The following is a 115,343-nucleotide window of genomic DNA, read 5'->3' as shown; positions in this document are numbered from 1 at the left end:
CAGGCGTCGCAAGGGCCGTTACATCAATGCCATTCGCTTCTGCATAAATGTACAGCAGGGCTCCCACGCTCAGGAAGAAGATGTTGATCGACACGAAAACACCCGTAAACGTCAGCATGTTCTTCTGCGCTTCGCCGATGTTTTTGCAGCTCAGGTTCTTCTGCATCAGGTCCTGATCCAGGCCCGTCATGGCAATCGTCACAAAAATACCACCAATGAAATGCTTCAGGAAGTGGCTCTTCGTACCCAGGAAATCTTCCCAGAAGAACATCTTGGAGTAAGAGCTGTTTTTCACCGCCTCAAAGGTCTGCACCACGTTCAGGTCGAGGCTGCTGGCGATAAAGATGATCGAGAAAATAACCGAAGACACAATGAAGAGCGTCTGCAGCGTATCCGTGATTACGATCGTTTTAAGGCCGCCTTTGTGGGTATAGAGCCAAATGAGAATCAAGCAAATCGCCACAGTGGCCACAAAAGGTACGTTCCAGGCATCGAAGATAAAACGCTGTAGCACAATGGCTACCAGGTACAGACGGAAAGCAGAGCCAATGGTGCGCGACACCAGGAAGATCATGGCACCCGATTTATAGCTCCAATAGCCAAAGCGTTTCTCCAGGTAGGTATAAATGGAGATCAGGTTCATGCGGTAGTAGAGCGGCAGGAGCACAAAGGCGATCAGCACAAAGCCGACCGTGTTGCCGAGCACAAACTGGAAATAGCCGAAACTACTGTTCACCACCGCTCCCGGCACCGAAATGAAGGTTACGCCAGACAAAGCGGTACCGATCATACCAAAGGCTACGAAGTACCACTTTGAGTTGCGGTTGGCGATGAAGAAACTGGAGTTGTCTGATGATCCTTTCGAAGTAAAGTAGGATATACCTATCAGCACCGCGAAGTAGCCTATCAGAAACGATAAAAGAACGATTGGAGACATAATAAGTTAATTAACCATCAGAGGGTTAGAAAGAAAAGCAGCTATCGCTCCCCTTTCTTGACCACATAGGATGGTAAGTTACACAGATTTGCCGAATTGGCGGCAATATTGGCTGGCGGTACTACTTCGACACCAGCACACTGGCTACAGCCTTGCGTACACTGCCATGTTTCTCCAGCAGTGCAGCCGCTGTTGTTTCGTCAGCACCTGTCTCCGACATGACCATGCGCACGCCGCGGTGGTAAAGCTTGTGGTTCGTCAGCTGCATGTCCACCATCTTGTTGCCACGCACGCGACCCAGTTGGATCATCACGGTCGTGCTGAGCATGTTGAGCACCAGTTTCTGAGCCGTACCGGCTTTCATACGGGTGCTGCCTGTCACAAACTCTGGTCCCACCACTACCTCTACCGGATATTGCGCCTCTGCCGCTACCGGGCTACCGGTGTTGCACACGATACAGCCTGTTGCCAGACCGTATTCATTGGCCATGCGCAAGCCACCAATCACGTAAGGTGTCGTGCCAGAGGCGGCTATACCTACAATGACATCGTGCTCGTCAAGGCCGTATTCTTTCAGGTCTTCCCATGCTTGCTCCATGTCGTCTTCGGCGAACTCAACGGCTTTACGAATGGCCGTGTCACCACCGGCGATCAGGCCAACTACCATATCAAAGGGCACACCAAAGGTCGGTGGGCACTCAGAGGCGTCCACTACGCCCAGACGGCCGCTGGTGCCGGCGCCGATGTAGAATAACCGACCGCCTTTTTTCATGCGATCTGCTACTACTTCAGCCAGTTTTTCAATTTGTGGAATTGCCTTTTCAACGGCAAGGGGTACGCTTTTGTCTTCACGGTTGATGTTCTCCAGCACTTCCCTCACCGACATCTTTTCCAGGTTGTTATAGTTCGAGTCTTTCTCGGTTGTAATCTCCATGTTGTGTTTTAAATAAATCCTTCTAAATCAATCGCTATACCTGTTTCTATACCTTATTTGGCAGGCACATACTCCAGGCAGGCGATCTTCCCATCCATTGTGCTCACGATCACTCTGTTTTTGCCGAGCGGCATCACCGGGTTCATGAGACTGTTTGAACTCTTGTATTTCCAAAGTACTTCCCCACTCTGTCTGTCCAATGCGCTGACCAGACCTGAGTGCGAAGGCACCAGTACGACATTCTTATGCTCGACTATAGCTGAAGGGGCCAGCTCGTATGGCAGCTGCAGCGGCGATTTCCAGTCTACCTGCAAGACATTTGCCGAGGTAGAAACGCCGTATACCTGCCCATCCATGGTCTTCACGTATGCCAGCTTACCGTCATTAGATATCCCCATCGACTCGCGCACGCGGCCTTCTTTCATTTGTTCACGCCACACTACTTCACCTGTGTTGGCGTCCAGTGAGGTCATAAAGCGGTCAGGGGCCACAATAAAGATGCGGCCATTGGCAGCGACGGGGTAGCAGGCAGCAGGTGAAAACATCCGGTTGCTGGAGCCGTTGCTCCATTTCCAGGCCAGCTGACCAGTTTTGGCATCGAGGGCGTAAAACTCATTTCCCCAGCTACCGAAGTATACCTTGCCCTGGTAAAGCAGCGGTTTGGTCACAACAAAGTTATTCACTTGGTCAAAATCCCACAGCAGCTTGCCAGTCTTCAGATCCAGTGCACGAAAATGCCCATCCGAGGCACCTACGTAGACTACCCCTTTCTCGATAAGCGGCGAACCCAGCACAGGTCTGTTGGCTTTAAACTTCCAGGCCAACTTGCCTGTAGTGGCAGAGAGGCAGTAAATATGGTCATCTGAGGAGCCTACCACCACATAGCCATTCGCCACAGCCGGAGTAGAGTAGATTTTGCCATTGGTGCGGTAAGTCCACCTGCGCTTTCCGGCTTTACTATCCAGCGCATATACCTGGCCAGTCGTGTTCGTGGCAATAATCAGATCTTTATAAACAGCCGTACCTGCTCCTACATCGCTATCGTCCTGGTATTCCCATACCAGTTTCACATTTGGGTATAACTTATTTACGGCAAAAGACGGACGGTGGTGCTTCGTCGGGTCGTTGGCGAAATCATGTTTTACCAACGGCACTTCTATCCATCTCGGCAAGGATGCTATACCTGGCTTCCGGATTTCAAAACTGGCCTTGCCAACGGCGAAGGTCACGATATTATACCCTCCCACTTCTTCTTTTGCACGCAGATTAGAGCGTCCCATCACGGCAGGTATACCGTCGTAGCGGTATTCGCGGTTGTTGTGGCCATGGCCGTGCAGGATCAGCTGGGTGTTGTAGGAACGCAGCTTGTCCGTTACGTCGTACCAGTTGTTTAGCGAAGAGTCCTGTGGGTAGTGGTTGAGGAAAATGACTGGCATTTCCGGATCGGGCATGTGCTTGAGCACCGAATCCAGCCACACGATGTTCTCGCGCGGAATCTGCCCCGGCCCCATTCGCATGTTTGGTCCTGAGCCAGTGCCGGCAAAGAGGTAACCTTTGTGAGTAAATGCAAAAGTCTCTGCCCCGAAAACAACCCGAAAGCTATTGCTGCCGCTTTCTGACCAGTTCGTATCGTGATTGCCGGGCACAATATACCAGGGCTTTTGGAGGGTATCAAACAGCTTTTTAGCCAATTTTAGTTCTTCATCGGAACCAAACTCGGTGATATCGCCGGTGATCACTACAAACTCAAGATTGGGGTTAGCGTTAATGTCAGCGATGGTGCGCTCAAGGTCTTCCTGTGCAGTGGGATTGCCGATGTGGGTATCGGATACAAAAGCAAATTGAAAAGACTGACTATAGCCAAGATTGGCGATTAGAAACAGTGCTAACAAAGCGGCATACTTCCGTAAATTCATCTGTTTATTTCCTCTTGAAGCAAAAAGACCGATGGCAGCACTTAGAGTAGTTGTACCCATTCTGCTCATGCTGCCTTTTGTTTGGTAAACTAGCGCAGAAACCGCACAAAAGCGCACGAGCAAAACGAATACTGTCCCTTTATTTTGTATAAAACTAAGCACTTGTTCCTAAAGTTCAAACTATTTCGCAAGTTTTTTTCTAAAACCGGCAAAAACACGCAAAAAACCTCTTTTTATTAATCTATATATTCCGGTACTGACCCCGGGCTGTGGTTCAGCTATTAAAGCCGGCATTTAATTGCCTTTCACTAATTGCCTGAATCGTGGCAGCTCCGCATACAAGCCAGCGCCCGGACAGCTGGTATCAGCAAAATCCTTGTGCGCCCCCAGGCTGTCGGCAGGTATACCGAAACGCTTCGCCAGGGCCGGCACCAGTTTTTCGAGTGTTTTCAGCTGTGCCTCCGTGATCGCTTCCTTTTCAAAGTTACCCTCTACCACTACCAGCAGGTGTCCGGCCGGATCGTAACTGGTGTTCGAATCGCCGGCATAGTTGAGGTCCCGTGCCTCCCCTACAGCCCCATGCACATCCACATACAGGTGATAAGGCACATCCGCCCAGGCCGGTTTCATGCGACCATCCGCCAAGGGGCTGTCTTCCTGTGAGAACTTCTGCAGATTGCGCAGCTTGTCAGTCAGGCTACGTTCAAACAACTGCGGCACGCCAGTATGATGAATGGTCAGCCTCGTCAGCTTATGCGGTCGCATCGGCAGCACAGGGGCATTAGCTCCCCACTCCTCCCGCGACAGGTAGGTTATACCTTCCGGTATCAGCGGTGTATCCGAGGTGGTAGCAGGTTGCTGGCAACCAACAAAGCCGGCAAGGGCGCACACCAGTATCAGTATTTTTTTCATTTGTCTCTAATCTTTAAAGCGCAGGCAAAGCGCACTACTTTTCTTGCTCCAGCAAGTCATCCAACCGCACGAATTGATAGTTTTTCTCTTTCAGCTTCGTGAGCATTTCGTCCAGCCGGTGGTAAAATTTGTCCGTTCGCCTCGGATCGGTGCCAATGTGCAGGAGCAGCATAAAGCCGTTCAACCCGTTCCTGTCTTTCACCTCGTACCTCATGATCGACTGCAGCACCGTTTCCGAGTCCACATATCGGTTGCCCATTTCGGGGTAGGTATAGTCGGCGGCAGAACGGGTGCCGGGCGAAAAATTAACCAGTTGCAGCCCTTCCGCCGATGTCCAGTTACTGATGCTGCGGTTATACCATTCGTATGGCGGCAGAAAGTAAGGCGCGTCTTTCTTCTTCACACCAAAGGCCTCCATGCGCTGGTAATTTTTCCGCAGGTCCTGGCTGAACTGCTCCTTTGTGACCAGCAGACTGTCGCGTTTTGTCCAGTCGCAGTACAGCAGGTGCTCGTCGGAGTGCGCACCCAGGTAGTGGCCCTCTTTCTTCAATTCCCTGATCAAGTGATTGAAAGCAGGATTCCGGTAAAAGCGCCCCGTTAGAAAGAAGGAGGCTTTAGCCCGGTGCTTTTTCAGTACATTACTGATCATTTCTCCTCCGTCTGCAAACTCATCTCCAGTAAAGATCAGCGCAATCTGCCGGGCAGTTGTATCGCCCCGAATGATCGCGCCGTGGCTGTCTACTATTACTTTTTTGCCTGACTCCCCTCCCGTGAGCTATACTCTTTGGATGCCAGCAGGTAGATCAGCGAAGCGGTACCGTCCATGGTTGGCTCGTTGGTGCTGTAGTCGCCGAAGTCATCGTGGTATACGGCCAGGTCAGACTGAAATTCGGCATAAGCATCCTCGCTGTATAACTTCAGATGTTGTAGGTTGTTGAAGATGCTGCCATACACCGGACCATCCACCAGCCCTCCATCAATCGGGTACTTGTTCAGTCGGGTGAAGGCGGAGTGCGGGTCTGTTGGCGTATCGCCGTACGCTGGCAGGCCATATACCATGCTCGTCCCCCAAGGGTTTGTGCCGAACAACCAGTCTAAGTTTGCCTGCTCCAGCTCAGCGTAAGTCTGGTCGCCGGATAACTGGCGGTACAGGAAGCTTTGGATGGCAAAAGAAGTAGTCAGGTTGTTGGAGCACCAGATGAACGGCACTCCACGGTAAAAGGCATTCTTCTTTGCCTTGGCATATACCTTTTCTATACCTTCCTTGTAGAATCCGATCAACTCTGCTTTCGTCTTGTCGTCAGATTTTTTGGCCAGCTCAAAGTGACCGAAGTTGTGAAACGGGTACCACTGATAATGGCGGGCTGTATCGGCCCCCATCCACGGGGTTACCTTTTCCTGAAGTCCGTAGGTGTAGGCTTGCTGGAAGAATTCCTGCTTGCCGGTCAGCTGGTAAAGCGCCGCGGCACCCAGCTGCATGTCATCTACCCAGTTGTCTTCCTCATAGAAATAAGGCGCCCTGTTAGGAGCGGTCTGTGCAACGCCTGGTTTGGCCAGGCCCAGTTTGTAGGCAGACTGTGCTTTCTGGCCAAAGAGATTAGAAAGGCTCTGATCTTTGGTGCTGTAAATCTGAGCGGCCAGCCCGAAAGCACTCGTAAACTTCCCGGCAATAGAGGCAACGCCAGTCGCTCGGTTCTGGTACTTGCCCAGGCCTTGCGGCTCCCCGGAGGCAAAGTATACCGGACGCGGACCTCCATTGCCCATGCCATAGTCAACAGGGTCATTCGTTGGAAGCCGCATGCCCTGGTGATCGCGGTCGTCAGCTAGTTGGTTGAAGAGCCAGTCTTCACGTGGGTGCATCTTCACAAGCCAGTCCAGTCCCCACTTTGCTTCGTCAAGCACGTCGGCCACACCGTTGGTCCCTTCGAGTCCGTTGGCCTGGTGCTTGTCAGTGAACACGCCCGGAAAGTCACGGTAGGCGGCCAGCAGGTGGTATGTCGCATTGGCTGAGGTAGTGGCATATTGCAGGTAATCCGAAGCGTCGTGCCAGCCACCCGACACGTCGATGATGGTGCTGTCGGGCATCGGGCCATACATGGTATAGCCGTCCTGGGTATGGCAGGAGTCTTGCAGGTAGGGGTTGAAGCCGCTGCGTTGCTGGCGCATATAACGCAGTGCAAAATCAGCGGTACCTTTGTACACGTCGGCGTCAATCCGGAACTCGGGCGACTTAGCACTGCCGGCCTGCAGGTAGTAAGTACCCGGCTTGTTATAATCGGTGAAGTTCAGGCGGTAAGATTCCTCAAACGGTCCGTAAGCACCAAAAGCATCACCAGCTTTGCCTTTGAAGACTACTTTGCCAGTGCTAGCGTCCACCAGCTGAAAGCGGCGAAGCTTTTCTTTCGATTTACTTCCCCATACGGCTACTTTTATACCTTGAGGAGTATAGCCTAACTGGTTAATGCGAATCCAGGCAGGACCTTTGGCGACTATACCTGCCTCCTCGATAGCAGGAGTAGCTTTGTTCGAGAACGCAATGGCGTTGGCCGCCACGATCATCGTCGTCAGCACCAGCGCCAATATGGTCTTTTTCCTGTTCTTCATAAGGCTAGCGTAGTTTTTTTAGGTAAACATTAGAAGGCTTACTCTCATTTTTCAACCTGTCGATGGATGTCACCACATACTTGTAGGTCTTTCCGCGTTCGGCTGTCTCGTCGTGGAAGCCCAGCTCGTAATCGTTGAATTGGATGTGGCGAATGTTGCGGGCATGTTCCAGGTTGATCGGTTCGTTTTCGTCGAAGCGGTATACCACAAAACCATACACATCCTCTTCCTGATCCGGGTAATCCCATTTAATAATTGCCTTGCGAAGTCGCGGTAAGAAGAGCAGGAACTTGTCTTCGCGCAGACTAACTGGCTTGGCAGGTTTGGCCATACCTAACCAGGGCATAATCGGCTGCAGCGCCGGGTAGCGGTACAGGTCGTGTTGCAGGGAATCGCGGAAACCAGCCAGGTTGTTGGTAAGCGAACGGGAACTGAAATACACACTGCCCTGCACGCGCGGGTTTTCGCGCAGATAGCGCACCTGGTTTGGCAGCTGCTGCCTGTCGCGCCAGCCTTCGCGGTCTTCCATGGCACGGTAGGCACCCTGGCCTATGTATACGTGCTTGCCGTTGGCATTGTCAGCCCACCAGTCCAGCAGTTTCTCGTAAGGTGCCGGGGTATAGCCAAAGGGGAAGTACAGCTGCGGGTTGATATAATCGATCCAGCCTTCCTGCACCCACTTGCGGGCATCGGCATACAAGGCGCTATACCCTGACAGGCCATTGCTCTCAGAGCCCTGCGGGTCCTGTGACTTGTTGCGCCAGATACCAAACGGGCTGATACCGAACTTCACATGCTTCTTCTCTTTCTTGATCGCCTCTGAGAGGTCTTTGATCAGCTGGTCCACATTGTTACGGCGCCAGTCTTCTATGTTCTTAATGCCTTGCTCATGCAACATATAAGTGATGGAGTCTGGCAGGGCAGTTTTGCCCGGATAAGGGTAAAAGTAATCGTCGAAATGGATGCCGTCGATGTCGTAGTTGCGCACCACATCCATGATCACATCCACGAGGTAGTGGCGCACCTCAGGTATGCCGGGGTTGAAATATTTTTTGTCGCCATAGGTAAAGAACCAGTCCGGCTGAATGCGGGAAATATGCTCGCTGCTCACCAGCGAATCGGCCAGGCTGGTGGAAGCACGGTATGGATTGATCCAGGCATGCAGCTCCATGCCACGCTTGTGGGCTTCCTCAATGGCAAACTCCAGCGGATCATAAAATGGCTCTGGCAGCGTGCCTTGCTTGCCGGTCAGGAACATGCTCCACTGCTCACGGCCTTTGGCATAGAACGCGTCAGCCGAAGGACGCACTTGCAGCATCACAGCATTTATACCTGTTTTCTGATGGGTGTCGAAAATGTCGACCAGTTCCTGCATCTGCTGCTGGGAGTCTACCCCCTGCTTTGGCTTGGAAGGCCAGTCGATGTTCTGCACCGTGGCAATCCACACGCCTCTGAACTCACGTTTAGGAGGGTTCTTTGTACCCTGTGCAAACAGGCTGACTGAACTGAGTAGCAGGGCGGCTAAAAGTGTAAAGTTTCTAATCATTGTTCCGGTTGGGTATAGGGTGGCTAAAAAAAAGCCCTCCAATAGGTTTAGTAAAGGAGGGGCTCTTTCATGTTGATAAAACTATTCGTAAGCTAATCTATCACTATTTGTACTAGGATGCAAGCCAGGTCTGAAACCGACTTGCCTTGTGCAGAAAGGAAAAGTGGGAAATAACCCGGGACCAGCGCTGCCCCGGGTTTACCACCTTATCTCTCTCTCCAGTAATCAATGTTGCTGGTTGCAGGCTTTTCGGCGTAAGTGCCTCTGATCTGGGTCGAATATACACGACCTAAACTTGCCAATGTTACTGAGTTTTGAATGAATGCTGGCGTAGTAGCCGGATCATACTCAGTGCCTGATGGAAATACCTTGAAAGTATAAACACCTCTCTTCAATTCTACATACTGGCTATAACCTTTGAAGTCGATATTCTTACCTAGCTCAACTATTTCCATAGGTTCAGCAGGGGAGTTATCTGTTGCTGGAATTGCCGCACGCACGGCGTAGGCGTCTACTGCAAAAGGGATGTTAGCCATGGTATTTACAAACCTCCACCAAATTTTGGTGTTGTCAGCTGGTGGCAGTTCATCTTCAATCACGAAGGCATCAAAGTTAGGCTTTGTACCAACTAAATAAGCAGAATAGAACTTATTGTTAGCTAGGTTTACAGATGTGCTAGCCAAAACATCTGCTGTTCCTTTTCCTGTCGTAACAGTATCGATTACGCTCATAGAATATGAACCAGCAGGCAGTAAAGCATACGCATTACTTGGGTAGACAGAAGCGTAAGCATTCCCTAAAACCTGTCCTGCTGTAGTAGGTGCAACCCCAGTAACTTTATTGTTGTCCAAATAAAAGTTAGATCGAGGGGCATCCTGAGCATGAAAGAAGAATTTAACATAAGTTCCCTCTCCTACCGGCTTCGCTACTTCAGGTATTTCATTTTTCTCACAGGCAGCTAGCATCAGGCTCGCTCCTATAAATAACATTGCTCTATTTAATATCTTTCTCATAACGTTTCAATCTAATTATTGACGTTTGCTGAACCAAGTTTCATATGTATGGTAGTCCTCCTCAAAGCCACCCATTGCACGAAGCGCTTCCTGGTTCCACATATAATCTGAATTGTATCTCGGACGAGCTCGGTAAGCAGGTTTGCCCATATTTGCTACGTTCAGTGTGTTAGGCAATACAAAATCAGTATAAACTTCTTCGTCTTGGTTATAGTGATATCTTCTCATATCAGACCAGGTCTCAAGGAAACCCCAACCCCAAGTCGCGATATACTTCTGCAGCATAATCTTAGAAAGTGTTAGACCGGCAGATGTTGATGGCATCATAACTTCACTGGCCAAATATGCTTCCTTACGCTCATCATACACAGCAGGATCGGGAGCGTAAGTGCGTGCAAAATCGATATGCGCAATTACACCATTTCTGTATGCTTGAAGAGCAATGTCCTTCTTACCAGCAATCCAAGCGGCTTCAGCCTTAATAAACTGTAGCTGTGAATAGGTCATCAGCGGGAATCTGGCTGCATTTGCGAAGAAATAGATTTGAGGACCAGTTGGCACAGTAGAAACTCCTGTCGCATTCCACAGGTTTTTAGGAATGCGCGGATCGGTTGAGTTAGGAAACTCAGACAGACCCAAAGTAGGAGTAATTCCTCTGTACTCGCCATCCGGAGAAGGAGCCAACATGGCTGTGATGCGTGGATCCTTCAAGTGCTGGCCTTCGAAAATAGGATCTGCACCTTGCAAACCACTATCGGTCAGCTCAGAGTTAGTACCATCCAATAATCCAACGATGTATTTTGTCTGGCGATTGGAAGCTATGTTATTACGAAGCGGACCAAAGAAGCTTGTGTTCGCGCTAACAGTTCCTTCGAAGCGAATCAAAGCATTGTCAGCGTTGCTGGCAAGTGCCTGATCTACGTACTCGATCACTTTGTTCGGGTCATAAGAAGGCTTGTTTGTCAGGCGGTGTGCATTGATAGCCAGTAGGCCGTATGCAAAACGCTTCCACTGCTCACGATTACCTCCATAAATCAAGTCGCTCTTAGATAAGCCAGAGCTGGCAGCATCCAGACCATCTGTACGCTCCAGGCTCTTAATGCCTTCTTCCAACAGACGCTTGATTTCAGGATATACAACATCCTGCTCATCGTAGTTGAACACACGTTTGTCAGGGTCAAAAGCCTCTGTCATGATCACCGGACCATGGTAATCGGTCAGGTTTTGCCATCCGTAAGCGCGCATAACATGTCCAACTCCTACAAAATCGTACTTCTTGCTGCGCTCGCCGCTCTCAATCATGTCTGATAGGTTGTAGCCCATGCTCCAGTACACCGCTCTCCAAAGCTGTGCATAAGAATCTGATAGTGGGTTACCATGCTGATCAATAGCATTGTTTGTCACAGTTGATGCCCAGTTCTGCACATACTGACCGGCAAAGCGACCATCCCACTGCACGGCTACTGCCATTTCAGACTGTATCTGAGGGAGGAACAGCTCCGGCTGCAGCAAAGCATCCGGACCGTTCGGGTTTGTGTTTACATCTAGGTAATCTTTACAGCCAGATGCCGAAAACACGCTGGCCGCTATAAGAGAAGCAAATACTATCTTTCTCATTTTCATCTTAATTAAAATCCTGCTCTAATTCCAAAGTTAATTCCTCTTGGCAACGGGAAGTTACCATAGTCGAGGCCACCACCACCTGCGCCACCTACTGCAGCAGAGTTACCGTTTGCTACCGGATCCAGACCAGAGTAGTTTGTGATCAGGAACAGATCTGTACCAGTTACAAACACGTTCAGGTCTTCGATGAACTTCACACGCTGCATGATACTAGTCGGCATACGGTAGTTCAATGTCACGTCACGCAAACGTACCCAGTTCACATCCTTCTCGACGAAATTTTGGTGCGGGTAGATAGAAGCCCAGTAATCGGAGTTTCTGTGAAGATCAATCGGAATGTTATTCTGCGTTGGGTTGGCAGTATTTTCCAAACCATCTCTAAGAACACCAGTCACAATACGCGGCGTCTCACGATCTAAAGTGCGTTTGCTCAAACCTGTTACTGTCAGGTAATGCTCTGTTGCATTATACACGTCACCTCCTTTGCGGATGTCAAGCAGGAAGTTAAGCGACAGGTTCTTGTAAGTAAATGTGTTTGTCAGACCGATGTTGAAATCTGGGTTACGATCACCTACCACTACCCACTCGCTCGTGTTCAACAAAGGCAAACCAGTAGATGGGTTGATCAATACATCACCGTTGTCGTTGCGCTGATAGTCATAACCTGTAAAGGTTGTAAGCGGACCATCCAAACGGGAACCTACACGCACGTTGCCATACAACCAAGTGTCAGAATTGTAGAACTCCTGCACATCGCCAGGCAGTTTCGTCAGCTTGCTGTTGTTCTTTGTGTAGTTCAGCAATACATCCCACGTGAAGTTGCTGTTCTGCACCGGCGTACCGTTCAACTGGAGCTCTATACCTGAGTTCTCCATCTCACCGGCGTTGAAGGTCATCAATACGAAACCTGTAGCGTAGCTCAGACGCAGGTTCTGTACGATCTGGTCAACAGATTTCTTCTTGAAATAGGTCGCATCGATACCGAAACGGTCGTTGAAGAACTTCAACTCTGTACCGAATTCGTAAGAAGTCGTCATTTCCGGACGCAGGTTCAGGCTTGGGCCTGTGAAACCGTAACGGAAGCCACCACCCGTAGTCTGTGCTGATTCATAGAACGGACGCAGACTGTAAGGCCTTGCATCTTTACCTACCTGGGCAATAGAGCCTCTCAACTTACCGAAAGAAAGCACATTCTTAATACCCTGGAATGGCTCCAACTCGGTGAACACAAAGCTCAAAGCGGCTGATGGGTAGAAGAAAGAATTGTTTTCAACCGGAAGCGTAGAGCTCCAGTCATTACGGCCCGTCAACGTCAAGTATACTATGTCGTTGTAGCTGGCGTTGAAGCTGCCCCAGGCACCTACCAGACGACGCTGCGTCAGGTTGTTGTAAGCACGCTGTGTGGTAAGAGCTGTGTTGTTGATCGAGTACAGATCCGGGGCCATGAACTGCTCACCAGTAGCGGCAGCACTAAATGTGTTCCAGTCGTACACTGTACTACCCACTTTCAGGTCAGTACGCAGCTTGTCGTTGAACAGCGTAGGTGCCGTGAACTGAGCATAGTACTGGAACGTCAGGTTACGGTTTGTAACTACCGCCTGGTCGAAGATACCACCGAACGAGCGACCAGCATTTGACTCTGGGTGACGTACGATCGTGTTTTTCTCGGTATAGTAGTCAACACCTGCCTGACCAACGAGTTTCATCCAGTCTGTCACATCCGCCGTAAGGCTGGCGTTCAGTCTGTAACGGTCTGTCAGAGAGTTGAAGATGTTCTTATTTACGTTGAAATATGGGTTTTCAACAGCTGTTGCGAATGGAGCATAATCTCTTCTGCCCCCACTTGGAGTCAGGTAGTTGCTGGCGTCGTCAGTAGATGGCCAACGTAGCAACTGAAGCAATGGACCACCGGCACCTCTGAAAGCCTGGTCGTTGTCAGAACGGGTATAGTCGAAAGTTACATCTGTTGACAGATATTTGCTCAGTTTCGCTGTAATCGCTGAAGAAAGGGTAATACGCTCTAGTCCTGTATTTGGAATGAAGCCCTGTGCATCTGTGAAAGAACCGGAGATGCGGTACTGCGCCGCTTCGTTGCCACCAGTAAAGGCCAGGTTATGCTTTTGTGTGAAAGCGTCCTGGAAGAAGTTCTTCACGTTGTCATAAAACTGAACTTCTGATGGATAAGGGGCACCGAAAAATCCGATACTCTCACCTTGCTCAACTGTATAGCCATTAATACCTCTGTCGTACTTCTGCTGAATTTCAGGGTAACGCACGATACGATCCAGACGGAAACTGTTGCTGTAGTTGATACGGGCTTTGCCAGCCTGACCACGCTTGGTGGTAATCACGATCGCACCAGAGGCAGCCTCGATACCATAAAGAGCGGCCGCTTCAGGGCCTTTCAGAACTGTGATGCTTTCGATATCCTCTGGGTTGATGTCAGCTGCACGGTTAGTGAAGTCAACACCTCTGTTCTCGAATGAACGGGAACCGGCACCGATAGAAGAAGCGAACACGCCTGTAGAAGTTGTGTTGTTGCTGATCGGAAGACCATCTACTACGAACAGTGGCTGGTTGTTACCGCTCAGGGAGCTGATACCACGGATTACGATAGAAGAAGAAGAACCTGGCAGACCAGAAGAAGCGTTTACTTCCACACCAGCCACACGACCGGCAAGGCCGTTCACGAAGTTCTCACGCTGTGTCTGTGCAATGGTAGCACCTTTAACCTCTGTTACGGCGTAACCGAGCGCTTTCTTTTCCTGCTTGATACCAAGGGCTGTTACTACTACTTCGCTCAGGCTCTCAGCATTGGCTTGCAGTGCAACATTGATTACTGTGTTAGTACCCACAGGTCTCTCAGCAGGTTTCATACCGATAAAGCTGAACACCAATACATCAGAAGGTGTCACAGAAATGGAGAATTTGCCATCCGTGTCGGTATTCGTACCACGCGGCTGGCCTTTAACGGCTACCGTCACACCAGGTAGCGGGGTATTGTCGGAGGCGGCAGTTACCGTGCCGGTCACAGTCGTGCTCTGGGCATTGGCTGTAAAGTGAAACAGGAGGAAACATATCCCCCATAGGTAACATTGTAATTTTTTCATCATAACTACGTGGCTATTGGTTAAGATTATTGTGGGTAGATTGATTATAGGTTATAGGTAAAACATAGAATAAACTCTCTCCAACTCTCCGGCTAAGCATCACAGCAAATCATATCAACAAAATACAATTCAGCCAGCTACATTAATATCCCTGTATGTCAGTATATATTAAACTCACATTAAAGCTACTAAAAAAGGAATACAGCACACAGGTTATTGCAATGATTTTAACTAAAAAAGAAAAAAGCAGCAACATGATACTATACGCAAAAACGCAAATTCATGCATATAAAAATAGATTTATTTAATATAATTTTTAACAATAAATCTAATTACGCCTTATACGCAACAAAAACATGCTCAATTAGCTTTTAAAACAGCATCGCCACTGATACAGCTAGCTAGGCCACTCGAGCAAACATGCAAACTTCGGCAAACCTGTCACAAACAAAACCTTTATAACATAGAGCTACAAACCGTGTTATTGCAACTGATTCCAGCAACCTGTTAACCCATAACATATTACACATGCTTCTGATCAGGCTAACAGCACCAGTACTCGTGTCCCGAAATTTTTCAATCCAGCCGGTTTCTGGCATCAAGGGTACAGCAGATACTTTTTACGCTTCTCTTTGTACTGGCTCAGCCCTGGCTCCCAGCTCTGCCGAATCTCTTCTTCCGAGACACCTGCTATGATCTGTTCTCTAAACTTTTTAGTGCCTGCCAGCCGGTCAATGTTACCGATCTGATTGCTCTGTGATTGATCAAAGAACCGCTCCTTATCCGGATAGGCCTGATATAGCTCGATCATCCAGCTCAGGTTGATTCTTCCTGTCTCCCGGAAGGTATTCACATCATAGTTGCGCAGGTCCAGTCCGTAACATACCTTGTCCTGGTGCAAAGGCGTTTCAGCCATGCCTTTTATACCTGTGGGGGTATAGCTGAAGGAGTATTTATCTTTCATGATTGGATGCCCCAGCACTGTAAAAGGAAACATCGTACCACGACCGTGGTTGAAAATCGTGCCTTCAAATAGGCAGGTGGAAGGATATAACAGAATGGACTGTTGTGTGTTAAGGTTTGGAGATGGCCATACGGGCAAGTCATAAGGCATGTCGTGGTTGTAGTTTTTGACCTTCACAACCTTGAGCTTGCACTGCACGCCATTTGCCAGCCACTTTTCGCCGTTGATCATCTGGGCGAACTCGCCCACCGTCAGGCCATGCGCAATAGGTATAGGATGTATGCCAATCCCTGATTTGTTCTCTGGCTCCAGAATCGGACCATCTATCAGGAAACCATTGGGGTTAGGTCTGTCCAGCACCATCAGCTCCACGCCGTTTTCGGCGCAGGCTTCCATCACACGGTGCAGCGTAATGGTATAGGTATAGAAGCGGGTGCCTACATCCTGTATATCAAAAACCATCAGGTCTACATCGGCCAGGTCTTCTTTTGTAGGCTTGTTGCGCTTACCATAAAGCGACACCACCGGTATACCTGTTTTGGGGTCCACACTATCCTCCACCTTAATGCCAGCACTGGCATCACCTCTGAAGCCGTGCTCAGGGCCGAACACTTTCACAATGTTCACTCCGAGCGCATGCAAACTATCAACACTTAGTTTGTTGCCAATAATGGAAGTTGGGTTCACCACCATGGCGACACGCTTGCCTTTTAGGTAAGGCAGGTAGGCTTCGGTTTGGTCAGCACCGGTCACAATCGGAGCCTGCCTGGCTTCCGGGGCTGTCGCAGTGCTTTGTGCAACTGGCGTGGTTTCGCTCTGTTGCGGCGCTTTGCAGGATGCGGCTGCCAGCACTAAAGCTAGTGCGCTGTTTACCAGCACTTTTACTTTGAAGGAAGTATACATAGTTAGTTAATTACTCCGGCAACCTGGCCTGCTATAAAGGCCAAGTGATAATCGAAATACGCAGCTTTATGCAAGCTCTTTTGCTATTCCTGCTTTTTCCTTCACTAATTAACTCATTTATATTTATATATACCAAATTTTATGCTGACTATTTTATCAAATCCGCAAAAACATGCATAAAACCCGGTACTCTATTAGCAATTTGATAATCGATAATAACAAAGGGCAGGTATAGTCTCGCTATACCTGCCCTTTGCAATTGCTGGTTATATATTAGTTTACCAGAAGATAATGTAGATCGCAGCCAGAGTCAATACGATAGCAAAAGATGCCACATTGAAGATCATGTCTGTTCGGAACAGCGACCTGTCATACTGGATTGGATTGGCCGGCACGATGCCGCGTGATTTGTTCTCATAAAGTGAGTACACAATCATCAACGTAGACAGCAGGAGGAACACCAGTCCCATCTGGTCCAGGAACGGCATGGTCGGGAATAGCTGATCGATGGCAATACTGAAAGGTACTGAAGCGATAGCCGTGGCAAGTGCGGCATTGGAAGTCGCCTTTTTCCAGAACAGACCAAACACGAACAGCACCACAATGCCCGGACTCACATAGCCGGTGTACTTCTGGATGAACTGGAAGATCTGCTCCTCCCCTCCCAGCAATGGCTCCGCTACCAGCACCGCAATGATAATAGCTGTCAAACTAACCAATCGCCCGATCACAACCAATTGCTTTTCGTTGGCGTCCGGCTTCAGGTGTGCTTTGTAGATGTCCATGGTAAAGATCGTGGCCGTGGAGTTCATCATAGAACTGAGCGAAGAAAGGGCCGCCGCCATCAGGGCAGCAAAGGCCAGGCCTTTCAGACCAGTCGGCACCAGGTTGCTGAGCAACCAAGGGTAGGCCTCGTCATAGCGGCTGATCTCGGCATTCAGGGCAAAGGCCGCTATACCTGGAATCACCACTACCAAAGGAATCAGGAGCTTCAGGAAGGCGGCAAACACCAGGCCCCACTGCACTTCTTTCAGGCTTTTGGCAGCCAGGGCACGCTGTACAATGTACTGGTTAAAGCCCCAGTAGCTGATGTTGGCAATCCACATACCTCCAAAGAGCACGGTCATACCGGGCAGGTCTTTGTAGAAAGGATTCTCCTCCGACAGGATCATATCGAACTTCTCCGGCGCCTGCTCAAACAGCATGGCCATACCGCGCATTGGGCCTTCGCCACCACTCACGGCATCAAGTGCCAGAAAAGTAGTTACCAAACCACCCAATATCAGGAACACCACCTGGATCACATCAGTCCAGGCTACCGCCTTAAGACCACCGTAAATCGAGTACGAAACTGCTACCACAGCAAGGCCGACGATTGCCCACATGGTACTCACACCGAACACTACGCTCAGGGCCAGCGCTGACAGGTATAGCACCGTGGTCAGGTTCACGAAAATGTAGAGCATGATCCAGAAAATGGCCAGACTGGTGCGAATGCGGTCGTCATAACGCAGCTTCAGGAACTGCGGCATAGTAAAGATGCCCTCTTTGATGTAGATCGGCAGGAAGAATTTGGCTACAATGATGAGCGTGGCCGCTGCCATAAACTCGTAACTGGCTATACCTAGACCAATGGCAAAACCGGAGCCCGACATACCGATGAACTGCTCGGCCGAAATGTTGGAGGCGATGAGCGAAGCCCCGATCGCCCACCAGGGCAGGGACTTACTGGCCAGGAAGTAGTCCGTTGAGTTTTTGATGTGGCCTTTCTTTTCGCGGGACACCCAAATGCCGACCGCTATAATAAGCACACAGTAGCCAATGAAAATGGCAAAATCCAATGTAGAAAAATTCATTGCATGGTTATTTAGAATAGCTAATATAGAATATTAGATTTAATAAATAGTACAGGCAGAAGTAGTTATTTTCGATCGGCTCCGCAGTCTGTCTATCAGGCAGGATCCACGAGACCCCGCAACAGGCTGGCAGCCGCTTCCGGGGTAATGTCGCGCTGCGGGTTTCCCATCATCTCATAGCCTACCATGAACTTCTTGACAGTGGCCGAGCGCAGCAGTGGCGGGTAGAAATGCATGTGAAAGTGCCAGCCTGGGTATTCCTGTCCGTCGGTTGGGCTTTGGTGGATGCCCGAGGAGTAAGGAAATGACACCCCAAACACCCGGTCGTACGTGGCCGTGAGCGACTGAATGATCTGACTGAAGCCGTCTTTCTCTTCATCAGTCATCTGCCCGATGTGCTGAAAATGGCGTTTGCTGATGATGATGGTTTCGAAAGGCCACACCGCCCAAAAGGGCACCAGCGCAGCGAAGTGTTCGTTCTGCACTACGATGCGCTCTCCTTGCTCCAGTTCCAGATGCAGGTAATCAGCCAACAGACTGTGACCGTGCTTTTCAAAGTATTGGGTCTGTTGCATGGTTTCCTTAGCAGGCTCTACCGGCACCGTGCTCTGCGCCCAGATCTGCCCGTGCGGATGCGGGTTGCTGCAGCCCATAATGCTCCCTTTGTTCTCGAATATCTGCACGTAGTTGATGAAGTCCAGACTCCCGAGTTCGGCATACTCCTTTTGCCAGAGGTCCACTACCTGGCGGATGTCAGCAGCTTCCATATCTGCCAATGTCAGGTCGTGCCTTGGCGAGAAGCAGATGACCCGGCAAATGCCACGCTCACTCTCTGCCCGAATCAGGTCGCCCACCACAAAGGCACCTTGGGGTGCATCGGCCTGCAAGGCACCGAAGTCGTTGTCGAACACATAAGTGGAGGTATAAGCAGGGTTCTGCTCGCCGTTGGCGCGGGTATTGGTGGGGCACAGGTAGCAGCTGGGATCATACTCGGGGCGCGTCTCGCAGCTCTCCTCCTCCTGCTGTCCCTGCCAGGGGCGCTTGGAACGGTGCGGCGATACCAGCACCCACTCACCGGTGAGCGGATTGTAGCGACGATGCGGATGCTCTGCCAGATCAAAAGTAGCCATGGTATGTTTAATTAGATTACTGCTTTGAAAGCAAGTCCATTTTATTTCTTTATCATTCTGAAAGAATCCTGACCCTGGTGGCAACAGTAAGATACTAAACCTACTGCCATACCGGTTATTCATTTCACCAAGATTCTAATACTTACGCTTGTACCAGACTTGTCCCATCCACAATCTCAGCTACATAAGTTTTCAGGTTAATGCCGAACCGCAGCTTGTAAGCTTCCTCCATATTCCGAGTAAAGGCCTCTAGTGCGTCCAGCTTCACAAGGTTGATGGTACAGCCGCCAAAGCCACCGCCCATCATGCGGGCTCCCATCACTTCCTCCATATCGCTTGTCTGGTCTACCAGAAAATCCAGCTCCGGGCAGCTTACCTCGTAGTCGTGCTGCAGACCGTGATGCGAGGCATACATTTTTTCGCCAAAGGTATGCAGATCGCCCTGCTCCAGTGCCCGACAGGCTTCCTCTACACGAATGTTCTCGTGCACAACATAAGAGCATCGCCTGTACACTACCGGATTAAACTCTTCCTGGTGCTGCTCCAGCATAGCCACGGTAACGTCACGCAAACTGTACACCTGCGGGTAGTGACGCTGCAGCAGGGCTACACCGGCTTCGCACTCCTGTCGGCGGGTATTGTACTCCGACGAGGCCAGGCTATGCTTTACCTGCGTATCACAAAGCACAATGCGATAGTCCGCCATGTCCAGCGGGTAGTAGTCGAACTCCATAGAGCGGCAGTCGAGCTTAACGGCGTGCTGCTGACGGCCGTACATGCTGGCAAACTGGTCCATGATGCCGCAGCGCACCCCGGCATAGGTATGCTCAGCCATTTGCGCCATCTTCACCAGGTCAAACTTAGGTATAGCATAGCCGAAAACATGGTTCAGCCCAAAAGCCAGTCCGCACTCCACGGCCGCTGAAGACGACAACCCGGCCCCTATCGGAATATTACCGCCGTACACCAGGTCAAACCCTTTCACTTCGTATCCGGCCTGCTGCAGCTGCGCGATCACACCCAACAGATAATTCGCCCAACTGAGCTCAGATCGCTGCACCTGATGCAGATCAAATTCTGCTTCCTGCTGCAGGTCATGAGCGTATACCCGAAACGTGTTGCTGTTATTCGGAGCCAAGGCAAAGTAAATCTCCTTGTTAATAGCAGCCGGCAACACAAAGCCCTCGTTATAATCCGTGTGCTCGCCGATCAGGTTTACCCGGCCGGGTGAGCGGACCACCACTGGTTCTTGTTTAAAGCGCGCTCTAAATTGAGTAATAATTTCCTGCACCATATTCATGTGTGGTTAAGTTCAGGTATACATCGGCCACCTGCATAGCTGCCTCGAAATGCAGCGCAATGTACCGGTCCCGCACATCAGCTTTACAGGCCTGACTTCAAACGTAAAAAATTTTCAGGTGTTTAGCAGGACTGATGATAACAGGCTCCTAAATATACAAACTCTCAGGACACATTTCATCACGACACGGACCGATACTGCCCATCTTAACACCTGATATAATACAATTATGTATCCTATTTTTCCCTATCACTATTCAGAACAAGGCTGCCTGAAATTTTAGAAGAGGGCCTGCTTTGATAAACGCAGAAGTCTTTGCTAACTTAGAGGCTTCTAAAAGAGCATGTTCAAACTTTGTCTTTCATATAGCACCCACTTTGCAGCGGAAGCCACAATTCGCTATCTCAGGACGCGCTGCGCTGCTATGCGGCTTTAGTACCATTCTGAAGCCTTGCTCCTACCCGCTCCTAGGGGCCGAATAAAAGTTTAAGCATTCTCTACGCACCTTATTGCACAATTCACCTTATATGAAAAAGAGTCTACTTCTTTTTTCTCTCCTGATACTACTTATCAGCCAAGCAATTGCCCAGGACACACCCTCCGGCAAATCTTCCAGATCATCGCCTATCAAGCTACAGTTCCCCACTGACCCCGGCTGGAACGTGCTCAAAGAGGGACAGAAACTCGAATTCGACGTGCAGGCCAGTGGTGGCACGGGCACCGATTTCAGGTATAGCATCAAGCAAGGCAAAGTCGATGGCATGGTCTTCGACTCAACCGGCTACTTCTCCTGGACGCCCAGCTACGATTTTGTGGACCGCCTGAGCGGAGGCCGTGTGTTGCAGGTGATCTTTGAAGTGCGCAACGAAAAAGACGAGAGCGCCAGCCAGGTCGTAGACTTTAAAGTAGAGCACGTGAACCGGCCGCCGGTGGTAGGCGAACTGAAGCCGCTCTATGTACGCTACAACACCCAGAATACTTATACCATTGAGTCAGCGGCGGTACAGGACGAAGACGAGGACCCGATCGTGTTTGTAGCCATTGCGGACGGTATGCCGGAAGGCGCCAAGCTTTCGGCGCAGGGCGAGTTTACCTGGAAGCCTTCGCTCACGCAGTTCAACCGCCTCCGCAACAACCCGATCAAAGTAGAGTTTTATGTGGAAGACCAGCCAGCCAAGGCCCGTACCCGTGGTTCGTTCAAAGTGGAGGTAACACAGCAGGACCTGCCCCCTACCCTACAGATGATCCCGTCGCAGAAGCGTTTTGTATACAAAGAGGACGCCACTGTGAACATCAAGTTCCAGATCTATGACCCGAACGGTGAGGCGGACATCGCCTCTTTCAGCTTTATATCAACGAACACCAACGTGCCGGCTTCAGCCCTGGTAAAAAATACACCTTCGCAGTATGAATTCATATGGCGGCCAGGCTACGAATTTGTGCGCGACCCGCTCGACTCTGTGGCTTTTGAGATGACCTTTTTTGTGCTGGACAAATCCAACAAGCGCGACGAGCGCACCGTGTCTATCACCATTATCAATGCCGTAAACGAAGGCGAAAAAGACCAGAAGCTCTACAACGAGTATCGTGCTGCCCTGGTGCGTGCCTGGGACTTGATGGAGCAGCTCAAGGAAACTGAAAAAGACCTGAAGAAGAAATATAACCGCGCCCGCAAAGGCAAGAAAGGTCGCTCCCTGGCCAACGCCTCGATGGGCGCTGTAACGGGTGTGGCCCCTGTCATCATAGACGAGCCGGCCACCAGCAAAAAGATCACCACCATCGGCGGTACGACTGTCATGACCATCGGCACGCTGGAAGCGACGGAGGTGATCGGCCGCTCCACCAAAGACCTGGTAGAGCGCCTGAATTACATCATCGAGAAGCGCAACGAACTGCAGACCAAAGGCGATGTCTTCGCCCGTAAGTATGCACTCAAGTCATCCCGCCGCAAACCGGATTTCCTCAAAGATGTAGATGATTTTGTAGCGGTGATGAATCTGAAGGGCATGGTCGCCCTGGAGCTGGATGCCAGCTGGAAGAACAGGAGCAAAGCCAGCGACGAAAATATCGCCAAGACCTTTAAAGACTTTGGTTACGAGAGTCAGAATTAGTATACCTTATAAAACGAGAGAGCCGGAAGCATCAGCTTCCGGCTCTCTCGTTTACAGCTAAACAATTAAACTATTCTTTAGAAGCCAGTATCTTTTTGGCTAGCTCTAACTCTTCCTGCAAGATGGTATGCGGGCGTCCTGGGTATACCTTGCGGGTCACACTTGCACCCATACCTTCCATTTGCTTTACCGTTTCATCTACCCTACTTACCGGTACATGCGGATCAGGGTCTCCTGTAGAAATGAACACCGGTGTACCCTCGAAATCGCCTTTGTAGTTACGCGTGTTCAATTCCTGACCGATCAGCCCGCCCGTGAAGATCAGCAGACCACCGAAGCGCTGTGCGTGCCGGGTTGCGTACTCTGCCGTTAAGCAGGCGCCCTGCGAAAAGCCGAGCAGGTAGATATGCTCGCTGGCTATACCTTGTGACTTTATGCTTTGCACCGTTTCGTCGATCAGTTCCAGGGCCGAGTCCAAAGCGGGCTGATTCTGATCGGCCGGTGCCATGAAGCTGTAAGGGTACCAGGTGTTGCTGGTGGCCTGCGGCGCAAACAAGGTAAAATCATCCGCTCCCAGTTCCTGCGCCAAGGGCAATATGCTCGCCGCCGTAGCCCCTCTCCCATGGATCAGGATCAGCGCCTTGCCAGTTTCCGACAAGGGTTTGCCCTGCGTGCGTACTTGCTTTTCGTGTGTGTACATGCTATACCTTTCGTTCAGTTTAAGATGACTGCCTTAGTCCAGACTTGGCAGAACGGCTTCGATTTTGGCCCTGTGCGGCTCGTACTGCGGTGGCAGCAGGAGTTTCTGACCCAGTTCTTCCACCGGTTCGTCTATCGCAAAGCCCGGGTTGTCGGTTGCGATCTCGAAGAGCACGCCGCCCGGCTCCCGGAAGTAAAGCGAGTAGAAGTAATTGCGGTCGATCTTCTCGGTGATATTGAAGCCTTTGCTGGCCACTTTTTCACGGAATCGCATCAGTACCTCCTCGTCTTTCACCCGGAAAGCGATGTGATGGTTGGTACCTGCTCCGCCTTCTCCACGACTTACATTTGGGTTTTCCACGATGTCAATGTTGTTGGCGCCTTCCACAGCATCGGTGCTATACCTGTAGCTGTTTCCTGTCTGGTCCTGCAAGGTATAGCCAAAGATGTCGGTCAGGATAGCCGCCGTCTTTTCAGCCTTACCCAATGTCAGCGTCACGCTATGGAAACCTTTGGTTGCCACGTCTGCTTTCACTTCGTCGGTTTCCCAGGGCTTGCGGTTGTCAGTGCTCTTAGGGATCACCAGTTCCAGCAACAGTCCGTCCGGGTCCTGGAAAGGCAGGTACTGCTCCCCGAATTTCTCCGCAGGGCGACCGTAGCTTACTCCATGCTCTTCGAAGCGTTTCATCCAGAAGTCGAAACTGCCCTCGGGCACAGCGTAGCCAATATGCGTGGCCATACCTGTACCGGCCTTGCCACGACGTGCACCTGCGTAAGGGAAGAAGGTCAGGATAGTTCCCGGACTGCCCGCCTCATCGCCATAATAGAGGTGATAGGTGCCGGGGTCGTCGAAGTTAACCGTCTTTTTGAGCAGCCTTAAGCCGAGCACTTTGGTATAAAAGTCCAGGTTGCTTTTTGCTGAATCAGCAATGGCTGTGATATGGTGAAGTCCTAAAATTCTGTCTTCCATGGTAATACTGTTTAGCTATTAAAAGGTATACGCGAGGTGGGAGGTAAGATGCCATTTTGGATGCAGCGAGAAATCTTAAGGCATTTATTATCCGGATTTCTCACTGCATCCGAAATGACAATGTGCAAACTTAGCCCTGCTTCACCAGCTGTATTTCAGCCTGCAGCTTGATATCGTCGCTCACTACCACGCTACCGGCTTCTGTTACCGCGTTCCAGGTCAGACCGAACTCTTTACGGCTGATCTTGCCAGTTACTGTAAAGCCTGCTTTGTGCTGTCCGTAAGGATCAACTACCGTTCCGCCAAACTCCACGTCCACAGTAACAGGCTTGGTCACGTCACGGATGGTCAGGTCGCCATGTAGTTTAGCTTCCCCATTGCCGCTAAGCTCGTAGTCCTTGCCTACAAAGCGAATCTCGTCGTGCTTCTCTACATCAAAGAAATCGCCTGATTTCAAGTGCGTATCACGCTGCTCATTGTTAGTACTGATCGAGTTCACATCGGCCGTGAACACAATGTTGCTGGCACCGTTGAAGTTCTCATCCTCACTCTCGGCCTCTACTGTGAATTTTTCAAAATAACCTGTCACAGTCGTGATCATCAGGTGTTTTACTTTAAACTGTACTTCGCTGTGCGTTGGGTCTACTGACCATTTTACGTTTGCCATAATCTTATCTTTTATTTGGGTTAAAATGTTTCCTGCTACAAACTTACAATAAATGTATAGACTTTAAATGTATATACATCAATTATTTTAAAAAGGTTTCCTGCTTGTGTATTTTAGGCTTCTAAGAAAATGCACTTTGGTACTAGCGAGCTATTTGAATCCCCTAATCTTCCCAAAAGATAGAACTCAATACTATCTTCTCGAAAGCAATGAAATATCTGGGTTAATTGGGCAACACATAAATGATTCAGATTTCTCCCGAAGGTCGAAATGACACAGTGATGGCTAAACAATGGCAGAAGTTTTGCTGAAAACTTCTGCTTTAATATTTTTCATTTTCCGAAAACTTATGTATACTTGTCTTAGTGCGCAATCGATTGCACATAAGAGCATTTTATAAGCATGGCAAATAATACTTTAAAGATTCATCCGGAGGATAATGTGCTGGTCGCCTTGACAGACCTGCAGGCGGGTGATGTGGTAGAATTCAATGGCAGACAGATCGGGATTGTGGCGAATATACCTGCCAAGCATAAGTTTGCCGAACAGCAACTGACGCCGGGCCAGGAAATCATCATGTATGGCTCGCTGGTGGGCAAGGCTGTGGAGGCTATACCTGCCGGCGGCATCCTGACTACCGGCAATGTCAAGCACCAGGTTTCAGGCTTTACAGGCAAAACTAAAACCATTGGCTGGCAGGCACCAGACGTATCGAAGTGGGTGGACAAGACTTTCCTGGGCTATCACCGCAAAGACGGACAGGTAGGCACAGGTAACTACTGGCTTGTGATACCGCTGGTATTCTGCGAAAACCGCAATGTAGAGACTATCAAGCAGGCTTTCATGGAGACGCTCGGCTTTGGGCACCAGGACCTGTACAAGTCGTATGTGCAACAGATGGTGGATCTTTACCAGGCCGGCAAGACACACGAAATAGCCAAACTACCGCTCAATTCAGTTGCTTCTAACGGACAACAGCGCATCTTTGAGAACATCGATGGCATCAAGTTCCTGACACACGAAGGAGGCTGCGGCGGCATTCGTCAGGATTCGGATATGCTTTGCGCCCTTCTGGCCGGCTATATCCACAACCCGAATGTGGCAGGCGCTACTATTTTGAGTCTGGGCTGCCAGAATGCGCAGGTACCTATACTTGAAGAGCGTATCAAAGCTCTTAACCCGAATTTTTCGAAACCGCTCATTATACTCGAGCAACAGAAAGAGGGTACCGAGCAGGAACTGCTGACACTGGCCATACGTCGCACCTTCCTGGGGCTGGTAGAGGCCAATAAACAAAAGCGTGAGCCCGCACCGCTCAGCAAACTGGTGATCGGACTGGAGTGCGGTGGTTCTGATGGCTTCTCTGGCATTTCGGCTAACCCAGCGGTCGGCCATGTGTCGGACCTGGTGGTGGCATTGGGTGGTAAGTCCATGCTGTCGGAGTTTCCAGAGCTATGCGGCGTAGAGCAAGAGTTGATTAACCGTTGTGTAAGCGACGAGCAAGCTGACCGCTTCGTGCACCTGATGCGTGCCTATGCGCGTGCTGCTGAGGCGGTGGGTTCTGGCTTCGATATGAACCCAAGCCCGGGCAACATCAAAGACGGGCTAATCACAGATGCGATCAAGTCGGCGGGTGCGGCCAAGAAAGGTGGTACCTCCCCTGTAGTGGATGTACTGGACTATGGAGAATATGCAACCCGTCCAGGTCTGAACCTGCTGTGCACGCCGGGCAATGACGTGGAAAGCACCACGGCCATGGCTGGGTCGGGCGCCAACATCATACTCTTTACAACAGGGCTCGGCACGCCGACTGGCAACCCGATCGCTCCGGTGATCAAGGTATCGTCCAACACAAAACTGGCTCAGCGTATGCCCGACATCATTGATGTGGACACAGGTCCGGTGATAGCCGGTGAGAAAACCATTGAAGAGATGGGTGAGGCGATGCTGGACTATATAATTGAAGTAGCCAGTGGCAACATCCAGTCCAAAGCCCAGCAGTTGGGACAGGATGACTTTATACCTTGGAAACGTGGCGTATCACTGTAATACGCCTGATTGATAATAGATTGTTATTGCGTTTGTTAAATGAGGTGAAGGCCGGTTCTTCTTAGGAGGAACCGGCTTTTTTATATACCCAAGCTTAGCAGGTGATAAATTACTTTGTGCTGAATCGTACAGTTTTGATCGTGCCCTTGAACCAGGAGCGTTTGTCCATACGGGTGCCAATGGAAGTGCTGGCAGAAGGACTTATGGGCAGGTAAGTAATCTCTCCCGACACCTCTTCTAATCCATTTACAAAGCCTTTCATCTGACCCCGGCTGTAATGTAGCTTGATGGTAGCCCACTCATCAACTGGATGCGTTTTAGTAGAGTCGATCAGGGTAATTGACGCGTTCTCGGTTCGCATAAAGAAGTCGGCATACCACTGTTGCCGGTTATTGAGCCGAAGCTCGATCAGGATTCTCCTATCTGGGTTAGCAGGGTCCTGTATGTGCAGAAAGCGCTGCTCGATGTTATCGGGATAACCGGTATAGGGCTTAAACTCCACCTCTATTTCAAAATCCTCTGCTCCGGCAATCGGGTTAGAGTTGATCAGCAACCCATCGTCTATACCATCAAACGCAATCGCCAGTTCGTGCGTCCCAGCATCAATTACCTTTGGGTTACCTATTACTGTTGGCTGATACCCCGCAATCGACGTGAGCGAATTGACCTGCCATACCTTTACACCCGGTTGCGATGCCTGTGTTCTGAAATTAGAACAGCTTATACCTGACAGGCACAGGACGCCAAGCATTACTCCTGCTGCAGCGTTCATCCACCACGGCTGTTTACTTTTCATTTCATTTATACCTGTTTCAGGATATACACATCTATTACTGTACCAGCACGCTTACTTTTTCACAATCCTATCTGCCAATTCCAGCTTCTGATCTCTTATGCCGGTCAGTACCAGCTGCGCCATCTTGCGTGCGCCTAGTTCGCTGAAGTGGGTGTTATCATCTTTGCCTTCAGGGTAATTAGGATGCTCACCGGCTTCCAGTTGCAGAAACAGGTGCTTCGAGTTTTCTGTGCCGAACTGCTGCAACAGCTCCTGGCTTTTCTTGTCTAGGTCAATGAGCGGCACTTTATGCTTCTTGGCTACCTCACGTACAATGGCTGAATAGGTGTCGTGTGTTCCCACGATCTTACCGGCTTCGTCGAACTGGCGACGGGCCGCTGGCGTGATCAGTACAGGTATAGCTTTCTTCTTTCTGGTCTCATGTACGAACCGTGCCAGGTTAGCACGGTACTGGTCCTGCGGGGTATAGCTTTTTTTGGTCTCCACTTCGTCGTTGTGCCCGAACTGAATGAACACATAGTCGCCAGCCTGCAGGTTATCTACCACGGGCTGCCATAGGCCTTCCTCAATAAAGGTGCGGGTGCTGCGGCCGTTTTTTGCCCGGTTGTCCACTGTCACGCTTGAATCGAAGAAATGTACAAATGGCATTCCCCAACCCGTCTCCGGATAGGCTTTCGTTTCTTTGATGGAGATGGTGGAGTCACCGATCAGGTATACCTTGATGGGCTGCTTCTGTTGGGCAGGAAGCAATGCCATCAGTAATGTAGTCGCCAACAACAGGAATATTTTCATACGAACACACTTTATTATTTTACAACTGTCACTCTAAAATCAGGCCACTCCACAGGATGGGTGCTTTATCTATTATAGGATGAATGCAACAGTCACCACTTTCTGAATAGCCTAAATACTTACACCTATACCTTCGACGAACGTTCTTTCTCAGCCAGCATCGGCACTCCCCTTTTGCAAAGCTGCAGGGCCAGGCCCCAGGGATCGCGCAGCATCACCAGATGCGAACCATCTTCCAAGTGCTGCTCCGAGACCAAACTTGCTCCTGCAGCGACTAATCGATCCTGATCGGCAATTGGGTTTTCTGACACAAATGCCAGATGCACCAACAGCGGGTTCATTTCCCGGTAGGCCGGCACTTCGTCAGCCGGGTTGAGGTATATCTCCACCATAACCCTCCCACTGTCATCGGCCAGAAAGGTCATAAAAGGCGACTGCTCCATCTGCCGGACAATTGTCATACCCAGGTGTTCCACATACCAGGCCGCCATAGCCACCGGGTCTTCTACATTCAACGCAAAGTGTTCTAATTTCATAAAAGTATTCTCTCTTCGTACTTATTTCAGCCATTTCTCCAGCCACTCAAAAGCATCGTTCTGCATGGCGATGGTCATTGAGTGTGGCACGTCGTAATAGCTGGCCTTGAATTTATCTGCAGCCTTCATCTTGCTGTAGATGTCGGTCAGTTTTGTTTCTGCAGCTTTCATACCAGCTGGGTTAAATAGCTTGTCCTGCTGACAGTTCTGCACCAACAGTGGACGCGGTGCATTCAGCGAAGCCACATCGGGCAGGTCCAGGTATTGGTACTGCCTTGGCACATACATCATCCAGGTATGGCGCACGTGTTCCTGCAGCATGTGCTCGTAGGTAGTAGAAAAAGCCGCCACTACACCTGTCTTAATCCTGGCATCGAGACCGAAAAGGTACGTGCTACGCAACCCGCCCAGCGACAAGCCGATGCAGCCGATCCGCTCCGGGTCTACCTCCGGGCGCGACAACAGGTAATCAATCGCTACTCTGTCGCTATGCACGATCATGCCGAGCCAGGTGGTACCCGCTGTCAGGATGGTCTTGTTCATCGGTATCTCCTGTGCTCCGGCAAACTTGTTATAAGCTTTGATGTTCTCGCTCTCGTCTTCCGTGACTTTGTCATAATAGGACTTCGCGTTTTTATCGCTTACCAGTTCCGGGTCTAGCTTCTGCGACCCAAAATAAGGCGCATCTGGCGAGAGCACCACAAAGCCCCTTTTAACTAATTCGTCGGCATAAGCCCTGCCTTCATATAGGTTCTGAATATACTCTACCAGCACCTCCGGCTGATCATCGGTGATACTGTGTTTTTCTTTCCCGAAAAAGTAAAAGCCGCCATGGTCGTGCAGGGCAATGATGGCTGGAGCAGGTTTGGTCAGGTTATCAGGTATAAGCAAAAAAGCTTCTGTTTGCTGGCCTGCGCTTACATTGTAGCGCACTAGGTGCTGGGTATAGCCATCGCGCTTGGTGGTGCTGATAACCTGACTTTGTAAAGGTACATGCTCCGGGCTGTAAGCCAGCAATTCCTGCAGTTTTCCCTTTGCTTCTTTCCGCCACTTTTCTGTGTTGCGGTGCTTACTGTTCAGGAAGGAGAGGCTGCTGTTATTTTTAGCAGCATGAGATTGGAGCAGTGGATAAAAGTTACCCACATCTGACTTCTGTGCATCGGCAGTAGCAGCAACCAATATGAGCCATACCCATAAGTATGCCTTCGCTAGTGGTTGCCATCTCTTGCTCAACATCTGGTTGATTACCTTCACAATGTACACGTAAGCAGGTATAAGCGCCCGTGAGATGGGCTATACCTTAGTTTAATCTTAACAAATAAGTTTTTCCTTTTTCAGTAGCCAGATCGAGTTCTAGCACATCGGCTATACTTCCCTCCTGCAATTGTGCTTTCTCCGATACCAATGGATCTTTAATAGCTGCTCTCTGGTAAAAGAAGTTTGGGTTTTCACCAGTTGCTTCTTTCAGGTTACCTTTACTGGCTAATTGCAAGAGTTCGCTTGTTCTGATGCGGCAGTTGCCACCCAGTTTGGAATGTATTTTCACTGTTTTCACTTTTCCTGCCTCCCAGGCCATATCTATCACAAAACCGCCTCTCGCTACCAGTCCTTTTACCTCACCGGTTTGCCACACATCGGGCAGCGCCGGAAGCACATGCAGCGTCCCATCATGACTTTGAAGTAACATCTCAGCTATACCTGCCGTGCAACCGAAATTGCCATCAATCTGGAAAGGTGGATGCGCGTCGAACAGGTTCGGATAAGTGCCTCCACTCTCTCCTTTGCCTTCCAGTCCGGCAGGTGTCAGTTGGTCCTGTATCAGTTTATAAGCACGGTTGCCATCCAGCAGCCTTGCCCACAGGTTCACTTTCCAACCCATCGACCAGCCTGTAGATTTGTCACCCCGGTAAACAAGCGAGTTTTTGGCAGCTTCAAACAAATGAGGATGGCTATAAGGCGAAACCTGGTTGCTCGGGAATAAGCCGTAAAGATGGGAAACGTGGCGGTGTTTATCATCTTTCCGATCTAAGTCCTGCAACCACTCCTGCAATTGGTTATGCTGCCCTATCTGCATAGGAGGCAACCTGTCTTTCATGGTGCGTAGTGAGTCGGCAAAAGCCAGATCAGTATTCAGCACTTCGGAAGCTCTAATCACATTGCTGAAAAGATCGAAGATAAGCTGGTTATCCATGGTGGTTCCGGCGGCAATAGACACACCGCTCTGGTGTTTGTTCTCCGGCGACATAGACGGACTTACCACCAGCCATTTGTTCGTTGGCTCCTCTTGCAACACATCGGCGTAGAACAAGGCTGCACCTTTAAGTACCGGGTATACCTCTTTCAGAAAAGCCTGATTGCCGGTATACAGATAACGTTGCCACAGATGCTGCGTCAGCCAGGCTCCTCCCATAGGCCACAGGCCATAAAAAGCACCGTCAATGGGGCCGGTCATCCGCCAAATGTCCGTATTATGATGCATCATCCAGCCGCGGGCCCCATACATTTTGGCGGCACTTTCTTTACCGGCCTGCGAGAGATCTTTCAGCATGCCAAACAGTGGTTCGTGCATTTCTGAAAGGTTGGTTACCTCAGACGGCCAATAATTCATTTCGGTGTTGATATTGACAGTATACTTGCTGTCCCAGGACGGTGCGATTTTGTCGTTCCAGATGCCCTGTAGGTTAGCGGGCTGTGTACCCGGCTGCGAACTAGAGATAAGCAGGTAGCGTCCGAACTGAAAATACAGTGCCGCTAAATGCGGGTCGTTCGAACTAGCAAAAGCAGCCAGGCGTTCGTCCGTTGGTTTCTGCATAGCTGCAGTCGTGCCCAGGTTCAGGGAAGCACGGTCGAAGTAGTTTCTGTAGAAGGCGATATGCTCTGCTTTTGCTTTCTTATACTTCTTCTTAACGGCACTGGTCAGCAAACTTGCTGCTTTTGCCTCGCCAATGCTACTCAGGTCTTTGTAGTTTTTAAAATTTGTACCAATGGAGATATAGATCGTGGCGGCATTGGCTCCGCTCACCTGTACGCCTTCCGGTGTGCTGGTGACCTTGCCTCCCTCCGCTTCAGGTTTAACACGCGTTTCAAATTTTACCTTCCCTTTTTTGTTGTCTGCATCACCGGAAACACCGCTCAGCAAAAGCTGGTTATCCTGTGTTCTGACCGTGTAACTTTTGTGTGGACTATCGGCCGTGAGTGTAAAGTTTATACTTTTAGGCTTATCTGCTGTAAGCCGCACGATCACGACATCATCCGTGAATGATGATAATACTTCCCGCTTGAACGTAACGCCGTTTACTTTATAAGAAACCGTTGCGGTGGCTTGTTGAATATCCAGATCACGGTAGTAGTCTGTGGCTTGCTTGTGGCCCGGAAAGGAAATAAACAGATTTCCGACTGGCTGATAAGGCATACCATAATTGTTATCGGCGGCCGGATGGCGGGGAATCTTTTCAGAAGCCAGATCATGCGCTTCTTTATGCCTCCCTGCATTTATAAGTGCTCTGATTTCGGGCAACGCGCTATGTAATGCAGTCAACACATTATTACCCGGTTCACCAGCCCAAACCGTCTCTTCATTCAGCTGCAACTGTTCCTGTGCCGGCTGGCCGAAGACCATGGCTCCTAATCGCCCGTTTCCAAGTGGCAGTGCTTCATTCCAGTTGCCGGCAGGCTGTTTATACCAAAGCTTGTGGTACATACTAGCTTCGTTTTGGGCCGAAGCGCTACCTACGCTAAACCAAAGTGAGACTACAAGCCATAAGAAGTGTCGTCTGATGTTCATATCATTCAGTTGAGTTATAGGTCAATGATTCCATGCTCTCCACGGGTATAATAGCCCGGAGCCGTAACTCAGTTGCGTTACTTCTTCGCTGCAGCGCCTCCTTTCAAACTCTTCATCCCGTTAAACACAAGCTGCGCAACCGCTGTAGCACCTGCACCTTTAAAATGCGTGTTATCCTTCTGCCCGTCAGGGTATGCTACATATTCACCGGGCGCCAGGTGCATAAAATAATGCTTTGTTACATAATCCTGACCTTTGGCAGTGAAATGGTCAATGGATAGCTGCGTCAAATCGATTAGCTGCACGTTCAGTTCCTTGGCTACATCTTTCACCGCCTGTGGGTACTCGCCGTGCACATTGCTTAACTGGCCATCTTTCCACGGATAATTGCGGTTCACCGGAGTGATCAGAATCGGAATGGCTTTCTTTTCGCGGGTCTGGTTAACGTACAGGCGCAGATACTCTTTGTAGGCTGTTACATTGGTGTAGCGCTCTGGTTTGTTCTCGGCAGCATCGTTGTGCCCGAACTGAATCATGACCAGATCACCTTTCTGCAGTGAGCGAACAACCGCCGACCAGCGGCCTTCTTCAAAGAAAGTACGCGTGCTGCGTCCTCCCCTTGCTCTGTCATCTACTACCACGCTGTCTGCTTTGATCAAATGGCGGAGTTTGGTCAGGCTGTCAGGCCGCATGAAGGGCTGGAACATCTGCCCCCAGCCGGCCACCGGGTAGCGCTTGAGCATATAGTCTTCCTCTTCATAATCGCCTGTATAATCAGCCACAGTAGAGTCGCCGATCAGGTATACCGTCACTGTTTTCTTCTTGAAAGGAATAAAGGCCATCAGCGCCAGGCTTAGAGCTATTGCGGCAAGTCCAAAAGCTAGCTTCTGCATTGTTGTGTTATTTCAGGTAAAAAGTTTCTGATGATGGGAGATAAAAAAGCATGGCCCCACAGTGACCATGCTTAGTGTTTCAAATGAAAGTTCTTTACTCTATGTTGAGTGCCGTGCCAGTCAGGTCTTTCCCTTTCGAAACCTGTTTGGCGGCGTTGTTAAAGTCTTTTTTCTCTAGGCGCACCTTCTCCGTCTTCGGCCCGAGTATTTTTACCACCGGCTCTTTCCCCTCGTTGTAGCTAAAGCCTGTGATGTCAATGTTCTTGCTGTTGAAAATGGTTAATGCTGGTCCTTGTTCTGCTTCTACCTTCACATTTTTGAGCACAATGCCGTCAGAATCTACTGCAGTTATCCCTTTCTTGGCTTTCAGTACGGCATTTTCAATGTTCACATTTTGCAGGTTCATCTCTGGCAAACCTTGTAGCGCCAGCGCCTCGTCAGCACCAGCCACACGTATGTTTTTCATGTAGATGTTCTTGAACGAAGGTGTCTTTTCTGTCACCGACTCCAGCTTTTCCTCCTTCTTAGCCCCGCCTTGCTCGGCATCCATGGTAGGTGAGTTACCGCCATAGAACAGGTTAAAACTGATGGCCTGTGTCGGGATGTTGATCATGTCGATGTTAGAGATATAGATGTTCTCTACCACACCACCACGACCGCGTGTGCTCTTAAAGCGCAGTCCGATGTCGGTGCCAATGAACGTACAGTTAGACACGTGCACGTTCTTCACGCCGCCAGACATTTCGCTGCCTACCACGAAGCCGCCATGACCGTGGTATACCACATTGTTTTTCACGATCACGTTCTCAGTAGGTATACCGCGATCACGACCGTCTTTGTCCTTACCGGATTTAAAACAAATGGCATCGTCACCTACGTCGAAGGTGTTGTTATACACCACGGCATTCTTGCAAGACTCTAGGTCTAGGCCGTCGCCGTTCTGCGAGTACCAAGGGTTGCGCACGGTCAGGTTGCGGATGGTCACATCTTCGCACATTAGCGGGTGCAGGTTCCAAGCTGGAGAGTTCTGGAAAGTAGGACCGTCCAGCATCACTTTTTTACTGTTAATTATACTCAGGAGCACTGGGCGCATGAAGTCTTTTATCGGCTCAAATTGTTCTTTCTCCGTCAGATCAAGTGGCACGTTGAAGTTGCCGGTTGTAGCCCCGTTCTTCGAGCTTTGAGAAGGATACCACGTCTTGCCATCGTTGCTCAGCACACCACCGGAATTCACCAAGGTTTTCCACTGCGCGTCGGTCATTTTGCCTTTCTTCACCGGGCGCCAAGCATCGCCATTTCCGTCAAAAACGCCTTTACCGGTAATAGCCACATTCTCCAGTCCATATCCTGAGATCGGTGACTGGCAGCGGAAAGTATTGAGTCCCTCGAAGCTGGTCTTCACAAGCGGATAATCATCGAAGTCTTTGCTGAACAAAATCAGTGCACCGTCCTCTGCATGCAGGTTGATATTGCTTCTCATCACAATCGGGCCCGTATACCACATACCACGTGGTATCACCACCGTACCACCGCCTTTAGCAGAAACATCCGCTATGGCTCTTTCAAAGGCTTGTGTATTTTTAGTGAGGCCATCGCTTACAGCCCCAAAATCAGTGATGCTGACACGGTAGCTGCCGAACGTTGGCTCCTGCACACGCGGCATATCGAACTCGATGCCTTCGTATACCCAATCGGTGTTGGCAGTGCTGGCTGTTGCTGCTACAGGAGCAGCGGTAGGGCTATTTGTAGAGGCAGTTGTGGCTGGCTGTTGCTGACAGCCGAATTGTAGTGCCCCGGCTAAACCTGCTACCAGTAACAAGCGGTGTTTAAAGAACTTCTTCGTAATCATATCTTCAGCTTTAGTCTCTTACAGAAATTTTAGATGGATTAGGTGTGATGCGGAACCAGTCTACATCAGCGTAACCCGAGTCGTTGGTTTTGCCGGGACGGGTTGCAAACAAACCTACCTTGGCGCCTATCCAGCGGCCTGGCACAGCTGTGAAGGGAGTTCCAACCGACTTGAAAGTCGTGCCGTCTTCGCTATAGCTGAATTGGCACGTAGCGTCTTTGCCCACATTCACCCGAAAATAAACCTCATTGCCATTCAATTTGCCCAACATCTCCTCTTTCTCCGGTGTGCCTTTATCGGCTTTAATAGCCGTGTTGTAAGTCAGGTATAGCCCATCCGGTTTGCTCACCAGCGATACATAGGCATAGTTCTCGCCCATCACGATGAGGCCACTGCGCTCGTCCTGCAGTTTCGGGTTTGGCGTGAATTTGAGTTTGGTAGTAGTCGTGAAGGTCTCTGCCGGGAACTTCTGCAGCAAAAGGTTCGGCACATCCCAGTAGTTCTTGAAATCTTCAGGAAGCTGCCCCGTGAACAAGCGCAGCTGTCCTTTGGTGCCGGTTGGGAAGGCCCAGGTTGATTTTGGGTTGGCATGCCACTGCCACTGCAGCCCTAAGGTATGGCCATCAAATTCATCTGATTCTGGTGGTGTAGCCTTTGCGTATTCTTTGCCTACATTTGGCTTCTGGTAGGTCAGCACAGGCTCCCCTTTTCCGTCGCCGTCTTTGTCTATACCTATCACAGGCCAGTCATTCACCCACTTCATCGGGTTCAGGTGCACCACGCGGCCATAGGCTTCTATATCCTGAAAATGGATAAACCAATCCTCGCCCGTCGTAGTCTCCACCCAGGCTCCCTGGTGCGGACCGTTGATCGGTGTGTTGCCCTGGTCCATCACGATCTTCTCTTCGTAAGGACCATACACGTTCTTCGAGCGCAGCACCAACTGCCAGCCAGTCGACACGCCACCGGCCGGAGCGAAAATGTAGTAGTAGCCGTTGCGCTTGTAGAACTTCGGTCCTTCCACGGTCGGGTGCGCGTCATGCCCGTCGAATATCATCATGCCTTCGTCCAGTACCTTCGTACCATCCGGCTTGAGTTTATTGATGGTGAGAATACTCTTTATACCTGCGCGACTTCCGGCCCAGCCATGTACCAGGTAGGCTTTGCCGTCTTCGTCCCACAGCGGACAAGGGTCGATCAGACCTTTGCCTTCCTTCACCAGCACCGGCTTCTCCCATTGTCCGGCGGGATCTTTGGTCTTCACCATGTAAATACCGAAATCCGGATCGCCCCAGTAGATGAAAAACTCACCGTTATGGTGCCGGATAGCAGGCGCCCATACCCCGTTACCATGCTGTGGCTTTGAGAAATGATCGTAAGGCGTATTGCGGTCGAGTGCATAGCCGATGATGCTCCAGTTCACCAAGTCATTGGAGTGCAGAATCTGCAAACCAGGTATAGCATTGAAGCTCGAAGAGGTCATGTAATAATCTGAACCCACCTGCACCACATCCGGGTCGGAGTAGTCGGCGTACAGAATGGGATTCTTATACCTGCCATCGCCTAAATCAGACACCCATACCTCCGAAATGGCACTTGGTGTGTGCTGTATTGTCTCTGCAGTTGCGTTTGTACTTTCTTTCTGCACCAGGCCTGAACAGGAACTGAGCAGTACGGAAAAACAAACGGCAGCATAAAGTACAGGTTTCTTAGTCATAGCGAAGGGGTTTAATGTTGCAAAGGTTTATTTACTGGCCGCGACGTAAGGTTGTCCCGGTATCCAGCCGTTAAAGATCTTTTCCAGGGTATAGTCTTCCAGTTGCTTTTTGCTGAGCTGGTGCGCCCATTTCACCCGCTTTCCGGCTTTGGCACCCGGCCCTTTGGACTTATACTCGGCATAAAAAGTCGTTTGCTCAGCCTCCGGCTTGCTCCAGTTGTGCCAGCCCTCCGGCTTGATGTGCGAACCCAGGTAGCTGTTGATGAATACGGTTTTGGCATGCGGCCTCCAGGGGCGGCCCAGGTAGTAAGAGCCCTTCGGAGCGTCGCCGGTGAGGCGGCAGTTCAGGAAAACAAAACCGAAAGGTGCTCCCTCCACTGTTGAGGCGGCGGTCACATAGCTGCCCCCTTTTTTGCTGTAGATCTCACAGTTGTCGAACACAGCCGTTGACCAGCCAAAGATGAAGTCGGTGGTGCCTTCGATGTAACAGTTCTTGTAATATTGCCGGCTCTTCTCACCATGCGGGTATAGCGTGTCCTGATTGCCCAGAAAGCGGCAGTTGGTGAACATCACCCGGTCACCGTCGATGCGCACCGCCACCGCCTGCCCTACCGGGCCAGCGGAGTTCTCGAAGGTGATGTTCTCGGCTGAGAAATCATCTCCGAACACAAAAAAACTGGTAGAGCCGGTCGTGCCCATCTCCTCGCCGAAGCGGTTCTTTTTAGAGGCATAGTCGTCGTAGGTCAGGATGGTATGCTGCACATCCTCTCCTACCAGTTTCACCATGGTTTTAGAAGTCGGCAGTACCAGTTTCTCTTTGTACACGCCGCTTTTAATGTAGATCGTCGTGGTGTTTTTGCGGAAATCCGGTACGGCGTTGATGGCTTCCTGAACCGACCTGAAATCACCGCTCCCGTCTTCGGCAACGACAAAGTCATAGGCAGAAGTCTGTGCCTTTGCCAGCGCAAATTGAAAGAGTAAAGTAATCAGTAACAGGTAAGTTTTCAATGTCATGCTTGCTTTATGCAGTTGCTATACCTTATCGTGCAGCAGCCGCGCTTTTCAGTTCTTCAAATTCAATGGAGGCCATGATGAACGGACCTACTGCCTTGGGATCGTTATCGCGTTTCGGCTCGGAGATGTAGTACTCGTAGGTGCCTTCGCGGTAAGGTTTGCCACCCAGCCCGGCCACAGCGCAAACTTCTGTGATGCTGATGCCGCCGTCTGCATCCTGACGGATGAAGTTATCCAGTATACCCTGATAGCCCTTGGTAGCCGCCTGCATGTAGCTCTGGTCGAGGAAGCCCTTTTTGCTGGCTTTTACCAGAAAGTAAGTGAACATGCTCGAAGCCGAAGATTCCAGGTAATTGCCCTCACGACCGCCCTGATCTACTACCTGCCACCAAAGGCCGGTTTTGGGATCCTGATACTGCACAATAGCCTTCGCCAGCTTTTGGGTGATCTGCAGGATCTCGGCACGTTTCGGATGGTCCTGCGGAAAGTGGTCCAGCACATCAACCAGCGACATGGCAAACCAGCCCATGGCGCGACCCCATACCTCCGGCGAACGACCTGTCTGTGGGTCTGCCCATTGCTGCTCGCGGCTCTCGTCCCAACCGTGGTGGTAGAGACCCTTTTCCGGATTCCAGGTATACTTGTCAACTAAAATAATCTGCTTGGCCACATCATCAAACAAAGCTGGCTCGTTATATTTGGCGGCATACTCTGCCAGAAAAGGCGAAGCCATATACAGGCCGTCGAGCCACATCTGGTGCGGATATACCTTCTTGTGCCAGAAGCCGCCTTCACTCGTGCGCGGGTGCGTGCGCATCTGGTCGCGCAGGTTGTCAAATGCTATTTTATACCTTTCGTCGCCCGTTTCCTCGTAGAGCTTGATCAGGAACTTGCCCGGGTTCACGCGGTCAATGTTGTAATCCAGTTTCTTGTAAGTGCGGATAGTGCCGTCCGCCGTGATCATGGTGTCGGCGAAGGTCTTGATGTAGTTGAAGTATTTCTCGTCGCCGGTCTGTTTCCATACCCGCTCGAGGGCGCTGGCAAACAGGCCCTGGGTATAATCCCACTTCGGCTTCGGCTGAAAATCGATCATCCATCCTTCCGGACTGCGCTTCATCTCAGAGTCTGCCATTTGCACCGACCAAGGTTTAGCGTCCTCCTGTGTCACAGACTGTTGCTGTTGCGCCGTGTCGCTTGTTTTGCAGGCGGTAGTCAGGAGTATCAGGGCGGCTACTGTATAGCGTATCAGTTTCATAAGCTTGTTTATTGCGTAGGCTTTTCAGCTTTCGTGTTCTTTTTGATTATTTCGTACCTACAGCGCTTGTCGCTTTCAGTTCAGGCTTCCAGTTGTCTTTACCAGCCAATATTGTTTCGGGCGTATAGCGCTTGGCTTCTTTTACTGTCAGTTGTCTGGACCATTTCGCCCGCTGCTCAGGTATAGCACCAGGTCCGGAGGAATTGTACTCGGCATAAAATGCTGTCTGCTCAGCCTCCGGCTTGTTCCAATTGTGCCATCCTTCGGGGCGGATGTGGCCACCCAATCGCGTGTTCAGAAAAACCGTCTGGGCGAAAGGCCGCCAAGGTCTGCCCAGGTATACCTTAAGCTTGTCATCGGCCGCTGTTACGGTGCAGTTCAGAAAGACAAACCCGAATGGCTGCCCTTCGGGTGTAGAAGCCGCTGTGATGTAAGAGTTCTTCTTGCACTGAATGGTGCAGCGCTCAAACACCGAGGTGGCTGGCCCGAAAATAAAGTCAGTCGTACCCTCGATGTAGCAATCCACGAAGTATTGCCGGCTGCCACTCACGCCAACATACAGCGTATCCTGATCACCGACAATGCGGCAGTTCCGGAACACCGCCCGGTCGGCCTCCACGTGCAGCGCCACGGCTTGGCCTACCGGTCCGGCAGTGTTCTCGAAGGTAATGTTTTCGGCCTTGAAGCCATTGCCCTGCACCAGCACGGTGTAGGAGGTAAAGGTGTTGATATCGCCTTTGCCCGAATAATCGTCCCAGGCAATGATTGTTTTATGTTTGTCTTCCCCAATCAGGTGGATGTCGGTTTTCCAGGAAGGAATCACCACCTTTTCACGGTAAGTGCCGTTCTTCACAAACACTTCCACACCCCCAACCGGGAAGGCAGGTATAGCATCGATCGCCTCCTGCACACTGGTATAGTCGCCGCTGCCGTCCTGGGCCACCACCAGCTTTTTGTGCTGTGTCTGCGCCGCCCAGAGGCTAAGAGAAAGTAGTATGGTCAGGAAGTATTTCATTTACTACAATTCGGTTGTCGGTTTTACTAAACTGTTCAGGTATACCTCCACGTTGGTGTACTGCTTGTCTAAGGTATAGCCAGCCGCATCAGCCGGGTCATTCGGGTTCAGGTTTTGCTGCAATTCCCAGGCATCCGGCATGCCGTCCTGGTCCTTGTCTTCGGGTGCAGGCGCTGACTTCAGTTCCGGCCATCCACCTACATCCTGCTGTGAGTCGATGATACCGTTTTTCTTGCTGCCGCTGGTTGGTTTGCCGGAGCGCACATCAGCTACCACACGGGCATCCACGGCATCCCGCTTGTGACTGGCTCCGGCATGGCCCAGCACCAGTTCGTAAGCCTGGGCAGCTGTTTGTTCTTTGATGGCTGCCACCTCAAAAGGATTAACCGCTCGGGCAGAATCCGGGTGATTAGCCTGCACACCGCCTGCCCAGTTGTTTTTGGTGATGGCCGGGTATCCCTCTACATGGTTTCCATTTACATAAAATTTCCCGTATGGCTGCGAAGGGTTCACAATGCGATCTTCTTTGGAAGAGTTCGTAGCCGGGCCTGCCTTGTAGTAATTGTTCACCATATTATAGCGGCCTTTCTCCCCTCCGTATGAACTGTTGTGCACCCAGTTGAAGATGACGTTGTTTCTGAAATCCACCAGTTCGTCCGGACTGTTCGGCGTAGACTTGGAGCCGGAGAAACGCGGTGTGCGGCTGCTGTGGTTAGCGATCAGGTTGTGGTGAAAGCTGGCGCGCTCTCCTCCCCAGATGCCACCGTAGCCATGGTCGCCCTTGGCATGTACTGATCTATTCAGGCTTTCGGAAACAATGCTCCACTGCAGTGTGAAGTTCTTGTTGCGGTAAAAAGAAGCGCACTCGTCGGTGGCCCAGCTCATAGAGCAATGGTCAATGATGATGTTGCTGCGGCCTTTGTTGCCACTCAAAGCGTCTTCCTGCTGCTCTGTCACGTCGCCCAGCCGGAAGCGCAAGTAGCGCAGGATCACATTATCTGCCTTGACATTGACCGGATAGTTGCGGATGGCAATACCATCGCCCGGCGCCGACTGGCCGGCGATGGTCACATCGCCGTTGTTGATGTCCAGTGGCTCTTTAAGCGCGATGGTACCTGACACGGCAAATACAATTATGCGTGGGCCTTTTTTCTGGATGGCCTTGCGCAAGCTGCCTTCCCCACTGTCTTCAAGGTTAGTGACATACACCACCTGCCCGCCGCGGCCGCCGGTCGTGTATTTGCCAAAGCCCTCCGCTCCCGGAAAAGCCAGTGGCTTTGTGTCAGCAGGTATAGCCGGACTTGTGGATGCTGTTACTGTCTCTGCAGATGACCCGACAGGTATACCTGTCGGGTGCGATGCGCACCCAGCCAGGCATACTACCAATAGCGCCACGCTATTTGATATCAGTTTCTTTAGGTCGTTTCGGGTTATCATGCTGTTAATTTCTATGCTTCAGGTATAGGTGCTCTTTTCAGGGCTATACCTTATTTATCATTCTTTAAAACTTTACCTGCACCGGATTCGACAGCTCATGAGCTGTTCTGTCCAGGTACTGCAGGAAAGCGGCTTCATCTTTTATACCTTCCGGCTCCAGTTCCCAGGCAGCCAGGTAGTAGTACTCGAGCTTGTTGCCGCTTGGCTTCAGTTTCACCACATGACTGTGCTCATCAGTGGTAAACTCAATGAAGTCCTGCGGACGGAAAAGCACGGCTATACCCAGGTTATCGCCTTCGCCGTTCAGACTCTGCTTGCCGTAGGTGGCGATGTAGCCCCACTCACCGTTGCCGCCTTTTTTGGTATGCAGCTTGGCCCGCTTGTCTTTGATCAGACCGGTGGCCAGATTCTGTGGTTCGTCACCCGCTATACCTACCTGGTGGTGCGTCAGCCGGGTGCCGGCGTGTATGTTGATGTTGGAATTAATATTGAGGTTCATGTCGGCGATCTTCCAGCCGTAGTAGTTTGTCCGGATGGACGAGTAAACCGGCCCGTTTTCAGTGATCACGCTGATCATGCTGTCGGTTTCGGCCATGCGGTTGGCAGCTCCGTTGTGGAAGTGTGCCAGTGTGCCCACCCCCAGCGACTTGGCCACTTTGAGCACATCCATGCCCCAGTCCTGCAGTTCGTGGTACGAGTCATAACCGTCCTGCCCTGCTTTGTGCAGCACCATGTCGCGGGTGGTTTTGCCGAACACGTCGGTGCCATTGCGCCAGTCCAGGTAAAAGCGGTAGCCTACTTTGTCAGACTCCCAGCCCGGACCTTCATAGCGGATGAAGTATGAATGGTCGGTCACCTCGTCTGGTACCCGTAGCGAGTCCACATTCTGGAAGGTACCGCCGATGTACTTGCGGTCCTTGAACTCTCCGCCCACTTTATGCGATAGCTCTGCCTGCGTGCGCTTGGTGTAGTTACGGCTGGCTTCTCCGTTTTCCTTGTAGCGCACCGTCAGGGTGCGTGTCGCTTTGGGGGCCATTTTGTCAAGCACCAGGAAGACACCCGGCTTGTCGCCGTCTTTGTGATTGTACTGACTCGGCACCTCAGTCTTTCCATCCAGCACCACAAAAGCGCGGCTATTAAAATTCGGATACTTCTTCTGAAGCTCTTGAGCGTTCAGGTATACTGCGGCACTTTCACGCTCCAGACCAAGTGGGTTTGTCACCTTCACGGTGAAAGACTTCGGATACTCCTTGCGCAGGTCCTGAGCCGAAAGGTTGAGGCTTAGCATTACCGCAGCCAGCACGCATGCTCCTTTTTTCCACACCTTCATTCTGTTATTCATCTTCGCTGTTGTCGTCATTATTTCACCTGCTCTTTTATGATATCACTCACAAGACTGTTGATGTACACCTCGATATCGTCGTAGGCAGTGCTTAGATTTCTTTTGTCCTGCGGCTTACCCGGATCCAGTTTGTGGGCAATTTCCCAGTCGTCAGGTATTCCGTCACCGTCTGTGTCTTTCGGGGCAGGCTTTGATTTCAGCTCCGGCCAACCGCCCACATCCTCCTGCGAGTCGATGATGCCTTTGGTGCTGCCGTTAGAACCCGGCGCTGTGAACGAGTTGTTGCGCACATTGTCGATCACCCGTTGATCCACGGCGTCGCGCACCAGAGAGGCACCACCATAGGCCAGCACTCTTTCATAAGCAATCTCAGCCGTATGCGTGGTCACATTGTTGTTGATCGGATGTGGCGCGTCGAGTCGCATAGCGGCCATGTCGGTGGCAGAGACAGTGCCGTAGCTGCCATGAAACTGGTTGTACACGCCATAGCTCCAGTTGTCGTTCGTGGCGCGGGTACTGCCCTCCACCACATTGCCATCGATGTAGAACTTGCCCCAAATATCGTATACCTCCGTGCCGGGTATCTTATTTTTATCAATAGAGAAGATGCGCTCCTTTTTGGTCGTGACAGGTCCTGGCTTGTAGTAGTTGTTCACGATGTTGATGTTCATGGCTTCACCGCCATAGGCGCTGTTGTTTCCCCAGTTAAAGGTCACATTGTTGCGCATATCCACCAGGTCGGTCAGGGCAAAGGCTTTGCCGGCTTCCTCGCCGAAGCGCGGATTGCGGCTGTCGTGGTGGGCGAGCAGGTTGTGGTGAAATGAAGCGTTTTTGCCGCCCCATATACCACCGTAACCATGTGCTCCTTTTGCGTGGGCCGAGTTGCGCAGACTCTCTGAAATAATGCACCACTGCAAGGTAAAGTTTTCATTGGCGTAGAAGGAGACGCACTCGTCGGTTGACCAGCTCATGGAGCAGTGGTCGATGATGATGTTCTTGCGAAATCGCCCTTCCAGCGCGTCGGCTTCCTGTCCGGCCGCGTCTCCCATCCTGAAGCGCATAAAGCGAATGATCACGTTGTCAGCATTTACCACCACCGGATAGTTGCGGATCGTAATACCATCGCCCGGAGCGGTTTGCCCGGCTATGGTCAGGTCTCCGTTGCTGATGGTCAGCCTGGAGTTCAGAGCGATTGTACCGGATACTTCAAACACGATGATCCTCGCACCCGGCGTAGCAACTGCGGCCCGCAGACTGCCTGTACCCGAGTCATTCAGATTCGTCACTTTAATCACCTTGCCGCCTCGTCCGCCTGTCGCATCCTTTCCAAAGCCTTCAGCTCCAGGAAAAGCCAGTGCTTGCTCCACTACCGGAACAGGCCATTCGGCCGTAGGCTCTTCCACCTTTGGCTCGGGCTCAGGCTTGCTTTTGCAGGCCGCAAACGACAAGGAAAGTCCTAAGGCAGTCAGGCATACCCACAATCCTGTTTTGGAAGCACTTCGAGACATGGCAGGCTAGTGTTAAAGTTGGTGTGGCCTATTACAGGCCACACCTGTTTTTTTAATCATTATCTCCAGCGTGGATCACCGGCATTGTTACGGCCCTGGAAGCTATTATCTATCAGGGTAAAATCTCCGTTTCTTGGGTTTCTGAACAGATCGAAGGTAGAACCGCTGTAGGTTGACACACCTGGTATCTCGTTTGAATTCACCACCAGGTCAGACGTTACGTGGGTGCTGCCTGATTCTATCAGGGTGTTGCTGCCAGCCCGTATACCTGACACAGCCCTGTTGCCCCCGGCACTCTTCCCGATTCCGAAAATGGAGTTGTTCACTTTGATACCTCCGGTTACATCGTTGGAACCATAGTCGATCAGGTAGCGACCGCCTTCCGGCACTTCGCTGAAGGTGCTGTGCTCGATCAGAATAGATCTTGAAGGCGCCTTGCTGGTCATGAAGCGCTCTATCTTGTAGAAAGTACTGTTCTTAAAGACGATGTCTTTCACATCAACACCCGCATTATCTATCGTCAGCAAGGCATAGTTAGACAAACTGTCTACCACACTGTTCAGAATCTGAAACTTGTCTACTGTTGTGCCAGCACTCGTCAGGCGCACCAGGCCTCTGAAAATCTCGGCATGGCAAGACTCAAACTTGATCTTACCGATCGTGAAAGGCTTGTTCACGTTCATCACGTAGCGGCTTGAGTAGTTGTCGCTGCGCATGGCCACACTCTTAAATACCACCGAGTCGATCTGGCTGCCTTCCACAAAGTTGAAGTTGCTGGTGAAGTAGATCTCGGCTAGTTCCGGGTTGAAGCTGTTGGCACTCATAATAGTAACCGATCGGTCCAAGTTAGTAGTAGACGAGATCGTATAGCGTGTACCCCGCTTCAACAGCACCGTGCTGCCCGACGGTATCTGAGGCAGTGTGTCCTGCAGCACAGATGGACGGTTTGTAATACCCGTCAGGTCAATCACTTCTCCTGCAAAAGAAGCTGCTTTTGTAGTGAAGTTGCGTGTGCCTTTCGAAGAGTTGTTTCGGAAGATTTCAGCCGTATACGCCGTACTTGGACGGAGCCCCTCTATCAGTATTTGTCTCGCCTGAACGTCGGCTTCAGTAAGTGGCACTTCAATTGGGTTGCCGGCAGGTGCAGTTGGTGTTAGCACGATTCGGGTCAGCCCCGGTGACTCACGCCATTTCAGGATCACGGCATTCTCGATCACATCGGAATCAAACATGGCTTCGAAGATCTGCTCTCCTCTGATTCTGAACCGGTTACTCACCACCGGCTTGGACTCAGGTCTTTCCCCAAGCGCATTTGACCGGATGCGGGCATAGTAGTTGACTCTGGCGTCCAGTTGATCATCCGTGAAAACAACACCTGATGTGTCAGTCTGCACCGTGAGTAAAACTGGCGTTGCAAAGAGTGTATCCGCGGCCACCTCCACAGTGTAGGTCACACCGCTGCTGGCTGTCGTGTACAGCGATGGGTTCCAGGTAAGCTTCACCTGTTTCTCCCCGCTTACCGATTGTATCGCACCTGCCGGTGTGAACATGCGCATCGGTTCAAGTGAGTCCACTTCCTTTTTACAGGCCACAGTCACAAGCCCCAGCATCAGTACAGGAACCAGCGTACCGGATATTTTCTTTAAATATTCTTTCATCTCTTGATAGCTTAATTTCTTGATCTGATTAAAAATTAATATCCGTAGTCCTGCGTGAGCCTGAAGTTCTGGTTAAGCACACCAGAGTAGATCGGGAACAACTCAGACTGTCCTGGCTTGAAAGCAACCGCAAATTCCTGTGGATAGGTCTCGCTCAGTGCGGCACGCCAGTTCTTGCGGGTATAGCCCTCAGGAGTAGAGGTTGGCGCTGGAGTATACATCGCTTCTGATACAGAGCCTCCAAACAAATCCAGACCTGCCATCTCCTGGGCTACTGTTGGGCTGTTGCGGAACGGTGTCAGCTTCACGTACACGTAGTTCGGCACATTGGCGTACTTGCCTGTCCCGTTTCGGAATTCCACCAGTTTAGCGCGTGTCTGATTAATCACGCTCTCCAGCTGGTTCCAGCGAATCAGGTCATACTTGCGGATACCCTCACCACCGAACTCCAGGAAGCGCTCTTGCACCACCGCCTGGAAAAAGCCCTGCTGGTCGGTTGGCGTCACACCCATTCTGTCTTCATTTCCGGCAAAGGCTCTTCTTCTTACCGCTTCATAAGCAGCCACAGCTTCACCGCTCGGTGCCCCATTCAGTTCGTTATCGGCCTCAGCAAACATCAGCAGCACATCAGCATAGCGCAGAATCGGCCAGTTGATGCCCAGGGTCTGGTTCGTGCCGGTTATACCTGTCCAGTATTTTCTGAATTTACCGTCACGCATTAGTGTGGAGGTAGACAGGTCGATTTGATCATCTTTGTTGATGGAAAAATAGGCAATCGTAACATCCCTTCTGGAGTCCCCTACCGGGTCGAATTCATAAAAGTATGTCGGGATAGCTTCCAGCTGGCCGTTTGCCTGACCGTAGCTGGAACTGGCGTCTATGCGGAGACCATTTGAGTAACCCAGTTTACTGTCCGTTCTGGCATTTCCACCGTAAGCACCTGCCTCAAAAATACGCTCCCCTGTTGGGTCCATGGAGCTGGTGTGCAAACCGCGGAAGATGTTTTCGTAACTTGGGTTCAGACCATGCTGGCCGCTTTGTATAATGTCCCGGGTTTCGTCACGAGCAATTTGATAATAGTCTTTGTAATCAGCCCGGCGCTCCATGGCACGGCTATCTCTTCTGAGGGAGTAACCGCCACGAGCCAGCGCAAGGCGTGCTCGAAGGCCCTTCACAGCACCCTTCGTTACGCGGGTACTCGGATCGCCCGACTCTGAACGCCATGGCACCAGCTCGGAAGCCAGTTTCAGATCGTCCAGCAAACGGTCATAGATCTCATCGCGGTCAGTCTTTGGTAGGTTGAGATCCGGAATATCAGCAGAAGGCTCAAACTGTGCCGGCACATCACCCCAGTTGCGGATCAGCTCGTGGTAGAAAACAGCACGAAGCGTGAGTGCCTCACCGTGTAGCTTTCGCATGGCTGCCTGCTCGGCTGCTGTACCGTTGGTATACAGGTTAGAGGCAGGTATATACTTGATGGCAATATTGGCTCTTTCTATACCTGAGTAGAGCTCCAGAAAGGGTCTGAAGAGCTCCGTGTTATCCGGATGCACCCCGAAGCCACTGATGCCTCTTCGATCAAGCGGGTTGTAGGCACCGCCCACTCTGAAGTCATCGGAAGCATTTGGGTATAGTGTAGAGATGCGGCTGCCATAGGTGTTGTCGCCCATCAGCCTGTTGTAAATGCTGATAACGGCGGAGTTAGTATAGGATACACTGGAAAACACGGCGTCCTGCGAAATAGTAGAAGGGTTCTCCACATCCAGATAACTTTCACAGGATGTAAATGTCAGGCTTCCCCCCATGGCAAGGAACAGAACAAGTGACTTTATATAAGACTTTTTCATCTTTGCTAATGCTTTAATATTCTAGAAAGTAACATTTACACCACCCAGTATGAAGCGGCTACGCGGATAAGCAGCGTAGTCTACACTCGGCGTAAGCGGGTTGCCGCGACGGGTGTTCGCCTCCGGGTCGTAGCCAGAGTAGCCCGTAATGGTGAGCAGGTTGTTTACAGTGCCATACACGCGGAACTTGGAAATAAAACCTGTGCGCTTCAACAGACTTTCAGGCAATGAATAACCCAGTGTCAGGTTGCTGATGCGCAGGAAAGAGCCGTCTTCAATAGCGAATGAGTGCAGGAAGTACTGGCCACCGGCCGGAGTCCAGTACTTGGCATCCTGGTTCATTTCGGCAAGCTGCTCTGGATTGGTTACCAATTGACCGGCATCGTCATACCACTGCCATCTGTCGTTCATCAGGCTCAGCATGTTGTTGTCGCGGTACAGGTACTGGGTCGTGAACTCTACTTTGTTGGCATTGTACACCTTGTTGCCATAAGAGAAGTTCATAAAGATGCTCATGTCGAAGCCTTTATAAGCAAACTGCTGGTTAAAGCCACCGATGAACTTTGGCTGGGCATTGCCTAGCACGGTTCTGTCTTCTGTCGTGATCAGCATGTTGCCATTGTCAGACAGTTTTTTCAGTTTCAGGTCACCTGGCTGCGGGGCTCTGTTGCCCAGCGCAACAGCACGGCTGTCCGGCACATTTTCTTTCAAGGTATAGGTCCAGGCTCCGGTCGCTTCGTTAAAGGTATGATTGAAGTCATCCAGGGTATAGTAACCGTCGGTAACGTAGCCATAGTACTGGCCAACTGGCTGGCCAACCTGCACAATAAAGTCCTGTAGGCTATTTACCCAGCCAGACTCTACGAGGTATGAGTTACGCGGCGTTCCGCTTGGGTCAAGACCCAGACTCACAATCTTGTTTCTATTGAAAGCGATGTTGAAGTTAGAAGACCAGGTAAAGTCCCTGGTGTCTACCACGATGCCGTTCAGCTGTACTTCCAGACCCTTGTTCTCTGTCTCACCGATGTTCTGGAACTGCCACTCGTAACCACTGGTCTGCGGAATGTTGGCGCGAAGCAACAGGTCTCTGGTGCTGTTCTTGTACAAGTCGATGGAGGCGCTGATGCGGTTGTTGAGCATAGAGAAGTCAAAGCCCAGGTTTCTGGACAATGTAGTCTCCCACTTCAGGTTTGAGTTAGCCAGGTCATTGGCAGCAAATCCAGGCGTGATCGCCTCGTTGAAGGCATACCCATCGTTGCCGGATGCCACGAACATGGTTTTCCAAAGGTCAACTCCTACCCGGTTGTTGCCTACTTCACCGATACTGGCTCTTATCTTTAGGTCAGACAGCCATTTCTGAGAAAAGGCCATGAAATTTTCCTCGCCAATGTGCCAGGCAACAGACGCTGATGGGAAATAACCCACTCTGTTCTCAGGTGAGAACAGCGAAGAAGCATCACGGCGGAGGTTGAATACAGCGCGGTACTTGTCGTTGAAGCTGTAGCTCAGACGACCAAAGTAAGAAAGAAGTCTTTCGGAGGATTCAGCAGTGGTGGGAGCGTCCTGAATAAGACCTGCCGGAGGGGTTGCTTTCTGTATACCTGCAAAGGCCTGCTCTGGTGTGATATCAACTGGCAACCACTTTGTAGTAATGTTGCGGTTAGAAGTTTCGCGCTGCCAGATCTCCTGTCCGATCAGGGCGTCAAACTTGTGCGCGTCTGCTACGGTGAAGCGGTAGTTCAGCGTGTTGGAGTTTGTAATTGAAAGTGCCTCACCTGCCTGCAACTGCACCACTGGCATGCCAGCGTTCTGACGCGCTATACCTGTTACCGGACCATTGAAGATGTTCACATCACGGTTGTTCGACGTGATACCGAACACGCTTCTGGCCGTCAGGTTTTTGATGATGTCAAAGCTCGCCCAGCCATTCAACAACAGGTCGTTACGATAGTCATGCTTCAACTCCTGATTGGCCAGTAATACCGGGCTGGTCAGGTTGGTTTGGTTCGCAAACTCCGGATCAAATTCGTCGATCACATTTTCCTGGCCTGGGGCGACAAATGGTCTGAAACGAACTGAGTTTCTGAGTCTATTCGTGCTTTGAGAGCCTGTGCTGGAAGTACCCACGCCATCAATTCGCTGGCGGCTGTAGCGGCTGTTCACCCCTACTTTCAGGCGGTCGCTAATTTTGTGATCAAACTTAAAAGAGGCCAGTGTTCTCACGAAGCCCGAGTTCAGCATGATTCCATCTTCGTCGGTATGGTTCAGCGTTACATTAAAGGTGGTGGTTTTAGAGCCACCCGATACGCCTACAATGTGTGTCTGGCTATATGCGTCACGTCCGAATACTTCATCCTGCCAGTCAGTAAAAGGCATGTTACGGTAAATATCGATATCCTCGTAGCGACCATAGCGCGTCACGAAGTTATCACGGGTTTCCTGGTTCGTGTTGAAGTTGTAGATCTGGTACTGGTACTTTACGAAATCATAAGGATTCATCACATCCAGCTTATTCACAATGCTGCGAACACCGGCAAAACCGTTGTAAGTCACCTGCGTCGGCATTTCCACACCGCCCTTGGTTGTGATCAACACGACGCCGTTGGCACCTCGGGCACCGTAGATTGCCGTAGAAGCCGCATCTTTCAACACGTCAATCGTTTCGATCTCCTGAGGCGAAAGTACAGAGAGCGCATTCTCCATCTGGATACCGTCTACTATATATAAAGGAGAGTTGTCCTGCGTAATGGAACCACCGCCCCGCACCCTGATCTGGATCTCAGCACCAGGCTGCCCTTCAGACGTTGTCACCTGCACACCTGCCAATCGACCGGCAAGTGCCTCAGCTGCCGTACTCACAGGTATATCGCTTAGCTGCTTGGCACCGACAGACGAAACAGAGCCCGTCAGTTCTTTGCGCGACACCTCCTGGTAACCAATCACCACCACTTCCTCCAGTGCTTTCGCGTCTGGCTGAAGCCTCACGTCTACTGTGCTGCGATTGCCAATCTGCACTTCCTGCGACTGGTAACCGATAAAGCGAAATACCAGCACACCGTCACCACTCGGAGCAACCAGCTTGTAGCTACCTTCCACATCCGTAGGCGCTGCTACCGAAGTACCCTTCACGAGGACGGTCACCCCTGGCAACCCCTCCCCTTTCTCATCCACTACTTTGCCCGTAACATTAAAGCCCTGGGCAAACGCGCCGGCAAAGGCGGCGAAGACAAACGATACCGTGAGCAGGTATTTCATCTTCTTTAGTAAAACATGTTGCATAGGTATAGATTAGTTTGTTATAATAAGGACTATTTTTATTCTTCAGGTTTAAAACCTTGTGCATGTATTTTCACTTCGCAGCTGGCTGAACTTAAATTCCAGGAAGAGCAGCTTTATTGCACTACACCAACCTAAACTTCTGCCTTGCTTGCACAAATAATTTGCGCAACCGATTGCATTTTAATAACTCTCCTCAAAAAAAACAATAAAAAGTTCTTTTATTTTTCAAATAATCATTTTTTAACAACCTTGTTTAAACATTTTTAAAAATTACCTAATAATTCAGCCAATTCATTGACATTTTAAAACAACCCTTCTCAAATCTAATTCTCATCTCACTAACATATACAGCAGATAATTTTTCTGAATTATTTATTGTTGTGTAAAAAATTTCACTACTTTGCGCAAACGATTACGCAAATTGAGAGTATAAAATAGCCATGAGCATATCCTATACAGTAAGACACGCCACCCACCCAACCGACAGCCGGAACTATGACACAGCAAAGCTGCGCGAGCACTTCCTGATCGAAAAATTGTTTGAAGCGGACACCGTGCACGCCACCTATACCTTGCATGACAGATTGGTGGTGGGAGGCGCCCATCCAGTGGAGCAGCCTTTGAAGCTGGAAACTTTCCCGACACTGCGTTCTGAGCACTTTCTGGATCGCCGGGAGCTGGGCATTATCAATGTTGGAGCGGCAGGAAGTGTAACCGTGGATGGAGAGACATACGAACTGGCACCAAAAGAGGCCCTTTATATAGGAAGAGGCGCCAAGGAAATTTACTTTAACACAAGTGAAAACGGGAAGGCCCTTTACTACTTTAACTCTGCCCCTGCGCACCACGCTTACCCTACCCGCAAAGTGTCGCTGAGCGAAGCCGAGACGGTAGAGCTGGGCGCACTGGAGAATTCGAATCACCGCATCATCCGCAAAGTGCTTATTAATAGTGTGGTCGAAACCTGCCAGTTGCAGATGGGCATTACAGAGTTGCAGCCAGGCAGCGTGTGGAACACCATGCCGGCGCATACCCACGACCGGCGCATGGAGGCATACTTCTACTTTGAATTGCCGGAAGACCAGGCCGTGTGCCACTTCATGGGTGAGCCGGAAGAGACGCGCCACCTTTGGGTGAAGAACAACCAGGCTATCATTTCCCCACCGTGGTCTATCCACAGCGGTGCCGGTACCAGCAACTACACCTTTATATGGGGGATGGCCGGGGAGAACCTGGATTACAACGACATGGACAAAGTAGCACCCATTGACCTGAAATAAGACGAGTATGAACGCACTGTTTGACCTGAACGGACAAGTTGCCCTGATTACCGGTGCCACCCATGGCTTAGGTATGGCCATGGCCACTGCAATAGGCAAGGCCGGTGCCACCCTGGTAATAAACGGCAACACGCCCGCCAGGATGGAAGCCGCCCTGAAAAGCTATGCAGCAGATGGACTGAAAGCCTATGGCTACTTGTTTGACGTTACAAACGCAGAGCAGGTAAAGCAAAACATTGCACAAATAGAACAGGAAGTCGGCCCGATCAACATCCTGGTAAACAACGCGGGCATTATCAAACGAATACCTGCGCTGGAGATGGACGAGGCAGACTTCCGGCAGGTGCTGGATGTGGACCTGACGGCCCCTTTCATTGTTTCGAAGCACGTGGCCAGGTTTATGGTGGAGCGCCGTCAGGGCAAGATCATCAACATCTGCTCTATGATGAGCGAACTGGGTCGTGACACGGTTTCAGCCTATGCGGCAGCTAAAGGTGGTCTGAAGATGCTGACACGCAACCTCGCTACCGAATGGGCCAGGTATAACATACAGGTGAACGGCATCGGCCCCGGCTATTTTGCGACAGAGCAGACAGCTCCGATCCGTGTGGACGGGCATCCGTTTAATGATTTTATTGTGCGCAGGACGCCAGCCGGTCGCTGGGGAGATCCGGAAGATCTGGGCGGAACGGCAGTTTTTCTGTCCAGTAGGGCAAGTGATTTTATAAATGGCCAGATTATTTATGTAGATGGTGGTATATTAGCAACCATCGGTAAACCGGCCAACGAACAGTAGGGCACCGGTATCCGGTAAAAGCTCTAAGAGACAGATATGTCAACAAAGACGAAAGTAACGATACATGATATTGCGGAGAAGCTGAACATTACGGCTTCTACTGTGTCGCGTGCGCTTAATGATAACCCGCGCATCAGCGACGCCACCAAAAAGGCGGTACTGAAAGCCGCCAAGCAGCTGAACTATCAGCCGAACAATATTGCAGCGGCCCTGCGCCATGGCAAGAGTTACATCATTGGTGTGATCGTGCCAACGGCTGACCGCTTCTTCTTCGCCTCCGTGGTACGCGGCATCGAAGAAATCGCCAACAACCTGAATTACAAGGTGATCATCTGCCAGTCGTATGACAACTACGAGAAGGAGGTACAGACGATTGAGGCCTTACTGAATGCACGGGTAGACGGCATCATCGCCTCTATTGGCAAGAACACCGAGAACTTCGACCATTTTAAAAAGGTGCAATCGAAAGGTATACCGTTGGTGCTGTTTGACCGCACCACCGACGAACTGGAAGTAAGTCAGGTGATGATCGATGACTACCTGGGCGCCTATAAAACAGTGGAACACCTGATCCAGCAGGACTGCAGGCGCATTGCGCACTTCACCAGTCCGAAGAAGGTGAGCGTTTTTAAAGAGCGCCTTCGAGGGTACATGGATGCCCTGCGTGACTACGAGATACCCTATGACGAGCAATTGGTGATCAAAAGCGATTTGCAGCTGGAAGACGGCAGAGAGAGCATGAAAAAGTTACTCAAACTGAAGCAAAGCCCGGATGCCGTTTTCTCAGCCAGTGACTATGCTGCCATGGGCGCCATGCAGGTGCTGAAGGAGCGTGGTATTCAGATTCCGCAGGAGGTGGCACTGGCCGGATTCAGTAACGAACCTTTTACCTCGTTCACCGACCCACCACTCACTACTGTGGATCAGCGAAGCATCAAGATGGGCAATATCACGGCGGAGCTCTTCTTTGAGCATTTCAAGGACGGGGAGAAAGGCATTGTGTCGCAGAAGACCGTGCTGAAACCTGAACTGATCATCCGGAAGTCGACGCTGCGCAAGTAGCAGGAGCTGCCGGAAGCCAAACACAAGCCGCTGTAAAAGGCGGCTGTTTTTTAGAAGCAAAATACAATCGATTGCACAGTTTTCAATAAAATACCGTGCTCTCAGGATTGTCAGAAATATCAAATACAATTTTAAAACAACAGGGGCTTATACCTATTCAAAATCAGATCATTATGAAGCAGCTCAACCGTCGTACAGCCAGTTTGCCGCAGCGGCACCCGGTGAAGGTATTGCAATTCGGCGAAGGTAATTTTCTTCGTGGTTTTGTAGACTGGATCATCGACTTGCTCAACGAGCGCACCAATTTCGATGGCCAGGTACAGATCGTACAGCCACTGGATAAAGGGATCGTGCATCTGCTCCAACATCAGGAGGGGCTGTACCATGTTTTGCTGGAAGGAATACAGGGTGGCGAAACGACCCGAGAGCTGCGTCTGATCAGCTGTATCGCGGATGCCACCAACCCATACGAGAACTACAAGGCATACCTGGCCCTTGCTGAAAATCCGGACCTGCAGTTTGTCATTTCCAACACCACAGAGGCAGGTATCGCTTTCGATGAAGCAGATACAGGTATGGAAAGTTTGCCTAACAGTTTCCCAGGTAAGCTAACGGCTTTGCTTTATCACCGCTTCCATCATTTTGAAGGCGCTGCCGATAAAGGGCTATACCTGATCCCATGTGAGCTCATCGAGAAAAACGGGGAGGCCCTGCGCGACTCTATACTAGCATACGCGAAGCACTGGAACCTTCCGGCCGATTTCGCCGTCTGGATCGAGCAGCACAATCATTTCTGCAACACGCTGGTAGACCGTATTGTGCCGGGCTTCCCGAAGGACAACATTCAGGAGATACAGCAGGAGATTGGCTACCACGACAACCTGGTTGTGAAGGCCGAACCATTCCACCTGTGGGTAATTGAGGCACCGGAAGCTGTGAGAGCTGCCTTCCTGGCTAACGAAGCAGGTTTGCAGGTGAAATTCGTAGAGGACCTCACCCCTTACCGCACCCGCAAAGTACGAATCCTGAACGGAGCACATACCGCGCTTGTGCCAGTAGCCTACTTGCAGGGACTACGCACCGTGCGCGACGCCATAGAAGACGAAAAAGCCGGTGATTTTATCCGCAGAGCCATCTTTGAAGAGATCATCCCGACACTTGACCTGCCGCAGGAAGAACTGGAGCAGTTTGCCAACGATGTGATCGAGCGTTTCCAGAACCCGTTCATCCGCCACGAACTGATCAGCATCGCCCTCAACTCGGTATCGAAGTACAAGGTGCGTGTGCTGCCGTCAGTGCTGGAGTACTACCAGCGCAAAGGTGAGTTACCGAAACGACTGCTGCAATCGCTGGCGGCACTTATTCTTTTCTACAAAGGCGAGTGGAACGGCGAAAGCATTCCGTTGAACGACACACCGGAAGTTCTGGCTTTCTTTGTAAAGACCTGGCAGCAGGAATCTGCTGACGAAGTGGTAACTGCCGTGCTGAGCAACAAAGACTTCTGGGATACTGACCTGACCCTAATCCCAGGACTAGCAGACTTAGTAACAGCAGAACTGGAGGCCTTGCTACTAGCCGAGAAACAGGCAAACATAGCCTAGCAATGCCAGGTATAGCCCGGCTATACTTGCATCAGATAAAGCTATACTTCATTTTTTCTGAAGGCCTCTGAACCAGGCATCTAATTATACATTTGACTTTACCAGGCGCATTGCCTACACCATACCCATGCGAAACACAATTACGGACACTTACACCATTACCCCATTTCTGGACGAGAATTTCCTGTTGCAGACAGAGACGGCACGTAGGCTATACCATGAGCATGCCAAAGACATGCCCATCATTGACTACCACTGCCACCTGTCGCCGCAGGACATTGCCAACGACCGCAAGTTTAAAAACCTGACGCAGATTTGGCTTGAAGGTGACCACTATAAGTGGCGTGCGATGCGTACCAACGGAATACCAGAGCGCTTCTGCACTGGCGATGCCGATGATTATGCCAAATTTGAGAAGTGGGCCGAAACCGTGCCTTATACCATGCGAAACCCACTTTACCACTGGACGCACATGGAACTCAAGCGTCCGTTCGGTATTGAGACCATCCTCAAGCCAGAGACTGCTCGCGAGATTTACGACGCCTGCACCGACATGCTGCAAACTGACGAGTACAGCGTGCGTGGCATCCTCAAAAAGATGAACGTGGAGATCATCTGCACCACCGACGATCCAATCGACACGCTGGAGCACCACCAGAAGGTAAAAGCTGACAACTGTGGCATACAGGTACTGCCGGCCTTCCGCGCCGACAAAGTATTGGCTATTGACGATGAAGCTGTGTTTCTGCCATACCTGCAGAAACTGGCTGAGGCGGCAGGTATAGCCATTGACAATTACCAGGGCTTGCTGGACGCGCTGCAGCAGCGCCACGACTTTTTCCACGAGAATGGCTGCCGTCTCTCCGACCACGGTTTGGAGACGATCTACGCAGAAGCCTATACCGAACAGGAGGTAACAACCATCTTCCAAAAAGCATTGCAGAAGCAGTCGCTCACGAAGGAGGAAGTGCTCAAATTCAAATCAGCTATGCTGATGCAGCTGGCCTTGATGGACCACGCTAAGAACTGGACACAGCAGTTCCATCTTGGTGCGCTACGCAACAATAACACCCGTATGATGCGTGAACTCGGCCCGGATACCGGTTTCGACTCTATAGGCGACTTTGACGTGGCCCGTCCACTGGCGAAGTTCATGGACAAGCTGGACAACTCGAACCAATTGGCTAAGACGATCCTGTACAACCTGAACCCGAGCCAGAACGAGCTATACGCTACCATGATTGGCAACTTCAACGACGGCAGCACGCCGGGCAAGATCCAGTACGGTTCGGCCTGGTGGTTCCTCGATCAGAAAGACGGTATGGAACGCCAACTGAACGCCCTGAGCAACATGGGCCTGTTGAGCCGATTTGTAGGTATGCTCACCGACTCCAGAAGCTTCCTTTCTTACCCACGTCACGAGTATTTCAGAAGAATCCTGTGCAACATGATCGGCAACGATGTGGAGAACGGTGAGCTTCCAGCCAGCGAAATGGCCTGGTTAGGCCAAATGGTGGAGGATATCTGCTACAACAACGCAAAGTCATACTTTAACTTCTAATCAGGTATGGGCAAGGTACTTTCTTTTGGCGAGTTGCTCCTCCGGATATGCCCTGACGAAGGCGGACAGTGGCTGCAGGAAAACAAGCTCCCCTTTTATGTGGGCGGCGCTGAGGCCAATGTGGCAACAGCACTGGCCCTTTGGGACGTTCCTTCTGCCTACCTGACTGCCCTGCCCGACAACTTTGTGGCTGAGCAGCTTGTTGGCTACCTCAACAGCAAACAGGTACAGACCGATAGCATCGTATACCTGGGCAACCGGGTTGGCCTGTATTACCTGCCCAAAGGAAAGGACCTGAAGAATGCCGGTGTGATCTACGACCGCGCCGGCTCAGCTTACGCAGACCTGAAGCCGGGCCTTATCGATTGGGACACAGTGTTCGAGGGGGTTGACTGGTTTCATTTCAGCGCCATCTGCCCGGCTATTAACCAGTCGGTAGCTGATGTGTGCGAAGAGGCCCTGAAAGTAGCAGCGCAGAAGAACATCACCATTTCCCTGGACCTGAACTACCGCGCCAAGCTCTGGCAGTACGGCAAAGATCCGGTGGAAATAATGCCTGCTCTGGCCCAATACTGCGACCTGATCATGGGCAATATCTGGGCGGCCAATAAAATGCTGGGTATATCTTTGGATGAAGAACTCATCGCTAACCTGAGCAAGGAGGCCCTGCAGGAGCACGCAGAGGCAACATCTAAAGCCATTCTGGAGAAATTTCCGAAGTGCCGCACGGTTGCCAATACATTCCGATTTGATTATCAGCAAGGTATTCGATATTTTACTACCCTGTTCGAAGCGGGCACACTGTATACCTCGCACGAATATCAGGTAGAACAGATCCTGGACAAGGTGGGAAGTGGCGATTGTTTTATGGCAGGCCTGATCTATGGTTTCTACCACCAGCTCCCTCCTTCCGAAACGCTTGAGTTCGCTACAGCCGCCGCCTTCAAAAAACTGTTTATTCCGAGTGATGCCACAACCAGCACGGTTGCGGAGATCCAAGAAACGATTTCAGCTTATGCAAACTAAAGAGAGTGCCCTACAAGCCATTCTGGACCAGGGTCTGCTGCCCCTGTTTTTCTATGAAAACCCCGAGGTGAGCCTGGAGGTTGTAAAGACCTTGTATCAGGCTGGCATCCGGACGCTGGAGTATACCAACAGAGGGCCGGCAGCACTGGAAAACTTTAAATACCTGAAGCAGGAGCTCGGCCAGGTATACCCAGACCTGCACCTGGGTATAGGCACTATCAAAACAACTGCGGAGGCACAGGCTTTCATTGAGGCAGGTGCTGACTATATTGTTTGCCCCATCGTGAACCCGGCAGTGGGTGACCTGACACATGAAGCAGGATTGCTGTGGATACCGGGCTGCTTTACACCGACAGAGATTCACACAGCTCAGCAACACCAGGCGGCGCTCATCAAGATCTTCCCAGCCAATGTGCTGGGTCCAGGCTATGTGTCGTCCATCAAAGAGCTCTTTGCCGGACAGCTGTTTATGCCAACTGGCGGTGTGGAGATCGACCAGGAAAACATCAGCACCTGGTTTAAATCAGGAGTTTGCGCAGTAGGCATGGGCTCGAAGATGATCAGCAAAGACATTCTGGAAAACAGAGACTACACCAGGCTGGAGGAGCTGACGAAACAAGCTATTGAGATCGTGAAAACAGTCAGGAGGAAATGATGAAACAGTTGTATCTATACCTTCTCTCCCGCTTCGCTTATAGGTATAAGCGTTTCGCATATTGTGCTTCTCTCCTAGCCATACTGCTTATTACCAACTCCTGCCAGAAAATAAGCAAAACCACCGAAGTAAAATTAGCCCATACCCTTGAGGTAACACACCCGGTACACAAAGCCATGGTGTATATGGCCGAACGGGTGAAAGAGAAATCAGGTGGCAAGATGACGATCGACATCTACCCGAGCTCCCAGCTTGGCAGCGAACGCGAAAGCATCGAGCTCCTGCAGATCGGCAGCATCGGCATGACAAAGGTGTCGGCCGCTGTGATGGAAAGCTTTTCCCCTAACTTCAAAGCATTGAGCCTCCCTTATGTCTTCCGGGACAAAGCGCATTATTATGATGTGCTGGACGGCGGCATTGGCGACGATCTACTGAAAGAAGGCGAGAAATACTGGTTGCGGGGCCTTTGCTTCTACGACGCCGGCAGCCGCAGCTTTTACAGCACCAAAAAACCGATTGATTCCCCAGCCGACCTGCGCGGCATGACCATCCGGGTACAGGCCAGTAACACCGCCTTCGGTATGATCAAAAGCTTTGGTGGAGCTGCTTCGCCCGTATCGTGGGGAGAACTTTACACAGCCCTGCAGCAAGGCGTGGTAGACGGTGCAGAGAACAATCCGCCGAGCTTTTACCTGTCGCGCCACTACGAAGTAAGCAAATTCTACTCCCTGAACGAGCACACCATGATCCCGGACATTTTGCTGATCAGCACCGTGGTTTGGGAAAGCCTGACGCCACAGGAACAGCAGTGGCTGCAGGAGGCTGCAGAGGAATCGGCCCAGGTACAGCGTGAACTTTGGGAAGAAGCTGAAATAGAAGCCCTGCAGGCAATAAGAGACGCTGGCGTAACGGTGAGCACACCAGATAAGGCTCCTTTTGCCAAACTAGTGGAGCCCATGTACGAGAGCTTCAAAGCTGAACCGGAGGTATACAGCCTGATCCAGCGCATCCGCCAGACGGGCAATCAAAAAGAGGCTATTGTAACTGCAACAAAACCTTAAAAACCAGAACCTATGAAAATCAGGGAAAAAGTTGATAAAGCCTTATTCTGGTCACTCGTGGTGCTGATGGGTCTGATGGTGCTGAACGTATTGTGGCAGGTCGCTTCCAGATACTTATTCAAGTCCCCAAGCTCTTTCACAGATGAACTCGCCCGCTTCATTTTGATCTGGGTCGGTCTGCTAGGCGCCAGCTACGTGACAGGCAAAAAAATGCACCTGGCCATCGATATTCTCCCCTCAAAGATGCACGGCAGGAAAGCCCGGAACCTGAGCATCTTCACGAATGTGGTAGTTGCCCTGTTCTCTTTCCTAGTGCTGGTATGGGGTGGTATTAAGCTGGTCTACATCACCCTGAAACTGGAGCAGACATCCGCAGCCCTTAACATCCCGCTAGGTTATGTGTACACGGTGCTGCCTTTGAGTGGACTGCTGATCGTGTACTACAGTCTGGTGAACCTGCGCCTGCAGGGTGAAGAGCCGGAAGAAATTGGAAAAGAGTTGGCTTAGCAACATATTTATAACAGGAGCTTATGGAATTTCTTGAGATCATCGTACTGATTGTCAGCTTTATTTTCCTACTGATCATCGGTGTACCCATTGCCTTTTCCATTGGTATCTCAGCGCTGCTCACCATGCTGGTCAGCATTGCACCGGTACCTGCCTTCACCACTCTGGCACAGCGCCTGGCCACCGGCCTCGACAGCTTTGCTCTCCTGGCTATACCTTTCTTTATCCTGGCTGGCCAGTTGATGAACCGGGGCGGTATCGCTACCCGCCTTATCGACTTTGCCAAAAGTCTGGTCGGTACCCTACCCGGCGGACTCGCCTATGTAAACATTGTGGCTAACATGCTATTTGGCGCTATTTCAGGGTCTGCTGTAGCGGCGGCTTCGGCTATTGGTGGTATCATGAACCCACGCATGGTCAAAGAGGGTTACTCCCGTCCTTTTAGTGCTGCCGTAAACATTACCTCAGCCACCACAGGCATGATCATTCCCCCAAGCAATATCCTGATCGTATATTCGCTGGCCAGTGGTGGTGTGTCGATTGCCGCACTTTTTGTGGCGGGTTATGTACCAGGCATTCTGCTAGGCTTGTCGCTTGTAGGTGTAGCCGGGTTTATGGCTTACAAAAACAAATACCCGGTAGGCGATCGCATTCCGCTTAGTATAGTTTTCAAGAAACTGATCGATGCACTGCCAAGCCTGTTCCTGCTCTTTATTGTGATCGGCGGTATTATAGCCGGAATTTTTACCGCTACCGAGGCCTCGGCCATTGCGGTGCTCTACACGGTGGTGCTGTCGATGGTGGTGTACCGTGAAGTAAAAGTAGCTGACCTGCCGGACATCCTGATCACAACAGTGATCACGACAGCTATTGTGATGCTGCTGATCGGTACTTCGATGGGCATGTCCTGGGTGATGTCGTTTGAGAACATTCCGCAGGCCGTAAGTGAGGCCCTGCTTTCCATCAGCGATAACAAGATCGTCATTCTGGTCATCATTAACCTGATCCTACTGTTCGTGGGAATTTTCATGGACATGACACCGGCTGTACTCATCTTCACGCCGATCTTCCTGCCAGTCGTAACAGCCTTGGGCGTTCATCCGGTACACTTCGGCATCCTGATGGTGTTCAACCTCTGCATCGGCCTTTGCACGCCACCGGTTGGTTCGGTGCTCTTCGTGGGCTGCGGTGTGGCTAATATCAGTATCAGCAAAGTAATCAAACCGCTGGTGCCGCTCTTCGTAGCCATGTTGGTAGCCCTGCTGCTGGTCACCTATGTGCCGGCCCTTAGCCTCTGGCTGCCGGAGGTATTCGGGTTGTAATCAGCAAGCCCAAAAAGTTGGCTTCGTTACGCCGCACAAGGTAGCCATACCGTACACCTGTTGATCACCTTTAAGCAGTTTAAAACATATGCTTCTATTAGGTATAGACGTAGGTACTTCTTCGATCAAAGTCTCGGTGGTAGATGCCCAGACGCAGGACTGTCTGGCTTCGGCCCAGCACCCGGAGGAAGAGTCAGATATCCTGGCCCCACAGGCGGGCTGGGCAGAGCAGGCACCGGAGATGTGGTGGGAACATGCCAAAGCCGCTATTCGGAAAGTGAACGCGACGGGCAGGTATAACCCCGTAGATATTGGCGCCATAGGTATAGCCTACCAGATGCATGGATTGGTAGTGGTGAACAAAGAGCAGCAAGCTCTTCGTAACGCCATCATCTGGTGCGACAGCCGTGCCGTAGAGATCGGCAACCAGGCTTTCAAAACGATCGGTGAAGAACGAAGCCTGTCACGACTGCTCAACTCCCCCGGCAACTTCACAGCCTCCAAGCTGGCCTGGGTCAAAGCAAACGAGCCCGGGCTCTACGACAACATCGACAAGATCATGCTGCCCGGCGACTACGTGGCCATGAAACTGACCGGCAGTATCACCACCAGCGTGTCAGCCTTGTCGGAGGGTGTTTTCTGGGATTTTCAGGAGAACGAACTCTCCAGCGATGTACTTGGCTACTACAAATTCGACAAGCATCTTATACCTGTTATCAACCCGGTTTTCTCAGAACACGGTACGGTCACAAAAGCCGTTGCCGACGAACTTGGCCTCAAAGCAGGTATACCGGTTACCTATAAATCAGGAGACCAACCCAACAATGCCCTGTCACTGAACGTGCTGCAACCCGGTGAGGTAGCCGCTACGGCCGGAACATCTGGCGTGATCTACGGTGTGAGCGACAAGCTGCTTTACGATCCGCAGTCCCGGGTGAATACTTTTGCGCACGTGAACTATGCCGACTCAGATAAAAGGCTGGGCATGCTGCTCTGCATCAATGGCACTGGCAGCCTGAACCGCTGGATGAAGAACATAGCCGGGCCAGGTATAAGCTATGCCGACATGAACCAGATGGCCGCTGCTATACCTATCGGCAGCAATGGCCTGCGGGTGATCCCTTTCGGAAACGGAGCCGAGCGCATGCTCAACAACAAGATCGTGGGTACCCATTTCCACCACATTGACCTGAATCTCCACACCAAGGCGCATATGTTCCGGGCAGTGCAGGAGGGCATCGCTTTTGCTTTCCGCTACGGACTGGACATTATGCGCGAAAGCGGCATGAACCCCAGCATTATCCGGGCGGGTCAGGCCAACCTTTTCCTGAGTGAGACCTTTACAGAGGCTTTTGTGAACGCTACCCACGTCCCTGTCGAGCTATACCTGAACGACGGCAGCATAGGCGCCGCGCTGGGTGCCGGCATCGGAGTAAAAGCCTTCGTCTCCGAGAAAGAAGCTTTCACCAACAGCAAAAGGCTACGAACTGTAGAACCCAAAGCCATCGACCTGTACGAGCCGGCCTACCAGGAATGGAAGGCCCTGCTCGAAAAACACCTGAACGAAATATAACCTAAATCGCAAACAAGCTAACACCTATACCTTATGGCAAACACGACACTAACCCAATCAGAATATTTCAAAGGTATAAGCGCCATCAAATTTGAAGGACTCGAGTCTGACAATCCGTTGGCCTACCGCTGGTACGACGAGAACCGTGTAGTGGCCGGCAAAATACTGAAAGAGCACCTGCGCTTTGCTGTAGCCTACTGGCACTCCTTCAATGCCGATGGTTCTGACCCTTTTGGTGGTCCTACCCTGAAGTTTGGCTGGAACAAAAAAGAGGACGTTGTTGAAAGAGCCAAAGACAAAATGGATGCGGCTTTTGAATTCATCACCAAACTCGGCCTGCCCTACTATTGCTTCCATGACGTGGACTTGGTAGACTATGGCAACGACATTCGGGAAAACGAGCGCAGACTGCAGGCAATTGTGGAATACGCCAGGCAAAAGCAGCAAGAGACTGGTGTCAAACTGCTTTGGGGCACGGCTAATGTCTTTTCACATAGCCGCTACATGAACGGCGCCGCCACCAACCCGGACTTCCATGTGACAGCCCATGCGGGTGCTCAGGTAAAAGCTGCCCTGGATGCGACAATTGCCCTGGGTGGTGAAAACTATGTGTTCTGGGGAGGCCGTGAAGGTTATATGACGCTGCTGAACACAGACATGAAGCGGGAACAAGAGCACTTTGCTAAGTTTCTGCACATGGCCCGCGACTATGCCCGCAAGCAGGGCTTCAAGGGCACATTCTTCATTGAGCCAAAACCAATGGAACCGACCAAACACCAGTATGACTACGACGCCGCCACCGTTATCAGCTTCCTGCGTCAGTATGACCTGCTGGGGGACTTTAAGCTAAACATTGAAGTAAACCACGCAACGCTGGCCGGCCATACCTTCCAGCACGAACTGCAGGTGGCTGCCGATGCCGGCCTGCTCGGCTCCATCGATGCAAACCGCGGCGACTACCAGAACGGTTGGGACACCGACCAGTTCCCCAACAACATCAATGAGCTGACAGAGGCTATGCTGGTGTTCCTGGAAGCAGGCGGCGTGCAGGGCGGCGGCATCAACTTCGACGCCAAGATCCGCAGAAACTCCACCGATCCGGCTGACTTGTTCTATGCCCACATCGGCGGTGCCGACACCTTCGCCCGCGCCCTTATTACGGCTGACAACATCCTGCAAAACTCCGATTACAAAAAGCTGCGCCAGGAACGTTACGCCTCATTCGACAGTGGCAAGGGCAAAGCATTTGAGCAGGGTAAGCTGACATTGGAAGAGTTACGTGACTATGCGATCGTGCATGGGGAGCCAGAAGTAAGAAGCGGCCGTCAGGAGTATCTCGAAAATCTGATCAACCGCTTCATTTAAGCAGTAGCATCTTCCACCCTAACCCTGCTTCACCATGACGGAAAACACAAAGGATTACAGTGCCAGCAACCTCCCTTACATTGCAGGCATTACCCTGATCGCCACACTCGGCGGCCTGCTATTTGGGTATGACACTGCCGTGATCTCGGGAGCTGAGAAATCGGTGCAGGCCTACCTGATCGATGGACTTGGACTCAGCACCTGGGTACATGGCGCTACTATTTCCAGCGCTCTGATCGGCTGCGTAATAGGAGGAGCGATCTCCGGTTTGCTGGCCTCAGGCATAGGCCGCAAGAAAACCCTGCTGGTCGCCGCTTTTCTGTTTTTCGTTTCGGCCCTTGGCTCAGCCTACCCGGAGTCTCTGTTCTTTGAGCAGGACGAACCGACCATGGGGCTGCTCTACCTGTTCAACTTTTACCGTGTATTGGGTGGTATCGGTGTAGGTCTGGCCTCTGCTGTTAGCCCGGTGTACATTGGTGAGATTGCACCTGCCCACCTCCGGGGCCGCCTGGTGTCGCTCAACCAATTTGCCATTATCTTCGGGATGCTGGTGGTTTACTTTGTCAACTGGGGTATCGCCAGCGGCCAATCCATCGAGTGGATAAACGAAGTGGGCTGGCGCAGGATGTTTTTATCGGAGGCTATACCTGCCGGACTGTTTGCATTGCTGCTGTTCTTCGTGCCTGAAACGCCACGCTACCTGAGCATGGTGGGCCGGGATGAGGAGGCACTGAAAGTCCTCACAAAAGTAAACGGCCCGTCAGTGGCCAGGCAAATTTTGGCTGACATTAAAAATACAGTGGAGCACCACTCCAGCAAGCTTCTCTCCTATGGCCGCACCGTTATCGTGATCGGCATTTTGCTTTCGGTTTTCCAGCAGTTTGTAGGTATAAACGTGGCCCTCTACTATGCGCCCCGCATTTTTGAGAGCATGGGTGCCGGCAAGGACGCCTCCATGCTGCAAACCGTGGTGATGGGTGTGATCAATGTGCTTTTCACAGTGCTGGCCATCCTTACGGTTGACAAATGGGGCAGAAAGCCGCTGCTGATGATTGGCTCTGTAGGTATGGCCATCGGTATGTTCGCCATCGCCGGACTCTCCTACTTCGAGATTATCGGGATCGGCACACTGGTGTTTATCATCATCTACACAGCTTCTTTTATGATGTCCTGGGGGCCGATCTGCTGGGTGCTCATCTCCGAGATTTTCCCGAACAAAATACGGGGCAAGGCCGTGGCGGTGGCCGTGGCGGCACAGTGGGCGGCCAATTATTTTATCTCATCCACCTACCCTTCCATGATGGAGTTCAGCGGCGCCTTCACCTACGGTTTCTATGGCGTGATGAGTGTGCTCTCGCTGTTGTTTGTCTGGAAGATGGTGCCGGAGACGAAGAACAAGTCGCTGGAAGAGATGGAGACACTGTGGACCGGCGAGGCAACCTCAGTCCGCCACAAGGCACCTGCTATGGCAGCAAAAGCCAAGGTATAGCAATCTGTGCCAGCGATCAGAATAAATTTAAAGATTATTTAATAATAAAGCTATTCGGGCAGTGGCTATAGACTTATACATTCCGGTAATTTCTTATAAAAAGAGCCCCGCCAGTTTATTTCCAGCGGGGCTCTTTGTAATGCTGCTATATGACCTGCCAGGGCATACCCTGTTGCACTAATTTGCCACTAACTCAGCGCATCAAAAACTGGAAGCGGTCAATGTTTCGCATCGCCGTGCCCGTACCCCGCACCACAGCGCGGAGTGGGTCTTCCACCACGTGGGTAGGCAGTTTCGTTCGGGCAGATATCCGCTTGTCCAGACCACGCAGCAAGGCACCGCCACCGGTCAGGTAGATGCCCGTCTGGTGTATGTCTGCGGAGAGCTCTGGTGGCGTCATCTCCAGTGTCTTCATCACCGCTTCTTCAATTTTAGACAGTGAGCGATCCAGAAAAAAAGCGACGTCCATATAGGAAACGTGTATCTGTTTCGGCAGACCTGTGAGCAGGTCACGGCCTTTGATGGCCACATCATCCGGTGGATCCTGCAGCTCAGGCAGGGCAGCCCCTACTTCCAGCTTGATCCGTTCGGCGGTAGACTGCCCGATCAGCAGGTTGTGATGCTTGCGCATGTAGTGCACAATATCGGCGTTAAAGCTTTCGCCCGCTACCTTCAGGGATTGGTCGCAGACAATGCCGCTCAGGGCAATCACGGCGATTTCGGTGGTACCTCCCCCAATGTCTACAATCATGTGCCCGTTCGGTTCCTCTACATCCAGTCCGATGCCGATGGCCGCAGCAATTGGTTCGTGCACCAGGTATAGCTCCCTTGCCCCAGAAATAACGGCCGAGTCGCGTATAGCGCGTTTCTCTACCTCGGTTATACCGGAGGGCACACAAACCACCATCCGGAACGAAGCGCCCATTTTCCTTTTCCCTCCGTTAATGAGCTGCAGCATACCCTTCATCATGTGCTCTGCGGCATGAAAGTCAGCGATCACACCATCCTTCATTGGCCGCACAATACGGATGTCCTCATGCGCCTTTCCCTCCATCTGCATCGCCTTACGGCCAATGGCCAGCACTTTTCCTGATGAGCGGCTGTAGGCTACAATGGCAGGCTCGTCCACCACCACCTTGTCGCCCTGCATCACCAGAAAATTGGCTGTGCCCAAATCTATGGCAATATCCTCTCTGAAAAAATCTAAAAAACCCATTCTCTATGGTAAAAATATTCTCCTCCAAAAGACCAATCCGGCCAGTAAATTAAAGGGCCAGATCGCCTGCTGCTTCGGGTTGATACAAAATTTCCAGCACCTCGTACACCACCGTGCCTTTAGGTCCCGGCCGCTCCACCTTGTCACCCACTTTGCAGCCCAGTATGGCTGTACCCACTGGTGCCAGCACTGAGATTTTGAAATTTGGCAAGTCAGCGTCCTTGGGGTATACCACAGTCAGTTCCATCTCGGCACCGCTTTTCAGCTCCTTCAGCTTCACCAGCGAGTTCATGGTCACCACATTCTCCGGAATCTCCTCGGAAGCTACCACTTTCGCTCGCTTCAGTTCCCTGCTGAGGGCCTCTACGGAATGGGCACCGCTTACCTGGCGCTGCACCTGTACCAGGTTGTGCAGGCGTTGTAAATCTTTTTCTGTTACATAAATCGGGTTCATATCATTGGTATTTTAAAGCATTGAAAAATCTTACAGGTATAGCGCCTTGCCATGCCCCAAAGGCAGGCGCAAAACCTCCAGCGCATGCAGCACGGAGGTTTTAAAAAGGTAAACACACAAAAACTCCCTTGCTTGCGGCTTTTGCGCTGCGTAAAGGTGTTTTGCGAAACGGTAAATGCTAGAATATTGAACAGGGATAGCCTGTAGCAAGGTATGGTGGCTTACGCCCGGGGCCGGAGGTTTCCGGCTTACTTAATGAAGGCCTTAGGGGCTGTATAAAAGAAAAGACAATAGCCATTCAGCACATCACTTTGAGATACGTGATGCGATGCCGCAACAAAGCCTGTAAGCGGCTCTGAAAAGAGATGAATTTTTCTGTTAGGTGGCAGCACGGTTCTGATAGTATTCTTTCAAAGTAACGGATAAAGCCCCATAAAAGCAAGGAAACAACTACTTTAACGGCTATACTTGCCCTTACAGCCGCTACAGTTACTGCACAATGCCTAAGCTAAAGGGCATTCACAAAGTAAAGCACTCCAACCGAGAACAAGTGTAGCTTCTGATTCGGGTTACTTACCCCTACTGCATTATTATACCGTGACGTGTTGTAGTAATAGTAACTAAACAACCGCATTTCCTGGCTGCCAACAGGCTTGTATTCCAGGCCTGCCAAAAGGCCAGTATGCTCTCTGAAATTGTCTCCGATCTCGCTGTCTTTTCGGTGACTGGCAGTTTCGTAAAAGCCTTTGGCAGTTATAAACCACTTGGGTATAAACTCATAATCTACGCGAAGCAAGGCTGTTTTGTAATTGATGTCTTGCAGAAAAACCGGAGTAAACCCCGGAGTAGGAGCCATAAAGGTATTGACAGCCGGCGACCCAATGTTAGGATAGTCTACGGACATGTTGGTGCTCTGCAAGTCGAGGTAAGCTTTAAACCTGTCGAGCACAACCTGGTTGCCGATGGATACGGCATGATCTGTCTTACCTTTGGCGAACTGCGAAATATTATAACTGTAGAAAGTCTGCCATTTTTCATCCAATAGATTGCCCAGCCACGCAACGTATAAGCCAAAAGGTGTTTTTGACGGCCTTAGTCCGTCTGTGTTGTAGCCTGTCGTGTTGTAGACCGTGTTGAAATTATTGTTAGAGGTATTGTGCAGTTGTAACTGGAAGGTATGGTTTTCAGTGACATCATAGCCGAGTTTCATGGCGAGTAAAAACAGGTTCAGCTGCCTGTTCACGTATTCGGTATATTGGTATTCAAAAGTGGGGTTTTTGTCAAACTCCCAACTCCCCACACTCGCGGACTGCTTTCCGGCTGTCAGATGCCATTTCTTCGCGGTGCCAAACCGATAGGTGACATTCGCGTGATCTAATGAGCCCGGAGCATTATCTAAACTGTTCGGAGCAGCGCTTCTGTTAAGCCGGTACCGTACGCGAAAACTCAGATCCGGCGTGATATCTCCCCTCAGCTCCATCCGTGCTTCGTTCAAATTAACGGATGCCTGATTGGAAGCACCACTCGGGAAGTCTACTGAGCTTCGAAGCAGAAAATTCACATCTATCCTTTCGCTCAAACCCGATAAGCTGCCATCTGAGAGTCCTTGAATTGTAGGCGTTTTATTAGTGCTTGTGCTATCCGTGCTACTCTTCTCGAGGCCAGTATTCTGAGCAATTACAGTTTGAATTACAAATAGTTGAGCGATAAAAGAAAGGAAATATTTATTCATTGATATGATTTTTGATATACGTTTTTGAAAGCCGTGCTAATGCCTTGTTCCGTGGCAGTAAAGTTGCAGTCCACCACTATTTTCTGAGTAGCGTAACTTAGCTCAGCGATAGGCCTGCCGGTGTGTTGGCAGTCTGCACTTGCAAACTATTAGGCAGCTTTAGCCGTGCCGGAACCTGTGCCAAAAGCAGTAAATCAGGTGATGTGATGGTGAGTAAGCTTCTTCTCATGATGCTGGTATATTAGTTTTAAAAGGTATAGCCGACTGAAAGGATAAAGTGGCGGGGAGCGCCAGGGAAAGCCCGCTGGTAGTCGTAGCCGCCCACGTAGTAGAATTCATCGAGCAGGTTGTTCACATTCAGGCTCAGCCGAAACTTATTGGCACGGTAAAAGGCCGCTGCGTTCAGTACCGTATACTCAGGCCAGTAGCCCCAAACCCAATCCCCTGTCTGGGTGTCCTGCACCTGGCGCTCCATTTTGCGCTCGCCTACATAGTTGCCGCCTACGGCTAACCCAAAGCCCTCCAGACCAGCACCCGAAAAGGTATACTTGGCCCACAAACCTGTCGAGTGCTTTGGTGCGTTTGGCGTCATGGTGCCCCGCTCAGCTTCCATCTCGGTGCTTACTACCTCGGTGTGGTTAAAAGCATAGTTCACGCTCAGGTTGAAGGCAGCACTTACACTGCCGTTCGCCTCCAGCTCCACACCCTGCGACTTAATGCGCCCGTTCTGGCGGTAAATGGGATTGCCCGTATCTGTCACCTGGCCTGTGTTGATGAGTGTGTTGCGCTTTTCGATGTGGAAGGCCGACACTGAGGCAAACAGGCGCTTGTTCAGGAATTCGCCCTTGAGCCCTGACTCTGCCTGAAAGCTGGTTTCGCTGTCGAATGGGGCGTCGCTGCCGTAGTTTTCCGGGTTGCGGACAAAGGCGGGGTCCACGGGTTTGAAGCCCTGGCTGTAGCTGGCGAAGTAGTTCAGGTTGTCGAGTAGCTTATAGGTGAGTCCCGCTCTCGGGAGGAGCACATTCTGGTGCACTTTTTCTTCGCCGTTGTCATACACCCGCTGGTCGCGGAAAAATTCCTGCCGCAGGCCCAGTAAGAGGCGCAGGCGCTCGGTTACGGTGATCTGGTCTTGTAGGTATAGCCCGGTGGTGCTGTAGCTGGTATTGAGGTAATCAACAAAGAACGGCGAGAGCGGCAGGCGAATGTACTTGCTCGGGTCGCGGAGTTCGTATGTCGGGTTGTTGAGGTCGAACGTGAGGGGAACGACCTGCCCGTCCACTTCCATCTGACGGGCCTCCCACTGGTGCCCGCGCCTGTCAGCTTCGTATTTAATGTAGTCCATACCTGCCACCACATCGTGGCGCAGCCAGCCCGTGTTGCCGCTCAGGGAGAAGTAAGCGGAGAGGTTGTCGGTATAGTCGTTTATCTTCTTCTCCAGATACCGCATGTTCATGATGGTGTTGGCGGGAGCATCGGCGAAGGTATTGAGGGTGCGGTGCTCGCTCAGCTCTTCGTGGTACACAAACTTCATGTAGGCGGCGTTAAAGGACAGCCAATCGGTGAGGCGGTGATTGAGCGAGCCGTTGAAGGAGATATCGTTTACGCGGTAATAATCGCTGGGCTGGCTCAGGGTAAAGGACCTCGGTAAGGCGTACAGGTCGCCGCCCCGTATACCCATGCCACGGTCGAGGTAGCCATCAAACTGGCTGTACACGAGTTCGGCGTTAACGGTCGTGTTTGCTGTCGGGCGAAAGGTAACGGTGGGCGCAATCATCAGGGAGCTGCGGTCGTTCACATCCCGAAAGGTCTTGGTGTCTTCGTAGCCGATGTTGAGGCGGTAGAGCAAGGACTTGTCTTCGTTGAGCGGCCCCGTAAGGTCGAGGGTGGTGCGCATGGTCTGGAAGCTGCCTACCGAGAAACTCACTGCTTTACGGCTTTCGTCCAGCGGCTTTTTAGTGACCAGATTGACTGTGCCCCCAGGGTTGATGTCGCCAAAGAGAGCAGCACCAGGGCCTTTGAGCACCTCCACGCTTTCGAGGTTCACCGTGAGCGGCACACGGAAGAAACTTGTGCCAAATCCATAGCCCGAGCGCAGCCCGTTCACTAGTCTATACCCTGTATCGAAGCCGTTGCGGAAACCGCGGATGGTCAGGTCGTCGTAGGCCGAGTACTGTGTTACGCCCGCCAGGTTCTGCACTACATCTGTCACCAGAAAAGCCTGCTGGTCCTCGATCAGCTCTTTGGTAACCGAGGAAATGGTCTGCGGCACATCTACTACCCTACTCTGCAGTTTGGTGCCCACAAAGCTGTAATCGTTCACGTAGTTGGTTTCTTTTCGGCCCGTTACCAGCACTTCCTGCATCACATGCGTCTGGCGGTTCAGCACCACGTCCAGCCATACGTGCGCCGACTGCTCGGTCAGGGCAAAAGGTACTGTTTTATCAACCATGCCCAGCCCTTTCACCAACAAGGTATAGCGCCCATAAGGCAGTCCGTCAATTTTAAACGTGCCATCCAGGGCTGTCACATTCCCAACTGCGGTATCTTTTACACCTACCGAAACACCGACCAAGACTTCCCCTTTCTCGTCCTTCACGCTACCACCCACACTGCCTGTTGGCTGGGCAAAAGCAGGTATAGCAAACAGGTATAGCAACAATGCGCACAGGACACTTTTCATATAATTCGCAGCCATTCTTCGGGTCAAGTCTAGCATCATACCTGAACAGGCTCCTCTCCTTTGTCAAAAATTATTTTACCAAGCCGCTCAAATTTTGGCAATTGCAGTTGCATGTGTATGGTTCTGTAAACAGGCGTTTCATCCTGACAAATCAGTTCGAAACCCTGTTTTGCCCAGAACTCCTGTGCGCCCGTCAGGAAGGGGTGCGTGTGCAGGTATAGCGTTTCGATGCCTTTGCGCGCAGCTTCTTCTTTCAAAGCGCTAAAAAGACAGGTACCCAAGCCAACTTTTCGGAGGGAGGGCTCCACATACAGCTTCTGTACTTCGGTTGTCAGCCGGCCCTCGTAGTTCAGGTGCTTAAAGCGGTGGTCGTAGGTGCGCATGCCAATGGTGCCGACAATGGTATCTGACAGGTCGGTCGCGATCAGAAAGGCAGCATTTTTGTCTTCCATATAAGCGGCCTCGAAGTGCGCCAAGTCGTGGGGCGGCTTGCTGTGATCTATCATCGGGAACAGCTCTTTGCGGAACCCCATCACATAGCGAACCAGCTCTGGAATCCGCTCTCTTTCGATTGGTTTGATCTGTATCATCTTGTCGGTTCTATCAGCTTGTCAATTTTCCTTTCAGGGACCACCATGATTTTGTCGTTCACCAGCACAGTCGTAAAAGTCACGTCATACACATATTCCAGAAAGTCGCTGGCATGGTAATCAAACTCGCTGGCTGGGGTAACCACGGTGCGGTCTTTCATGAAATAGCAGTGGTCGGCGTACAGGAAAGCCATGTTCGGATCGTGCATGATGGCAATGACCGTCAGGTTGTTTTCCGTCAGTTTTTTGAGTTTCTCCAGCACGTAGGTCTGGTAGTACACATCGAGGTGGTTTGTGGGCTCGTCAAGCAAAATGATGCTCGGGTTTTGCACCAGCACCCGCGCAATCATGACCAGTTGCTGCTCCCCGCCCGATAACTCGGTATAGGGCCTGTCGGCGAGGTGACTGATACCCAGTTCTTCAATGGCCTGGCCAACTTTCACCATGTCGCTCTTTTTCGGACTGAAAGCCGAGAAGGCCGCTCTGCCTGTTAAGACCACATCTTTCACCTGAAACGGGAACACTGACTTATGAAACTGCGGCAGGAAACCCAGCACGCGGGCGCAGTCCGAAAAAGACATTTTGCTTCGCTCCTTTCCCATCAGTTTCACGGAGCCGTGTTGGTACTTTTGCAGTCCCGCCATGATGTTGAAGAGCGTGGACTTGCCACTGCCGTTGCGCCCGAGCAGCACCGAAAAACGGTTGGTCGGAAAGGTCACGTTCACGCGCTCCAGTATCGGCGCTTTGCCATACCCGAAACTGAGGTTTTCTACTTCTATCGCCGCGTCTGTCATACCCAGTTGATTTTATTTTTCTTCATTAAAAAGAGAAAGAATGGCGCCCCCAGCAGCATCGTGAAAATGCCGATCGGAATCTCGAAGTCCATTAGCGAGCGCGAGAAATTGTCGATGATGACCAGGAAAGAACCTCCGAAGAAGATGTTGGCTGGCATGGCTTTGCGGTTGTCGGGCCCCACCATCATGCGGGTGAGGTGCGGAATAAACAGGCCATACATGCTGATGACGCCTGCCGCCGCCACCGAAGTAGAGGTGGTGAGCGTAGCCAGCGCTACCAGGGTAGCTTTGTCGGCAGTCGGGTTTACGCCCACCGCCTTTGCCTCCTGCTCGCCCAGCGCCAACAGGTTAAGCCGCCAGCGCATCAGGTACATGCCCACTATACCTATACCTACGGGCAGCGCAGCAGTGTTTATTTTGTCCCAGGAGGCATGGTGCAGGTTGCCCATGGTCCACTGCACAATGGCCTGTAGCTTGTAAGGGTCGCTCATGTACTGCACCACCGTAAGCGATGCCGTGAATATACCTGACACAATCATACCTGAAAGAATGACCGCCACAATGGACGACTTGTTGTTGCTGAAAGCAAAGGAATAGGTCATGACCACAGAGGCCACTCCCAGCACGAAGGCCATGACGTTGATGTGGAGCAGCGGAAAAGCAATGGCCAGCGCCGCCCCAAAAGCCGAGCCAGAGGAAATACCCAGCACATAGGGGTCCACGAGCGGATTGCGGAAAATTCCCTGCAAAGCTCCCCCGGATGCAGCCAGGCCCGCCCCAATAATAAAGGTGAGCAAAACCCGTGGCAGGCGCACATTCTCGATTATGTTGTTGAGCATGTATACCTTGGTCGAGCTCTCGTGGATGTTGCCGCTCAGCACCGCCCCGCCCCATTCCCAATAGTCAGAGAACACCAGCCCCTGCGACGGGCCCACCGTCAGGGAATACAGCAGCAGCGGTATAGGCAGGCCGTAAATAAGGAAGCCAGTCAGTACTTTTCTCATTCAAGTAAGGCAGTGGCTTTGGCACCATACAGATTCGTCATGATGTCCCTTCGGTTCTCGTCGAGGTCGAAGTGCTCGTTTGCGCCATAGGCGACATTGTGCAGCTCAATGGCGGCATACATAATTTTGAGGGTATGCGGATCGTAGAAAAAGGGTGGCTCCAGCACATGCACGTTTTTGTTCTTCACCGCTGTGAGCACCGCCAGCTCTTTTTTATCATACAGCACCTTTGGGTCTGTGCTCCAGAGCAAAATCAGATCGGGGTCCCAGGCAATCAGCGTTTCTGGGTTGATGTTGGGCTGGTCCACTTCAAAAGTGCAGGCATTGTTTACACCTGCCAGCTCGAAGCACTCGCTCATGCGGCTGTTCTGCCCCGAAGTAGAGTAAATCCGTCCGCCCGACCAAGCATAGTACACCGATTTCTTCTGTTCAATGTGATCTGTCGATTCCGCAATCTCGTCGAGCTTGCGGCGGGTATAGGCCAGCAGTTCCAAAGCCCGCTCGTGCGTACCTGTCAGCTTGCCAATGCTTTCGATCTCTTCAAACAGTTGCTCGTTGTTCTGTGGCGATACGGCGTATACCTGAATCCCTAAACTTTCGAGCAAGCGAATGGCATCGGTCTGTCCAGAAGCAATAATGACCAGATCTGGTTTGAGCGCCAGCACGCTTTCGATGTTGGTGGATGTTTCCCAGTTGCCAGGAGCGGGCAGCTCTTTTCTGGCAATGCGCGGATCCAGTTTGCTGAAATACTTAAACGTCTCGGGGTTGGTGTAGATGTTGTTCTGTATACCTACCACGGTATGCTCCGCGTTTAGCATGTACATGCCATCCAACGCTCCCTGGTACAGCACGATCACCCGCTGGGCTGGTTCGCTCAGGCGTACTTCCTTGCCCCGTATATCTTTCACTACAATCGCATCAGCCGCCACTGCTTTCATTTCGCCGTTCTCGCTCTGGCAGGCGCTCAGCAAGAACAAACCAGCACACACCGCCATCACCAAACGAACGGCCATCCTTCCTCTCCAGTACTTCATGCTTTCTTCACAAAATCGCAGGGTGCTTTTTCTTGAAACCATCTTATTCACCAGTCATTTATGCCTTGATTTTTATATACCAAAAGGCAGACTGTCCAGCTCCCTTCGGCTAAAACAGTCTGCTTTGTATTTTATGTCATACCTGTCAGAACTCTCTCAAAGTGCCAGGGTATAGCGCTGTTGCTTTTTACTGCTTTTGCTTGTTGCCATAGGCCTTGACCATCTGCGCGGGGTGAAGCACCCGCTCTTCTATCCCGATCACAAAGTCACCGCTGAGCAGCAACTGGTAAAGCGGGGCATCATAGGCCACATATACCTCGTTGTCGTCGGTGATGAAAATCGGCACATGCTTGTTACCGATCTCGAAACAGATTGTGCCTACTTCCTGCAGACTCCGCGGGTACAGCACGACACATTCACAGGGCTTTATCTTCAGCAGGATCGCCCGCTCTTCCGACAGGTATAGCAGGTCCCCGTCTTCCAATGTCTCTCTATTCGATTTTTCAACCAGCACCTCTACCCCGCCCTGCGTCTTCTTTTTCATGCGCGACTTGGAGGCCTCGTACCACTCAATCTCAAAAAAGTCGATGGTGCGGCCGCCCAGGTCCTGCTCTTTTTCAAGCGCCTGCGTCACGACTAGCGGCTCCGTCAGCATAGACAAATCGATCGCCATGCGGTATTAAGCTGTTGCCAGTTTGGCTTTTTTCTTTTCCTCTACTTTTGCCAGCAGCCAGTTGCACCAATCGTCCATACCATCGCCTTTCAAACTACTGATGCTCATTACCTCGATGGTTGGGTTTACTTCTCTGGCATCCTGCGTAGCAGCCTCTACCGAGAACGGCACGTAAGGCAACAGGTCCGCTTTGGACACCACCATTAGCTCGCTCGTCAGGAACATGCGTGGATATTTTTTCGGCTTGTCATCACCTTCGGTAGCGGCCAGCACCGTTACCCGAATGTCCTCGCCCAGGTCAAAGGCGGCAGGGCAAACCAGGTTGCCCACGTTCTCGATGAAGAGGAGGTCCACGCCAGTCAGGTCGATGTGGTCGAGCGCCTGCAGAATCATCTGAGCTTCGATGTGGCACATGCCGCCTGTCACGATTTGCAAGGCGTTGATGCCTACTTCCTTCATGCGTACCGCATCGCGGTCAGTCTCAGGGTCGCCCACCAGCACGGCCATGTTCAGTTTGTCGCTCAGGCGCTTGCCCGTTTCCTGCATCAAGGTGGTTTTGCCGCTGCCTGGCGAGGAACATACATTAATCACCAGCACATCAGGCAAACGATCACGGATGGCTTTCGCCACAAAATCATTCGCTTTCAACAGGTTGAGGGTGGTGTTGTCGCACTGCACAGAGCCTACCGGCATTCTGTTGCTTTTGGGCATGGATGATGTACTCATATCTTCTGTGTTTTATGTCTAGTGGTTAATTCTCTAAAAATTCAATGCGGCTGATCTGCAGCTCTTCCCCCTGTACAATGTTTTTGGAGGGAATACCGCACTCGCACACAAACTTGTGCCGCTTCACTTCAAAGTCTTTGTCGCAAGCGTCGCAGTGAGCGATAATGGGCAGCAACAGCACCTCCAGCTCGACCTCAGCCAGCTTCGGTTCTTCCATGATCAGTGCCTCAAAGGCGTTCTGGATCAGGATAGGCTGTATGTTGCTCAAAAGCCCCGCTTCAATCTGCACCTTGGTTATTCGCTCAAACTTGTCAGGATAAGTTTCCTGCAGCGTTTCAAAGACGTTCCGTACGATCGAAATTTCGTGCATGGCTTCTCCTTATTTTTCTATCACCGCCTCGGCCAGCACTTCTTCTAACTCAATTTCAGCTGCTGCCTCAGGTATAGCCTTTGCTTTTTTGGCCCTCCCTTTTGCGGTCACTTCTTTCTTCGTTCGTTTGGTCTGTTTTTTGGCAGCAGGCTCCGCTTTTTCAGCTTTCGGTTCAGCGGCTTGTTCCGTTTCCAATTCGGCTTGCTCTTCTTCCTGCTTGTGCACCGTAAACTCCCAGCACAACTGCCCCATGGCGCTTAGCCAGTCATATAGCATCACGCCTTCGTCACCCATTGCCCTGATCATAATGGCATTGGGCCCGCACTGTGTAAAACCGAAAGAGAACTCATCGTACTGGCTCGTCAAGATCTCATCGAGTTCAGTCTTCAATTCAGCGGCATAAGGCGACACATAGATCAGCGTTGCCTGATGGGTATAGCGCTCATAAAACAGAATAGAGTCGAAAGGTTGGCGACCTGGCTCAAGCAACTGGTTATCAAATAGCACAAGCTTTTTGCCTCTGTATACCTTCGTGATGCTGTGCAGGCGCGTAAATTGGAACGACTCTCCCGAGTGCACTCGCCCCGACGCAATAATGTCGCCCCAGATCAGATTGGCGTTTTCATCCAGGTGGATCTCGTTTACCGTTCTGAAGATGGAATTGGCAAAAGGCGTGATCGGGTGTGGGATGAATTTGTAAATGCCGCCTTTCTTTACCTGCACGTTCGTGCGCTGCAAAGCCCCTGTTTCCATAGGGTGCAACTTGCTGAACGACTGCGTAAAGAGTTTCAATTGGGCATGCTCATGCACGTTTACCTCAATGTCAATCTCATCGCCATCCATGATACCTGGAGAAGAGCTCATCATGATCAGCTCCAGATGCTCATGCAGATGTCGGGAGCCGTAGTGGATCACTTTGTAAGGCGCGTTGTGGCAACTCTCTTTCAGTAACGTTAGCGCCCCTTCCCTCTCCGCGTTAATCTTGATGGTACTAAGCATGCGCCTCCGTTTTTTCTAGTAAAGCATACGTCTTGATCCAGTTAATCACCTCATCGAGGCCTTCCAGCTTCATCAGGTTTGTGAAGATGAAAGGTCGTTCGCCGCGCATTCTCTTCGAGTCGCGGTCCATCATATCCAGGTCGGCGTGCACGTAGGGGGCAAGGTCCGTTTTGTTGATGATCAGCAAATCGGACTTGGTAATGCCAGGGCCTCCCTTGCGCGGCATCTTGTCGCCTTCGGCCACATCGATCACAAAGATGTTTACATCGGCCAGATCGGGGCTGAAGGTGGCAGATAGATTATCACCGCCGCTCTCTATAAACACGATTTCTGTGTCGGGGTGTCGTTCCACCAGTTCTTCCACAGCCTCAATGTTCATAGAAGCGTCTTCACGTATGGCGGTATGCGGACAGCCGCCCGTTTCCACCCCGATAATTCGGTCGGCGGGGAGTTTCGAGTTCTTTATCATAAAATCAGCATCTTCGCGGGTGTACACATCGTTGGTCACGACACAGATGCTGTACTCTTCACTCATCTTGCGGGTCAGCCTTTCGATCAAAGCCGTCTTTCCTGATCCTACAGGACCAGCTACCCCTATTCTCACATGTTTTTTTGACATAAAGTATCTGGTTAGGTGATGATTTGCTTTATGATATGTATAGTCTTGAGTATTGTTTCTCGTGCTGCATGCACCGTATTTCCTGCCCAATACAGCATAGCCCGACCATCTCCTCCTCCATGTTTTCCTGCTCGTCCACCAGTTCTTTAATAGTAGCCTGCAAGTCGAAAAGGATCTTCTGCGCATCGCCCTGCCCAATGGGCACCAGTTTGGCGCAGTTGGTTACAATGCCGTTGAGCGAGTTATAGTAAAAAGCCAGCAAGGCGTCTTTTAAGGTGATGCCGCTTGCATGCGCATACATGGCAAAGGCCACGGCATAGTGCCCGTGCAGCTGGCCCTCCTGAATTTTGGCCAGGTAGTTACTGCATCTTTTAACGGGGTGCAGCGCCTGCGTCAGCTTCAGAAAACGGATCGCCAGTTTTTTGCTGGCATCCCGTATCTCGGCAGGTGCCTTCAGGGCTGTGATCATCTCGTCCAGCTTCTGAAACTCCCGCACCGATTTCTTCGCCTCCAGCAATGCCCAGGCTTTTTGCAAAAAGGCGGCGTCGTTGTAGTAGATGCTGTGACGCAGCATGTTGTTGGCATATACCCTGGCCGATGGCGTGTCTTTCACAATGCCTTTACTCACATAAGATTCCAAACCGTAGGAATGCGTGAAGCTTCCGATCGGAAACATGGAGTCGTTGATCTGCAGGAGGGTTAAGAGTGGCTGCATAGCTGTCCCTTTATTTAATGGTTATTTTTCTGGTAAAATTATTCCCATGCCGCCGCACGCGTAGCGCATGTGTTTTCAGGAGCTTGCGTACTTCCCGCCGTGGCTCGTAGCCAGAGCGTTCCAAAAGTCTGTACAGCGGGTTCTCAAACTCCACCAGCACCTCGGCCGCTTCGTTGATAAAAATGGGAATGTGCTTGTTCCCAATCTCGAAGCAAATGGTGCCCATGTCCTTAAAGCTGTCGGGCTTGAACACGATGCACTCGCAGGGAAGTATGTTGATGGCGATGGCCCGCTCCCCGTCCATATGCAGGATGTCACCGTCCTCCAGTGGCGTCGAGTCTTTGCGTATACCTATCTCCTGCCCCGCCCTTGTTCGCTTTCGCAAAGTGGTTTTGCCAGTATCAAACCAATCCAGGTCCAGAAAATCAATCGAAAGGTTACCTGTATTGGTGTCTGATAAATTGCCGATTACCTTCTCTACTAACAGCATAGGGTGTTTAGGTGCTGCCGGCAAGGTATAGCCCGCCCGGCAGCACGTTTAATTAAAAATCTAGAACAGGAAGTAGCGCTGTGCCATTGGCACGACTTTCAGTGGCTCACAAGTGAGCACCTCGCCATTTGCCGTTACCACGTATGTTTCCGGATTAACCTCGATCTTCGGCATGGCATTGTTGTGCACCATGTCTTTCTTCGTGACTTTGCGGCAGCCTCTTACAGGTAGAAATCCTTTGCCCAGCCCCAATTTGTTTATGTTGCCATTGTCAAGTGAAATCTGCGACACGAAGTTGAATCCGCTCGTCTGGATGGACTTACCGTAGTAACCCCACATTGGCCGGTAGATAACAGGTTGTGGCAATGAAATAGAGCCATTCGGGTCACCCATACGAGCTCCCACTGCGATACCGTTTTTGAAGATAATCTCAGGTTTTACACCGAACATACCTGGGTCCCATAACACCAGGTCGGCGTATTTACCTACCTCTATCGAGCCTACATAGTCAGCCACGCCGTGTGCCTTAGCCGGGTTGATCGTGTATTTGGAGATGTAGCGCTTCACACGCAGGTTATCCGCCCCAGAGGCCTTATCTTCCTGTAATGGACCACGCTGCACTTTCATTTTATGGGCTGTCTGCCAGGTACGCAGTATTGTTTCACCGATACGTCCCATGGCCTGGCTGTCAGACGACATCATACTGAACACGCCCATGTCCTGCAGGATATCCTCTGCGGCAATGGTTTGCGGACGGATGCGGGAGTCGGCAAATGATACGTCTTCCGGAATGCTCTTATCCAGGTGGTGTACCGACATCAGCATGTCCAGGTGCTCATCCACGGTATTGATGGTATAAGGCTTGGTTGGGTTGGTAGAAGATGGAAGCACGTTAGGGTACATGGCGATCTTGATGATGTCCGGTGCGTGTCCGCCGCCTGCTCCCTCTGTGTGGTAAGTATGGATCACTCTCCCGTTGATGGCCCTCACAGAGTCTTCCAGAAAGCCTGCTTCGTTCAACGTATCGGAGTGGATAGCTACCTGCACGTCATATTTGTCTGCCACTTGCAAAGCAATGTCGATGGTGGATGGCGTCGTGCCCCAGTCTTCGTGCAGTTTCAGACCCAGGGCACCGGCTTCTACGGGCTGTGCTGCTGTTTTGAAGGTAGAGGTATTGCCCTTGCCCAGGAAACCAAAGTTCATAGGGGTTGATTCTGAAGCTTCGAACATGCGTTCCATCCAGAACTTGCCTGGCGTCACGGTGGTAGCGAGTGTACCGTCAGAAGGACCTGTACCACCACCAATCATGGTCGTAACGCCACTGTAAAGTGCCACCTCTACCTGCTGCGGCGCAATAAAGTGGATGTGGGCATCTATGGCGCCTGCCGTTACGATCTTACCGGCACAAGACTGTACTTCAGTGGCTGCGCCAATGATCATGCCTTTCGTCACACCTTGTTGCGTATCCGGGTTGCCTGCTTTTCCTATACCTACTATTTTCCCATTCTTTATCCCGATATCGGCTTTTACAATACCCCAATGGTCGATGATAATAGCATTCAGGAGCACCAGGTCAAGTACCTCGTCCTGCCCTGCCGAAGTAGACTGCCCCATGCCGTCACGCACGGTTTTACCACCTCCGAACTTGTTTTCGTCGCCGTATACGTTAAAGTCTTTTTCAATCTGTATGAAAAGCTCAGTATCCGCCAGACGTACCTTATCACCGGTAGTAGGTCCGAAGAGAGCGGCATAGCGGTCCCGCGGAATGTATAGTTCGCCGTCCACATATTTTACTGAAGAAGAATCGCTTCCCAGTGCGTTGAAGCCAAGCATTGAGAGCCCGGCAGTAGAAAGACCTACTACCTTTATCCATTCGCGTCTATTCCAATTTGACATGGTTTCCTGATTAATTGATGTTATTTTCTATTTCTTTTGCTTGGAGCCGCAGCGCCTCCTGCCCCTTTAAATCCTTGCTTTTGCGCTTTCTGGATAGCGGCATCCCGCACGTTCTTCTTCGTCACATCTCCTTCTGTCAGGTTGTTGAAACCACTTATGATTTTGTTGCCGCCAAACTCCACCAGGAAAACCGCCTTTTTCTCGCCCGGCTCAAAGCGCACGGCGGTACTTGCCGGAATGTTGAGACGCATACCAAAAGCAGCAGCCCTGTCAAACTCGAGCGCTTTGTTAGCCTCAAAAAAATGGTAGTGCGAGCCTACCTGAATTGGTCGGTCTCCGGTGTTGGCCACGGTGACACGCACTGTCCTGCGCTTGTCATTCGCCTTTATCTCACCCTTCTGTAGTATATATTCACCCGGTTTCATAGTATAAATGTTTTAATTGTTCTTAGTCTGTTTTAGCGTATAGGGTGGTCGACCGTGACTAATTTTACACCATCCGGAAAGGTTGCTTCAATCTGCACATAGTGCAGCATGTCGGGCACACCTTCCATTACCTGATCTTTTTTCAGGAGCTTGGTGCCCTCTTCCATCAACTGCGCCACCGTCTTCTTCCCATCACGGGCCTCTTCCATCAAAATGCCGCAGATGTAGGCAACGGACTCCGGGTAGTTCAGCTTCACGCCTCGCTTGAGCCGCTTGGCTGCAAGTTCACCTGCGAGGTGAAGTAATAGTTTTTCGTGTTCAATCGGATTTAAGTGCATATAACTGTGTGTTAATAAGATTGACTATAGAAATATCTGAAACTGAACAATGAACCCATCCCGCCGCCCATCGATCCTTTCCGTGGCTATTAGCAGGGACTTAGTATGTGTTGGAAGTCTATTTGGGCATTGTGCTGCTGAGTTAAGGGTTATTCTCTGTTGCACGGGCACAGATTTTTTGGCTCCAGAGCATGAACCGGAGATAGTAATCTTCTCTTTCGTTGCTAATGAGTATGGGGCCTCCGTAACAGCCGGGTGCATTTCGTGTACAGAGAGGTGCAACCGCTAAAAGGCATGTTGAAACAAAAAAATCAAATACTCCTAAATGACCCTGCAACGATATCATTATAACCATATAGCTCTGCACTGAAATAAGTTTTACTTACCTTAGCATCAAAAGGTTGTAAGGCAACTAGCTCATACTCAATCGCCAAGTTAGGCATGACCTATTAAGCTGATTTAAGAAGGAGATTAGAATGAAATTAGAAAGAAGGAGTTTGCAGCCCTTTACATAGTATGGGCTGCCTGTTTTATTGATTACCAGATCGTGCAGGGCATTCCGATAGCCAGGCAGATAGACAGGAAATAAAACCAAAATAAAAGCCCTACGCTTGGTAGGGCTTCGGGTAGATGATCCGGGAATAAATGCGGAAAAATGATTTAACATACTTTCGGCAGGCCGCAGGCAGTCGGGCTATACCTGCATGGAAGCGTGTTGGGCGGCGTATGCGGCAGGCAGTACTACTTCCATGATAGTACCTTTCCCAACCTTCGAACTTACCCGAATCGTGCCTTTGTGCGTTTCAATGATTTTCATGGCCAGCGGCAGCCCGATGCCAAAACCTTCGTAATTAGCCGTGTTGGAACCCCTGAAGTAAGGATTGAAAATTTTACTCTGATCTGAAGCAGGTATACCGATGCCTGAGTCTGTTATCTGCAAGCTTATCTTTTGCCCTGTTGAGGTTAGTTTCAGGTATACGGCCTGGTTATCGGAGTACTTAAACCCGTTCAGAATGATGTTACAGATGGCCAGAACCAGCAACTGCTCATTACAATTTACACACAGCATCGCCTCGTTTTCCGGAAATTCGCTGTAGTCCATCTTAAGCTTATACCGCTCATCCATCTTGCTCACCACCTCCTGCACCGACTCCAGTATTTCATCCATCCTGCGCACACTCCGGCCTTGGTCCTGCCCATTTCCTTCGGCTTTTGCCAATTCCAGTAAGGTGTTGATGATGTGCTTGAGCTTTTCGGTTTCCTGCATAATCATCTGCAGCGAGTAGGCAGCCGGGTGCCCTTGCTCCAGGCGCGAAAGGGCTATCTCAGCCTCCCCGGCTATAACAGTGAGCGGCGTGCGGAGCGAATGTGAGATGTTGCTGACATAGGCTTGCTGTGCTTTAAAAGCTGTTTCTATCCGCTGCAGCATATCATTCAGCGTATCCTGCAGTTCACTGATTTCGTCCAGACTATGCTCTTTCTCAAGCCTGTCGTTCAGGTTGAAGGCATTGATACTGTTCACTTTCTTCATGATCTTGACCATGGGGCCAAACAGCCTTTTAGAGAAGAACACGGTGGTGAGCGTCATCACAAACACAGCCGCCAGAAAGGCGATGGCAAGCGTCGTTTTCAGGCGTTTGCGGTAAGCATCGCCCTCCACATCCCGAGCCGAAGACACCACCAGTATGTCCTCTTCTCCGGTTACATTTTCTCTAAACAGCCCGACATAATGCACTCCGTTTTCATAATGCCGGGCTCTTCCATTACGGATAGTCTCCCAGTAAAATGACTCATCGAGCGGCAGTGAGGCAGGAAAATGAATTTGTTCGCTTTCTTTGTTAATACGCAGGATGTATTCCTCTTCATCTGCCAAATGCTGCAACATACTGTTCTTGACGGCATAGTAATCTTCCGCCTTTTCTTGCTGCAGCACGGCGCTAGCCACAACAGTGGAGCTGTTCTCCAAACTCAGGAAGAAGTTATGCTGCCTGTAGCCAGACGACATGGAATACATCACCAGATTTATACCTAGTAATATCAAAGCCATCAGGCCGGTAAATAAAACGATCAGCGAATACTGTAATCTCATACTACTGCGTCCTCATCACATAGCCTACGCTTACCACCGTGTGGATCAGGCGCGGGCTAAAGTCTTTGTCTATCTTCTTGCGGAGGTAGTTGATATACACATCCACCACATTGGTGCCCATATCGAAGTCAGCACCCCATACATGCTCCAGAATGTCCAGCCGTGGCAGCACCTTGCGTTTGTTCTTGATCAGGTACTCCAGCAGTTTGAACTCCCGCACAGTAAGCGCAATGACCTTATTGTTGCGGGTCACCTCCATTGTGTCGAGGTTAACGCTTAAGTCCGCTATGGTCATCACATTCTGCTGCACCATACTTCTGCCCGATCTTCTCACGAGGCTCTGCATGCGTGCCCGAAGCTCAGCCAGGTTGAAAGGCTTGACCATGTAGTCATCAGCCAGATTGTTAAAGCCAGCCACTATATCCTGTGTAGAACCCAAGGCAGATAAAATGAGAATTGGCGTATCGGGGTCTGCATCCCGGATGCTTTTACAAACCTCCAGTCCGCTCATGCCGGGCACCATTACATCGAGTATGATCAGGTCGTATTGGTTCAGCCCGGCCATCTTTACAGCCGTAAAGCCATCCATCGCCACCGCAAATTCAATTCCCTCACCCTCAAGCCCTCTTTTAACAAGAGAGACTACTTTGGGCTCGTCTTCTAAGAACAATACTTTCATAAATCAAAAACCGGTTAATGCAATTTCCCATTACGCGGAACGCAGATCAGCTCTAATCAAAGCATCCTGTGCCTATACCAATCAGACGAGCCTTCTCTTGTATCGTTTAGGTCAAAATCATGGGAGATGGCCATATATTCGTATCATGAACAGCAGCACCAAAATAACAGGTTCCAACGAACATTTGGAGATCTGCTCCATAAAAGTCCATGTTAGGAGGCTCATGGGCTTCCAACACGTGCTCCTATACCTGCGCTTTAGTAACAAGCGATTCTATCCGGTGCAGTTCCGGTTTACATTGACTCTGAGCAACAACAGCGATAAAAAGGGCATAATGCCTATTGGTATTGAAAAACACCTAACAAGGCTGGAGATGCCCTGTACAGAGGAAACAAAAAAAGCCCCGCTGGTTTATCACCAGCGGGGCTTTCTGCTTAGGGTTGTGGAGATGCAGGGATTCGAACCCTGGTCCAGACAAGGAAATCGACGGGCCTTCTACATGCTTAGACTTATTCGAATTGTCGGGAGCTTGCAAGTATAAGTCAAACTTATGCGCACTCCTTAGATGCTTTATTTCGCCTGTGCACCACACCTTTACACAGACTAGTAAATCGGATCGAAGCCTCGTATGTGCAAGCAGATTCACGAAACCTGCACGAGACTATGGCTAGTGCTTAATACCTAGATTAAGCAGCCATGGCGTAGTTATATTCGCCAGTTATTGTTTGAACGGATTTTTAACAGGTGGTACGTTCATCACCCGACATGCTTACACGCAATCTGCACAAGCTGTCAATTCCAGTCATCCCCATAAGTTAAAGAACGTCGTATTCCTACGATGTATACTTCAAGAAGTATGCCACAAATGTAAGTAATTTGCGGCATACTTCTATCTGTTTTCTGTGTATAGAACACAATTAAATGGTTCTAGGTTTCATGAGTGCGCAGCCTTTTACTTTTCTGTCAGCATCTCTTGCTTTGCCATTTTGGGCGCTTCGTACAGGTCAATCAGGGAGTGCGTGTACTTAAGGTATTCCATCGGGTACTTCACCTGGAACACCTTCGGGATGTTAGCACCGGCTGGTACCAGCATTAGTGAAGACTTTCCGTCAATCTTCTCACGCTGCAGGGCTATACCTTCGCGGTTATCGAACTTCACGTCAAAGTAGTACAGGTAAGGGTATACCCAGCTCACGTATTTGCTTTTAGAGGTGCCTGACAGGCTTCTGATTTCCAGCGCTTCGTAGTTAGTGGCAATAGCCTGCTGAAACTCTACTGCGTTGAGTGGCACGTTGTTGAGCACCGGCATCACATCAAACTGCCCGTCGAGCATCACCCATTTTTTCAGGTCCGGCAAGAACACCTCCAGCACCACGTGACCGGCTCCATACTCAATGGTTTCAACCTCCTTCATTTTCAAACCCATGGTGCGGGCTGGCAGGCCAATCGCGTTTAGGGCTGCAGTTGTTACGATACCATATTCCACGCAGCGGAAGTTCTTGCCTTCTTTTACCTCAGCCAGAATGGTCAGGGCGTCCGGGCTGCTTGGCTCGTTCATGCCATCATGCTGCCACTGGCGGTGTACCCAGTTTACAATGCGCAGGGCCTTTTCAGAGTCGTTTTTAGCACCGGCTACAATCTCATCCAGCTGATACTGCTTGCGCAGCGTCTGCAGAAATTCGTTATTTTGATTCTGCTCGTACAAGAAGGTATAGCCCGACACTTCCTGCGCCTTGTTGAATTTCAGGGTTTCGTGGCCGTAGCCTTTAAACTCTGTCAGGGCGTAGTCTTTTTCGTTGAGCTGCACATAAAACTGGTACGATTTGCCCGGCTTCATCTGGAAAGAAATAGAGTCCAGATCGGTGCGGAACATCACATAGGTTTTCTTGTTGTGCACCGGCACCAGCAGCACATCAGGCGAAAGCTCCGGCATAATGCTCCAGGTGCCTCTTGTCCACTCCTTGCCAATCTTATAGTCGGCTTTGGCGGTGTTGGCTTTGATTACAGGCAGGCCTTTGTACTTCTGCTGCGCTAAGGCAGGTATGGCCAACACGAACAACAAAAACAGGATTGATGATAACTTTTTCATAGGTTTATTTTGCACTTAATAATGTGTTATAGATGATTTTTTATTTCGCTTTTAACTGATGTAGTTTCTTTTTCTCACCTGCTAGCCTAGTCTCAACTTCATGACTGCCAGCCTGTTGTAAGCGTATTAGAAAGATCAGTGCCAGAAAGTTAATCAACTGAAAATCAACACATTAAACAGAACCCATTTTTATACCTGTTCGCTTTCGATACACCTGCATCCGATACATCTGTGCGCTTATGAGACAGCCTGTTTCCTGCAAATTCATCGTATGATCGCTACTACCAACAGTCGCAATTCACATAAAAAAAGCCCTGCAAGCTGGTTGCTTGCAGGGCTGGTTACTGGCTCGATTCATCGTATACCTAGAAGCAGCATGCGATCGGAACTATTTCAGTTGCTTTAACGGAAACTACACATGCGGCTGTAATTGTCGTAGCAGCTGCCATAAAGCACACAATGGTGTTTTCCATTATGGATGAATCAGTTTACCTCGTTAAAGTTTTGCTTGCACGTCTTTGCTCCAGTCCAGCATGGTAGTGTATAGTTCGTCTATGCTTATCTGTGGATTTTCCTTGTAGAGCGAGATCAGTTTCTGGTTAAAGTCTCCGAATCGGATAAAGCCTCTTCTTTGCTCCATCTGGCGTTCCATTATAGGTATAAAAGTGGCGTTGTCTTCAGCTGAGAACTTGTCCAGGCAATAAAGCGAATAGATGCCCCAGGTCATGTACTCGTTGAACACGTTATAAGGCGAGCTGTAGGCGCTGGTACCATTCATTTCCGCTACCCATTTTCCTCTGTCTGCAAAGATCTCGTTTATCTGCTTCGTATACTTATCGGATGTTGGGTTTACGAAGTTGTGATCGATTTCTGTGAATACCACACGCGTGTTTCGCATCTCGTTTACCTTTTCGTTATACTTCGGATTTAGGTCTGCCCTCTTCACAAACATGACCGTCTGGTTAAAGCCATTATCTTCAAAACCCATAGTGGAGTGAGCGCCACCTACCAACGGCGAGAAAGTAACCCGGTAATTACCATACTTAAACCCGAACATTTTTTCCAGCCACTCCTGCTGCTGCACGATCGGGTTTTGGGTGCGGTACGTTTGCATAAGCTCGTTGTAGTATGGCTGGTGCTGCTTGTAAAACTCCCGGAAGTTCGATTTTTTGGCGAAGTCTTCTATAAGGGTAAGATTGGCGCTAATAGGATCGTCCTGGTTACTAAAGCCCATTTTCCGGATGATCCCTTCATTTTTGATGTTTCCTTTCTTATCGAATACATAGGCGCAGGCGTTCATTTTCATAGCATAGTAGTACCAGTAGCTCTCGTTGTCGAACACTTTGGTGATATGCCGGTTCACCTCATCCATGATCGGGTGGTTCTTGTAAGGTGCAAAATGCGCCATCACTTCCTTGTGGTAAGGTGTAGTCATATCCACCATGTTGGAGTCCTGCTGCCCTATGTTAGAGATTGCCACCAGGATGTTCGCCAATTCGTGCACTTCCGGCACTTCGACGCTAAATTTGCCCTGGTGCTCACGAATGTATTTCTTCGTGAAGTTCACATTCTTCGGCAGGCCCACAATCTCAGTCAGCGCTTTTTCCTTTCCTTTTTGCAGCACATAAAACTGTATGGTGTCGCCAACTTTTACATTAAAAGTGATCGAATCGACGTCTGTCACAAAGGTTACTTTAGTCTCTTTTTGCTTGCACTCTACGGGCAGTCGGTCTGGCTTCTGCTCCGGTGATATTTTCCAGTCAGTGTGCCTTTCGGTACCATTCAGCACATAGGTGATGGTCTCTACATTCGATTTTATACTTGGCAGCTCTTTTACTTTCTGGGCATAAGACACGGATGTCCCTGCAGCCAGCATCAGGGCCAGCGCGTACTTTGGTAAGCTTTTCATTAAGTTTTATTTTGGGATTTAGGGTTTACTTAGCGGCTAGTTTTTGACTTTTCAGGTGTTTCAGGGCACGCTCCAGCACCGGATCTTTCTTCTGGATGTAATCCTGCAGCGTCCTCTTTACTTCTATGTCAGGTTTTACGCCATAGCCTACAAACTCACGGCCGTCCGGGTATGTGTCTTTCTTCGTACAGATCCTGGCACCTCCTCCCCCAGGCAGCTCGAACATAAAAGGCTGGCCAGTGCTTCCAAAGGAGTTCTCACCAATTTTGGTCATGTGCTTCTGGTTATCAGCGTAGATTAGAAAATCTTCGGCGGCAGAAGCTGTATTGTGCCCGATGAGTATAGCGGTGGGCACAATTACCTTCTCGCTCTGTTTTACTTTATTCTGGGCCGGACTATAGTCAAACTCATGCATCAACCTGTCCTGGAAAGCGTTCAACGATTTAACAGCCCAGGCATTATTAACTGTATCTTTTGGAGCTGTAAATGCACCCCATGCCTTAAAGCTGGCCAGGTGCTGGCGCGTGGAGTTTTTCGAACCGAACAGCAGCGTATCGGGGCTCAGGTAATCGAGAATCTCACGGCCTATGGATGTAGAACCGCCACCGTTGGAGCGCAGGTCTATTATCAGGGCTTTCGCTTTGCGCAGCTCAGGCAGCTTCTCCAGGAACAGCTCATTTATCTTCGGATCATGGAAGCCATTCAGGGCCAGATAAGCAGTCTGGTCCCGGTACCACTTCAGGGTCAGCAGTTCCCGCTTTTCAACGGAAGGGAATACTTCCTTCTCGGCTGTTTTAGCATGCGTGAGTGTCAATGCCCTCACCTTACCTTTCGGGGTTCTGTAGGTGATGTCATACTTTTCCCCTTTCAGGCCTTTCAGCATATTACTAACAGCCCAATCCATCAGCACATAATCCGTAGACGAGGAAATATAAGGCAACACATGCTGCTTCAGATATTCCGCTGTCGGCTGTCCGTTTACCTCAATTATCTCACTGCCTACCGGCACCTCATCTTTTATGCTGAGGTTGGTCCTCGTGACGATGGCTTTGTTATCGATGTTGCTCAGGAAGATCCTGTACTTGCCAAACATGTCGTTGTATAGCAGGGTATCTACACTTTTCGGGAAATAGATGTTGGTGTGACCGTCGTTGAGCAGAGCACAGAACTTCTGCAGCTCACGGTAGTACTCGTAATCGTTATTGGTGTTTTGTACTTTGGTAATCGCTTCGCGGTAGGCATTGTCCCACTTGGTCCGATCCACCTTATCCAGGTATACGAAGTTATAGTTTGCTTCCTGCCAGAACTTCGACAGCCCGTATACTTTATCAGTAGCAGACAGCGTGTTAGGAACCTGAGCTTTCGCGACAAAACTTGTCAGCAACACCAACAATAGGAGGCACTTTTTCATAGGGTTATTTTATACTTTTGGCTTGATTTTACTTTAATGACCTACTCCGTCCGCAGCGAACCGATCGGGTCGGCCATAGCTGTTTTGATGGCATGGAAGCTGAGTGTAAGCATGGCGATGATGATGGTGGCAGCGAAGGCTAATGCAAAGATCCACCAGCTAAGCTCCGTGCGGTGGGCATAATCGCTGAGCCAGGAGTTCATCATGTACCAACTCAAAGGCAGCGCGATTACATTGGCGATAAGTACCAGCTTCAGGAAGTCTTTGCTGAGCATGAACACGATGCCTGATACCGAAGCCCCCAGCACCTTGCGCACACCGATCTCTTTTTTTCGCTGCTCAGCTGTAAACAGCGCCAGTCCAAACAGACCGAGGCAGGAAATGACGATGGCTATACCTGCAAAATAATTGGTCAGCTTTGCGATGATGACCTCACTCTTGTATATGCGTTCAAAAACATCATCCAGGAAGTGATACTCAAAAGGGAAAGCCGGATTATACTTTTGCAGCACTCCTTCGATGCCGGTAAGCGCACTTGATGTGTTTCCGGGCTCTACCCTGGCATACAGGTAGCTGACGTTATCCGGATCAAGCTTGATGATTAGAGGAGCAGCTCCAACCTGCATTCTCCTTGATTGGAAATTCTCGATTACGCCAATTATGCGTCCTTCCACACCCCACAACTTAAGCCACTGGCCCACTGGCTCACTCATCTGCATCAGCCGGACCGCCTCTTCGTTTATGACATAGTTGGCAGTGTCTGCTCCAAAGTCTTTTGAGAAGGTTCTTCCTTCCTTAAGTCTCATGCCCATGGCCTCAATTAAGCCGTAGTCCACGTGCAAAAAATCTATCAGCACATCTGCTCCGGGCTCCTTCCCCTTCCACTCCACATCGCCTGTGTTAGAGCCCATCCTCAGTGGGTTTTGGTCTGATGCCGCTACTGCCGAAACACCATTTATCTTCAGCATGTCTTGTTTTATAATTTCGAGGCGGTCTCTTATCTGTCCTTCTATAGGTATGAGCACCACGTTTTCGCGCTGTAAACCGATGTCTTTGGTGCGAATGAAATGCAGTTGCAGGTATACGACCAGCGTACACACGATCAGCAATGCCGACAGCATGAACTGAAACACCACCAGCCCTTTGCGGAAGAGGGTAACACGATCGTTGAGCTTCACCGTGCCTTTGAGTACCACCACCGGATCGAAGGAGGATAGGAAGAAGGCCGGATAGCTGCCCGACACAATGCCGGTGAACAAAGCAACTCCTATGAGCAGGAGGATAATTTCAGGGTCGGTCAGATCAAAAACTACAGCCTTTCCTGTGATTTCATTAAAAGCCGGTACCAGCATGCCTGTCAGGTTGGCGGCAATAAATAGCGCCAGAAAAGCGATCAGCACAGATTCGATCATAAACTGTCGCACCAGTGAGCCTTTGCTGGCGCCGATAGCTTTGCGAACACCAACCTCCTTAGCCCGCTTGGCAGACCGTGCCGTGGCCAGGTTCATAAAATTGATGCAGGCAATCAACAGCAGGAAAACAGCCACTACCGAGAAGAGCCTGACATACATGATCACCCCGCTCTCTGTTTTCCCTTTCCGGAAGTCGGAGTACAGGCGAATATCTTTTACAGGCTGTGCAAACAAGTCTGTATCACGGGTGCCTTTATCGCCCTGTTTCAGGAAGAGCTTAATCTTGTCGTTGAAAGCTTCGACATCAACCCCAGGCTGTAGCTGCACATAGGTCCGTATGGAGTAGTTGCCCCATTCATTAATCCAACTATGTTGCGCTTCGTAATCCACAAAGGGCATGATATAGTCAAACTGAAGGGAAGAGTTTTTCGGCACTGCGTGCATCACGCCCGATATAGTATAGCTTTCGACATTATTCAGCTTCACCATGTTGCCAACCACCTCGGTGGTTCCGAATAATTTTCGGGCCAGGCTATCGCTGATGACTACTGACTTGGGTTGCATGAGTACTTGTGCTGCGTCACCGTGCAGCAGCGGGAAAGAGAATACCTGAAAGAAGGTGGAGTCGGCATAGTAGCCTTTTCCCTTTATTGCCTTCTCTTCATAGCTGAACAGGTTTTCCTGATCCCAGGTCACGCGAACGGCATGCTGTACCTCCGGTAATTCCTGCTGCATGGCCGGCCCTAACCTGCCCGGCCCGGACTCGGTCGTCAGGTCATCGGAGCCAGGGTAATGCTGCCTGCCCATCACCCGGTATAGCTGATCCACATTGGTATGAAAACGGTCAAAACTTAACTCATCCTTCACCCACAGCAGGATCAGGATGCTACAGGTCATACCCAGGGCAAGTCCTGAGACATTGATCAGGGAGAAACCTTTGTGCCGCAGCAGGTTGCGGTAAGCCATTTTGAGATAGTTCTTCAGCATAGTTTTTCCTATTATCTCGTCAAGTTCTTTCTTCAGAATACCAAGCAGCATATATTTCCGTGGTGTATCCTTAAATAAGTAAGAAATAAAAATGCCATAATCACAAACTATTGATTTTAAGCTAAATACACAGAAACATCAGCAACAGGGTGTCCGCTTCCGATACACTTTCCAATGATACACCTGTGCGCTTTCGCAACACATCATGCAGGACACAAAAAATTGATTTTACCTAAGGTAAAATTGCGAAATACTAATTATCTTCGAATTGAAATTTAACTTTCGCATATGGCTGCAGTTAAAAACGGACGGGTATTGGTCGTCGACGATGAGGCAGATGTGCTCTTCGCCATGAAAATGCTTTTAAAGACCGAAGTGAAGGAAGTGGTGACCGAGAAGAACCCGGAGAACCTGGTGAAGCTGCTGGATAAAGAGCGTTTCAATGTCATCTTCCTGGACATGAACTTCAAAAGCGCCCTGCATACCGGCAACGAGGGCATCTACTGGCTGCGCCAGATATTGCAGCAAGACCCGAATGCGACTGTGATTCTGATCACGGCCTATGGCGATGTAGAACTGGCGGTGCGCTCCCTCAAAGAAGGCGCCTATGATTTTATTGTAAAGCCCTGGCATAACGATAAACTGCTCGAGACGCTGCACCACGCCCTGGAGGCCAAGCAGCTGAAACAGAAAGGTCAGCCTTCGAAGCGTAAAACAGATAGTGCTACCTCTATACTAGGCGAGTCGGACGCCATCCGGGAGGTGCTGTATAAGATTGACAAGATAGCGCCTACAGAAGCCAATGTATTGATACTGGGCGAAAACGGTACCGGCAAAGAGCTGGTAGCACAGGCCCTGCACCAGAAGTCCTTTCGGGCCGACAAGCCTTTCGTGAGTGTAGATGTGGGTGCCCTGACCGATTCACTGTTTGAGAGTGAACTGTTCGGGTATAAGAAAGGAGCCTTCACCGATGCTAAAGAAGACCGGATCGGCCGCTTTGAGGCTGCCAACGGCGGCACGCTGTTTCTGGATGAGATCGGTAACATTTCGCTGCCGATGCAGGCCAAATTGCTTACCGTGTTGCAGAACAGGCAGGTAACACCGTTGGGTTCTAACCAGCCAATACCTGTCGATATCCGACTGATCACAGCGACCAATGCACCCATTTACCAGTTGGCGGCCCAGAACCAGTTTCGCAAAGACTTGATCTACCGCATTAACACGGTCGAGATCCTACTGCCGCCACTACGTGAACGCGGCGCCGATGTGGAACTGCTGGCGCAGCACTTTGCCGCCTACTACGCGCCTAAAAATCACAAGGCTATACCTGTGTTTGATTCTGCCACGCTCAAGAAACTACGACAGCACGCCTGGCCGGGCAACATCCGTGAACTGCAACACGCTGTGGAGCGGGCCATCATCATGGCCGAGGGCAATGTGCTGCAACCGCAGGACTTCAGCTTCTCGGCCATGGAGTTTGATACACCACAAACCATACCTGCCGGTGCGCTGGTGTTTGATCAGCAGTTGCCGCTCAGCGAGATCGAGCGGGAAACGATCCGACGCGTGATTGAGAAGAACAAAGGCAATATCTCTAAATCAGCCAAGGAACTCGGCCTTACCCGTACTGCGCTTTACCGCCGCCTGAACAAGCATGAAATTTAAGCGCCTCGAATTTGGCCTGCTGATACGGTTCACCCTGCTGCTGGGCATGATGCTGCTGACCTCGCTATACCTGGTGCAGTTCACCTGGCTGCAGGTTGGTTCCGGCATTCTGGTCATGCTGGCGCAGGTATGGGAACTAGCCAATTATGTGACCCGAAGCAATTATGAAATGGCTAAGTTTCTGCAGGCAGTCAGGCAGCGGGACTTTACGCAGCAGTTCAACGAGAACCCTTCCAATCATTCGCTACGGCCGCTCCATCAGGCCTTCAACCAGATCAGCCATACCTTTAAGCAGCTGGAGATCGAGAAGGAGGCGCAGTTTCAGTACATGCAGACCATCCTGCAGCTCATCGACACCGGCATCATGGCTTATGATGAAGAGGGCCAGGTGGAGTGGGTGAACGATGCTTTCAAGAACATTCTGGGTATACCCCACCTCAAAAGCCTCGATAACCTGGAGCGTCGCTACCCGCAGCTACTGGAGGCGATACTGGAGCTGCAGCCCGGCGAAAACAAACTGCTAAAGCAAAAGCTGCCACAGGGCAGTACCCAGCTTCTCCTCTCCGCCACAGCTTTTACCATGCAAAGGCACCCCCTTACACTCGTCGCGATCAAAAACGTGAGTTCTGCCGTGGACGAAACTGAAACCGAAGCCTGGCAGAAACTGCTGCGCGTGATGACCCACGAGATCATGAACTCGGTAGCACCCATTGCCTCCCTGGCCGACTCGCTGGGCAAGCACCTGCAGGCGGAGCGCGAAGAGCAGGAAGCACAGGGACAGCTTCTGCCAAACCATGAGCTGCTGCAGGATACCGAAGAAGGCATCTCCATCATCAAGAAGCGAAGCGAAGGCCTGTTGCGCTTTGCCCACTTCTACCGCAACCTCAACAAATCGCATCAGATCCTGCTGACCACTGTTTATGTGAAGGAGTTGCTCAATAGCATTGATGCGCTTATGCGTCCGCGTCTGGAGGAACAAGGTATAGCCCTCAGCTGCCAAGTGTCCTCTCCTGACCTGACCCTGAACGGCGACGTGAATCTACTGGAGCAGGTGCTGATCAACCTGATCCTGAATGCGGCGCGTGCTGTAAAAGAGGTGCCGGAACCACAGGTATGGCTCACTGCCGGTGAGTTGGAAAATGGCAAGGTGTACATCAAGGTGCGGGATAATGGAACAGGTATACCCGAAGAGCTGATGGAAAGCATTTTCATCCCGTTCTTCACGTCTCACAAAGATGGCTCAGGTATAGGCCTCAGCCTGGCCAAGCACATCATGCTGCTGCACAAAGGTTCCATTCAGGTCGAGTCGCAGGAAGGCGCAGGTTCCGTCTTTACCCTTACTTTCTAGCACAGCACACTCATTATTAACCATTTACTTTCTCTTTCGTTCATAGGCAAACGAGTATATACAGCACTCCAAATACTCCTGCCTTATGAAAAGCTCCTCTTTACAGCAGCAGGTGACTGCCATGCTGGCTACAGCCAATATCAAGGTCAATGGTCCTGATCCCTGGGACCTCCAGGTGCATGATGATCGCTTCTACAAACGGGTGCTTAGCCAGGGCTCCCTGGGCCTGGGTGAGGCCTATATGGACGGCTGGTGGGACTGCGCCCGGATAGACGAATTTGTGAACAAAATCATGCGGGCCGACCTCTACAAAAGAGCTCGCTTTGGATGGCGAACTGTGCTGGAAGTGCTGCTGGCAAAGGCTATGAACCTGCAGGCCAGAGGAAGAGCGGCACGCAATGCCCAACGCCACTACGACATCGGCAACGGTCTGTACCAACGCATGCTTGACAAGCGTCTGGTTTACAGCTGTGCTTACTGGAGAGAGGCTGACAATCTGGACCAGGCCCAGGAACATAAACTCGACCTCGTCTGTCGTAAGCTACGGCTGCAGCCCGGACAGCGGGTGCTTGACATTGGCTGTGGCTGGGGAAGTTTCGCCAGGTATGCGGCTGAACGCTATGGTGTGGAAGTAGTGGGCGTTACCGTGTCGCGGGAGCAAGCTGCGCTGGCACGGGAACTTTGCAAAGGACTGCCCATCGAGATCCGGCTACAGGACTACCGCGATGTGCGGGAGCAGTTTGACCATGTGGTATCCATAGGTATGGCTGAGCATGTGGGCCTCCGTAACCACCGTACCTATATGCAAACAGCAGCCCGTTGCCTGAAGGATGACGGACTTTTTCTGCTGCACACCATCGGCGTCAATTTCTCTAAAACAGCACCTGACCCCTTCATCGACCGTTATATTTTCCCGAATTGCCTGATCCCTTCGCTGCGGCAACTCACTGGCGCTATGGAACACATCTTTGTGGTGGAAGACCTACACAACTTCGGCCCTGACTATGACCGAACCCTCATGGCCTGGCACCACAACTTCAACCGGCACTGGCCAGAGTTGCAGGGAGAGTACGGCGAACGGTTCTACCGCATGTGGACTTACTACCTGCTCTCCAGCGCGGGCTCTTTTCGTGCACGCAACAACCAGTTGTGGCAAATGGTGCTATCCAAGAAAGGTATACCTGGCGGTTACGAAGCAGTGCGGTAGGTATAGGGATCAGGTATAGCAAGTCAAAATCTGATTTAATAAATCCCTACTAAGATCAAAGGGCGGTTTGAGTCGCTGGAGGAGGTGCTACTGTTGAGCCCCTTACAATCTATACCTAAAAAGCAAAGGCCGGCGAAATGAATCACCGGCCCCGCCTCGTTAGGATAGTTAAGCACGCATTATTTTTGCATCACAATTCTAATAAAGGATACTCCTTCATCTGTCACAAGTCTGGCGATGTACATGCCGCCAGCCAGCTTGCCTTTCTCGAACTGGAAAGTCTTATGCTCACCCGCTCTGCCAGTGCTCTGTGCCAGTACTGCTACTACAGCACCTCGCATATCCAATACTTCCAGCTTATAGCTGCCGTCTTGCGTCAGCGTGAAGCCGATGTCAGTTTTGGCACCGAACGGGTTAGGTACAGCACGCAGGGACATTCTTTCTGCGCTAACTGTTTCACCTGTGATGGCAGCAGTACTTGTAACAGCCATACCGCAATCTCCCAGGTTGTCACCGTGCTGCAGGTGAGCTGCTACAGCAGCATGTGCCACCACAGTGGCTTTACCGTTATGACAAATGATTACCTTCGTATTTCTACTGTTGCCAGGCGTTTCGCGTACTTCAATTACGTTGATGGTAACTGAGGCTGTGCGTGTACATCCGTTATCGTTTACAGCAGTAACCGTGAAGGTATAAGTACCTGCCTCTGTTGGAGTGAATACAGGGTTTGCAATGTTCGGATCGCTAAGACCGTCAGCAGGGCTCCAGGTATAGCTGAACGAAGGATCACCGTTTGCCTGCAGCATCACACTCTGTGCACCATAACCCAGGAAGATAGTGTTTGCATCGCCACCTGTGTATACATTGCTAGACTTCTGCACTGTGATAGTCGGTGCATCACATGCGTATACCGGAGGCAGGTCAAAGGCTTCCACTTGGTCAAATCTGTTTGTGTTTAAGCCCTGGCTTGCACTGTAACCCAAACCTCTCTTAGCAAAAGCTCTCCAGATCAGTTCCTGATTGGCACCACTATTGTTTAACTGGTCAGCCAACAGAATCGCATCGCGACCATCTACGAAGCCAGGACGGCAAGGCTGCATTTTCAGACCATCGATCACTAGTTGCATCGCCATGTTGTTACCTCCTGTACCATGGTAGATGTCCTCGTCAAAGCCATACTTGTCGATCAGCGCCCAAGTCATGTCCCAGAGCATTGTTGACCACACAAAGCCTATACCGTGTGGCTGGCTGATGGCCGCATTGTTGGTAGACTCATAGGTATGCGGGTTGATGCCGAAATCTGTGGAATATGGTGCAGGTCGTATACCGTTTCCGTCAGTTGCCTGTCCTTGCGCGTACGTGCCAATGCCACGCTTCTTTGCACCTGTATCGCCAGTTCTCATCGTCATCATCAGGCCAAACCAGTCGCTCCAGCCCTCTCCCATTTGCTCGGCATTGTTCAGACAGTTTGCCAACATGCGTCCGCCAGTTAATCTGTTAGAGATACCGTGGCCATACTCGTGCACGATGATGCCGTTGTCAAAGTCACCGTCCAACTCAGGACGACCTTCGTCTTTAAGCGCCACAGTCACTTCCTGACCTGCATCCAGCTGGGCTCTTATACCTGCACCGGCCACATCGCTTATCATCAGTGATGGGATAACAATCGGGCTTGGCGTACTGGCACCAGCCCCCATAGAGATAGGAGCACCTGGGGCATTGTTGATCACCACCACGGCAATGGCACCGGCAGCCTGGGCATTGTATACCTTCAAGCTGAAGTCGCAATTACCTCTGTATACCACGGCTATGTTACCGGCAACTTCCGCAGCGTTGGTATAAGCGCCGCAACCCTCGGCCGGTGTAGTAGATGTACCGCCAATGCCATTTGCCAACACCAGTCTACCTGTAACGGGAGTAGCTGTCAGTCTTGGTCCAAAGGCAGCCTGAATAGCAGGATATGCACCTGCTATGGTGCCCGGAGATGTTACCTTGAACATGTCTGCATCCGGTGGGCTGCTCCACAGGTACATCTGCATGCGTGGCGCGAAACCATCAACATTCTTGGCGAAGTTGGCGTTGTTGCGCGACGTACCGTTTCTGTTGTCCTGCGCCTCAGCCAGTACAGGGTCTCCCTGCGAACCGCCTCTGTCGTAGTTGTTCAGCTGGAAGTTGCCGCTCTCCTCATCAAAGCCGTACTGGTACCAAACATCGTGGATAATGTTGTTCCAGTAAAACAGGTTGGTGATGGCAGCGTCGCGGTAAGTAACCGGCTGTTGGTTAAAATCGATCGGAAAATCGAAGTTCAGCTCAGGGCCACCATCCGGGCTGTAGTTGTTCTGCCAGCTGTTATTGTTGTTCGGGTCTTCGTAGGCGTACACGTTGTTACCACGTGTTCTGGTTTCGGTGTGCCAGCCTTGTGGAGAAGCCAGCTGATCAGCCACTGATATGCTCACAAATTCGCGCGGGCCATGAGAAGGGCTCTCAATTGGCATTGGGAACACATTGTAGCCGCTGGCTGCTTTTGCTGCCGGAGCGGCAACATAAGGTGACATCAGGGAGTGGCTATGATTATCGTGCATGAACGTGCCGCCTGGGCCATCGTTTTCGAACTGGCAGTGCACCACCATGTTGTCTTTATCTAGGACTTCACCTGTGTTGGCATCCATTCTGATGTTCCACCAGTTTTGAGCATCCAGTTCATAGATAGACACTTCCCAGGCTAGTCGCAGGCTGCCATCTTCCATTGGTTGGTACACTAGCTTGGCAGGTATAGACTCTAATGAAATTCCACCATTTGAAAACAGAACTTCTTTGTTAGCCCCCTCCCCTCTTTCGATTACAGTTAACGAACCTCTGAGCGGAGTTTTCAGGTAGCCAGCTGCAGCAGCCACCGCTTGCTCTGCACTCATAGGCGATTGCATCGTTTTGGCTTGCATAGCTTGTTTAGCCAATCCCTTTTTAAAGCCTTTGCCGACTGCTACCACATTTTCGTTTTGATCAAGACTGATGGTAGAAACTGCTCCGGATATTTCTATACCCTGGTGCAGCTGTTTTACATAGTAGTGTTTCAAGCCTTTCTTTTTACTGTCGGACACACTGCTTACCTCCAGTTCGGCAATGTCGGCGTCTTCCAGTTCAAGCTTTTGCTTGTTCTTTTTCATGTGCTCTACCGCAGCAGCTGGCAGCGGTTTCTTTTCTGGTTTTCCTTTGCCCTGTCCTTGTCCGTAGGACAGCGTTGTACTCAGTAGCAGGACCAAAACAAGGACCATTCGAGTACTTTGCAGTAAAGCTTTTTTCATAAGTTGTTCTTTAAGTTTATAATAAAATTAATATATTTGAATACAAAACAGATGTTTAAACATAAATAATAAAAATTTTAATAATTCATATTTAAGATTATTAAGTATTTAAAAATAAGATGTTTATACACATCAAAACAGGAATAAAACAGGCCTTTAGTAACTAGCAATATTTCATACAAAAATTGTATTAAAAATATTATACTTTGTGTTATTGGTGCTATAAAGCTTTTTTTAAAGAAGAGATGCCTTGCTAAGTAATATTCAATTTTATATATACTAAAAACAATTAACAGCTATAACCGGGTGTTACAGGTGCAGAGATAGTTACACTTGACATATTCTCTTATGTGGATAAATCCTTGGAAAACTACTGGATAAAAAGCTCTCCCATCTGAGCTTCAGATTGATTATCTTTGTAGTAATGGAAAATTTTGTAGTATCAGCGCGTAAATACCGTCCGTCCACGTTCGATAGCGTGGTAGGGCAGCACCATATCACCAACACACTCAAGAATGCGATCAGCAGCCATCATCTGGCGCAGGCATTTTTGTTCTGTGGGCCGCGTGGTGTGGGTAAAACAACCTGTGCCCGTATCCTGGCAAAGACCATTAACTGCCAGAACATCACCCCGGAGGTGGAAGCCTGCAACGAGTGCGAATCGTGCCGCAGCTTTAACAGCAACAGTTCGTTCAACATACACGAGCTTGATGCTGCTTCTAACAACTCTGTGGAGGACATCCGAAATCTGGTGGAGCAGGTGCGCTACGCTCCTCAAACCGGCAAGTACAAAATCTACATCATAGATGAGGTGCACATGCTCTCAAACCAGGCCTTCAATGCTTTTTTGAAGACGCTGGAGGAGCCGCCTGCCTATGCCATTTTCATACTGGCTACCACGGAACGCCATAAGATCATCCCGACCATCCTGTCGCGCTGCCAAATCTTCGACTTCAACAGAATCCGGATTGAGGACATGGTGCGCCACCTGGGTAATATCGCTCAAAAGGAAAGTATACAGGCAGAACCCGATGCATTGCACCTGATCTCGCAGAAAGCCGACGGCGCCCTGCGCGATGCTTTGTCGATCTTCGACCAGATGGTAACATTCTCGGGCAGTAACGTGACTTACAAGGCCACGGTCGAGAACCTGCACATCCTGGATTACGACTACTACTTCCGACTCACGGACCACCTGCTGGAGCAGAACCTGTCGGGTTCGCTGTTGCTGTTTGACGAGATTCTGAAGAACGGTTTCGATTCGCACAATTTCCTGATCGGTATAGGCGAGCATTTCCGCAGCCTGCTGGTATGCAAAGACCCGCAGACGGTACAATTGCTGGAGGTGTCGGATAATATCAAAGCGAAATATGCTGAGCAATCGCAGAAGTCATCCGTGTCGTTTTTGCTTTCAGGGCTGAACCTGGTGAGCACTTGCGACACCAATTACAAGAGTAGCAAGAACCAGCGCCTGCACGTGGAGCTGTGCCTGATGAAGATGGCACACCTCAACGCGGCCTTTAGTTTTGCGCAGGAAGGAGCTGAATTAAAAAAAGCTAAGGTAGCAGCCCCGGCACCAGCCGCTACCAAGCCAGCAGGTGCCCCGGCTATACCTTCGGCAGCAATGCAGCAGCCAAGTGCCGGCACGGTGCCATCGGCAGCCATGCAAGGCAGTGGCGGTATACCTTCCGTTGGCTTGCAGCAGCCGCACCAGCAGGGCCACGTGCCTTCGCAGGATTTGCAGCAGCCACCTAAGCCGCAGCAGGTCACACCAGACGCCCACCTGACACCACCTCAAGCACAGGCAGCTCCGGAGCCAGTCGCAAAGCGTCCGTCTATACCTGTACCACCTCAAAAGAAGCTGGGCAAACTGCCCAGCCTGAAGGACCTGCAGAATCCACCTGCAGCAGTGGCCGATGTAGCTGTGGCTGAAGAAGAGGAAGAAGTAGGCTACGGGGTCGCCACACCACTTGATCAAGCCCGGTTGAACACGGTATGGCATGCCATCCTCCGCCGCAAGAAGGCAGAAAACATGATGGAGTATACCTTGCTTAACCGCCAGTTTCACATCGGGGAAGACAACGAGATCGTCCTGCACCTAGAGAACCATGTGATGATGGACCAGTTCACCAGCCTGCGCCCGGAAATACTGCGTGAACTGAAAGCACAGACCGGTAACCGCAGTATAAAACTGAGAGCTGAAGTAATGGAGGTACAGGACGAAAGAAAACTTTACACTTCACAGGACAAATTCAACTACCTGGCCGAGAAATATCCGGTGCTCGTCGATTTGAAGCAGCGCTTCGGTCTTGATACTGACTTCTAATTCAGGAAAAATTTTATATTTGTAAAGTTCTAATTAAAACACAAGGTGGGTCATGAGGTTTTCTTCTTGGAAACTTCGTGACTTAGCCTTTTTTGTGTTACTGTACCCTATAACTGTATCCTAACTGAAAACCCATGAAAAAAGGATTATCGCTGTTCCTGGTTGCGTCGGCGCTCTCGCTCACGCAATGTAAGAACGAAACGTATCAAACCCAGTCAGCCGGCGAAACCACAGCTACTGCTGCGAGCAAAGATGCGCTGACAGATTATACCTACGAAACCGTTCCAAACGACCCGCTCAACGCCCGCGTCTATACCTTGCGTAATGGCCTGAAGGTATACCTGACGGATTATGAAGATGCACCGCGTGTGCAGACTTTTATAGCGGTACGCGCCGGCAGCAAGAACGACCCAGCCGATGCGACCGGCCTGGCCCACTACCTGGAGCACATGGTGTTCAAAGGCACCAGCCAGCTTGGCACACAGGATTGGCAGAAAGAAAAAGCAGAACTGGACAAAATTGAGGCGCTGTATGAGCAACACCGCAATACCACCGACCCTGCTCAACGCAAAAAAATCTACCACCAGATCGACTCCATCTCGGGCGTGGCAGCTACTTATGCCGTGGCAAACGAGTATGACAAGATCCTGGGTGCAATTGGCGCCAAAGGAACCAACGCCTATACCTCAGTAGAGCAGACAGTTTATACCAATGACGTTCCGAGCAACCAGTTGGAGCGCTGGGTGGCTTTGGAAGCACACCGTTTCGGCGAGCTAGTGCCGCGCCTGTTCCACACGGAGTTGGAGGCGGTATACGAAGAGAAGAACCGTACCCTCGACAACGACGGCTGGAAAGTGATGGAAACGCTGAACGCAGCTATGTTCCCGACCCACCAATACGGTACGCAAACCACCATTGGCACCATTGAGCACTTGAAAAACCCTTCGATCACAGAAATCAAGAAGTACTTTGATGCCTACTATGTACCGAACAACATGGCCATTGCGCTGAGCGGAGACATTGATTTTGACCAAACGATCCGCATGATCGACGAGCACTTCGGCAAACTGAAGCCTAGCACGGCTCCTACCTTCACGGTAGCACAGGAAAAGCCGATCGCACAGCCAATCATCAAAGAAGTGACTGGTCCGAGCGCAGAGAACATTTCGATCGCTTACCGCTTCCCGGGTATGAGCTCACGCGATGCGCAAGTGCTGAGCATGATCAGCTCCATCCTCTACAACGGACAGGCAGGCTTGATCGACCTCAACCTGAACCAGCAGCAGAAAGTGTTGCAGGCTTATGGCTATGATAACCAGATGAAAGACTACTCCGTGTTCCGCCTGGGTGGTTCGCCACGTCAGGGCCAGACATTGGACCAGGTTAAAGATTTGCTTCTGGCACAGGTAGAGTTGGTGAAGCAGGGCAAGTTTGACGACGACCTGATCCCGGCTATCATCAACGACAACAAGATCAGCCTAATGCGTGCCTACGAGCGCAACTCAGAGCGTGCCGATGCTTTCGTGACCGCCTTTATCTATGACATTCCGTGGGCAGACTATGTGAAGCGCCCGGAGGAATTTGCAAAGATCACAAAGCAAGATGTGATGGCAGTTGCCAACAAATACCTCAACAACAACTACGTGCAGGTATACAAGCGCACCGACAAGAACGCCGCTAGCCTTAAAGTAGAAAAGCCAAGCATCACACCGGTACCTGTGAACCGTGAGGCGCAGTCAGCTTACTACAGTGAGTTCATGGCCAAAGGCCCTTCTGAACTTTCGCCTGTATTCGTTGACTATAAAGCCGACATTAAAGAGGCCAAATTGAAGAATGACATTCCGTTGCTGTACACGAAGAACAGCGAGAACGGTCTGTTCCAGATGTATTACATCCTGGATATGGGCAGCGACAACGATCCGAAGTTAGGTATGGCTGTGAACTACCTCAAGTTCCTGGGCAACGACAAGTATACAGCAGAAGAGCTGAAGAAGGAGTTCTACAAGCTGGGCACTTCTTTCAACGTATCTGCCTCAGGCGACCAGGTATACGTGTCGCTCTCTGGCCTTGACGAGAATTTTGAGCCGGCACTGGCCCTGTTTGAGAGCGTGCTACAAAATCCGAAAGCAGACCAGAAAGCATTGGACGACATGGTACAGGGAATGCTGAAAGCCCGCAATGACGCGAAGCTGAACAAAGGTGTGATCCTGAACCAGGCGCTGGTGAACTATGCCAAGTACGGACCTAAGAATCCTTTCACCTCGGTACTGTCAGAGAAAGAACTGAAGGCTGTGAAACCGCAGGAACTGGTGAACCTCATCAAGAGTATCCCGACTTACGAGCACCGCGTGCTGTACTATGGCCCACGTGAAACAGATGCTTTGGTAGCAACACTTAACGCAGGCCACATTGTGCCGGCTAAACTGAAGCCGGTGCCGGCTGAGAAGGTATACGCTGAGCTGGACATTAAGCAGCCAATGGTATACTGGGTGGACTACAACATGGTGCAGGCTGAGTTGATGTTTCTGACGAAAGCAGATGCCTTCAACAAAGCCATGGTGCCGACCATTCGTCTTTACAACCAGTACTTCGGTGCAGGTATGAGCTCGATCGTGTTCCAGGAACTGCGTGAGTCGAAGGCACTCGCCTACTCAGCTTACTCCAGCTACAGCACTGCTGCTAAGAAAGATCGCTCGAACTACATCATGTCGTACATCGGTACGCAGTCAGACAAGTTGCCAGAGGCGATGGCAGGTATGCAAGAGCTCCTGACAAACATGCCACTAGCCGATCAGAATTTTGAACTCGCGAAAGCTTCGCTACGCAACAGCATTTCTTCGGAGCGTATCACCAAGTCGTCTATTCTGTTCGACTACGAACGTGCCAAGCGCCTCGGCTTGGACTACGATATCCGCAAAGACGTGTATGAAAGCGCCAACAGCCTGACCTTCGATCAACTGCAGGCCTTCCAGAAGAAGTATGTGAGCGGACAACCACAAGCAATTCTGGTGATCGGTTCAAAAGACAGACTGAACTTCAAAGAGCTGGAGAAATACGGCAAAGTGAAGCAACTATCACTCGAGGAAGTATTTGGGTACTAAGCCTTCGTGCTATACCTTGTAAACAAAAGCGGCAGCCTGGTTAGGCTGCCGCTTTTGTTTTATTATAATCCGCATGCAATCGGGCTCATTTCCTTGTAGCCAGCACTTCCGCTACACTGGTCCATTTAACCTCAGGGTACCGGTCGTTATCGAGCGGCTCGAGTTTAGGAAGCCCGGTGAACATGTCACGCATATACTGCATGCCTTGCCAGGCCGGAAAAACCTCATTATTAGAAGGAGTAAGTGTTTTGGTAACTTTTATGATAGCACTCAGCAAACCCACTCCGCCAACTCGAAGCAAACTGAATTCTTCTCCGGTAGCCCTGGTGGCGGCCTCTCTCAAACCGTTTGCACTCAGCACATCGCCGGCAATGCGTAAGTAGCGTGGTGTGGAGGGATCAAGAGCCGCAGCAGCGGTATACTCGGCAGTGTTTTGAATGGTGGTAAAATCCATGAGCTGGTTCGGGTCACCATAATACATGATCCGCTTTATTGGAAAGAGCACAACCGGCGCCTGTCCGGTGAGCAAATCGGTGAACATGCCGTTCAGAATAGAGGTCGCAGCGATAGGGGCTTTGTCCAGCTGCTCTTTGAATTCTTTTCGGAGGTCCAGGTTGCGGTTATTACCAGAAGGGAGCTTCGTGAAATCAATGGCAAAATCAGAAGGTATAAAGCGGGGCACACCAGCCGCCACAGCAGCTCTTAGCAGTAAAGCTTGTATACCTACCATGACATAATGCAAGCCAGAAAGGGCAGAAACCACACAACTGGCTCCTTCACAAGCTCTAGCCAGTGCAGCAGCATCATGGTAGTCTACTTCACAAATGGTAGCTCCCAGCCTTTTTAAAGAGTCGACTTTATCTGCATCACTCTTCGGTCGGACCAACGCCCGCACTTGCGCCCCCTTCTCTAACAGGGACCTGGCAATGCGCCCGCCAAGATCGCCTGTTCCACCTGCCAACACTATAACCGGAGTATTGTTATTCGCCATAATTGTTCCTGATTACCTTTGGTGTGTAACAGGCTTAGACAGGAAAGGTTACATGCTTGTGAAGCAGGAGTAGCACTTCTTTAGGTATGCTATACCCGTAGCGTGCATGCTGGGTACTGAATTAATTCTTATTAGCTATTACTGCTGTTACTACTTAAGTTCAGCCAATCATCCTTAGTGAGTGATTGAAAAAAGCTGTTGTCGGCCGTAACCAGATCGGTGGCAAGTTTGGATTTGTTCTGTTGCAGTATCTGAATCTTCTCCTCCACGGTGTTGGGGCAAATAAGGCGCACGGCGATCACCTTCTTCGCCTGCCCTATTCTGTAGCTGCGGTCTATGGCCTGGTTTTCTACAGCTGGGTTCCACCAAGGGTCTACGATAAACACGTAATCGGCTGCAGTCAAGTTCAGGCCTGTTCCACCAGCTTTCAGACTTACAAGGAACACGCGAATCTCCTCGTCCGTCTGGAACTGGTCTACAACCTCGCCCCTATTGCGGGTGCTGCCGGTGAGGTAAGAGTACTTGATATTTTCCTTCACCAGCTCATTTTTGATCAGGTCCAGCATACCCACAAATTGTGAGAACACCAGCACCTTGTGGTGTCGCGCTACATTCTGAATCTGCTGCATGAGCACCTGTATCTTGGCAGAAGTATCCGAAAAAAGCTTCGCATCGCCAGTGAGCAGTGGCGAGTTGCAGATTTGGCGCAGTTTAGTGATGCCACGCAACACGTGCATTGGGTGCTTTGTAAGTTCCTCTTCACCGCTAGCGGTAATATAGTCTCTGAATTCCTGCTCGGCAGTATCGTATACCTTGCGCTGCTCCTCTCCCATTTCGCAATAAAGCACCATCTCCGTTTTGTCGGGGAGCTCCTTGGCCACTTCTGCCTTTGTTCTTCTCAATACAAACGGGCAGATCTTTTCCTGCAGGGCTTGCGCACTTCGCCTATCCTTAAACTTATCGATGGGCATGGAATAAGTATTCCTGAAGTAGGTCCTAGTGCCCAGCAAACCCGGATTGACAAAGGAAAGCTGCGCGTAAATGTCGAAAGTATTGTTCTCGAAAGGCGTACCTGTGAGCACCACCCTGTTGCGTGACTGCAGCAGACAAGCCGCCTTGTAGCGCTGCGAGTTCGGGTTCTTGATATTCTGCGACTCATCCAGGAAGGTATAGCCGAACAGATACTTCTTTAGAAAGACAATATCAGAGAGCAGGGTATTGTAGGTCGTGATGACAACATCATACTCCTGAAAAGCAGCCGTATCTTTTGCTCTGTTCGGACCGTGGTGCGTGAGCTGCCTAAGAGATGGAGCGAACTTATTTAACTCCGCCTGCCAATTAGGTATAAGCGAAGTTGGCACAACCAATAGGTTTGTCTGCCGTTCTCGCTTTTCCCGCAGCAGCAGCATAAGGGCGATGATCTGCACTGTTTTACCCAAGCCCATATCATCCGCAAGACAGCCGCCAAACTGCAGGTCATCTAGAAAGTTGAGCCAACTGAGCCCCTGCCATTGGTATGGTCTCAAAGTGGTTTGCAGTCCTGCAGGTATAGGAGCTGGGGCTAGTTTCTCCACGTTGTTCAGCTGCTCCTGGTACCACCACGGTTCTTTGTGCACCTGCTCATCGAGCATGTAGTCCTCAAACAACTCCGTGAGCGCCGCAAAGTTTGTCTTAGGAATCTGCAGTTCCTCCTCACTTACCACCGCGCCCGTTTCGAAATAGAGCTGCAGTCGCTGGAGCCATTCTTCAGGTATAATGCCCATCGTGCCGTCGTCGAGCAGCACGTATTTACTCTTGTTTACAACTGCCTTCTTCAGCTGCTTCAGCGACGCTTTCTTGCTGCCAAACTTTACCTGCGCCGTCACATTAAACCAGTTCAAGCCGCTTTCTACGTTTATGGAAACAGTAGCTTTATGCTGGTTGAGCTTATTGTCCTGCAGGTCGTTGAAGCCCAGGATGGTTACGCCGTTGGCAGCCAAGTTGTCGAAGGCATTGAGAAACCAAGTCTCATCCAGAAAACGCTCCTTGTGCAGATAAAAGTAATCGAGCATGTTGTCCAGCTGCTCCCAGAAATGCGGGTGCTGCTGGATCAGCAACTTCGTGAAAGCCGCTTCTGCCTCTGTGTTGCGGGCCACAAAGAAAGGCCGGCCCATATTATCCTGATCATAGATCAGCTTGTTCGACAGCAGCGGGATCTCTATTTCGCCATAGCGCATAAAAGGCTGCAGCAACACATAGTTTTCCGACTCGATCAGGTATAGCAAATTTTCGGGTTGCTGGTTAAAACCTTTGCTCCGTAGCTGGGCCTTTGTAGCAGGTTTCAGGTAAGTATGCTCTATGGGCACATACGACTCCATTTTAGCCAGCACTTCCCTCTGAAATTGCAGAAAGGCATCGTGCGGCAATTGGAGTTCGCCATCGTGCTTTTTGAAATAAGCCACTACAGAAGGCAGGTGCGGATTGGAGCACAGGTACCAGGTATCGTCCGTAACCAGAAAATGGTTATACCTGACACTGATGCGACTAAAGGGAAAATAGGTACCGTTTATAAACAGATCGCTCGTCACACTGAACATATCGCTATTCAGGCCTATACGCACTTTAAAGTCTATACTTGGTTGCGTGACCTGCACAGGTTTTAGTGACTTTGCTGTTATTTTCTCGGAAATCTCACTGTCGTGAAGGTAGTAGGGATAGCGAAGCGGGTTGCGCTCCAGCGCCTTCAGACTTGCTGTATCCGTAGCTGATTTCTCGTAGAAACTTTGAAAGCGGGCAACGGCACTGTAGAACTTCAACTCCTCCGGCTGCTCGGTTCGCCAAACCAGCTCGAGCGGGCTCAGTACTGTAAAAGGCGCTTTCAGTTCGCCTGTGCTGCTCAGGCTGCAAGAGACAAGCTGGGCACTGAACAGGTTATAATAGCGATGTCTGCCAATGACGATGATCGTTCTGGAATCGGCAGAAGCCCCGTCCAGCTGTGGCTGGGAAGCAAGGTGTGCAGCAAAGAGCGACTCCGGATCGTCTGTGCTGTCAAAAGGTTCGAACGGTGGGTTTTGCTCTTCCATTGTTGCTCCTTAGGCAGCCACTGTGCTTTAAGAACTGGCTATGCCTCAGCTTCAAAGTTAATAGTTTAAAATAAGAAAGGCTGCCCGATCTCCCAGGCAGCCTTTCATACTTATACTTTATACTTATTGACTAGAAGCTAGCCAAAGCCGCATTCAGCGTCTCACTCGGACGCATGGCTTTGCTGGTTTTCTCTTCGTTCGGGTGGTAGTAACCGCCGATGTCCACCGGCTTGCCTTGGGCGGAGATCTGCTCGTCCACGATCTTCTGCTCGTTGTCGGTCAGTTCCTGCGCCAGCTTCGAGAAACGATCTTTCAGCTCCTGGTTCTTGGTCTGCTCAGCTAGTGCCTGCGCCCAGTACATGGCCAGGTAGAAGTGGCTGCCGCGGTTGTCAATGCCGCCTACTTTACGGGATGGTGACTTATCTTTCTCCAGGAACTCAGCATTGGCTTTGTTCAGGGCTTCTGCCAGTACTTCTGCCTTCTCGTTTTTAGTCTTGTAAGCCAGGTCTTCGAGCGATACTGCCAGAGCCAGGAACTCACCCAGAGAATCCCAACGCAGGTAGTTCTCTTCTACGAACTGCTCTACGTGCTTTGGTGCAGAACCGCCCGCACCGGTTTCAAACAGACCGCCGCCATCCAGCAACGGAACGATCGAAAGCATTTTGGCACTGGTGCCAAGTTCTATAATTGGAAACAGGTCGGTCAGGTAGTCACGCAGTACGTTGCCAGTTACTGAGATGGTGTCTTTACCCGCTTTAGCACGCTCGCAGGTATAGCGCATGGCTTCTACCGGCGACATGATCTTGATCTCAAGACCGTTGGTGTCGTGGTCCTGCAGGTACTTTTCTACTTTTTGGATCAGGTTGGCGTCGTGTGCACGCTGCGGGTCCAGCCAGAAAATAGCTGGCGTGTTGGTAATGCGGGCTCTTGTAACCGCCAGCTTCACCCAGTCCTGAATAGGCAGGTCTTTCGTCTGGCAAGCTCTGAATATATCGCCCTGCTCTACTTTCTGCTCCATCAGCGTGTTGCCGTCCGCGTCAACAATGCGCACCGTACCTGCGGCAGCCATCTCGAACGTCTTGTCGTGTGAGCCGTACTCTTCGGCTTTCTGCGCCATCAAACCGATGTTTGGCACAGTGCCCATGGTGGTCGGGTCGAAAGCACCGTTCTCTTTGTTGAACTGGATCACCTCCTGATAGATCTGCGCATAAGAGCGGTCTGGAATGATCGCTTTCGTGTCGTGCAGTTTGCCATCCGGTCCCCACATCTGGCCAGACGAACGGATCGCCGCTGGCATAGAGGCGTCGATGATCACGTCGCTTGGCACGTGCAGGTTGGTGATGCCCTTGTCAGAGTTCACCATCGCCAGTTCAGGACGTTTTTCCATCTCTATTTTCAGATCCGCTTCGATCTCCGCACGCTTCTCGGTTGGCAGGTTCTGAATCTTGCTGTAAACATCACCCAAACCGTTGTTTGCGTCAACGCCTATTTCTTTGAACGTAGCGCCGTGCTTTTCGAAAGTCTCTTTGAAGAAAACGGTTACCGCATGACCGAACATGATAGGGTCGGACACTTTCATCATGGTTGCCTTCAGGTGCAGCGACAACAGAATGCCTTGCTCTTTGGCCTCAGCAATCTCTTTCTCCAGGAACGAACGCAGTGCATTGCGGCTCATTACAGAAGAGTCCATCACTTCGCCGGCCTTCAGGGTTACTTTGTCTTTCAGCACTTTGGTTTCACCGTTGGCCCCAACAAACTCGATGCGCACATCAGTAGCTTTGTCTACCACAACAGACTGCTCGCTGCCGTAGAAGTCGCCGCCCGTCATGTGCGCTACGTGTGTTTTAGAGTCAGAAGACCACTTGCCCATGGAGTGTGGGTGCTTTTTGGCATACTGCTTTACCGCATCAGCCACACGACGGTCAGAGTTACCTTCACGCAGTACCGGGTTCACGGCGCTACCCAGGATCTTCGCATAGCGAGCCTTCACGTCTTTCTCCGTGTCGTTCTTAGGATCAGCCGGATAATCAGGTATGTTATAGCCCTGAGACTGCAATTCTTTGATTGCCGCTGTCAGCTGCGGAATAGAGGCACTGATGTTTGGCAGTTTAATAATATTGGCCTCAGAAGTTTTAGCCAATTCGCCAAGGTAGGCCAGGTCGTCAGACTGCTTCTGCTCTTCAGAAAGGTTTTCCGGGAAAGTAGCGATGATACGGCCGGCCAGAGAAATATCTCTTGTTTCTACTTCGATGTCGGCGGCTTTGGTAAAAGCCTGCACAATCGGCAGGAAAGAGCGCGTAGCCAGGGCAGGCGCTTCATCTGTGATGGTATAGATGATTCTGGATGCTTTTGTCGTCATTTAGGTCAGTGTTTAATTAGTTAATTTCGGAGCTCATAGCCTGCTGCCATTTCCTGGCTGGCGAGCCAACAATTCCCCTGCGCTAGTTTAAGAAGCAAATATAAGAGTCTTTTTCGATAAGGCTAAACCTTCGTCCGGTGTTTCATTTGCATCATTCTCCAAGCACTTCTTTTTTGCAAAATTGGACAATTATAAGGTGTCACACCTCACTCAAATGCAACCGAATTTTATACTTCTCGTTTTTAGCCAATGTGCTTACCTTATCAGAAATTTGTACCCTTAGATATGTTTTCGAAATTTAAGATTAACTATAGCTATTTATTATTTCTTTCATTTATCCTATTTTCTACCGCCTGTACAGACAATCAGACAGAAGAAGAAATAGAACCTCAACTGGAAGAAGCTCCGCTTCGAATCCTGCCTTTGGGCAATTCCATTACGCAGGGAGGTGACACGCATCCCAGTTACCGATACGAACTCTGGAAGACGCTGGTAGATGCCGGACTGGATTTTGAATTCGTAGGCTCTATGGACACGAACTGGCGCTTTGATGCGACTAACCCTGAACAGAGTGCAGACGCGGCCTCTCCTGTAATCGGGCAGGAATATAAGGGAGCCAAATTTTTGAACAAGCATGAAGGCCACTGGGGCTGGACGACCAGCGACATGCTGAATGGTTACGAAAAACCCACCCAGTACAAGCGTGACAAAGGAAAGTTAAGTGATTGGCTTAAAGGCTACACGCCTGATGTAGTACTCATGCACCTGGGTACAAACGACATGATATATAGCAAAACAACAAAGGGCACTTTGGAGCGGATAGAGCAGATCATCGGTTTGTTGCGTGCAGATAACGAGAACGTCGCTATCATGCTAGCCAAGATTACACCTATACCCTCCACTTACGCCAACGTTGATTCTACACAGCATTTTGTATCCCTTATACCTGAACTGGCTTCACGACTTTCAACTCAGAAATCTCCAATTATAGTCGTGGACATCAATACCGGTTACTATCCTGACACCCATACCTATGATTCGCTGCACCCCAACACTGCCGGCGAGAAATTTATTGCCAAGCGCTGGTATGATGCCATCAAAGCGAACGAAGAGACATTGTACAGTTTAGCTGCACAACGTCATCGCAGAAAGTCAGGAGAGTAGCACCTGAAGCCCATTCACAAGCGCAACTCAAGAGGGTTGCGCACGTTTTAAGAGCTACTTAGTACCAACCACTTAGCTTACAGTTCTATGCTCCCCCTTCTCTCTCGCTACCGAAAACATGCTTATACCCTTATCCTGCTCCTGCTCATTAGCTTAGAGGCCTATCCTCAGGCCCAGCCAATCAAGATCATGCCTTTGGGCAATTCGATCACGCAGGGGAACA

At 50.7% G+C, this 115,343-nt stretch carries 84 protein-coding genes, 1 other RNA gene and 1 pseudogene (2 of these 86 cut by a window edge); 22 read left to right on the top strand and 64 right to left on the bottom strand.

Features of this window, described 5'->3' with window-relative positions:
• From I0P70_RS10255 to I0P70_RS10195, 14 genes are all read right to left on the bottom strand, one after another.
• Positions 1 to 937 carry the 5' portion of a sodium:solute symporter gene (locus I0P70_RS10255; protein ID WP_196117370.1) on the bottom strand. Its footprint begins 590 nt before the window's first position, so the window shows 937 of its 1,527 coding nt (coding positions 1–937); its start codon is at positions 935 to 937; its stop codon lies beyond the left edge, outside the window.
• Between the two features lie 121 nt (positions 938 to 1,058).
• Complete coding sequence (gene murQ / locus I0P70_RS10250) at positions 1,059 to 1,871, bottom strand: N-acetylmuramic acid 6-phosphate etherase (RefSeq protein WP_196117368.1); 813 nt, start codon at positions 1,869 to 1,871, stop codon at positions 1,059 to 1,061.
• Positions 1,872 to 1,924: 53 nt separating this feature from the next.
• Positions 1,925 to 3,787 (bottom strand): PQQ-binding-like beta-propeller repeat protein, encoded by a 1,863-nt coding sequence (locus I0P70_RS10245; RefSeq protein WP_196117366.1) that lies wholly within the window; start codon positions 3,785 to 3,787, stop codon positions 1,925 to 1,927.
• 294 nt (positions 3,788 to 4,081) lie between these two features.
• Positions 4,082 to 4,699 (bottom strand): peptidoglycan recognition family protein, encoded by a 618-nt coding sequence (locus I0P70_RS10240; RefSeq protein ID WP_196117363.1) that lies wholly within the window; start codon positions 4,697 to 4,699, stop codon positions 4,082 to 4,084.
• Between the two features lie 34 nt (positions 4,700 to 4,733).
• Positions 4,734 to 5,348 (bottom strand): polysaccharide deacetylase family protein, encoded by a 615-nt coding sequence (locus tag I0P70_RS21345; RefSeq protein ID WP_230392114.1) that lies wholly within the window; start codon positions 5,346 to 5,348, stop codon positions 4,734 to 4,736.
• A 95-nt stretch (positions 5,349 to 5,443) separates the two neighbouring features.
• Complete coding sequence (locus I0P70_RS10235) at positions 5,444 to 7,303, bottom strand: glycoside hydrolase family 9 protein (protein ID WP_230392113.1); 1,860 nt, start codon at positions 7,301 to 7,303, stop codon at positions 5,444 to 5,446.
• Positions 7,304 to 7,307: 4 nt separating this feature from the next.
• Positions 7,308 to 8,849, bottom strand: a complete 1,542-nt coding sequence (locus I0P70_RS10230) for a glycoside hydrolase family 10 protein (RefSeq protein WP_196117361.1) — start codon at positions 8,847 to 8,849, stop codon at positions 7,308 to 7,310.
• A gap of 206 nt (positions 8,850 to 9,055) precedes the next feature.
• Positions 9,056 to 9,862: a DUF4397 domain-containing protein gene (locus I0P70_RS10225; RefSeq protein WP_196117359.1), complete on the bottom strand. Its 807-nt coding sequence runs from the start codon at positions 9,860 to 9,862 to the stop codon at positions 9,056 to 9,058.
• A gap of 15 nt (positions 9,863 to 9,877) precedes the next feature.
• Positions 9,878 to 11,479, bottom strand: coding sequence for a SusD/RagB family nutrient-binding outer membrane lipoprotein (locus I0P70_RS10220; RefSeq protein WP_230392112.1), 1,602 nt, complete (start codon positions 11,477 to 11,479; stop codon positions 9,878 to 9,880).
• Positions 11,480 to 11,490: 11 nt separating this feature from the next.
• Complete coding sequence (locus I0P70_RS10215) at positions 11,491 to 14,598, bottom strand: SusC/RagA family TonB-linked outer membrane protein (RefSeq protein ID WP_196117355.1); 3,108 nt, start codon at positions 14,596 to 14,598, stop codon at positions 11,491 to 11,493.
• Between the two features lie 595 nt (positions 14,599 to 15,193).
• Positions 15,194 to 16,462, bottom strand: a complete 1,269-nt coding sequence (locus tag I0P70_RS10210) for an exo-beta-N-acetylmuramidase NamZ domain-containing protein (RefSeq protein WP_196117353.1) — start codon at positions 16,460 to 16,462, stop codon at positions 15,194 to 15,196.
• Positions 16,463 to 16,740: 278 nt separating this feature from the next.
• The gene (locus I0P70_RS10205; RefSeq protein ID WP_196117351.1) at positions 16,741 to 18,318 is read right to left on the bottom strand and encodes a sodium/sugar symporter; all 1,578 of its coding nucleotides are present in this window, start codon (positions 18,316 to 18,318) and stop codon (positions 16,741 to 16,743) included.
• Positions 18,319 to 18,413: 95 nt separating this feature from the next.
• Positions 18,414 to 19,448, bottom strand: coding sequence for a UDP-glucose--hexose-1-phosphate uridylyltransferase (locus I0P70_RS10200; protein ID WP_196117349.1), 1,035 nt, complete (start codon positions 19,446 to 19,448; stop codon positions 18,414 to 18,416).
• A 142-nt stretch (positions 19,449 to 19,590) separates the two neighbouring features.
• On the bottom strand, positions 19,591 to 20,748 hold the full coding sequence (locus tag I0P70_RS10195) for a galactokinase (protein ID WP_196117347.1): 1,158 nt from the start codon (positions 20,746 to 20,748) through the stop codon (positions 19,591 to 19,593).
• Between the two features lie 527 nt (positions 20,749 to 21,275).
• Here I0P70_RS10195 and I0P70_RS10190 point away from each other — a divergent pair.
• Positions 21,276 to 22,859, top strand: a complete 1,584-nt coding sequence (locus I0P70_RS10190; protein WP_196117344.1) for a hypothetical protein — start codon at positions 21,276 to 21,278, stop codon at positions 22,857 to 22,859.
• Between the two features lie 70 nt (positions 22,860 to 22,929).
• Here the strand turns inward: I0P70_RS10190 and I0P70_RS10185 are convergent, their stop codons facing one another.
• From I0P70_RS10185 to I0P70_RS10175, 3 genes are all read right to left on the bottom strand, one after another.
• Positions 22,930 to 23,559, bottom strand: a complete 630-nt coding sequence (locus I0P70_RS10185) for an alpha/beta hydrolase (protein WP_196117342.1) — start codon at positions 23,557 to 23,559, stop codon at positions 22,930 to 22,932.
• Between the two features lie 33 nt (positions 23,560 to 23,592).
• Positions 23,593 to 24,528 (bottom strand): ring-cleaving dioxygenase, encoded by a 936-nt coding sequence (locus tag I0P70_RS10180; RefSeq protein ID WP_196117340.1) that lies wholly within the window; start codon positions 24,526 to 24,528, stop codon positions 23,593 to 23,595.
• A gap of 130 nt (positions 24,529 to 24,658) precedes the next feature.
• Entirely contained in the window at positions 24,659 to 25,195 is a 537-nt protein-coding gene (locus I0P70_RS10175; protein WP_196117338.1) for a YceI family protein, read from the bottom strand.
• A 402-nt stretch (positions 25,196 to 25,597) separates the two neighbouring features.
• Here I0P70_RS10175 and I0P70_RS10170 point away from each other — a divergent pair, with 402 nt between their 5' ends.
• Positions 25,598 to 27,244, top strand: coding sequence for a UxaA family hydrolase (locus I0P70_RS10170; protein ID WP_196117336.1), 1,647 nt, complete (start codon positions 25,598 to 25,600; stop codon positions 27,242 to 27,244).
• A 109-nt stretch (positions 27,245 to 27,353) separates the two neighbouring features.
• On the opposite strand, the gene I0P70_RS10165 is transcribed toward I0P70_RS10170, so the two are convergent.
• From I0P70_RS10165 to I0P70_RS10085, 17 genes are all read right to left on the bottom strand, one after another.
• Entirely contained in the window at positions 27,354 to 28,040 is a 687-nt protein-coding gene (locus I0P70_RS10165; protein WP_230392111.1) for a LamG-like jellyroll fold domain-containing protein, read from the bottom strand.
• Between the two features lie 51 nt (positions 28,041 to 28,091).
• A complete protein-coding gene (locus tag I0P70_RS10160; RefSeq protein WP_196117334.1) occupies positions 28,092 to 28,832 on the bottom strand; it encodes a rhamnogalacturonan acetylesterase in 741 nt (246 codons plus the stop codon).
• Positions 28,833 to 28,957: 125 nt separating this feature from the next.
• Positions 28,958 to 29,368, bottom strand: a complete 411-nt coding sequence (locus tag I0P70_RS10155) for a VOC family protein (RefSeq protein WP_196117332.1) — start codon at positions 29,366 to 29,368, stop codon at positions 28,958 to 28,960.
• A 21-nt stretch (positions 29,369 to 29,389) separates the two neighbouring features.
• Positions 29,390 to 30,631, bottom strand: a complete 1,242-nt coding sequence (locus tag I0P70_RS10150; RefSeq protein WP_370583196.1) for a dienelactone hydrolase family protein — start codon at positions 30,629 to 30,631, stop codon at positions 29,390 to 29,392.
• 37 nt (positions 30,632 to 30,668) lie between these two features.
• The gene (locus I0P70_RS10145; RefSeq protein WP_196117330.1) at positions 30,669 to 33,152 is read right to left on the bottom strand and encodes a glycoside hydrolase N-terminal domain-containing protein; all 2,484 of its coding nucleotides are present in this window, start codon (positions 33,150 to 33,152) and stop codon (positions 30,669 to 30,671) included.
• Between the two features lie 77 nt (positions 33,153 to 33,229).
• Positions 33,230 to 34,045, bottom strand: coding sequence for a rhamnogalacturonan acetylesterase (locus I0P70_RS10140; RefSeq protein ID WP_196117328.1), 816 nt, complete (start codon positions 34,043 to 34,045; stop codon positions 33,230 to 33,232).
• A gap of 94 nt (positions 34,046 to 34,139) precedes the next feature.
• Complete coding sequence (locus I0P70_RS10135; RefSeq protein ID WP_196117326.1) at positions 34,140 to 35,894, bottom strand: glycoside hydrolase family 28 protein; 1,755 nt, start codon at positions 35,892 to 35,894, stop codon at positions 34,140 to 34,142.
• A gap of 10 nt (positions 35,895 to 35,904) precedes the next feature.
• The gene (locus tag I0P70_RS10130) at positions 35,905 to 37,611 is read right to left on the bottom strand and encodes a glycoside hydrolase 43 family protein (RefSeq protein WP_230392110.1); all 1,707 of its coding nucleotides are present in this window, start codon (positions 37,609 to 37,611) and stop codon (positions 35,905 to 35,907) included.
• Positions 37,612 to 37,638: 27 nt separating this feature from the next.
• The gene (locus I0P70_RS10125) at positions 37,639 to 38,625 is read right to left on the bottom strand and encodes a pectinesterase family protein (RefSeq protein ID WP_196117324.1); all 987 of its coding nucleotides are present in this window, start codon (positions 38,623 to 38,625) and stop codon (positions 37,639 to 37,641) included.
• Positions 38,626 to 38,650: 25 nt separating this feature from the next.
• Positions 38,651 to 39,880 (bottom strand): glycoside hydrolase family 105 protein, encoded by a 1,230-nt coding sequence (locus tag I0P70_RS10120; protein ID WP_196117322.1) that lies wholly within the window; start codon positions 39,878 to 39,880, stop codon positions 38,651 to 38,653.
• A gap of 46 nt (positions 39,881 to 39,926) precedes the next feature.
• Positions 39,927 to 40,895, bottom strand: coding sequence for a pectinesterase family protein (locus I0P70_RS10115; protein WP_196117320.1), 969 nt, complete (start codon positions 40,893 to 40,895; stop codon positions 39,927 to 39,929).
• A 3-nt stretch (positions 40,896 to 40,898) separates the two neighbouring features.
• Positions 40,899 to 42,332: a polysaccharide lyase family 1 protein gene (locus tag I0P70_RS10110; RefSeq protein ID WP_196117318.1), complete on the bottom strand. Its 1,434-nt coding sequence runs from the start codon at positions 42,330 to 42,332 to the stop codon at positions 40,899 to 40,901.
• 64 nt (positions 42,333 to 42,396) lie between these two features.
• Positions 42,397 to 43,674 carry a DUF4861 domain-containing protein gene (locus I0P70_RS10105; protein ID WP_196117316.1) on the bottom strand — a complete coding sequence of 426 codons (1,278 nt, stop codon included), beginning with the start codon at positions 43,672 to 43,674 and terminating at the stop codon, positions 42,397 to 42,399.
• A 17-nt stretch (positions 43,675 to 43,691) separates the two neighbouring features.
• Positions 43,692 to 45,182, bottom strand: coding sequence for a pectate lyase (locus I0P70_RS10100; RefSeq protein WP_196117314.1), 1,491 nt, complete (start codon positions 45,180 to 45,182; stop codon positions 43,692 to 43,694).
• 59 nt (positions 45,183 to 45,241) lie between these two features.
• Entirely contained in the window at positions 45,242 to 46,840 is a 1,599-nt protein-coding gene (locus I0P70_RS10095; protein WP_196117312.1) for a DUF5123 domain-containing protein, read from the bottom strand.
• A gap of 35 nt (positions 46,841 to 46,875) precedes the next feature.
• Positions 46,876 to 48,687 (bottom strand): RagB/SusD family nutrient uptake outer membrane protein, encoded by a 1,812-nt coding sequence (locus I0P70_RS10090; RefSeq protein WP_196117310.1) that lies wholly within the window; start codon positions 48,685 to 48,687, stop codon positions 46,876 to 46,878.
• Between the two features lie 21 nt (positions 48,688 to 48,708).
• Complete coding sequence (locus I0P70_RS10085; RefSeq protein WP_230392109.1) at positions 48,709 to 51,966, bottom strand: TonB-dependent receptor; 3,258 nt, start codon at positions 51,964 to 51,966, stop codon at positions 48,709 to 48,711.
• 440 nt (positions 51,967 to 52,406) lie between these two features.
• Between I0P70_RS10085 and kduI the strand changes: the two genes are divergently transcribed.
• The 13 genes from kduI (at position 52,407) to xylE (ending at position 67,264) form a co-directional block, all read left to right on the top strand.
• Positions 52,407 to 53,246, top strand: coding sequence for a 5-dehydro-4-deoxy-D-glucuronate isomerase (kduI, locus tag I0P70_RS10080; RefSeq protein WP_196117308.1), 840 nt, complete (start codon positions 52,407 to 52,409; stop codon positions 53,244 to 53,246).
• A gap of 7 nt (positions 53,247 to 53,253) precedes the next feature.
• On the top strand, positions 53,254 to 54,042 hold the full coding sequence (locus I0P70_RS10075; protein WP_196117306.1) for a gluconate 5-dehydrogenase: 789 nt from the start codon (positions 53,254 to 53,256) through the stop codon (positions 54,040 to 54,042).
• Between the two features lie 36 nt (positions 54,043 to 54,078).
• Entirely contained in the window at positions 54,079 to 55,104 is a 1,026-nt protein-coding gene (locus I0P70_RS10070; RefSeq protein WP_196117304.1) for a LacI family DNA-binding transcriptional regulator, read from the top strand.
• Between the two features lie 173 nt (positions 55,105 to 55,277).
• Complete coding sequence (locus tag I0P70_RS10065) at positions 55,278 to 56,705, top strand: tagaturonate reductase (RefSeq protein ID WP_196117302.1); 1,428 nt, start codon at positions 55,278 to 55,280, stop codon at positions 56,703 to 56,705.
• Between the two features lie 127 nt (positions 56,706 to 56,832).
• On the top strand, positions 56,833 to 58,266 hold the full coding sequence (gene uxaC, locus I0P70_RS10060; protein ID WP_230392108.1) for a glucuronate isomerase: 1,434 nt from the start codon (positions 56,833 to 56,835) through the stop codon (positions 58,264 to 58,266).
• 6 nt (positions 58,267 to 58,272) lie between these two features.
• Entirely contained in the window at positions 58,273 to 59,292 is a 1,020-nt protein-coding gene (locus I0P70_RS10055) for a sugar kinase (protein ID WP_196117300.1), read from the top strand.
• Positions 59,282 to 59,947 (top strand): bifunctional 4-hydroxy-2-oxoglutarate aldolase/2-dehydro-3-deoxy-phosphogluconate aldolase, encoded by a 666-nt coding sequence (locus I0P70_RS10050; protein ID WP_196117298.1) that lies wholly within the window; start codon positions 59,282 to 59,284, stop codon positions 59,945 to 59,947. Before I0P70_RS10055 ends, I0P70_RS10050 begins: the two co-directional genes overlap by 11 nt.
• The gene (locus I0P70_RS10045; protein WP_196117544.1) at positions 59,947 to 61,008 is read left to right on the top strand and encodes a TRAP transporter substrate-binding protein; all 1,062 of its coding nucleotides are present in this window, start codon (positions 59,947 to 59,949) and stop codon (positions 61,006 to 61,008) included. Before I0P70_RS10050 ends, I0P70_RS10045 begins: the two co-directional genes overlap by 1 nt.
• A 12-nt stretch (positions 61,009 to 61,020) precedes the next feature.
• Positions 61,021 to 61,515 (top strand): TRAP transporter small permease, encoded by a 495-nt coding sequence (locus I0P70_RS10040; protein WP_196117296.1) that lies wholly within the window; start codon positions 61,021 to 61,023, stop codon positions 61,513 to 61,515.
• Positions 61,516 to 61,538: 23 nt separating this feature from the next.
• Positions 61,539 to 62,837 (top strand): TRAP transporter large permease, encoded by a 1,299-nt coding sequence (locus tag I0P70_RS10035; RefSeq protein WP_196117294.1) that lies wholly within the window; start codon positions 61,539 to 61,541, stop codon positions 62,835 to 62,837.
• An 88-nt stretch (positions 62,838 to 62,925) separates the two neighbouring features.
• Positions 62,926 to 64,410 carry a xylulokinase gene (locus I0P70_RS10030; RefSeq protein WP_196117292.1) on the top strand — a complete coding sequence of 495 codons (1,485 nt, stop codon included), beginning with the start codon at positions 62,926 to 62,928 and terminating at the stop codon, positions 64,408 to 64,410.
• Between the two features lie 33 nt (positions 64,411 to 64,443).
• Entirely contained in the window at positions 64,444 to 65,775 is a 1,332-nt protein-coding gene (gene xylA, locus I0P70_RS10025; RefSeq protein WP_196117290.1) for a xylose isomerase, read from the top strand.
• 34 nt (positions 65,776 to 65,809) lie between these two features.
• Positions 65,810 to 67,264, top strand: coding sequence for a D-xylose transporter XylE (gene xylE, locus I0P70_RS10020; protein WP_196117287.1), 1,455 nt, complete (start codon positions 65,810 to 65,812; stop codon positions 67,262 to 67,264).
• Positions 67,265 to 67,457: 193 nt separating this feature from the next.
• Here the strand turns inward: xylE and I0P70_RS10015 are convergent, their stop codons facing one another.
• The 26 genes and pseudogenes from I0P70_RS10015 to I0P70_RS09895 all read right to left on the bottom strand — a co-directional run bounded on the left by I0P70_RS10015 (position 67,458) and on the right by I0P70_RS09895 (position 94,595).
• Positions 67,458 to 68,480, bottom strand: coding sequence for a rod shape-determining protein (locus tag I0P70_RS10015; RefSeq protein WP_196117285.1), 1,023 nt, complete (start codon positions 68,478 to 68,480; stop codon positions 67,458 to 67,460).
• Between the two features lie 49 nt (positions 68,481 to 68,529).
• Positions 68,530 to 68,934 (bottom strand): nucleoside diphosphate kinase regulator, encoded by a 405-nt coding sequence (gene rnk / locus I0P70_RS10010; RefSeq protein WP_196117282.1) that lies wholly within the window; start codon positions 68,932 to 68,934, stop codon positions 68,530 to 68,532.
• Between the two features lie 508 nt (positions 68,935 to 69,442).
• Positions 69,443 to 70,666, bottom strand: coding sequence for a porin (locus tag I0P70_RS10005; protein WP_196117280.1), 1,224 nt, complete (start codon positions 70,664 to 70,666; stop codon positions 69,443 to 69,445).
• 97 nt (positions 70,667 to 70,763) lie between these two features.
• The gene (locus tag I0P70_RS21465) at positions 70,764 to 70,895 is read right to left on the bottom strand and encodes a hypothetical protein (protein WP_255530998.1); all 132 of its coding nucleotides are present in this window, start codon (positions 70,893 to 70,895) and stop codon (positions 70,764 to 70,766) included.
• A gap of 18 nt (positions 70,896 to 70,913) precedes the next feature.
• Positions 70,914 to 73,346 carry a TonB-dependent receptor gene (locus tag I0P70_RS10000; RefSeq protein WP_196117278.1) on the bottom strand — a complete coding sequence of 811 codons (2,433 nt, stop codon included), beginning with the start codon at positions 73,344 to 73,346 and terminating at the stop codon, positions 70,914 to 70,916.
• Between the two features lie 35 nt (positions 73,347 to 73,381).
• Positions 73,382 to 73,936: a GNAT family N-acetyltransferase gene (locus I0P70_RS09995; RefSeq protein WP_196117276.1), complete on the bottom strand. Its 555-nt coding sequence runs from the start codon at positions 73,934 to 73,936 to the stop codon at positions 73,382 to 73,384.
• Complete coding sequence (locus I0P70_RS09990) at positions 73,933 to 74,730, bottom strand: ABC transporter ATP-binding protein (RefSeq protein WP_196117274.1); 798 nt, start codon at positions 74,728 to 74,730, stop codon at positions 73,933 to 73,935. The genes I0P70_RS09995 and I0P70_RS09990 overlap by 4 nt, the downstream gene beginning before the upstream one ends.
• Positions 74,727 to 75,734 (bottom strand): iron ABC transporter permease, encoded by a 1,008-nt coding sequence (locus tag I0P70_RS09985; RefSeq protein ID WP_196117272.1) that lies wholly within the window; start codon positions 75,732 to 75,734, stop codon positions 74,727 to 74,729. The genes I0P70_RS09990 and I0P70_RS09985 overlap by 4 nt, the downstream gene beginning before the upstream one ends.
• Positions 75,731 to 76,768, bottom strand: a complete 1,038-nt coding sequence (locus I0P70_RS09980) for an ABC transporter substrate-binding protein (RefSeq protein WP_196117270.1) — start codon at positions 76,766 to 76,768, stop codon at positions 75,731 to 75,733. The genes I0P70_RS09985 and I0P70_RS09980 overlap by 4 nt, the downstream gene beginning before the upstream one ends.
• Positions 76,769 to 76,955: 187 nt before the next feature.
• The gene (locus I0P70_RS09975) at positions 76,956 to 77,441 is read right to left on the bottom strand and encodes an urease accessory protein UreE (RefSeq protein WP_196117268.1); all 486 of its coding nucleotides are present in this window, start codon (positions 77,439 to 77,441) and stop codon (positions 76,956 to 76,958) included.
• 6 nt (positions 77,442 to 77,447) lie between these two features.
• Positions 77,448 to 78,167 (bottom strand): hydrogenase nickel incorporation protein HypB, encoded by a 720-nt coding sequence (gene hypB, locus I0P70_RS09970; protein WP_196117266.1) that lies wholly within the window; start codon positions 78,165 to 78,167, stop codon positions 77,448 to 77,450.
• Positions 78,168 to 78,192: 25 nt separating this feature from the next.
• Positions 78,193 to 78,537 carry a hydrogenase maturation nickel metallochaperone HypA gene (locus tag I0P70_RS09965; RefSeq protein ID WP_196117264.1) on the bottom strand — a complete coding sequence of 115 codons (345 nt, stop codon included), beginning with the start codon at positions 78,535 to 78,537 and terminating at the stop codon, positions 78,193 to 78,195.
• 9 nt (positions 78,538 to 78,546) lie between these two features.
• Positions 78,547 to 79,536, bottom strand: a complete 990-nt coding sequence (locus I0P70_RS09960; protein ID WP_196117262.1) for an urease accessory protein UreD — start codon at positions 79,534 to 79,536, stop codon at positions 78,547 to 78,549.
• Positions 79,529 to 80,155 (bottom strand): urease accessory protein UreG, encoded by a 627-nt coding sequence (gene ureG / locus I0P70_RS09955; protein ID WP_196117261.1) that lies wholly within the window; start codon positions 80,153 to 80,155, stop codon positions 79,529 to 79,531. Before ureG ends, I0P70_RS09960 begins: the two co-directional genes overlap by 8 nt.
• 28 nt (positions 80,156 to 80,183) lie before the next feature.
• On the bottom strand, positions 80,184 to 80,870 hold the full coding sequence (locus tag I0P70_RS09950) for an urease accessory protein UreF (RefSeq protein WP_196117259.1): 687 nt from the start codon (positions 80,868 to 80,870) through the stop codon (positions 80,184 to 80,186).
• 10 nt (positions 80,871 to 80,880) lie between these two features.
• Complete coding sequence (locus I0P70_RS09945) at positions 80,881 to 81,360, bottom strand: urease accessory protein UreE (protein WP_230392107.1); 480 nt, start codon at positions 81,358 to 81,360, stop codon at positions 80,881 to 80,883.
• A gap of 60 nt (positions 81,361 to 81,420) precedes the next feature.
• Positions 81,421 to 83,256 carry an urease subunit alpha gene (gene ureC / locus I0P70_RS09940; protein ID WP_196117257.1) on the bottom strand — a complete coding sequence of 612 codons (1,836 nt, stop codon included), beginning with the start codon at positions 83,254 to 83,256 and terminating at the stop codon, positions 81,421 to 81,423.
• Between the two features lie 122 nt (positions 83,257 to 83,378).
• Positions 83,379 to 83,681 (bottom strand): annotated as a pseudogene (ureB, locus tag I0P70_RS09935) (urease subunit beta); the annotation flags it as partial.
• Between the two features lie 32 nt (positions 83,682 to 83,713).
• A complete protein-coding gene (gene ureA, locus I0P70_RS09930) occupies positions 83,714 to 84,019 on the bottom strand; it encodes an urease subunit gamma (RefSeq protein WP_196117253.1) in 306 nt (101 codons plus the stop codon).
• A 694-nt stretch (positions 84,020 to 84,713) separates the two neighbouring features.
• A complete protein-coding gene (locus tag I0P70_RS09925) occupies positions 84,714 to 86,108 on the bottom strand; it encodes a HAMP domain-containing sensor histidine kinase (protein WP_196117251.1) in 1,395 nt (464 codons plus the stop codon).
• A gap of 1 nt (position 86,109) precedes the next feature.
• Positions 86,110 to 86,787 carry a response regulator transcription factor gene (locus I0P70_RS09920; protein WP_196117249.1) on the bottom strand — a complete coding sequence of 226 codons (678 nt, stop codon included), beginning with the start codon at positions 86,785 to 86,787 and terminating at the stop codon, positions 86,110 to 86,112.
• Between the two features lie 440 nt (positions 86,788 to 87,227).
• Positions 87,228 to 87,597, bottom strand: a transfer-messenger RNA (tmRNA) gene (ssrA, locus tag I0P70_RS09915).
• Positions 87,598 to 87,739: 142 nt separating this feature from the next.
• Positions 87,740 to 88,876 carry a transglutaminase family protein gene (locus I0P70_RS09910; RefSeq protein ID WP_196117247.1) on the bottom strand — a complete coding sequence of 379 codons (1,137 nt, stop codon included), beginning with the start codon at positions 88,874 to 88,876 and terminating at the stop codon, positions 87,740 to 87,742.
• A gap of 496 nt (positions 88,877 to 89,372) precedes the next feature.
• On the bottom strand, positions 89,373 to 90,785 hold the full coding sequence (locus tag I0P70_RS09905) for a DUF4932 domain-containing protein (protein WP_196117244.1): 1,413 nt from the start codon (positions 90,783 to 90,785) through the stop codon (positions 89,373 to 89,375).
• A 25-nt stretch (positions 90,786 to 90,810) separates the two neighbouring features.
• Positions 90,811 to 92,196 carry a S41 family peptidase gene (locus I0P70_RS09900; RefSeq protein WP_196117242.1) on the bottom strand — a complete coding sequence of 462 codons (1,386 nt, stop codon included), beginning with the start codon at positions 92,194 to 92,196 and terminating at the stop codon, positions 90,811 to 90,813.
• Positions 92,197 to 92,237: 41 nt separating this feature from the next.
• Positions 92,238 to 94,595 carry an ABC transporter permease gene (locus I0P70_RS09895; protein WP_230392106.1) on the bottom strand — a complete coding sequence of 786 codons (2,358 nt, stop codon included), beginning with the start codon at positions 94,593 to 94,595 and terminating at the stop codon, positions 92,238 to 92,240.
• A gap of 288 nt (positions 94,596 to 94,883) precedes the next feature.
• Between I0P70_RS09895 and I0P70_RS09890 the strand changes: the two genes are divergently transcribed.
• From I0P70_RS09890 to cfa, 3 genes are all read left to right on the top strand, one after another.
• Positions 94,884 to 96,260 carry a sigma-54 dependent transcriptional regulator gene (locus I0P70_RS09890; protein WP_196117238.1) on the top strand — a complete coding sequence of 459 codons (1,377 nt, stop codon included), beginning with the start codon at positions 94,884 to 94,886 and terminating at the stop codon, positions 96,258 to 96,260.
• Positions 96,250 to 97,608 (top strand): PAS domain-containing sensor histidine kinase, encoded by a 1,359-nt coding sequence (locus tag I0P70_RS09885; RefSeq protein ID WP_196117236.1) that lies wholly within the window; start codon positions 96,250 to 96,252, stop codon positions 97,606 to 97,608. Before I0P70_RS09890 ends, I0P70_RS09885 begins: the two co-directional genes overlap by 11 nt.
• A gap of 85 nt (positions 97,609 to 97,693) precedes the next feature.
• Positions 97,694 to 98,815, top strand: a complete 1,122-nt coding sequence (gene cfa, locus I0P70_RS09880; RefSeq protein WP_196117234.1) for a cyclopropane fatty acyl phospholipid synthase — start codon at positions 97,694 to 97,696, stop codon at positions 98,813 to 98,815.
• 179 nt (positions 98,816 to 98,994) lie between these two features.
• On the opposite strand, the gene I0P70_RS09875 is transcribed toward cfa, so the two are convergent.
• Positions 98,995 to 102,117 (bottom strand): T9SS-dependent M36 family metallopeptidase, encoded by a 3,123-nt coding sequence (locus I0P70_RS09875; protein WP_196117232.1) that lies wholly within the window; start codon positions 102,115 to 102,117, stop codon positions 98,995 to 98,997.
• A 424-nt stretch (positions 102,118 to 102,541) separates the two neighbouring features.
• Here I0P70_RS09875 and I0P70_RS09870 point away from each other — a divergent pair, with 424 nt between their 5' ends.
• Positions 102,542 to 104,443: a DNA polymerase III subunit gamma/tau gene (locus tag I0P70_RS09870; RefSeq protein WP_196117230.1), complete on the top strand. Its 1,902-nt coding sequence runs from the start codon at positions 102,542 to 102,544 to the stop codon at positions 104,441 to 104,443.
• Positions 104,444 to 104,577: 134 nt separating this feature from the next.
• Positions 104,578 to 107,544 carry a pitrilysin family protein gene (locus I0P70_RS09865; protein WP_196117228.1) on the top strand — a complete coding sequence of 989 codons (2,967 nt, stop codon included), beginning with the start codon at positions 104,578 to 104,580 and terminating at the stop codon, positions 107,542 to 107,544.
• A gap of 85 nt (positions 107,545 to 107,629) precedes the next feature.
• Here the strand turns inward: I0P70_RS09865 and I0P70_RS09860 are convergent, their stop codons facing one another.
• From I0P70_RS09860 to I0P70_RS09850, 3 genes are all read right to left on the bottom strand, one after another.
• Complete coding sequence (locus I0P70_RS09860) at positions 107,630 to 108,535, bottom strand: NmrA family NAD(P)-binding protein (RefSeq protein WP_196117226.1); 906 nt, start codon at positions 108,533 to 108,535, stop codon at positions 107,630 to 107,632.
• A gap of 131 nt (positions 108,536 to 108,666) precedes the next feature.
• Positions 108,667 to 111,597, bottom strand: a complete 2,931-nt coding sequence (locus I0P70_RS09855) for a DEAD/DEAH box helicase (RefSeq protein ID WP_196117224.1) — start codon at positions 111,595 to 111,597, stop codon at positions 108,667 to 108,669.
• A 130-nt stretch (positions 111,598 to 111,727) separates the two neighbouring features.
• Positions 111,728 to 113,956 (bottom strand): NADP-dependent isocitrate dehydrogenase, encoded by a 2,229-nt coding sequence (locus tag I0P70_RS09850; RefSeq protein WP_196117222.1) that lies wholly within the window; start codon positions 113,954 to 113,956, stop codon positions 111,728 to 111,730.
• 285 nt (positions 113,957 to 114,241) lie between these two features.
• Between I0P70_RS09850 and I0P70_RS09845 the strand changes: the two genes are divergently transcribed.
• Positions 114,242 to 115,120 carry an SGNH/GDSL hydrolase family protein gene (locus I0P70_RS09845; protein ID WP_196117219.1) on the top strand — a complete coding sequence of 293 codons (879 nt, stop codon included), beginning with the start codon at positions 114,242 to 114,244 and terminating at the stop codon, positions 115,118 to 115,120.
• A gap of 87 nt (positions 115,121 to 115,207) precedes the next feature.
• Positions 115,208 to 115,343, top strand: the beginning of a protein-coding gene (locus I0P70_RS09840) for a GDSL-type esterase/lipase family protein (protein ID WP_196117217.1). The gene runs 1,226 nt beyond the window's last position; the window shows 136 of its 1,362 coding nt (coding positions 1–136); the start codon lies at positions 115,208 to 115,210; its stop codon lies off the right edge, out of view.

It is taken from the genome of Pontibacter sp. FD36 (assembly GCF_015686655.1).
Taxonomy (GTDB): domain Bacteria; phylum Bacteroidota; class Bacteroidia; order Cytophagales; family Hymenobacteraceae; genus Pontibacter.
This window is presented reverse-complemented; position numbering and strand designations above follow the sequence as displayed.

Excerpts from the sequence above, each read along its gene's own strand:
- I0P70_RS10085 (WP_230392109.1), bottom strand. The coding sequence starts at position 51,966 with ATGCAACATGTTTTACTAAAGAAGATGAAATACCTGCTCACGGTATCG.
- I0P70_RS10015 (WP_196117285.1), bottom strand. The coding sequence starts at position 68,480 with ATGGGTTTTTTAGATTTTTTCAGAGAGGATATTGCCATAGATTTGGGC.
- I0P70_RS10245 (WP_196117366.1), bottom strand. The coding sequence starts at position 3,787 with ATGAATTTACGGAAGTATGCCGCTTTGTTAGCACTGTTTCTAATCGCC.
- I0P70_RS10040 (WP_196117296.1), top strand. The coding sequence starts at position 61,021 with ATGAAAATCAGGGAAAAAGTTGATAAAGCCTTATTCTGGTCACTCGTG.
- I0P70_RS10165 (WP_230392111.1), bottom strand. The coding sequence starts at position 28,040 with ATGAAAAGTAAACAGCCGTGGTGGATGAACGCTGCAGCAGGAGTAATG.
- I0P70_RS10090 (WP_196117310.1), bottom strand. The coding sequence starts at position 48,687 with ATGAAAAAGTCTTATATAAAGTCACTTGTTCTGTTCCTTGCCATGGGG.
- I0P70_RS09855 (WP_196117224.1), bottom strand. The coding sequence starts at position 111,597 with ATGGAAGAGCAAAACCCACCGTTCGAACCTTTTGACAGCACAGACGAT.
- I0P70_RS10170 (WP_196117336.1), top strand. The coding sequence starts at position 25,598 with ATGGCAAATAATACTTTAAAGATTCATCCGGAGGATAATGTGCTGGTC.
- I0P70_RS09980 (WP_196117270.1), bottom strand. The coding sequence starts at position 76,768 with ATGAAGTACTGGAGAGGAAGGATGGCCGTTCGTTTGGTGATGGCGGTG.
- uxaC (WP_230392108.1), top strand. The coding sequence starts at position 56,833 with ATGCGAAACACAATTACGGACACTTACACCATTACCCCATTTCTGGAC.
- I0P70_RS10205 (WP_196117351.1), bottom strand. The coding sequence starts at position 18,318 with ATGAATTTTTCTACATTGGATTTTGCCATTTTCATTGGCTACTGTGTG.
- I0P70_RS10070 (WP_196117304.1), top strand. The coding sequence starts at position 54,079 with ATGTCAACAAAGACGAAAGTAACGATACATGATATTGCGGAGAAGCTG.
- I0P70_RS09865 (WP_196117228.1), top strand. The coding sequence starts at position 104,578 with ATGAAAAAAGGATTATCGCTGTTCCTGGTTGCGTCGGCGCTCTCGCTC.
- kduI (WP_196117308.1), top strand. The coding sequence starts at position 52,407 with ATGAGCATATCCTATACAGTAAGACACGCCACCCACCCAACCGACAGC.
- xylE (WP_196117287.1), top strand. The coding sequence starts at position 65,810 with ATGACGGAAAACACAAAGGATTACAGTGCCAGCAACCTCCCTTACATT.
- I0P70_RS10055 (WP_196117300.1), top strand. The coding sequence starts at position 58,273 with ATGGGCAAGGTACTTTCTTTTGGCGAGTTGCTCCTCCGGATATGCCCT.
- I0P70_RS09885 (WP_196117236.1), top strand. The coding sequence starts at position 96,250 with ATGAAATTTAAGCGCCTCGAATTTGGCCTGCTGATACGGTTCACCCTG.
- I0P70_RS10230 (WP_196117361.1), bottom strand. The coding sequence starts at position 8,849 with ATGATTAGAAACTTTACACTTTTAGCCGCCCTGCTACTCAGTTCAGTC.
- I0P70_RS09925 (WP_196117251.1), bottom strand. The coding sequence starts at position 86,108 with ATGAGATTACAGTATTCGCTGATCGTTTTATTTACCGGCCTGATGGCT.
- I0P70_RS09995 (WP_196117276.1), bottom strand. The coding sequence starts at position 73,936 with ATGATACAGATCAAACCAATCGAAAGAGAGCGGATTCCAGAGCTGGTT.
- I0P70_RS10155 (WP_196117332.1), bottom strand. The coding sequence starts at position 29,368 with ATGAAATTAGAACACTTTGCGTTGAATGTAGAAGACCCGGTGGCTATG.
- I0P70_RS10220 (WP_230392112.1), bottom strand. The coding sequence starts at position 11,479 with ATGAGAAAGATAGTATTTGCTTCTCTTATAGCGGCCAGCGTGTTTTCG.
- cfa (WP_196117234.1), top strand. The coding sequence starts at position 97,694 with ATGAAAAGCTCCTCTTTACAGCAGCAGGTGACTGCCATGCTGGCTACA.
- I0P70_RS09960 (WP_196117262.1), bottom strand. The coding sequence starts at position 79,536 with ATGCTTAGTACCATCAAGATTAACGCGGAGAGGGAAGGGGCGCTAACG.
- hypB (WP_196117266.1), bottom strand. The coding sequence starts at position 78,167 with ATGAGTACATCATCCATGCCCAAAAGCAACAGAATGCCGGTAGGCTCT.
- I0P70_RS10190 (WP_196117344.1), top strand. The coding sequence starts at position 21,276 with ATGAAAAAGAGTCTACTTCTTTTTTCTCTCCTGATACTACTTATCAGC.
- I0P70_RS09990 (WP_196117274.1), bottom strand. The coding sequence starts at position 74,730 with ATGACAGACGCGGCGATAGAAGTAGAAAACCTCAGTTTCGGGTATGGC.
- xylA (WP_196117290.1), top strand. The coding sequence starts at position 64,444 with ATGGCAAACACGACACTAACCCAATCAGAATATTTCAAAGGTATAAGC.
- I0P70_RS09845 (WP_196117219.1), top strand. The coding sequence starts at position 114,242 with ATGTTTTCGAAATTTAAGATTAACTATAGCTATTTATTATTTCTTTCA.
- I0P70_RS10045 (WP_196117544.1), top strand. The coding sequence starts at position 59,947 with ATGAAACAGTTGTATCTATACCTTCTCTCCCGCTTCGCTTATAGGTAT.
- I0P70_RS10180 (WP_196117340.1), bottom strand. The coding sequence starts at position 24,528 with ATGGAAGACAGAATTTTAGGACTTCACCATATCACAGCCATTGCTGAT.
- I0P70_RS10130 (WP_230392110.1), bottom strand. The coding sequence starts at position 37,611 with ATGACTAAGAAACCTGTACTTTATGCTGCCGTTTGTTTTTCCGTACTG.
- I0P70_RS10120 (WP_196117322.1), bottom strand. The coding sequence starts at position 39,880 with ATGAAACTGATACGCTATACAGTAGCCGCCCTGATACTCCTGACTACC.
- I0P70_RS10050 (WP_196117298.1), top strand. The coding sequence starts at position 59,282 with ATGCAAACTAAAGAGAGTGCCCTACAAGCCATTCTGGACCAGGGTCTG.
- rnk (WP_196117282.1), bottom strand. The coding sequence starts at position 68,934 with ATGAACCCGATTTATGTAACAGAAAAAGATTTACAACGCCTGCACAAC.
- I0P70_RS09905 (WP_196117244.1), bottom strand. The coding sequence starts at position 90,785 with ATGAAAAGCTTACCAAAGTACGCGCTGGCCCTGATGCTGGCTGCAGGG.
- I0P70_RS10240 (WP_196117363.1), bottom strand. The coding sequence starts at position 4,699 with ATGAAAAAAATACTGATACTGGTGTGCGCCCTTGCCGGCTTTGTTGGT.
- ureA (WP_196117253.1), bottom strand. The coding sequence starts at position 84,019 with ATGCACTTAAATCCGATTGAACACGAAAAACTATTACTTCACCTCGCA.
- I0P70_RS10030 (WP_196117292.1), top strand. The coding sequence starts at position 62,926 with ATGCTTCTATTAGGTATAGACGTAGGTACTTCTTCGATCAAAGTCTCG.
- I0P70_RS09900 (WP_196117242.1), bottom strand. The coding sequence starts at position 92,196 with ATGAAAAAGTGCCTCCTATTGTTGGTGTTGCTGACAAGTTTTGTCGCG.
- I0P70_RS09890 (WP_196117238.1), top strand. The coding sequence starts at position 94,884 with ATGGCTGCAGTTAAAAACGGACGGGTATTGGTCGTCGACGATGAGGCA.
- I0P70_RS10100 (WP_196117314.1), bottom strand. The coding sequence starts at position 45,182 with ATGTCTCGAAGTGCTTCCAAAACAGGATTGTGGGTATGCCTGACTGCC.
- I0P70_RS10195 (WP_196117347.1), bottom strand. The coding sequence starts at position 20,748 with ATGAATATGGTGCAGGAAATTATTACTCAATTTAGAGCGCGCTTTAAA.
- ureG (WP_196117261.1), bottom strand. The coding sequence starts at position 80,155 with ATGTCAAAAAAACATGTGAGAATAGGGGTAGCTGGTCCTGTAGGATCA.
- I0P70_RS10160 (WP_196117334.1), bottom strand. The coding sequence starts at position 28,832 with ATGAAAATATTCCTGTTGTTGGCGACTACATTACTGATGGCATTGCTT.
- I0P70_RS09945 (WP_230392107.1), bottom strand. The coding sequence starts at position 81,360 with ATGCTGTTAGTAGAGAAGGTAATCGGCAATTTATCAGACACCAATACA.
- I0P70_RS10105 (WP_196117316.1), bottom strand. The coding sequence starts at position 43,674 with ATGAATAACAGAATGAAGGTGTGGAAAAAAGGAGCATGCGTGCTGGCT.
- I0P70_RS09920 (WP_196117249.1), bottom strand. The coding sequence starts at position 86,787 with ATGAAAGTATTGTTCTTAGAAGACGAGCCCAAAGTAGTCTCTCTTGTT.
- I0P70_RS10140 (WP_196117328.1), bottom strand. The coding sequence starts at position 34,045 with ATGCAGAAGCTAGCTTTTGGACTTGCCGCAATAGCTCTAAGCCTGGCG.
- I0P70_RS10135 (WP_196117326.1), bottom strand. The coding sequence starts at position 35,894 with ATGATTACGAAGAAGTTCTTTAAACACCGCTTGTTACTGGTAGCAGGT.
- I0P70_RS10095 (WP_196117312.1), bottom strand. The coding sequence starts at position 46,840 with ATGAAAGAATATTTAAAGAAAATATCCGGTACGCTGGTTCCTGTACTG.
- I0P70_RS10000 (WP_196117278.1), bottom strand. The coding sequence starts at position 73,346 with ATGAAAAGTGTCCTGTGCGCATTGTTGCTATACCTGTTTGCTATACCT.
- ureC (WP_196117257.1), bottom strand. The coding sequence starts at position 83,256 with ATGTCAAATTGGAATAGACGCGAATGGATAAAGGTAGTAGGTCTTTCT.
- I0P70_RS10075 (WP_196117306.1), top strand. The coding sequence starts at position 53,254 with ATGAACGCACTGTTTGACCTGAACGGACAAGTTGCCCTGATTACCGGT.
- murQ (WP_196117368.1), bottom strand. The coding sequence starts at position 1,871 with ATGGAGATTACAACCGAGAAAGACTCGAACTATAACAACCTGGAAAAG.
- I0P70_RS10215 (WP_196117355.1), bottom strand. The coding sequence starts at position 14,598 with ATGATGAAAAAATTACAATGTTACCTATGGGGGATATGTTTCCTCCTG.
- I0P70_RS09870 (WP_196117230.1), top strand. The coding sequence starts at position 102,542 with ATGGAAAATTTTGTAGTATCAGCGCGTAAATACCGTCCGTCCACGTTC.
- I0P70_RS10065 (WP_196117302.1), top strand. The coding sequence starts at position 55,278 with ATGAAGCAGCTCAACCGTCGTACAGCCAGTTTGCCGCAGCGGCACCCG.
- I0P70_RS10145 (WP_196117330.1), bottom strand. The coding sequence starts at position 33,152 with ATGAACATCAGACGACACTTCTTATGGCTTGTAGTCTCACTTTGGTTT.
- I0P70_RS09910 (WP_196117247.1), bottom strand. The coding sequence starts at position 88,876 with ATGAAAAAGTTATCATCAATCCTGTTTTTGTTGTTCGTGTTGGCCATA.
- I0P70_RS21465 (WP_255530998.1), bottom strand. The coding sequence starts at position 70,895 with ATGAGAAGAAGCTTACTCACCATCACATCACCTGATTTACTGCTTTTG.
- I0P70_RS09875 (WP_196117232.1), bottom strand. The coding sequence starts at position 102,117 with ATGAAAAAAGCTTTACTGCAAAGTACTCGAATGGTCCTTGTTTTGGTC.
- I0P70_RS10115 (WP_196117320.1), bottom strand. The coding sequence starts at position 40,895 with ATGAAATACTTCCTGACCATACTACTTTCTCTTAGCCTCTGGGCGGCG.
- I0P70_RS10175 (WP_196117338.1), bottom strand. The coding sequence starts at position 25,195 with ATGGCAAACGTAAAATGGTCAGTAGACCCAACGCACAGCGAAGTACAG.
- I0P70_RS10110 (WP_196117318.1), bottom strand. The coding sequence starts at position 42,332 with ATGATAACCCGAAACGACCTAAAGAAACTGATATCAAATAGCGTGGCG.
- I0P70_RS09895 (WP_230392106.1), bottom strand. The coding sequence starts at position 94,595 with ATGCTGAAGAACTATCTCAAAATGGCTTACCGCAACCTGCTGCGGCAC.
- I0P70_RS09850 (WP_196117222.1), bottom strand. The coding sequence starts at position 113,956 with ATGACGACAAAAGCATCCAGAATCATCTATACCATCACAGATGAAGCG.
- I0P70_RS10225 (WP_196117359.1), bottom strand. The coding sequence starts at position 9,862 with ATGAGAAAGATATTAAATAGAGCAATGTTATTTATAGGAGCGAGCCTG.
- I0P70_RS09965 (WP_196117264.1), bottom strand. The coding sequence starts at position 78,537 with ATGCACGAAATTTCGATCGTACGGAACGTCTTTGAAACGCTGCAGGAA.
- I0P70_RS09975 (WP_196117268.1), bottom strand. The coding sequence starts at position 77,441 with ATGGCGATCGATTTGTCTATGCTGACGGAGCCGCTAGTCGTGACGCAG.
- I0P70_RS10035 (WP_196117294.1), top strand. The coding sequence starts at position 61,539 with ATGGAATTTCTTGAGATCATCGTACTGATTGTCAGCTTTATTTTCCTA.
- I0P70_RS10210 (WP_196117353.1), bottom strand. The coding sequence starts at position 16,462 with ATGTATACTTCCTTCAAAGTAAAAGTGCTGGTAAACAGCGCACTAGCT.
- I0P70_RS09985 (WP_196117272.1), bottom strand. The coding sequence starts at position 75,734 with ATGAGAAAAGTACTGACTGGCTTCCTTATTTACGGCCTGCCTATACCG.
- I0P70_RS10200 (WP_196117349.1), bottom strand. The coding sequence starts at position 19,448 with ATGGCTACTTTTGATCTGGCAGAGCATCCGCATCGTCGCTACAATCCG.
- I0P70_RS10125 (WP_196117324.1), bottom strand. The coding sequence starts at position 38,625 with ATGACATTGAAAACTTACCTGTTACTGATTACTTTACTCTTTCAATTT.
- I0P70_RS21345 (WP_230392114.1), bottom strand. The coding sequence starts at position 5,348 with ATGATCAGTAATGTACTGAAAAAGCACCGGGCTAAAGCCTCCTTCTTT.
- I0P70_RS10005 (WP_196117280.1), bottom strand. The coding sequence starts at position 70,666 with ATGAATAAATATTTCCTTTCTTTTATCGCTCAACTATTTGTAATTCAA.
- I0P70_RS09950 (WP_196117259.1), bottom strand. The coding sequence starts at position 80,870 with ATGCAGCCACTCTTAACCCTCCTGCAGATCAACGACTCCATGTTTCCG.
- I0P70_RS10185 (WP_196117342.1), bottom strand. The coding sequence starts at position 23,559 with ATGTACACACACGAAAAGCAAGTACGCACGCAGGGCAAACCCTTGTCG.
- I0P70_RS09860 (WP_196117226.1), bottom strand. The coding sequence starts at position 108,535 with ATGGCGAATAACAATACTCCGGTTATAGTGTTGGCAGGTGGAACAGGC.
- I0P70_RS10235 (WP_230392113.1), bottom strand. The coding sequence starts at position 7,303 with ATGAAGAACAGGAAAAAGACCATATTGGCGCTGGTGCTGACGACGATG.